The organism is Sphingobium yanoikuyae, from assembly GCF_034424525.1.
Taxonomy (GTDB): Bacteria; Pseudomonadota; Alphaproteobacteria; order Sphingomonadales; family Sphingomonadaceae; genus Sphingobium; species Sphingobium yanoikuyae.
Genome location: NZ_CP139979.1, coordinates 2,903,651 through 3,015,439 on the forward strand (window position 1 = coordinate 2,903,651; position 111,789 = coordinate 3,015,439).

General features: G+C 66.3%; 115 protein-coding genes, 1 tRNA gene and 2 riboswitches (2 of these 118 only partly in view). Of the genes, 53 read left to right on the plus strand and 63 right to left on the minus strand.

Annotated features, from left to right (window positions below):
- Positions 1 to 238, plus strand: partial view of an aspartate carbamoyltransferase catalytic subunit gene (locus U0025_RS13365; protein WP_004207889.1) — the end only. The gene continues 758 nt to the left of window position 1, outside the view; 238 of the gene's 996 nt are visible here — the last part of the coding sequence; the start codon falls outside the window, past its left edge; its stop codon occupies positions 236 to 238.
- A complete protein-coding gene (locus tag U0025_RS13370; RefSeq protein WP_004207890.1) occupies positions 235 to 1,458 on the plus strand; it encodes a dihydroorotase in 1,224 nt (407 codons plus the stop codon). Before U0025_RS13365 ends, U0025_RS13370 begins: the two co-directional genes overlap by 4 nt.
- A gap of 77 nt (positions 1,459 to 1,535) precedes the next feature.
- Here U0025_RS13370 and U0025_RS13375 read toward each other — a convergent pair whose 3' ends face one another.
- Positions 1,536 to 2,684, minus strand: a complete 1,149-nt coding sequence (locus tag U0025_RS13375) for a GGDEF domain-containing protein (RefSeq protein ID WP_004207891.1) — start codon at positions 2,682 to 2,684, stop codon at positions 1,536 to 1,538.
- A 159-nt stretch (positions 2,685 to 2,843) separates the two neighbouring features.
- On the opposite strand from U0025_RS13375, the gene U0025_RS13380 reads away from it, so the two are divergent.
- From U0025_RS13380 to U0025_RS13410, 7 genes are all read left to right on the plus strand, one after another.
- On the plus strand, positions 2,844 to 3,749 hold the full coding sequence (locus U0025_RS13380; RefSeq protein ID WP_004207892.1) for a YihY/virulence factor BrkB family protein: 906 nt from the start codon (positions 2,844 to 2,846) through the stop codon (positions 3,747 to 3,749).
- 63 nt (positions 3,750 to 3,812) lie between these two features.
- Positions 3,813 to 3,888 (plus strand) — tRNA-Trp (locus U0025_RS13385).
- A gap of 173 nt (positions 3,889 to 4,061) precedes the next feature.
- Complete coding sequence (gene secE, locus U0025_RS13390; RefSeq protein ID WP_004207893.1) at positions 4,062 to 4,265, plus strand: preprotein translocase subunit SecE; 204 nt, start codon at positions 4,062 to 4,064, stop codon at positions 4,263 to 4,265.
- Between the two features lie 36 nt (positions 4,266 to 4,301).
- A complete protein-coding gene (gene nusG / locus U0025_RS13395; protein ID WP_004207894.1) occupies positions 4,302 to 4,838 on the plus strand; it encodes a transcription termination/antitermination protein NusG in 537 nt (178 codons plus the stop codon).
- Positions 4,839 to 5,107: 269 nt separating this feature from the next.
- Positions 5,108 to 5,539 (plus strand): 50S ribosomal protein L11, encoded by a 432-nt coding sequence (rplK, locus tag U0025_RS13400; protein ID WP_004207895.1) that lies wholly within the window; start codon positions 5,108 to 5,110, stop codon positions 5,537 to 5,539.
- A gap of 4 nt (positions 5,540 to 5,543) precedes the next feature.
- Positions 5,544 to 6,242 (plus strand): 50S ribosomal protein L1, encoded by a 699-nt coding sequence (gene rplA / locus U0025_RS13405; protein ID WP_004207896.1) that lies wholly within the window; start codon positions 5,544 to 5,546, stop codon positions 6,240 to 6,242.
- Positions 6,243 to 6,558: 316 nt separating this feature from the next.
- A complete protein-coding gene (locus U0025_RS13410; protein WP_004207897.1) occupies positions 6,559 to 8,295 on the plus strand; it encodes a DEAD/DEAH box helicase in 1,737 nt (578 codons plus the stop codon).
- 72 nt (positions 8,296 to 8,367) lie between these two features.
- Here U0025_RS13410 and ybaL read toward each other — a convergent pair whose 3' ends face one another.
- The 3 genes from ybaL to U0025_RS13425 all read right to left on the minus strand — a co-directional run bounded on the left by ybaL (position 8,368) and on the right by U0025_RS13425 (position 10,632).
- The gene (gene ybaL, locus U0025_RS13415; protein WP_004207898.1) at positions 8,368 to 10,002 is read right to left on the minus strand and encodes a YbaL family putative K(+) efflux transporter; all 1,635 of its coding nucleotides are present in this window, start codon (positions 10,000 to 10,002) and stop codon (positions 8,368 to 8,370) included.
- 64 nt (positions 10,003 to 10,066) lie between these two features.
- The gene (locus tag U0025_RS13420; RefSeq protein WP_004207899.1) at positions 10,067 to 10,195 is read right to left on the minus strand and encodes a hypothetical protein; all 129 of its coding nucleotides are present in this window, start codon (positions 10,193 to 10,195) and stop codon (positions 10,067 to 10,069) included.
- 53 nt (positions 10,196 to 10,248) lie between these two features.
- A complete protein-coding gene (locus U0025_RS13425; protein ID WP_004207900.1) occupies positions 10,249 to 10,632 on the minus strand; it encodes a hypothetical protein in 384 nt (127 codons plus the stop codon).
- 190 nt (positions 10,633 to 10,822) lie between these two features.
- Here U0025_RS13425 and rplU point away from each other — a divergent pair, with 190 nt between their 5' ends.
- From rplU to U0025_RS13440, 3 genes are all read left to right on the plus strand, one after another.
- Positions 10,823 to 11,119, plus strand: a complete 297-nt coding sequence (gene rplU / locus U0025_RS13430; RefSeq protein WP_004207901.1) for a 50S ribosomal protein L21 — start codon at positions 10,823 to 10,825, stop codon at positions 11,117 to 11,119.
- A 27-nt stretch (positions 11,120 to 11,146) separates the two neighbouring features.
- Positions 11,147 to 11,416, plus strand: coding sequence for a 50S ribosomal protein L27 (rpmA, locus tag U0025_RS13435; protein ID WP_004207902.1), 270 nt, complete (start codon positions 11,147 to 11,149; stop codon positions 11,414 to 11,416).
- 284 nt (positions 11,417 to 11,700) lie between these two features.
- Complete coding sequence (locus tag U0025_RS13440) at positions 11,701 to 12,276, plus strand: GNAT family N-acetyltransferase (protein WP_004207905.1); 576 nt, start codon at positions 11,701 to 11,703, stop codon at positions 12,274 to 12,276.
- A 36-nt stretch (positions 12,277 to 12,312) separates the two neighbouring features.
- Here the strand turns inward: U0025_RS13440 and U0025_RS13445 are convergent, their stop codons facing one another.
- Positions 12,313 to 12,840 (minus strand): GNAT family N-acetyltransferase, encoded by a 528-nt coding sequence (locus tag U0025_RS13445; RefSeq protein WP_004207908.1) that lies wholly within the window; start codon positions 12,838 to 12,840, stop codon positions 12,313 to 12,315.
- 54 nt (positions 12,841 to 12,894) lie between these two features.
- Between U0025_RS13445 and U0025_RS13450 the strand changes: the two genes are divergently transcribed.
- Genes U0025_RS13450 through U0025_RS13465 form a run of 4 tightly spaced genes read left to right on the plus strand, consistent with a single transcriptional unit; the run spans position 12,895 to position 16,786 of the window.
- Entirely contained in the window at positions 12,895 to 13,575 is a 681-nt protein-coding gene (locus tag U0025_RS13450) for a TetR/AcrR family transcriptional regulator (protein WP_004207909.1), read from the plus strand.
- A 30-nt stretch (positions 13,576 to 13,605) separates the two neighbouring features.
- Positions 13,606 to 14,700: a GTPase ObgE gene (gene obgE / locus U0025_RS13455; RefSeq protein ID WP_004207911.1), complete on the plus strand. Its 1,095-nt coding sequence runs from the start codon at positions 13,606 to 13,608 to the stop codon at positions 14,698 to 14,700.
- A gap of 34 nt (positions 14,701 to 14,734) precedes the next feature.
- Positions 14,735 to 15,865 carry a glutamate 5-kinase gene (gene proB, locus U0025_RS13460; protein WP_004207913.1) on the plus strand — a complete coding sequence of 377 codons (1,131 nt, stop codon included), beginning with the start codon at positions 14,735 to 14,737 and terminating at the stop codon, positions 15,863 to 15,865.
- Positions 15,866 to 15,889: 24 nt separating this feature from the next.
- Positions 15,890 to 16,786: an NAD-dependent epimerase/dehydratase family protein gene (locus tag U0025_RS13465; protein ID WP_004207915.1), complete on the plus strand. Its 897-nt coding sequence runs from the start codon at positions 15,890 to 15,892 to the stop codon at positions 16,784 to 16,786.
- Positions 16,787 to 17,250: 464 nt separating this feature from the next.
- Here the strand turns inward: U0025_RS13465 and U0025_RS13470 are convergent, their stop codons facing one another.
- Together U0025_RS13470 and radA are read right to left on the minus strand one after the other, a co-directional pair.
- Entirely contained in the window at positions 17,251 to 17,775 is a 525-nt protein-coding gene (locus U0025_RS13470) for a CvpA family protein (protein ID WP_004207916.1), read from the minus strand.
- A 10-nt stretch (positions 17,776 to 17,785) separates the two neighbouring features.
- The gene (gene radA / locus U0025_RS13475) at positions 17,786 to 19,153 is read right to left on the minus strand and encodes a DNA repair protein RadA (RefSeq protein ID WP_004207917.1); all 1,368 of its coding nucleotides are present in this window, start codon (positions 19,151 to 19,153) and stop codon (positions 17,786 to 17,788) included.
- An 89-nt stretch (positions 19,154 to 19,242) separates the two neighbouring features.
- Here radA and U0025_RS13480 point away from each other — a divergent pair, with 89 nt between their 5' ends.
- From U0025_RS13480 to U0025_RS13490, 3 genes are all read left to right on the plus strand, one after another.
- The gene (locus tag U0025_RS13480; protein WP_004207918.1) at positions 19,243 to 19,944 is read left to right on the plus strand and encodes an endonuclease/exonuclease/phosphatase family protein; all 702 of its coding nucleotides are present in this window, start codon (positions 19,243 to 19,245) and stop codon (positions 19,942 to 19,944) included.
- 421 nt (positions 19,945 to 20,365) lie between these two features.
- A complete protein-coding gene (locus tag U0025_RS13485; protein ID WP_004207919.1) occupies positions 20,366 to 22,699 on the plus strand; it encodes a patatin-like protein in 2,334 nt (777 codons plus the stop codon).
- A complete protein-coding gene (locus U0025_RS13490; RefSeq protein ID WP_004207920.1) occupies positions 22,696 to 23,193 on the plus strand; it encodes a hypothetical protein in 498 nt (165 codons plus the stop codon). The genes U0025_RS13485 and U0025_RS13490 overlap by 4 nt, the downstream gene beginning before the upstream one ends.
- A gap of 7 nt (positions 23,194 to 23,200) precedes the next feature.
- Here the strand turns inward: U0025_RS13490 and U0025_RS13495 are convergent, their stop codons facing one another.
- From U0025_RS13495 to U0025_RS13505, 3 genes are all read right to left on the minus strand, one after another.
- Positions 23,201 to 24,253: a hypothetical protein gene (locus U0025_RS13495; RefSeq protein ID WP_004207921.1), complete on the minus strand. Its 1,053-nt coding sequence runs from the start codon at positions 24,251 to 24,253 to the stop codon at positions 23,201 to 23,203.
- 238 nt (positions 24,254 to 24,491) lie between these two features.
- Positions 24,492 to 25,538 carry a threonine aldolase family protein gene (locus U0025_RS13500; RefSeq protein WP_004207922.1) on the minus strand — a complete coding sequence of 349 codons (1,047 nt, stop codon included), beginning with the start codon at positions 25,536 to 25,538 and terminating at the stop codon, positions 24,492 to 24,494.
- A gap of 57 nt (positions 25,539 to 25,595) precedes the next feature.
- A riboswitch (SAM-I-IV-variant riboswitch) is annotated at positions 25,596 to 25,704 on the minus strand.
- A gap of 35 nt (positions 25,705 to 25,739) precedes the next feature.
- Positions 25,740 to 26,030, minus strand: a complete 291-nt coding sequence (locus U0025_RS13505; protein ID WP_004207923.1) for a 4a-hydroxytetrahydrobiopterin dehydratase — start codon at positions 26,028 to 26,030, stop codon at positions 25,740 to 25,742.
- Between the two features lie 40 nt (positions 26,031 to 26,070).
- Between U0025_RS13505 and U0025_RS13510 the strand changes: the two genes are divergently transcribed.
- From U0025_RS13510 to U0025_RS13540, 7 genes are all read left to right on the plus strand, one after another.
- On the plus strand, positions 26,071 to 26,478 hold the full coding sequence (locus U0025_RS13510; protein WP_004207924.1) for a metallopeptidase family protein: 408 nt from the start codon (positions 26,071 to 26,073) through the stop codon (positions 26,476 to 26,478).
- Positions 26,475 to 27,092, plus strand: coding sequence for a heme ABC exporter ATP-binding protein CcmA (gene ccmA, locus U0025_RS13515; RefSeq protein ID WP_004207925.1), 618 nt, complete (start codon positions 26,475 to 26,477; stop codon positions 27,090 to 27,092). The genes U0025_RS13510 and ccmA overlap by 4 nt, the downstream gene beginning before the upstream one ends.
- Positions 27,083 to 27,730: a heme exporter protein CcmB gene (locus U0025_RS13520; protein WP_004207926.1), complete on the plus strand. Its 648-nt coding sequence runs from the start codon at positions 27,083 to 27,085 to the stop codon at positions 27,728 to 27,730. The genes ccmA and U0025_RS13520 overlap by 10 nt, the downstream gene beginning before the upstream one ends.
- Positions 27,731 to 27,837: 107 nt before the next feature.
- Positions 27,838 to 28,872 (plus strand): patatin-like phospholipase family protein, encoded by a 1,035-nt coding sequence (locus U0025_RS13525; RefSeq protein ID WP_004207927.1) that lies wholly within the window; start codon positions 27,838 to 27,840, stop codon positions 28,870 to 28,872.
- Entirely contained in the window at positions 28,865 to 30,325 is a 1,461-nt protein-coding gene (locus U0025_RS13530; RefSeq protein ID WP_004207929.1) for a GntP family permease, read from the plus strand. The genes U0025_RS13525 and U0025_RS13530 overlap by 8 nt, the downstream gene beginning before the upstream one ends.
- 45 nt (positions 30,326 to 30,370) lie before the next feature.
- A complete protein-coding gene (locus U0025_RS13535; RefSeq protein WP_004207930.1) occupies positions 30,371 to 31,273 on the plus strand; it encodes a DMT family transporter in 903 nt (300 codons plus the stop codon).
- A gap of 72 nt (positions 31,274 to 31,345) precedes the next feature.
- Positions 31,346 to 32,320, plus strand: a complete 975-nt coding sequence (locus tag U0025_RS13540) for a cupin-like domain-containing protein (RefSeq protein ID WP_004207931.1) — start codon at positions 31,346 to 31,348, stop codon at positions 32,318 to 32,320.
- Between the two features lie 152 nt (positions 32,321 to 32,472).
- Here U0025_RS13540 and U0025_RS13545 read toward each other — a convergent pair whose 3' ends face one another.
- Entirely contained in the window at positions 32,473 to 32,751 is a 279-nt protein-coding gene (locus tag U0025_RS13545; RefSeq protein WP_004207932.1) for a chorismate mutase, read from the minus strand.
- A gap of 161 nt (positions 32,752 to 32,912) precedes the next feature.
- On the opposite strand from U0025_RS13545, the gene U0025_RS13550 reads away from it, so the two are divergent.
- The 7 genes from U0025_RS13550 (at position 32,913) to U0025_RS13580 (ending at position 41,897) form a co-directional block, all read left to right on the plus strand.
- Entirely contained in the window at positions 32,913 to 33,938 is a 1,026-nt protein-coding gene (locus U0025_RS13550; protein WP_004207933.1) for a polyprenyl synthetase family protein, read from the plus strand.
- A gap of 163 nt (positions 33,939 to 34,101) precedes the next feature.
- Positions 34,102 to 34,881, plus strand: a complete 780-nt coding sequence (locus U0025_RS13555) for a TSUP family transporter (protein WP_004207934.1) — start codon at positions 34,102 to 34,104, stop codon at positions 34,879 to 34,881.
- Between the two features lie 340 nt (positions 34,882 to 35,221).
- Entirely contained in the window at positions 35,222 to 37,672 is a 2,451-nt protein-coding gene (gene hrpB / locus U0025_RS13560; protein ID WP_004207935.1) for an ATP-dependent helicase HrpB, read from the plus strand.
- Between the two features lie 56 nt (positions 37,673 to 37,728).
- Positions 37,729 to 38,007: an ETC complex I subunit gene (locus tag U0025_RS13565; RefSeq protein ID WP_004207936.1), complete on the plus strand. Its 279-nt coding sequence runs from the start codon at positions 37,729 to 37,731 to the stop codon at positions 38,005 to 38,007.
- Positions 38,008 to 38,171: 164 nt separating this feature from the next.
- Positions 38,172 to 38,417, plus strand: a complete 246-nt coding sequence (locus tag U0025_RS13570; RefSeq protein WP_004207937.1) for an acyl carrier protein — start codon at positions 38,172 to 38,174, stop codon at positions 38,415 to 38,417.
- 133 nt (positions 38,418 to 38,550) lie between these two features.
- Positions 38,551 to 39,783 (plus strand): serine palmitoyltransferase, encoded by a 1,233-nt coding sequence (spt, locus tag U0025_RS13575; RefSeq protein ID WP_004207938.1) that lies wholly within the window; start codon positions 38,551 to 38,553, stop codon positions 39,781 to 39,783.
- 122 nt (positions 39,784 to 39,905) lie between these two features.
- Complete coding sequence (locus U0025_RS13580) at positions 39,906 to 41,897, plus strand: ATP-binding protein (RefSeq protein ID WP_004207939.1); 1,992 nt, start codon at positions 39,906 to 39,908, stop codon at positions 41,895 to 41,897.
- Here the strand turns inward: U0025_RS13580 and U0025_RS13585 are convergent.
- On the minus strand, positions 41,854 to 42,735 hold the full coding sequence (locus U0025_RS13585; protein ID WP_004207940.1) for a hypothetical protein: 882 nt from the start codon (positions 42,733 to 42,735) through the stop codon (positions 41,854 to 41,856). The two genes, U0025_RS13580 and U0025_RS13585, sit on opposite strands and share 44 nt — an antisense overlap.
- 220 nt (positions 42,736 to 42,955) lie before the next feature.
- Between U0025_RS13585 and U0025_RS13590 the strand changes: the two genes are divergently transcribed.
- Together U0025_RS13590 and U0025_RS13595 are read left to right on the plus strand one after the other, a co-directional pair.
- On the plus strand, positions 42,956 to 44,533 hold the full coding sequence (locus U0025_RS13590; RefSeq protein WP_004207941.1) for a glycosyltransferase family 29 protein: 1,578 nt from the start codon (positions 42,956 to 42,958) through the stop codon (positions 44,531 to 44,533).
- A complete protein-coding gene (locus U0025_RS13595; protein WP_157225189.1) occupies positions 44,524 to 45,330 on the plus strand; it encodes a polysaccharide pyruvyl transferase family protein in 807 nt (268 codons plus the stop codon). The genes U0025_RS13590 and U0025_RS13595 overlap by 10 nt, the downstream gene beginning before the upstream one ends.
- A gap of 57 nt (positions 45,331 to 45,387) precedes the next feature.
- Here the strand turns inward: U0025_RS13595 and U0025_RS13600 are convergent, their stop codons facing one another.
- The 29 genes from U0025_RS13600 to U0025_RS13740 all read right to left on the minus strand — a co-directional run bounded on the left by U0025_RS13600 (position 45,388) and on the right by U0025_RS13740 (position 77,306).
- The gene (locus U0025_RS13600) at positions 45,388 to 46,032 is read right to left on the minus strand and encodes a DUF938 domain-containing protein (RefSeq protein ID WP_004207943.1); all 645 of its coding nucleotides are present in this window, start codon (positions 46,030 to 46,032) and stop codon (positions 45,388 to 45,390) included.
- Between the two features lie 73 nt (positions 46,033 to 46,105).
- The gene (gcvPB, locus tag U0025_RS13605; RefSeq protein ID WP_004207944.1) at positions 46,106 to 47,677 is read right to left on the minus strand and encodes an aminomethyl-transferring glycine dehydrogenase subunit GcvPB; all 1,572 of its coding nucleotides are present in this window, start codon (positions 47,675 to 47,677) and stop codon (positions 46,106 to 46,108) included.
- Positions 47,674 to 49,032: an aminomethyl-transferring glycine dehydrogenase subunit GcvPA gene (gcvPA, locus tag U0025_RS13610; protein WP_004207945.1), complete on the minus strand. Its 1,359-nt coding sequence runs from the start codon at positions 49,030 to 49,032 to the stop codon at positions 47,674 to 47,676. Before gcvPA ends, gcvPB begins: the two co-directional genes overlap by 4 nt.
- Before the next feature lie 131 nt (positions 49,033 to 49,163).
- Complete coding sequence (gcvH, locus tag U0025_RS13615) at positions 49,164 to 49,535, minus strand: glycine cleavage system protein GcvH (RefSeq protein WP_004207946.1); 372 nt, start codon at positions 49,533 to 49,535, stop codon at positions 49,164 to 49,166.
- 26 nt (positions 49,536 to 49,561) lie between these two features.
- Positions 49,562 to 50,725 (minus strand): glycine cleavage system aminomethyltransferase GcvT, encoded by a 1,164-nt coding sequence (gcvT, locus tag U0025_RS13620; RefSeq protein WP_037490373.1) that lies wholly within the window; start codon positions 50,723 to 50,725, stop codon positions 49,562 to 49,564.
- Positions 50,726 to 50,901: 176 nt separating this feature from the next.
- Positions 50,902 to 51,002, minus strand: a riboswitch (glycine riboswitch).
- A 99-nt stretch (positions 51,003 to 51,101) separates the two neighbouring features.
- Entirely contained in the window at positions 51,102 to 51,386 is a 285-nt protein-coding gene (locus tag U0025_RS13625; protein WP_037490375.1) for a hypothetical protein, read from the minus strand.
- 542 nt (positions 51,387 to 51,928) lie between these two features.
- Complete coding sequence (locus U0025_RS13630) at positions 51,929 to 53,080, minus strand: deoxyguanosinetriphosphate triphosphohydrolase (protein ID WP_004207949.1); 1,152 nt, start codon at positions 53,078 to 53,080, stop codon at positions 51,929 to 51,931.
- 9 nt (positions 53,081 to 53,089) lie between these two features.
- Positions 53,090 to 55,066, minus strand: coding sequence for a tetratricopeptide repeat protein (locus U0025_RS13635; RefSeq protein WP_004207950.1), 1,977 nt, complete (start codon positions 55,064 to 55,066; stop codon positions 53,090 to 53,092).
- Between the two features lie 127 nt (positions 55,067 to 55,193).
- Positions 55,194 to 56,660 (minus strand): cell division protein FtsZ, encoded by a 1,467-nt coding sequence (ftsZ, locus tag U0025_RS13640; protein ID WP_004207951.1) that lies wholly within the window; start codon positions 56,658 to 56,660, stop codon positions 55,194 to 55,196.
- A 108-nt stretch (positions 56,661 to 56,768) separates the two neighbouring features.
- Positions 56,769 to 58,052: a cell division protein FtsA gene (gene ftsA, locus U0025_RS13645; protein ID WP_004207952.1), complete on the minus strand. Its 1,284-nt coding sequence runs from the start codon at positions 58,050 to 58,052 to the stop codon at positions 56,769 to 56,771.
- A gap of 3 nt (positions 58,053 to 58,055) precedes the next feature.
- Positions 58,056 to 59,018, minus strand: coding sequence for a cell division protein FtsQ/DivIB (locus tag U0025_RS13650; RefSeq protein WP_004207953.1), 963 nt, complete (start codon positions 59,016 to 59,018; stop codon positions 58,056 to 58,058).
- Positions 59,011 to 59,967, minus strand: a complete 957-nt coding sequence (locus U0025_RS13655) for a D-alanine--D-alanine ligase (RefSeq protein ID WP_004207954.1) — start codon at positions 59,965 to 59,967, stop codon at positions 59,011 to 59,013. Before U0025_RS13655 ends, U0025_RS13650 begins: the two co-directional genes overlap by 8 nt.
- Positions 59,964 to 60,455, minus strand: coding sequence for a DUF4262 domain-containing protein (locus U0025_RS13660; protein ID WP_004207955.1), 492 nt, complete (start codon positions 60,453 to 60,455; stop codon positions 59,964 to 59,966). The genes U0025_RS13655 and U0025_RS13660 overlap by 4 nt, the downstream gene beginning before the upstream one ends.
- On the minus strand, positions 60,452 to 61,342 hold the full coding sequence (gene murB / locus U0025_RS13665) for a UDP-N-acetylmuramate dehydrogenase (RefSeq protein WP_004207956.1): 891 nt from the start codon (positions 61,340 to 61,342) through the stop codon (positions 60,452 to 60,454). Before murB ends, U0025_RS13660 begins: the two co-directional genes overlap by 4 nt.
- 5 nt (positions 61,343 to 61,347) lie before the next feature.
- The gene (locus tag U0025_RS13670) at positions 61,348 to 61,545 is read right to left on the minus strand and encodes a hypothetical protein (protein ID WP_004207957.1); all 198 of its coding nucleotides are present in this window, start codon (positions 61,543 to 61,545) and stop codon (positions 61,348 to 61,350) included.
- The gene (murC, locus tag U0025_RS13675; protein WP_004207958.1) at positions 61,545 to 62,972 is read right to left on the minus strand and encodes a UDP-N-acetylmuramate--L-alanine ligase; all 1,428 of its coding nucleotides are present in this window, start codon (positions 62,970 to 62,972) and stop codon (positions 61,545 to 61,547) included. The genes U0025_RS13670 and murC overlap by 1 nt, the downstream gene beginning before the upstream one ends.
- Positions 62,973 to 63,096: 124 nt before the next feature.
- The gene (murG, locus tag U0025_RS13680; protein ID WP_004207959.1) at positions 63,097 to 64,263 is read right to left on the minus strand and encodes an undecaprenyldiphospho-muramoylpentapeptide beta-N-acetylglucosaminyltransferase; all 1,167 of its coding nucleotides are present in this window, start codon (positions 64,261 to 64,263) and stop codon (positions 63,097 to 63,099) included.
- The gene (locus tag U0025_RS13685; RefSeq protein WP_010336276.1) at positions 64,260 to 65,462 is read right to left on the minus strand and encodes an FtsW/RodA/SpoVE family cell cycle protein; all 1,203 of its coding nucleotides are present in this window, start codon (positions 65,460 to 65,462) and stop codon (positions 64,260 to 64,262) included. Before U0025_RS13685 ends, murG begins: the two co-directional genes overlap by 4 nt.
- Before the next feature lie 62 nt (positions 65,463 to 65,524).
- Complete coding sequence (gene murD, locus U0025_RS13690; RefSeq protein ID WP_004207961.1) at positions 65,525 to 66,838, minus strand: UDP-N-acetylmuramoyl-L-alanine--D-glutamate ligase; 1,314 nt, start codon at positions 66,836 to 66,838, stop codon at positions 65,525 to 65,527.
- Between the two features lie 4 nt (positions 66,839 to 66,842).
- Complete coding sequence (gene mraY / locus U0025_RS13695) at positions 66,843 to 67,916, minus strand: phospho-N-acetylmuramoyl-pentapeptide-transferase (RefSeq protein WP_004207962.1); 1,074 nt, start codon at positions 67,914 to 67,916, stop codon at positions 66,843 to 66,845.
- Complete coding sequence (locus U0025_RS13700; RefSeq protein ID WP_004207963.1) at positions 67,916 to 69,307, minus strand: UDP-N-acetylmuramoyl-tripeptide--D-alanyl-D-alanine ligase; 1,392 nt, start codon at positions 69,305 to 69,307, stop codon at positions 67,916 to 67,918. The genes mraY and U0025_RS13700 overlap by 1 nt, the downstream gene beginning before the upstream one ends.
- Positions 69,304 to 70,746 (minus strand): UDP-N-acetylmuramoyl-L-alanyl-D-glutamate--2,6-diaminopimelate ligase, encoded by a 1,443-nt coding sequence (locus U0025_RS13705; RefSeq protein ID WP_004207964.1) that lies wholly within the window; start codon positions 70,744 to 70,746, stop codon positions 69,304 to 69,306. Before U0025_RS13705 ends, U0025_RS13700 begins: the two co-directional genes overlap by 4 nt.
- Positions 70,746 to 72,449: a peptidoglycan D,D-transpeptidase FtsI family protein gene (locus U0025_RS13710; RefSeq protein WP_004207965.1), complete on the minus strand. Its 1,704-nt coding sequence runs from the start codon at positions 72,447 to 72,449 to the stop codon at positions 70,746 to 70,748. The genes U0025_RS13705 and U0025_RS13710 overlap by 1 nt, the downstream gene beginning before the upstream one ends.
- Positions 72,449 to 73,102: a hypothetical protein gene (locus U0025_RS13715; protein ID WP_004207966.1), complete on the minus strand. Its 654-nt coding sequence runs from the start codon at positions 73,100 to 73,102 to the stop codon at positions 72,449 to 72,451. The genes U0025_RS13710 and U0025_RS13715 overlap by 1 nt, the downstream gene beginning before the upstream one ends.
- On the minus strand, positions 73,099 to 74,046 hold the full coding sequence (gene rsmH, locus U0025_RS13720) for a 16S rRNA (cytosine(1402)-N(4))-methyltransferase RsmH (protein ID WP_004207967.1): 948 nt from the start codon (positions 74,044 to 74,046) through the stop codon (positions 73,099 to 73,101). Before rsmH ends, U0025_RS13715 begins: the two co-directional genes overlap by 4 nt.
- On the minus strand, positions 74,043 to 74,540 hold the full coding sequence (locus U0025_RS13725; protein ID WP_004207968.1) for a division/cell wall cluster transcriptional repressor MraZ: 498 nt from the start codon (positions 74,538 to 74,540) through the stop codon (positions 74,043 to 74,045). The genes rsmH and U0025_RS13725 overlap by 4 nt, the downstream gene beginning before the upstream one ends.
- A gap of 183 nt (positions 74,541 to 74,723) precedes the next feature.
- Complete coding sequence (locus tag U0025_RS13730; protein WP_004207969.1) at positions 74,724 to 75,947, minus strand: Gldg family protein; 1,224 nt, start codon at positions 75,945 to 75,947, stop codon at positions 74,724 to 74,726.
- A 6-nt stretch (positions 75,948 to 75,953) separates the two neighbouring features.
- Positions 75,954 to 76,271, minus strand: coding sequence for a hypothetical protein (locus U0025_RS13735; RefSeq protein ID WP_004207970.1), 318 nt, complete (start codon positions 76,269 to 76,271; stop codon positions 75,954 to 75,956).
- Between the two features lie 42 nt (positions 76,272 to 76,313).
- Entirely contained in the window at positions 76,314 to 77,306 is a 993-nt protein-coding gene (locus U0025_RS13740; RefSeq protein WP_004207971.1) for a cysteine synthase A, read from the minus strand.
- A 198-nt stretch (positions 77,307 to 77,504) separates the two neighbouring features.
- On the opposite strand from U0025_RS13740, the gene U0025_RS13745 reads away from it, so the two are divergent.
- Entirely contained in the window at positions 77,505 to 78,482 is a 978-nt protein-coding gene (locus tag U0025_RS13745) for a cell wall hydrolase (RefSeq protein WP_051156947.1), read from the plus strand.
- A 370-nt stretch (positions 78,483 to 78,852) separates the two neighbouring features.
- Entirely contained in the window at positions 78,853 to 78,981 is a 129-nt protein-coding gene (locus U0025_RS13750) for an entericidin A/B family lipoprotein (RefSeq protein ID WP_004207973.1), read from the plus strand.
- A gap of 35 nt (positions 78,982 to 79,016) precedes the next feature.
- Here the strand turns inward: U0025_RS13750 and tatC are convergent, their stop codons facing one another.
- From tatC to U0025_RS13795, 9 genes are all read right to left on the minus strand, one after another.
- Positions 79,017 to 79,808, minus strand: coding sequence for a twin-arginine translocase subunit TatC (gene tatC, locus U0025_RS13755; RefSeq protein WP_004207974.1), 792 nt, complete (start codon positions 79,806 to 79,808; stop codon positions 79,017 to 79,019).
- Entirely contained in the window at positions 79,805 to 80,269 is a 465-nt protein-coding gene (locus U0025_RS13760) for a Sec-independent protein translocase family protein (RefSeq protein ID WP_004207975.1), read from the minus strand. Before U0025_RS13760 ends, tatC begins: the two co-directional genes overlap by 4 nt.
- Positions 80,270 to 80,295: 26 nt before the next feature.
- A complete protein-coding gene (locus tag U0025_RS13765) occupies positions 80,296 to 80,535 on the minus strand; it encodes a twin-arginine translocase TatA/TatE family subunit (protein WP_004207976.1) in 240 nt (79 codons plus the stop codon).
- Between the two features lie 28 nt (positions 80,536 to 80,563).
- Positions 80,564 to 81,145 (minus strand): SMC-Scp complex subunit ScpB, encoded by a 582-nt coding sequence (gene scpB / locus U0025_RS13770; RefSeq protein WP_010336265.1) that lies wholly within the window; start codon positions 81,143 to 81,145, stop codon positions 80,564 to 80,566.
- 8 nt (positions 81,146 to 81,153) lie between these two features.
- The gene (locus tag U0025_RS13775) at positions 81,154 to 81,936 is read right to left on the minus strand and encodes a segregation and condensation protein A (RefSeq protein ID WP_004207978.1); all 783 of its coding nucleotides are present in this window, start codon (positions 81,934 to 81,936) and stop codon (positions 81,154 to 81,156) included.
- 17 nt (positions 81,937 to 81,953) lie between these two features.
- Complete coding sequence (nagZ, locus tag U0025_RS13780) at positions 81,954 to 82,964, minus strand: beta-N-acetylhexosaminidase (protein ID WP_004207979.1); 1,011 nt, start codon at positions 82,962 to 82,964, stop codon at positions 81,954 to 81,956.
- Between the two features lie 55 nt (positions 82,965 to 83,019).
- A complete protein-coding gene (locus U0025_RS13785; protein WP_004207980.1) occupies positions 83,020 to 83,739 on the minus strand; it encodes an SPOR domain-containing protein in 720 nt (239 codons plus the stop codon).
- A 19-nt stretch (positions 83,740 to 83,758) separates the two neighbouring features.
- Positions 83,759 to 85,486 carry an arginine--tRNA ligase gene (gene argS, locus U0025_RS13790; RefSeq protein ID WP_004207981.1) on the minus strand — a complete coding sequence of 576 codons (1,728 nt, stop codon included), beginning with the start codon at positions 85,484 to 85,486 and terminating at the stop codon, positions 83,759 to 83,761.
- 203 nt (positions 85,487 to 85,689) lie between these two features.
- Entirely contained in the window at positions 85,690 to 86,298 is a 609-nt protein-coding gene (locus U0025_RS13795; RefSeq protein WP_037490383.1) for a hypothetical protein, read from the minus strand.
- Between the two features lie 167 nt (positions 86,299 to 86,465).
- On the opposite strand from U0025_RS13795, the gene ispH reads away from it, so the two are divergent.
- The 3 genes from ispH to rnhA are packed head-to-tail and all read left to right on the plus strand — an operon-like array spanning position 86,466 to position 88,863.
- Complete coding sequence (ispH, locus tag U0025_RS13800) at positions 86,466 to 87,425, plus strand: 4-hydroxy-3-methylbut-2-enyl diphosphate reductase (RefSeq protein WP_004207984.1); 960 nt, start codon at positions 86,466 to 86,468, stop codon at positions 87,423 to 87,425.
- A 5-nt stretch (positions 87,426 to 87,430) separates the two neighbouring features.
- Complete coding sequence (thrB, locus tag U0025_RS13805; protein ID WP_004207985.1) at positions 87,431 to 88,420, plus strand: homoserine kinase; 990 nt, start codon at positions 87,431 to 87,433, stop codon at positions 88,418 to 88,420.
- Positions 88,417 to 88,863, plus strand: a complete 447-nt coding sequence (rnhA, locus tag U0025_RS13810) for a ribonuclease HI (protein ID WP_004207986.1) — start codon at positions 88,417 to 88,419, stop codon at positions 88,861 to 88,863. Before thrB ends, rnhA begins: the two co-directional genes overlap by 4 nt.
- A gap of 39 nt (positions 88,864 to 88,902) precedes the next feature.
- On the opposite strand, the gene U0025_RS13815 is transcribed toward rnhA, so the two are convergent.
- The 3 genes from U0025_RS13815 to U0025_RS13825 are packed head-to-tail and all read right to left on the minus strand — an operon-like array spanning position 88,903 to position 91,154.
- Complete coding sequence (locus U0025_RS13815) at positions 88,903 to 89,079, minus strand: YegP family protein (RefSeq protein WP_004207987.1); 177 nt, start codon at positions 89,077 to 89,079, stop codon at positions 88,903 to 88,905.
- Positions 89,080 to 89,100: 21 nt separating this feature from the next.
- Entirely contained in the window at positions 89,101 to 90,204 is a 1,104-nt protein-coding gene (locus U0025_RS13820) for an NAD(P)/FAD-dependent oxidoreductase (RefSeq protein ID WP_004207988.1), read from the minus strand.
- Positions 90,201 to 91,154 (minus strand): alpha/beta fold hydrolase, encoded by a 954-nt coding sequence (locus U0025_RS13825; protein WP_004207989.1) that lies wholly within the window; start codon positions 91,152 to 91,154, stop codon positions 90,201 to 90,203. The genes U0025_RS13820 and U0025_RS13825 overlap by 4 nt, the downstream gene beginning before the upstream one ends.
- A gap of 49 nt (positions 91,155 to 91,203) precedes the next feature.
- On the opposite strand from U0025_RS13825, the gene U0025_RS13830 reads away from it, so the two are divergent.
- The 8 genes from U0025_RS13830 to U0025_RS13865 all read left to right on the plus strand — a co-directional run bounded on the left by U0025_RS13830 (position 91,204) and on the right by U0025_RS13865 (position 98,866).
- The gene (locus tag U0025_RS13830; protein WP_004207990.1) at positions 91,204 to 91,677 is read left to right on the plus strand and encodes an A24 family peptidase; all 474 of its coding nucleotides are present in this window, start codon (positions 91,204 to 91,206) and stop codon (positions 91,675 to 91,677) included.
- A gap of 51 nt (positions 91,678 to 91,728) precedes the next feature.
- A complete protein-coding gene (gene cpaB / locus U0025_RS13835; RefSeq protein WP_004207991.1) occupies positions 91,729 to 92,742 on the plus strand; it encodes a Flp pilus assembly protein CpaB in 1,014 nt (337 codons plus the stop codon).
- A gap of 1 nt (position 92,743) precedes the next feature.
- Entirely contained in the window at positions 92,744 to 94,267 is a 1,524-nt protein-coding gene (locus tag U0025_RS13840; protein ID WP_004207992.1) for a type II and III secretion system protein family protein, read from the plus strand.
- 16 nt (positions 94,268 to 94,283) lie between these two features.
- Positions 94,284 to 94,937 (plus strand): CpaD family pilus assembly protein, encoded by a 654-nt coding sequence (locus U0025_RS13845; protein WP_004207993.1) that lies wholly within the window; start codon positions 94,284 to 94,286, stop codon positions 94,935 to 94,937.
- Between the two features lies 1 nt (position 94,938).
- Positions 94,939 to 96,234, plus strand: a complete 1,296-nt coding sequence (locus tag U0025_RS13850; RefSeq protein WP_004207994.1) for a P-loop NTPase — start codon at positions 94,939 to 94,941, stop codon at positions 96,232 to 96,234.
- A 62-nt stretch (positions 96,235 to 96,296) separates the two neighbouring features.
- On the plus strand, positions 96,297 to 97,295 hold the full coding sequence (locus U0025_RS13855; protein ID WP_004207995.1) for a type II secretion system F family protein: 999 nt from the start codon (positions 96,297 to 96,299) through the stop codon (positions 97,293 to 97,295).
- A gap of 18 nt (positions 97,296 to 97,313) precedes the next feature.
- Positions 97,314 to 98,303 (plus strand): type II secretion system F family protein, encoded by a 990-nt coding sequence (locus tag U0025_RS13860; RefSeq protein WP_004207996.1) that lies wholly within the window; start codon positions 97,314 to 97,316, stop codon positions 98,301 to 98,303.
- Between the two features lie 134 nt (positions 98,304 to 98,437).
- On the plus strand, positions 98,438 to 98,866 hold the full coding sequence (locus U0025_RS13865; RefSeq protein ID WP_004207997.1) for a DUF2147 domain-containing protein: 429 nt from the start codon (positions 98,438 to 98,440) through the stop codon (positions 98,864 to 98,866).
- Between the two features lie 67 nt (positions 98,867 to 98,933).
- Here U0025_RS13865 and U0025_RS13870 read toward each other — a convergent pair whose 3' ends face one another.
- Positions 98,934 to 99,272, minus strand: coding sequence for an ArsR/SmtB family transcription factor (locus U0025_RS13870; RefSeq protein WP_004207998.1), 339 nt, complete (start codon positions 99,270 to 99,272; stop codon positions 98,934 to 98,936).
- Positions 99,273 to 99,560: 288 nt separating this feature from the next.
- On the opposite strand from U0025_RS13870, the gene U0025_RS13875 reads away from it, so the two are divergent.
- Positions 99,561 to 100,694 carry a site-specific DNA-methyltransferase gene (locus U0025_RS13875; RefSeq protein ID WP_010336249.1) on the plus strand — a complete coding sequence of 378 codons (1,134 nt, stop codon included), beginning with the start codon at positions 99,561 to 99,563 and terminating at the stop codon, positions 100,692 to 100,694.
- An 80-nt stretch (positions 100,695 to 100,774) separates the two neighbouring features.
- Positions 100,775 to 101,899, plus strand: a complete 1,125-nt coding sequence (gene folP, locus U0025_RS13880; RefSeq protein WP_004208000.1) for a dihydropteroate synthase — start codon at positions 100,775 to 100,777, stop codon at positions 101,897 to 101,899.
- 24 nt (positions 101,900 to 101,923) lie between these two features.
- Here the strand turns inward: folP and U0025_RS13885 are convergent, their stop codons facing one another.
- The 6 genes from U0025_RS13885 to U0025_RS13910 all read right to left on the minus strand — a co-directional run bounded on the left by U0025_RS13885 (position 101,924) and on the right by U0025_RS13910 (position 106,260).
- Positions 101,924 to 102,616, minus strand: coding sequence for an aspartate/glutamate racemase family protein (locus U0025_RS13885; RefSeq protein ID WP_004208001.1), 693 nt, complete (start codon positions 102,614 to 102,616; stop codon positions 101,924 to 101,926).
- A 155-nt stretch (positions 102,617 to 102,771) separates the two neighbouring features.
- A complete protein-coding gene (locus tag U0025_RS13890; RefSeq protein ID WP_004208002.1) occupies positions 102,772 to 104,193 on the minus strand; it encodes an NAD(P)(+) transhydrogenase (Re/Si-specific) subunit beta in 1,422 nt (473 codons plus the stop codon).
- Positions 104,193 to 104,477, minus strand: a complete 285-nt coding sequence (locus U0025_RS13895; RefSeq protein WP_004208003.1) for an NAD(P) transhydrogenase subunit alpha part 2 — start codon at positions 104,475 to 104,477, stop codon at positions 104,193 to 104,195. Before U0025_RS13895 ends, U0025_RS13890 begins: the two co-directional genes overlap by 1 nt.
- A 1-nt stretch (position 104,478) precedes the next feature.
- On the minus strand, positions 104,479 to 104,790 hold the full coding sequence (locus tag U0025_RS13900) for an endonuclease domain-containing protein (protein WP_051156948.1): 312 nt from the start codon (positions 104,788 to 104,790) through the stop codon (positions 104,479 to 104,481).
- Positions 104,791 to 104,973: 183 nt separating this feature from the next.
- Positions 104,974 to 106,098 (minus strand): NAD(P) transhydrogenase subunit alpha, encoded by a 1,125-nt coding sequence (locus tag U0025_RS13905; RefSeq protein ID WP_004208005.1) that lies wholly within the window; start codon positions 106,096 to 106,098, stop codon positions 104,974 to 104,976.
- Between the two features lie 36 nt (positions 106,099 to 106,134).
- Positions 106,135 to 106,260: an aa3-type cytochrome c oxidase subunit IV gene (locus U0025_RS13910; protein ID WP_004208006.1), complete on the minus strand. Its 126-nt coding sequence runs from the start codon at positions 106,258 to 106,260 to the stop codon at positions 106,135 to 106,137.
- A 154-nt stretch (positions 106,261 to 106,414) separates the two neighbouring features.
- Here U0025_RS13910 and U0025_RS13915 point away from each other — a divergent pair, with 154 nt between their 5' ends.
- From U0025_RS13915 to U0025_RS13925, 3 genes are all read left to right on the plus strand, one after another.
- Positions 106,415 to 107,851 (plus strand): sigma-54-dependent transcriptional regulator, encoded by a 1,437-nt coding sequence (locus U0025_RS13915; protein WP_004208007.1) that lies wholly within the window; start codon positions 106,415 to 106,417, stop codon positions 107,849 to 107,851.
- Between the two features lie 94 nt (positions 107,852 to 107,945).
- Positions 107,946 to 108,581 (plus strand): hypothetical protein, encoded by a 636-nt coding sequence (locus tag U0025_RS13920; RefSeq protein ID WP_004208008.1) that lies wholly within the window; start codon positions 107,946 to 107,948, stop codon positions 108,579 to 108,581.
- 75 nt (positions 108,582 to 108,656) lie between these two features.
- Complete coding sequence (locus tag U0025_RS13925; RefSeq protein ID WP_004208009.1) at positions 108,657 to 109,157, plus strand: GNAT family N-acetyltransferase; 501 nt, start codon at positions 108,657 to 108,659, stop codon at positions 109,155 to 109,157.
- 1 nt (position 109,158) lies between these two features.
- Here the strand turns inward: U0025_RS13925 and U0025_RS13930 are convergent, their stop codons facing one another.
- The 3 genes from U0025_RS13930 to guaB all read right to left on the minus strand — a co-directional run.
- A complete protein-coding gene (locus tag U0025_RS13930) occupies positions 109,159 to 109,677 on the minus strand; it encodes a tetratricopeptide repeat protein (protein WP_004208010.1) in 519 nt (172 codons plus the stop codon).
- Positions 109,678 to 109,769: 92 nt separating this feature from the next.
- A complete protein-coding gene (locus U0025_RS13935) occupies positions 109,770 to 110,945 on the minus strand; it encodes an RsmB/NOP family class I SAM-dependent RNA methyltransferase (RefSeq protein ID WP_004208011.1) in 1,176 nt (391 codons plus the stop codon).
- 118 nt (positions 110,946 to 111,063) lie between these two features.
- On the minus strand, positions 111,064 to 111,789 hold the end of the coding sequence (gene guaB, locus U0025_RS13940) for an IMP dehydrogenase (protein WP_004208012.1). It continues 732 nt past the right edge of the window; only the last 726 of its 1,458 coding nucleotides appear in the window; the start codon falls outside the window, past its right edge — the gene reads right to left on this strand; the stop codon is at positions 111,064 to 111,066.

Below are 111,789 nucleotides of genomic sequence, written 5' to 3' on the forward strand. Positions count from 1 at the left end.
GGCGCGCGAATATCATGCGCTCTATGGCCTGACGCCCGAACGGCTGGCGATCGCCAAGCCCGATGCCCTTGTCATGCACCCCGGCCCGATGAACCGGGGCGTCGAGATCACCAGCACGGTGGCGGACGATCCCGATCGGTCGGCGATCACCGAACAGGTGGCGATGGGCGTGGCGGTGCGCATGGCGTGCCTGGATGTTTTGACGCGCACGGCGCGCGGTGTGGAAGGCTGGGCATGAGCAGGATCGCAATCGTCAACGGCAAGCTGGCCGATCCGGCGGGCGACTCCCTTGTCCCCGGCACCGTCCTGATCGAGGGTGACCGCATCCTGGCCACCGGCGCGGTCGACATTCCCGCCGACGCGCAGCAGGTCGATGCCGGCGGGCTGGTGGTCGCGCCGGGCCTCATCGACCTAGGCGTCTTCGCCACCGACAAGCCGGCCTTCCACTTTGGCGGCATCACCCGCGCCGCCCTGATGCCCGACCAGCGCGCGCCGCTGGACGAGGTCGGCCTGATCCGGGAAGCGACCCGCGCGGGCAAGCCCGACTTCTGGGTCCACCCGATCGCCGCCGCGACCCGCGGCCTCAAGGGCACGGAAATGGCCGAAATGGGCCTGATGCAGATCGCCGGCGCCAAGGCAGTCGGCACCGGCCGCCAGTGGATCGCCGATTCGGGCGTGATGCTGCGCATCCTCTCCTACGCCTCGGGGCTGGGGCTCACCGTCATCGCCCATGCCGAGGATGGCGGCCTGTCCGCCAAGGCGGTGGCGACCAGTGGCGAGACCGCGACGCGTCTGGGCCTTGCCCACGCCCCGGCCTGCGCCGAGGCGATGGCGATCGCGCGCGACATCATGCTGGCGCGCGAAACCGGCGCCGCCATCCATTTCCGCCTGGTCACGACCAAGGCCGGTTTCGACCTGATCCGCGCAGCCAAAGCCGAAGGCCTGAAAGTCAGCTGCGGCATCAGCCCGGCCTATCTGTTCCTGAACGATCAGGCGATGACCGACTTCCGCACCTTTGCGCGCCTGTCGCCGCCGCTGCGATCCGATGCCGACCGCCATGCCAGCATCGCCGCCGTCGCCGACGGCACGGTCGATGTCATCACATCAGGCCATGATCCGCGCGGGCCGGAGGACAAGCGCCTGCCCTTCGCCGACGCGTCGCCCGGCATGGCCGGCGCCGAAACACTGCTCGCCTTGTCGCTCAACCTTGTGCGCGAAGGCCATGTCAGCCTCAACCGGCTGATGACCCTGCTCAGCGCCAATCCGGCGAAGATCCTTGGCGTCAATGCCGGCAGCTTCGCGCCCGGCAGCGCCGCCGACCTGATCCTGGTCGATCCCGACGCGCCATGGATCGTCGATTCGGCGAAGATGGCAGCCTCGGCCGGCAACACGCCGTTCGACAAGGTGCCGGTGCAGGGCCGCGCCCGGCGCATCATGAAGGGCGGGCAGTTCTTCTAGAGCCTGATCGTCTGAGGTGGAAGCGCTCGGCGCTTTCACCGATGGCGTGAATCAGGCTCTATTCCTTGAATCAAAGCCTAAGCGAACTGGCGTTGCGGCCCCACAAATCGCCATCCCTTGCGCTGCCGCTTGTCCGCATAGAGCCGCGTGTCGGCGACATGCAGGACGGCGGCGGCCTCCGCCCCGTCCTGCGGGAAGGTCGCGATGCCAAAGCTGCTGCCGACCGACAGGCTGCGCCCCTGCCATCCTACCGGCGCGGCGATCGCCTGCCGGATGCCGGGCATGCGCCGATGCAGGGCGTCGACATCGGTTTCCGCGTCATGGAGCAGCGCAAATTCGTCGCCGCCCAGTCGCGCGATGCTCACCGCATCCGGCATCAAGGCCCGCAACCGACTACCCAATGATGTCAGCAGGGCATCCCCTGCCTGATGGCCATGCTGGTCATTGCACTGTTTGAAGCCGTCGAGATCGGCGAGCAGCACGCTGAAGGCCGCGCCCCGCTCCACCCGTTCTTCGATCGCGCGCATGAAACTCAGCCGGTTGTCGAGTCCGGTCAGCGCATCGGTGCCAGCCAGCCGCGCCAGTTCGCGCTGCGACACCAGCATCGCCACCGTCTCGCGAAACTTCCCCAGCACCAGATTGGCCTGCATCACCGTGACGATCGCCATCATCACCGCCATCGCCCGCACGCCCAGATTGTCATAGAGCGCCATCTTCACCAGGATCGGCAACACCGCCGCGCCCATCGCGCCGATCGCGGCGCGCGGCACGCTGAGCAGGGTCGTCGCCGCAACCAGCGCGCCGATGCCAATGAACACCGGCGCCACCATGCAATAATAGATTTCGGTTTCGGTGAAGGCGTTGACCGCCCACAGCCCCGCCACCAGTCCAGCCCCGGTCGCGACATGGGCGACCCGCATCAGGCTGCGCGCCTGCACCCCGGCGTCGGTCGCGATCGGCACGCCGCGCCAGCGCTGCAGGGATAGCGCGCAGGCCAGTAAGATCAGCGCGGGCGGCGTCACCTGTTGCCACAAGGGCAGATCGCCCATCACCGCGAGCGCCATGGCGACGGCATTGGCCATGATCAGCAGGCACAAAAGCGGCAGCGCCTGATGGAAGCGGCGATATTGCGTATCCAGCACAGCCTCGCGCGCGCTGTCCGGCACCGGTGCCGTGAACGGGCCGTCCCAGCCCTTCAGCCGCTGTTGCCAGCGCTTTTCCGCCACTTGTCCGCTCCCTGCCGCCTCGCTGCGATCGGCCGTTGGTAGCGAAAGGGGGTTAATCCTCCAACAACGGGAAACCCTAACCGGGGAAAACCATGAGAGAGGCGAATCAGGGAACCCTATCGCCGTTCAGGCGCTACCCCTGTTCAGCAGGGGATATGCATGACCGAAACGATCGCCCAGCAGGTGCATGCCAATGCGCCTTGGAAAATCCCGCCGCGTGCCTGGTGGGAGATATTGAAGCGCGTCTATGCCGCCATGTCGGCCAATCATCTGGGCCTGCTGTCCGCCGGCGTCGCTTATTATGCCTTCCTGTCGATCGCCCCGCTGCTGGCCGCCGTCGTCCTGACCTATGGCCTGGTCGGCGATCCGCAGATCGTCGCCCGCCACATGCAGGCGATCATCACCGTCGTGCCCGCCGATGCCGCCCAGCTGATCAACGACCAGTTGCTGGGCATGGTCAGCGCGCGCAAGCCGGCGATCGGCTTCGGCCTGTTCCTGGCGCTGGGGCTGGCGGTCTATGGCGCGACCCGCGCCGCGTCCGCGATCATGGAAGCACTCAACATCGTCTATGCGCAGAAAGAGGGACGCAACATCTTCGCCTTCTATCGCGTGTCGATGGGAATCACCTTTTCCGCCGTGCTGGTGGTGGTCGCCGGCGTCGTGACCGCGACGATCATCGGCCTGCTCCAGAAGTTGCTGACCAACTGGGGACCGGGCGTGCTGTTCGCGATCAAGGCGACGACCTGGATCTGCGCCGGCCTGCTCGCCAGCAGCATCTTCGGCCTGATCTACCGCTTCGGCCCGCATCGCCGCCGGGTGCAATGGCAATGGCTGACCGTTGGATCGATCGCCGCGACGCTGTTCTGGCTGGTGGCGACGCTGGGCGTCTCCTTCTACGTCTCGACCTTTGGCGATTACAACAAGACCTATGGTTCGCTCGCGGCCGTGGTGATCCTGCAGCTCTGGCTCTTCGTGTCGGCCTATATCGTGCTGCTGGGGGCCCAGATCAACGCGGAAGCCGAGCGTCAGACCAGCGCGCATATTCTTGTTGAAGAAGTTGCATAAAGTCGCTTGCCCTCCCCGATAGGCCACGCTAAAGCGCCCTCCTTCGCTGGCTCGGGCCAGTGCAGGAGTGTAGCTCAGTTGGTAGAGCGTCGGTCTCCAAAACCGAATGCCGTGGGTTCGAGTCCCTCCACTCCTGCCACGCGAACTAGCCGCGAACCTTGAACAATCACGGGTTCGCGGCTAAGTGCGCTTAGCGAAGCATCGGTCGCGAAGCGCGACTGCCTCTCCCGACACCGACTTATCGCGGGAAACGGGAGGGCGGACCGCCGTTTCGCGCTTTGGTATTGATTTTGAAGGTGAGCTGACAGCGCGATGGCGAAGACTTCTCCGAGCGAATTCGTCAATCAGGTGCAGACCGAAGCGAAGAAGATCGTTTGGCCGACCGGCCGTGAAACGATCATGACCGCGATCATGGTCGTCATCATGACCTCATTGCTGGGCATCTTCTTCTTCGGTATCGACACCTTCTTCGGTGCGATCGTCCAGTGGCTGCTGAGCCTCGCATCGGGTCGTTGAACGCACGGCGTTCAAAAGGGAGTTTAAGACGGTAACATGGCGCGCTGGTACATCATCCACGCCTATTCGGGCTTCGAGAACAAGGTCAAGGAATCGATCCTGACCGAGGCCGAGCGCATGGGCCTGTCGCAACTGGTCGAGCAGGTCGAGGTTCCGACCGAGACCGTGACCGAAGTGAAGCGCGGCAAGAAGGTTCAGGTCGAACGCAAGTTCATGCCGGGCTATGTCCTTGCCAAGCTGGCGATGAACGACGACGTCTATCACCTCGTCAAGAACACGCCCAAGGTCACCGGTTTCCTGGGTTCGTCGGGCAAGCCCCAGGCGATCAGCGAGAGCGAAGCCGCCCGCTATTTCGGCGCCCAGAAGGAAGCCGCCGCCGCCCCGAAGCACAAGGTCAATGTCGATTACGAAATCGGCGACAGCGTCAAGGTGCTGGATGGCCCCTTCGCCAGCTTCAACGGCGTGGTCGAGGAACTGGATTTCGAAAAGAACCGGGTCAAGGTGTCGGTGTCGATCTTCGGTCGCGCCACCCCGGTGGAACTGGACTTCGAACAGGTCGAACTGTCGAAGTAAGCATCGCCGCAAGGCTGTTCAAAAAGGGTCGCCCGCTTTTCAGCCGGCGGCCCTTTTTGTTGGGGAAGCCCTGCGCTTTCGGCCGAATCGACCGAATGACAGACTCCCCCTTCCCTTTGGACAAGAAGGTCGCTATAGGGCCGCGCTTCCATGCCTCCCCACGGGGCGGCTGGACATGTGCGGGAGGTTCCCTTGCGGGAGCCGCTAGACCGCTAAACTTGAACCGGCAGATCTGCCCAGCAGGCCTGCCAGCTATAGAGTGAGTGAAAATGGCCAAGAAGATTACGGGCTATATCAAGCTCCAGGTGCCCGCCGGAGCCGCCAACCCCTCGCCGCCGATCGGCCCTGCCCTGGGTCAGCGCGGCGTGAACATCATGGAATTCTGCAAGGCGTTCAACGCCTCGACGGAAAAGATGGACAAGGGCACCCCGCTGCCGACCATCATCACCGTCTATGCGGACCGTTCGTTCACCTTCGTGACGAAGCAGCCGCCGGCCACCTACCTGATCAAGAAGGCCGTCAACCTGAAGTCGGGCTCGAAGGAGCCGGGCAAGGTCGTCGCTGGCAAGATCACCCGCGCCCAGCTCGCCGAAATCGCCCAGGCGAAGATGGCTGACCTGAACGCGAACGACATCGACGCTGCAACGAAGATCATCGAAGGTTCCGCTCGCGCGATGGGCCTCGAAGTGGTGGAGGGCTAAGACCATGGCAAAGCTGACCAAGAAGGCGAAGGCCCTGGCGACCGCGATCGACCGCGAAAAGCTGCACGGCGTTGACGAGGCACTGGGCCTGATCAAGACCCACGCCACCGCCAAGTTCGACGAAAGCGTCGAAATCGCGATCAACCTGGGCGTTGACCCGCGTCACGCCGACCAGATGGTCCGTGGCGTCGTCACCCTGCCCGCCGGCACCGGCAAGGACGTTCGCGTCGCCGTGTTCGCCCGCAACGACAAGGCTCAGCAGGCGCTCGACGCCGGTGCCGACATCGTGGGCGCCGAAGACCTGCTCGAATCGATCCAGGCCGGCAACATCGACTTCCAGCGCGTCATCGCCACCCCCGACATGATGGGTCTGGTGGGTCGCCTGGGTAAGGTTCTGGGCCCCAAGGGCCTGATGCCGAACCCGAAGCTGGGCACCGTCACGCCGAACGTCGCCGAAGCCGTGAAGGCCGCCAAGGGTGGTCAGATCGAATTCCGCGTCGAAAAGGCCGGCATCATCCACGCTGGCCTCGGCAAGTCGAGCTTCTCGGCTGAAGACCTGCGCAAGAATTTCGACGCGTTCGTCGACGCGATCGTCAAGGCGAAGCCCTCGGGCTCGAAGGGCAAGTATGTCCGCAAGATCGCCCTGTCGTCGTCGATGGGTCCGGGCGTGAAGGTCGACGTGGCCGAAGTCGCCTCGATCTGATCCCGTTGGGATAAGAATTAAAGGGGCCGCCTTCCCTCCTTGCGGGGGAAGGCGGCCTTCTTATTTTATAGGACCAGCCGCTCACTCAAGAAGCGGCCCGAGGGCCACAAGGCCGGGCAAAGGGGCATTCGCCGCCTGCGCCATAGGGGGACACCCCTCCACCGTCGGCGATGTCGACGGTCCCCCTCCCCCGACAAGGGGAGGATTTTGGAACCAGGGACGCGACCTACCCCTGGGCTCTCCATGGCGGGAGCATGGCAGGTCTTCACGTATCCGTCGGGAATGGCGGGTCGCTTTACCGATGGAAAACGAAAAAATGTCTTTTGAACATCTCCCCTCCATGCTCGCCCAGGCGCTGACCACCAAGGGCTATGAGAGCCTGACCCCGGTCCAGTCCGAAGTGACGCAGGACGAAGCGCAGGGCCGCGACCTGCTGGTGTCGGCACAGACCGGCTCGGGCAAGACCGTCGCCTTCGGCCTGGCCATGGCCGCCGAACTGCTGACCGGTGGCGACAAGCTGCCCGTCGCCGGCCTGCCGCTGGCGCTGGTGATCGCGCCGACGCGCGAACTGGCGCTGCAGGTCAGCCGCGAGCTGGAATGGCTCTATGGCGCCGCCCGCGCCCGCATCGCCACCTGTGTCGGCGGCATGGACGCCGCCAAGGAACGCCGCGCGCTCAGCCATGGCGCCCATATCGTCGTCGGCACCCCCGGCCGCCTGCGCGACCATCTGGAACGCGGCGCGCTGGACCTGTCGGGAATGCGCACCGTCGTCCTCGACGAAGCGGACGAAATGCTCGACATGGGCTTCCGCGAGGATCTGGAAGGCATATTGGACAGCGCCCCGGAAGATCGCCGCACCCTGCTCTTCTCCGCCACCATGCCCAAGCCGATCGTCGCGATGGCCAAGCGCTATCAGTCGGACGCGCTGCGCATCTCGACCGTGGGCGAAGAACGCGGCCATGGCGACATCAGCTACCAGGCCGTCACCGTCGCCCCGTCGGACATCGAGAATGCGGTGGTCAACCTGCTGCGCTATCATGAAGCCGAAACCGCGATCCTGTTCTGCGCCACCCGCGACAATGTCCGCCATCTGCATAGCAGCCTGACCGAGCGTGGCTTCGCCGCCGTGGCGCTGTCGGGCGAGCATAGCCAGAATGAGCGCAACCACGCGCTTCAGGCGCTGCGCGACAAGCGCGCCCGCGTCTGCGTCGCCACCGACGTCGCCGCACGCGGCATCGATCTGCCCAGCCTGACGCTGGTGGTCCATGTCGAACTGCCGCGCGACGCCGAGACGATGCAGCACCGTTCGGGCCGCACCGGTCGCGCCGGCAAGAAGGGCACCGCCGTCCTGATCGTCCCCTATCCGCGTCGCCGCCGTGTCGAATCGATGCTGCGTGGCGCCAAGATTCCGGTCGAATGGGGCACCCCGCCCAGCAAGGAAGCGATCCTGGAACAGGACAATGCCCGCCTGCGCTCGACCCTGATGGAAAAGGCCGAGCTGGACGAGGCCGACTGGGCGCTGGGCGCCGAGCTGCTGGCGGAAAAGTCGGCCAAGGAAATCGCCGCGATGCTGGTGAAGAGCGCCCGCGCCTCGCTGCCCGCGCCCGAGGAACTGCTGGACCGCAGCGAAGCGCCGCCGCGCCAGGAAGGGCCGCGTCCGGGCTTCGAGGATACCCAGTGGTTCCGCATGGACATCGGCCGTCGCCAGAATGCCGATCCGCGCTGGATCCTGCCGCTGATCTGTCGTCGTGGCCATGTGTCGCGCGGCGACATCGGCGCGATCCGCATCACCACCAACGAAACCATGTTCGAAATCCCGCGCGCGATCGCCAGCCGCTTCATGTCTGCGGTGAAGCGCTCGGGCGAGGCCAATGACGAGGGCGCCGACGTGGCGTTCGAGATGATCGACGGCGCCCCGCGCGAGCAGGCCCGCGACAATCGCCGCCAAGGCAATCGCTCGAACGACCGTGGCCCGCGTCCGGCCGGTTACGCGCCCCGCCCCTTCAAGGGCGGGCCCAAGCGCCCCGGCGGCCCGCGCAAGCCGCGTGGCTAAAGCCGGCGACATGACGTCCTGAAAAGGGCGGTGAACGTTCGATCATCGTTCACCGCCCTTTTTCTTTGTCCCTCAGCCGACGCCGCAAAGCTGCAGCATGCGCCCGGCCAGTTCGCGTTCGCCCATGACGACATGGCGCACGCCCAGCGCTTCGAGATGCGCGACCTCGGCATCGCTATGGGCGCGGGCGATCACCTGCAAATTGGGGTTGAGATGGCGGGCATGCTCGTTGATCGCGCCGCCCTCGAACCCTTCGGGCACGGCGATCAGCAGATAGCGCGCCTCGCATATGCCCGCCGCCAGCAGGTGTCGGTCCTCCAGCGCATTGCCGCGCACCACCGACAGTCCGGCCTCTTCCGCTTCCTCGACCCGTTCGGGATCGCCCTCGATCACCACGAACTGGACATGACGCTCGGCCAGACGCTTGGCGATCAGCTTGCCGACCCGGCCATAGCCGACCAGGATGACATGGCCGAGGCGCGGCTGATCGGTCGCGGTGTCGGCCTGCGCCTCATCCTCCTCCTTCTTGTGATCGCGCACGATCAGCGAGAAGAGGATCGGGTTGATGAAGATCGACACGATCGCACCGGCAAGGATCAGATCGCGCGCCTCAGCCGGCAGGACGCCCAGCCCCGCCCCCAGCGACGCCAGGATGAAGGAAAATTCGCCGATCTGCGCCAGGCTGGCGGCGATCGTCAGCGCCGTGACATTGGGATGGCCAAAGGCACGGACGATGCCCCAGGCGGCGATCGACTTGCCCACCACGATGATGAGGACCGTTGCCAGCAACGGCAGCGGCTGTTCCACCACCACCGCGGGGTTGAACAACATGCCGACCGACACGAAGAACAGCACCGCAAAGGCGTCGCGCAGCGGCAGCGTCTCCTCGGTCGCGCGACGGCTGAGCGGCGTTTCGCCCAGGATCATGCCGGCAAAGAAGGCGCCCAGCGCAAAGGACACGTCGAACACGATGGCGGCACCGAAAGCGACACCCAGCGCAATCGCCAGCACGGCGAGGCGGAACAGTTCTCGCGACCCGCTATGCACGACCCAGTGCAGCGCCCAGGGGATGAGGCGGCGGCCGACAACCAGCATCAGCACGACGAAGCCGACGACCTTGAGCAAGGTACCGACCAGCGGCGCAATCAGCGCGCTTGCCCCGCCGCCCGCATCGGCATTGTTCATCACCCCCGCCAGCGCCGGCAGCAGGACGAGGGCAAGGACCATCACCAGATCCTCGACGATCAGCCAGCCGACCGCGATGCGTCCGCGCCGGGTTTCGACCAGGTCCGCCCCCTGCAGCGCGCGCAGCAGCACGACCGTGCTGGCGACCGACAAAGCCAGGCCAAAGACCAGCCCGCCCATCAGCGGCCAGCCCATCAGATAGCCAAGGCCCATGCCGAGCAGGGTTGCGACCGCGATCTGCACGATCGCGCCGGGCACGGCGATCGCCTTGACCGACAATAGATCCTTGAGTGAAAAATGCAGGCCGACGCCGAACATCAGCAATATGACGCCGATTTCGGCCAGTTCATTGGCCAGGCCGCTGTCGGCGACGAAGCCGGGGGTGAAGGGGCCGACCATGATGCCGGCGACCAGATAGCCGACCAGCGGCGATAATTTCAGGCGATGGGCAATGGCGCCCATGATGAAGGCCACGACGAGGCCGGCAACGATCGTCCCGATAAGGGGCGTGTGGTGGGGCATGAAATTCCTTCCCTGTCCGCCGGCAGCAGGCCCTCATCCTGCCGCCGGCGCGGAACATTGTCTATTATTCGACGATGCCGAGCATCGCGATCGAGAGCAGGGCGCCGGCGGCGCCGAGCCCTGCCATGACGACAGGCATGAACCAGCCGGGCGGATTGCGCGGGCCACCGCGCATCTTTCTTTTGCGGGGCATGATCTCAATTCCTTCTGTCTGACGGACGCCCGCCATGGCGGGCGGGAAAAATGTCAGAGGAAGGCGGGCGGGGCGCGGGCGCGGCGACTCCGCGCGCGAAGATGGCTGTAGCGGCCTGCCAGCAGCGGCAGGGGCGCGTCGGGCGCCAGACGGCGCCAGGAGAGCATGAGGGCGAGCGCCGCCGCCAGCAGCCAGGGCAAGGCCATCCCATCCCCATCAGGGCGGGGCGCGCGGGCCAGATGCGGCGCGGGCAGCGAGCGCGCCTTGAGCACCACGCCGGTCGTGGCCGAACTGAAGGCGGAGCCATTGAGCTTGCTGGAAGGCGGACCGTCCGGCGCGATTGCGCACAGAAGCGCGACCAGGATCGCAGCCCACAGCGATGCGATGAAGGGCAGCCTGCCCTTGCCGGTCGCATCCTGGGGATGTAATCTGCTCATCGGCGCTTATATTCCCTTCCATCACCGATGTAGGAAGACTAAGAGCCAAAAACCAGCCCACAAGCTGGGCCCATGGCGGTTGACAGAATCGAGTCATTCCACTACCGGGCCACATTCCCGCGCGGGTCGAACAGGCTTTTTGTCCTCGACGATCTGCGTAAAGCAGATTTGAACGAGAAGAGACCAAGCCATGTTCGCTATCGTGCGCACGGGCGGCAAGCAGTATCGCGTCGCCGCCGGAGATAAGATCGTCGTTGAAAAGCTCGCTGGCGAAGCCGGCGACAAGGTTACGCTGGACGACGTCCTGCTGGCCGGCGAAGGCGGCGACCTGAAGGACGCAGCCAAGCTGACCGTCGCAGCCGAAATCATTGCGCAGGCGAAGGGCGAGAAGGTCATCGTCTTCAAGAAGCGTCGTCGTCACAACTATCGCCGCAAGAACGGCCACCGCCAGAATCACACGATCCTCAAGATCGTGTCGATCGCCTGAGCGCAGCTTAGATAAGGAGTTTAGGTCATGGCACATAAGAAAGCTGGCGGTTCGTCGCGTAACGGTCGCGATTCTGAGTCGAAGCGCCTTGGCGTGAAGAAGTTCGGCGGTCAGGAAGTGATCGGCGGCAACATCATCATTCGCCAGCGCGGCACCCGCGTATATCCCGGCCGTAACGTCGGCATGGGCAAGGATCACACCCTCTTCGCCCTGGGCGAAGGTCGCGTCGTGTTCCACGACGGCAAGCTCGGCCGCAAATATGTATCGGTCGACGCGGTAGCCGCGGCAGCCGAATAACGGACGATCGATGACGGGTCGTCCTTCGCAAAAGGGACGTCCCGCCTGATCGGTTGCGCACATAAGTGCGTCGATCGGGATCGAGGGAAAAAAGGGCGCCCCTTCACAGGGAGCGCCCTTTTTCCGTTCTGACGAACATCACCGGGCACTCCTCCCGATTTCCCTCAAACCTCTGGAACTACTGGCCTTCTCGCGCGTCGTGCGGGCGGGGCTCAGCCAGAGAAGACCGTCGTCAAGCCGTCATGATTGGCAGCTATTGGCGCGCACGAAGAGGAGAGACGTGAATGTTCGCCCGTACCCCCCGCCTGCTGCTGCGGCCAGGCTGGATGGAAGATGCCCCCGCCCTGGCCCAGGCCATCGGCAATGACGCGGTCCTGCGCAATCTGAGCCGCGCCCCCGCCCCCTATGGCCTGGCCGATGCCGAAGCCTTCCTGGCGCTGCCGCAGGATTCGCGCATGCCGCGCCTGCTGGCCTTCACCCGCACCCAGGGCGCGCCGCGCCTGGTGGGCGGCTGCGGCATCCATGAAGCCGAGGATGGCACGCCGGAACTGGGCTACTGGATCGCCCGTCCCTATTGGGGCCTGGGCTTCGCCACGGAGGCGGCCCGCGCCGTCATGAGCATCGCCCGCGCGCATAATCTGCCGGCGGTCCGCGCCGTCCATTTCGCCGACAATCGCGCGTCGGGCCATGTCCTGCGCAAGATCGGTTTCCGCGCCAATGGCACGGTCGAGCGGCGCTACAGCCCCGCCCGCGGGGCCGAGGCCGACTGCCTGGTCTTCGACGAGGGCGAGGCCGCCCGCATGAGCGTGGACTTTGCCCTGGACCTATATGGCGACGCGCTGCCGGCGCTTGCCGCTTGACTGAAGTGTGCGGGCGCCGATCAGGGCGCCCGCGTCTCACCTCTGACAGGGCCGATCGAAGACACGGGTCGGCGCGCCATGGAAATCGACTTCGGCCAGCGCGGCAAAGCCCAGCTTCTCCGCCACCTTGATCGACCCGCCATTGTCGGGCGCGATGATGCAGCGGATCGACGGCGCCGCCAGATGCGCATCGGTCCAGGCAAAGATCGCCGCCATCGCCTCGGTCGCGATGCCGCGCCCCCAGGCGGCCGGCCCCAGCACCCAGCCCGCTTCCGGCACGCCGTCCAGTTCGGCCAGCCCCCGCGCCGCGCTCAGCAGCCCCGCCTCGCCCAGCAATTCGCCATTGGTGCGATCCTCGATCGCCCACATGCCATAGCCGAGCAGCGCCCACATGCCGGCATAGCGCAGGATGCGGAACCAGACCGCCTGCGCATCGAGCGCCGCGCCGCCGATGAAACGCACCACGTCCGGATCGGCCCATAGCGCCTGGCAGGCGGGATAATCCTCCACCCGATGCGGGCGCAGGATCAGGCGGTCGGTGGTGAGGATCGGTGCAGCGGTCATCGCCAATCTATGGGCGGCCGCGCAGGGGCCGGTCAAGCGACCCCGCACATGGCTATGGCCTTCCCCCGCCCCCTGTGTCATGGGCAAGGCACGTTGCCCGAACCGATCCCCCTCAAGCGCTCGCGCCTCAGCCCCGACGAAAGTCGCCTGATTGCGCTGGAAGCCGCCCGCGACCTGCTGCTGGAAGCGGGGCCGCAGGCCGTCACGTTGAAGGCGGTGGGCAATCGCATCGGCCGCACCCACGCCAATCTGCTCCATCATTTCGGATCGGCCGCCGGCCTGCAGAAGGCGCTCGCCGGCTATCTGGCCGACGCCATCACCGCCACGATCGGCGACGCGGTGAACGCTGCCCGGCGTGGCGAGGTCGAACCCCGGCGGATCGTCGACATGACCTTCGACGCCTTCGACGCGGGCGGCGCCGGCGCGCTGGCCAGCTGGATGCTGGCGTCGGGCAATGAGGATGCGCTCGACCCGGTGGTGGATGCGATCCACCGGCTGGTCGACAAGCTGGCCGCGACGGCGCTGCGCCCGCAACTGGCAGAGGTGATCCGCGACAACACGCTGATGCTGGTCCTGCTGGCGCTGGGCGATTCGCAGATGGGCGGCCCGATGGCCGCTGCACTGGGCCTCAATCGCGAGAAAGCGCGCGAACTGGCGGCCCGCAGCCTGGTCTCCGCCCTGACCGAAGAAGCCCGGTTGACGGCGACGGCAAAAGTGTCGCAAGCTAAGGTTTAATTTTGCCCAAGAAGACGCTATGGGCGCGCCATGCATTTTCTCGATCAAGCAAAAATCTATATCAAGTCCGGCTGGGGCGGTCCCGGCGCGGTCAGCTTTCGGCGTGAAAAATATGTCGAATATGGCGGCCCGGACGGCGGCAATGGCGGCAAGGGCGGCGACATCATCTTCGAGGCCGTGGCCGGCCTCAACACGCTGATCGACTTCCGCTACACCCAGCATTTCAAGGCGCAGCGCGGCATGCCCGGCATGGGCAAGAACCGCTATGGCGCCGGCGGCAACGACCTGATCGTCAAGGTGCCGGTCGGCACCCAGATCCTGTCCGATCCCCAGCCGATCGAGGGGACCGAGGACGAAGACGGCTATCCCGAATATGAGGAACAGGAAATCCTGGCCGACTTCACCGAGGTGGGCCAGCGTGTGAGCTTCCTGCGCGGCGGCGATGGCGGCCGCGGCAACCTGTCTTACAAGACCAGCACCAACCGGGCGCCGCGCCAGCATGGCACCGGCTGGCCAGGTCAGGAAATGTGGGTCTGGCTGCGCCTCAAGCTGCTGGCCGATGTTGGCCTGGTCGGCATGCCCAACGCCGGCAAGTCGACCCTGATCAACCAGGTGACGAACACCAAGGCGAAGGTCGGCGCCTATGCCTTCACCACCACCAAGCCGCAGCTTGGCGTGGTGCTGCATCGTGACCGTGAATTCGTGCTGGCCGACATTCCCGGCCTGATCGCGGGCGCGGCCGAGGGCGCGGGCATCGGCGACCGGTTCCTGGGCCATATCGAACGCTGCCGCGTGCTGCTGCACCTGATCGACGCGACCGGCGACGATCCGGTCGAAGCCTTCCGCATCGTCACCGACGAACTCGCCGCCTATGGCGGCGGGCTGGACGAAAAGCCGCAGATCGTAGTGCTCAACAAGGGCGACCTGCTGGGCCAGGAACTGATGGAAGACATTGCCGAGCAGCTGCGCGAGCAGGCCGGCGTGGAAGATGTCTTCATCATCTCCGGCGCGACCGGCGAAGGCGTCACCCCTTTGCTCGACGCCGTGCTGGAAATGCTCGACGAGGATCGTGAAGAGGACGACGCCGACGACAGCGACGGCGAAGCCACCTGGTCGCCGATCTGAACGGATCATCCCGCCCTCCTATTCAGTAGCGATCATGACCGACACTCTGTCCGGCTTTCCCCCTGCCCTGATCCGCCGCCTGGTCATCAAGATCGGGTCGGCGCTGCTGGTCGATCCGGCCGGGGAAGTGCGCGTCGACTGGCTGCGCACGCTGGTGGCCGATGTCGCTGCGCGCAAGGCGGCGGGGCAACAGGTCATCATCGTGTCGTCGGGCGCGATCGCGCTGGGCGCGCGCCGGCTGAAGCTGCCCAAGGGCGGGCGCGGCAGCCTGGAGGATGCGCAGGCGGCGGCCGCCACCGGCCAGATCGCCCTGTCGCAATGCTGGGCCAGCCTGCTGCATGAAAAGGGCATTACCGCCGCGCAGATGCTGGTGACGCTCGACGATCTGGAGCATCGCCGCCGCTATCTCAATGCGTCCGCCACGCTGGAGCGGCTGATGGCGCTCGACGTCGTGCCGGTGGTGAACGAGAATGACAGCGTCGCGACGGCGGAGATCCGCTTTGGCGACAATGATCGCCTCGCGGCGCGCATCGGACAGGCGGCACGGGCCGACGCGGTTGTGCTGCTGTCGGACGTGGACGGGCTTTACACCGCCAACCCGCACGCCGATGCGAATGCCATGCTGATCGAGAGGATAGAGCGCATCGACGCGCGCATTGCCGCCATGGCCGACACCGGTTCGGCTTCGGGCATGGGATCGGGCGGCATGGTGTCGAAGATCCAGGCGGCACAGATCGCCACCGGCGCCGGCGCCCATCTCGCCATCATCTCGGGCAAGATCGACGCCCCGCTCAGCCATTGGGCCAATGGCGGTCGTGGCTCCATCTTCCTGGCCGCCGAAAGCCAGGGCGCGCGCAAGGGCTGGCTCTCGGGCCGCCTCACCGTGCTTGGTCGGATCATCGTCGATGCCGGCGCCGAAGCCGCGCTGGGCAAGGGCAACAGCCTGTTGCCGGCCGGCGTCGCGCGGGTCGAGGGTGTGTTCGCGCGCGGCGACGTGGTCGACATTCTCAATCAGGATGGCCGGGTGATCGCCCGCGGCCTCATCGAATATGACAGCGAGGCCGCCGCGAAGATCGCCGGCCGCCGCAGCGAGGATATCCCCGCCCTGCTTGGCGAAATGTCCCGCACCGTGCTGGTCCATCGCGACCATATGGCGATGGTCTGACCTATTATGTCCCTTAGAATTGCCATGACCGGCGCGACGGGTTTCGTCGGCGCCGAAACGCTCGATCAGGCGCTTGCCGCCGGTCTTCAGGTCAACGCCCTCACCCGCCGGGCGCAGCCGCCGCGCGCGCATCTCAAATGGGTGCCCGGCTCGCTCGACGATACCGCCGCGCTCGACACCTTGGTGCGCGACGCCGATGCCGTGATCCATATCGCGGGCGTCGTGAACGCGCCCGACCGCGAGGGGTTCGAGGCGGGCAATGCGCGCGGCACGATGGCGGTGGTCGACGCCATGCGCAAACGCGGTGTGCGCCGGCTCGTCCATGTCTCCTCGCTCGCCGCGCGCGAACCGGGCATGTCGGACTATGGCTGGTCGAAGGAACTGGCCGAACGCCATGTGAAGGCCAGCGGCCTCGACTGGACGATCGTGCGCCCGCCCGCCATCTATGGCCCCAATGACCAGGAAATGCTGGAGCTGTTCCGCATGGCCAAGCGCGGCATCATGCTGCTGCCGCCCGGCGGCCGGCTGTCGGTGATCCATGTCGCCGACCTGTCCCGCCTGCTGCTGACGCTCGCCTGCGAAAAGGAACAGAGCCAGACCCGCACCTATGAGGCGGACGATGCGACGCCCGGCGGCTGGGATCATCAGGAATTCGGCCAGGCGATCGGCCGGGCCGTGGGGCGCAATGTCCGCACCTTCGCGACGCCGCAATGGCTGCTGGCGACCGGTGCCCGGCTCGACCGGCTGGTGCGCGGCCGCAACGCCAAGCTGACCCCCGACCGGGTCGATTATTTCTGCCACCCCGACTGGGTCGTCGCCAAGCGCAAGCAGCCGCCCAAGCGGCTGTGGACACCGCAGATCCCGACCGAGGAAGGGCTCAAGGCCACGGTCGAAGCCTATCGCGCCAAGGGCTGGCTGTAGGTCGCCCAAGGACACAAGTCCGCGCGGGTCACGACCGAAGTTCACAGTGTAAACGGCCTTTCCGGGGCATTTGCACCTGCTTCGCCCCCATGATGCACCGCCCACGCGCCGGTAACGCGCCATGGCAGGTCCGGCAAATGCGCCCGGCGCGCGCCGGCAAGGCCCCACCCGCGCACCTGCGCAGCGACAGCGGCGCACCCGTCGCGCGCCATTTGCATGGATAGCGGAGGCAGGATGAGCGGCAGCGTCATGCCCCAGCTTAGAACAGGGGCAGAGCTGTAGGACAGCGGCATGCGGGATTGGCGGATCGAGTTTCGATCAAGCACCGCCCATCCCATCATCGTCACCCTGAACTTGTTTCAGGGTCCATTCCTCCCAATAGACCAATGGTTTGTTAGGCTTGATGGATGCTGAAACAAGTTCAGCATGACGTCGGTGGGATGGCCGTAAGCCATCCAACCCGGTCACGCCGCCGGATCGGACTCCGCCGGCTTCTGCGCGCGCTGTTCGTCGACAAATTCGCTGATCGCCTTGCCGCTGGCGTTGAGCAGCGGATAGGTGCGGGCGTCGGACAGCCAGTCGGGGCGGCGCGCGCCGCTGCCGTAGAAGGTGCCGTAGACCAGGGAGAAGGCGAGGAAGACCAGGGTCGCGCCAATCAGGCCCTTGATCGCGCCGAAGCCGCCGCCCAGCACCCGGTCGATCGGGCCGAGCACCGACTGACGGGTGCGCTGGCCGATCGCGCGGGCGAGCAGCTTGCCCGCGCCAAAAGTGACGGCGAAGATCAGGAAGAAGGCCAGCACCGCCGCCCCGCTCTCGCTGCCGACGAAGCTGGTCAGCAATTCGGTGACGGAAGCGTGGAACAGGCTGATCGCGAAAATGCCCGCGACCCAGGCGATCAGCGACAGGGTTTCGGTCACGAACCCGCGCAGCAGGCCGAATATGGCGCAACCGCCGATGAGGAGGAGGACGAGGATATCGACGGCGTTCATGCCGCGCTGGCTATCCGCGCCCGAGCATCTGGTCAACCAGCTGTGCAAGGGTGCGGAAGCCGCTGACCGAAATCCCCTTCACCCCGTCCGCGCCAGACGCCGGCACGAAGGCGCGGTTGAAGCCCAGTTTCGCCGATTCCCGCAACCGCAGCGGCGTGTGCGAGACCGGCCTGATCTCGCTCGACAGCGCAATCTCGCCGAACAGCACGACATCGGCGGGCACCGGCCGTTCCGACAAGGCCGACATCAAAGCGGCGGCAACGGCCAGATCGGCGGCCGGATCGGACAGGCGATAGCCGCCCGCGACATTGAGATAGACTTCGCAGGTCGAGAAGCTGAGGCCGCAGCGCGCCTCCAGCACGGCGAGGATCATCGCCAGCCGGCCGCTGTCCCAGCCGACCACCGCGCGCCGGGGCGTCGCCCCGCTCGACAGACGCACCACCAGCGCCTGGATTTCGACCAGCACCGGCCGCGTCCCTTCCAGCGCCGGGAAGACGGTGGCACCCGTCACCGTCTCGTCGCGATTGGTGAGGAACAAGGCGGAGGGATTGGCGACCTCCTCCAGCCCTTCGGCGACCATCGAGAAAACGCCGATTTCATCGGTACCGCCAAAGCGGTTCTTGATCGCGCGCAGGATGCGGTACTGGTGGCTGCGCTCGCCCTCGAACGCCAGCACAGTGTCGACCATATGTTCCAGCACGCGCGGGCCGGCGATGCTGCCATCCTTGGTGACATGGCCGACCAGGATCAGCGCGGTGCCGCGCTGCTTGGCGAACTTGATCAGTTCCTGGCTCGACGCGCGCACCTGGCTGACGGTGCCGGGCGCCCCCTCGATCAGGTCGCTGTGCATGGTCTGGATCGAATCGATGATGAGCAAAGCGGGCGGCACGCCCTCGCTGAGCGTCGTCAGGATATCGCGCACCGATGTCGCGCTCGCCAGCTGCACCGGCGCATTGCCCAGGCCCAGCCGCTGGGCGCGCAGCCGCACCTGATCCGACGCTTCCTCGCCGCTGATATAGGCGACGGTCAGCCCGCGCGAGGCGACCCGCGCCGCCGCCTGCAGCAACAGGGTCGACTTGCCGATACCCGGATCACCGCCGATCAGCGTGGCCGACCCCGGCACGATGCCGCCGCCCAGCGCCCGGTCGAACTCGGCGATGCCGGTGCTGGTGCGCGCGGGCAGTTCCACCTTGCTGTCGAGACCGATCAGGGTGATCGCCCGGCCACCACCCTGCAGGTCATGCTTGGCGGAAAAGACGGTTTCGGCCGCTTCCTCGACGATACTGTTCCATTCGCCGCAATCATCGCACTGCCCCTGCCACCGGCCGGAAACGGTGCCGCATTGCTGACAGACGAATTTGCGCTTTGCCTTGGCCATGGCCCACGCATAACAGAACATAAAAGGAACACAAACGCGATCTTGCATCGAGGCTGGAAACCCCCGCGCGGCTGGCGCATTGAAGGAGGATGTCCGCCACGATCCGCGTCGCCAGCTATAATATCCGCAAGGCCATCGGTACCGACCGCCGCCGCTCGCCCGAGCGGGTGATCGACGTGCTGAACGAGGTGGATGCCGACATCATCGCGCTGCAGGAGGCCGACCGGCGCTTCGGCATACGCTATGCCGCGATCCCGCCGCTGCTGCTCGACCGCCAGAGCGGCTACAAGCCGGTGCCGCTCAATGTCCAGACCGATAGCATGGGCTGGCACGGCAATGCCATCATCGTCCGCAAGGAGGCGGAGGTCGCCGCCTTTGACGTGCTGCACCTGCCCTGCCTGGAGCCGCGCGGCGCGACCATGGCGGAGGTCGCGATCAAGGGCGCGACCCTGCGCGTGTTCGGCATGCATCTCGACCTGTCGGGCCTGTGGCGGCGCAAGCAGGCGGCGGCGGTGATCCATGCCGCGGCCCAGGGCCATGCGCTGCCGACGGTGCTGATGGGCGACCTCAACGAATGGAGCGCCGAGCGCGGTTGCCTGGCCGACTTTGCCCGCCATTACAGCTTCGCGCCCTGCGGCCGCAGCTTCCACGCCCGCCGCCCGGTCGCCCGGCTCGACCGGATCATGCATTGCGGCCGCATCCGCCTGGTCGACAGCGGCGTCCACGAAAGCGCCGCCGCGCGCAAGGCGTCGGACCATCTGCCGATCTGGGCGGAATTCCGGCTGGGGTAAAGGCGGGCGCGTGTTGGGAGACGGCTGAGGGTCTGAAGACGACCATCTCCCGTCATTGCGAGCGTAGCGAAGCAATCCACCGGCGCGAGATGGATTGCTTCGCTACGCTCGCAATGACGATGTCAGGCTTTGACGGCTAACGACCAGAAGTGGACATTCCTCCCCGGAACGGGGAGTTCAATGGAGACACGGGTCTCCATTGAACAGACGCGAAGCGCTGACGGAGGGGCAGGTGCCTCTTGGCGCTGCGCTATCCGGCCTGTGCCCCTCCACCACTCGCTACGCGAGCGGTCCCCCTCCCCGTGCCGGGGAGGAATGTCTTGTTCCCACCCCACCCCGCCATCCCCCTTCCCGCTTTCGGACAGGGGGTGGGACATTCCGCCTCTCGACAAGGCGGCCTGGCTTTGCGATCCCTATCCCCATGAGGGAGAAGGAATTACGCCTCGCGCTCGTCTGTTATGGCGGGATCAGCCTGGCCGTCTACATGCACGGCATCACCAAGGAAATCTGGCACCTGACGCGGGCGAGCCGGGCCTTTCATGACGGGGTGGCGCCGCAGGGGGCGAGCGAGGCGGTCTATCATCGGCTGCTTGCCGATATCGAGGCGGCGAGCGGCACGCGGCTGCGCATCCTGCCCGACATCATCGCCGGCGCCAGCGCAGGCGGGATCAACGGCATCTTCCTGGCCCTGGCGATCGAGACCGGCCAGTCGCTGGAACCGCTGACCGCGCTGTGGCTGGACAATGCCGATGTCGACGAACTGCTCGATCCCGATGCCCGCCCCGCCCGCGCGCTGACCAAATTCTGGGCGACGCCGCTGGTATGGATGGCGGCGCGCCGGCCCGGCGACGCGGTCGAGCGCACGGTGGCGCCCGACACGCGCGAGGAGGTGCGGATGAAATTGTCGCGCTTCATCCGCTCGCGCTGGTTCGAGCCGCCCTTTGGCGGGGCGATATTCTCGACCATGCTGCTCGACGCGTTCGATGCCATGGCGGCCACGCCGGCCGGCCCGTCGCTGCTGCCCGACGGCCATCCGCTCGACCTGTTCGTCACCGTCACCGATTTTGACGGCCATGTGCAGAGCCTGAGCCTCAACAGCCCGCCCCAGGTGATCGAGACCGAGCATCGGCTGTCGATCGGCTTTCGCGGCCGGGGCGGCAGCGCCAGCGGCTTTGCCGATCCGGCCGAACTGGTCTTTGCCGCGCGCGCCACTGCCAGCTTCCCCGGCGCCTTCCCGCCCTTCACCGTGCGCGAGCTCGACCGGGTATTGAAGCGCCGCCACCGCGCCTGGCCCGGCCGCGACGCCTTCCTGGCGCGCGTGCTGCCGCGCCGGGCGGCACGGGGCGAGGCGGAGGACGCGGTGCTGATCGACGGATCGGTACTGGCCAACGCCCCGTTCGCCCAGGCGATCGGCGCGCTCAAGAACCGGCCGTCGCGGCGCGAGGTCGACCGCCGCTTCGTCTATATCGATCCCAAGCCCGGCCACCGGTCGATCCACCTCAACCGCGAGGGCGAGGAGGAAGCCGCGCCGATCGGCGAGAATGCGCCGCTGCCGGGCTTTTTTCGCACCATCTTCGGCGCGCTGTCGGACATTCCACGCGAGCAGCCGATCCGCGACAATCTGGAGGCGATCGACCGCCATTCCGCCCGCATCCGCCGCATGGGCCGGATCATCCAGGCGCTGCGCCCCGGTATCGAGGCGGAGGTGGAGGGGGCGATCGGCCGCATGCTGTTCCTCGACCGGCCAACGCCGGCGCGCCTGTCCGCCTGGCGCGGCAAGGCGCAGCAGCGCGCCGCCGCATCGGCCGGATTCGCCTTCCCCGCTTATGCCCATCTCAAACTGTCGGGCATCGTCGAGGATCTGGCTGCGCGCCTGTTCCAGTTGAGCGGCGAGGATGCGCCGATGATGCGCGAAGCCTATCGCCAGGCGATCTGGAAGCAGGTGCGCGCGATCGGCGCCGACCAGTTGACCGAGGATGCCGGCTCCGCCGCCGCGCCCGTCCTGTTCTTCCGCACCCATGACCTCGCCTTCCGCATCCGCCGCCTGCGTTTCCTGGCCCGGCGTCTGGCCGAGACGCTGGAACTGGAGGCCGATGCCGACAGCGAAGCGGTGCAGGCGATGCACGACGCCATCTATCGCGCGCTCGCCCTCTACACCGAATGCGAGGGCAATGATTTCTACAATGATCATGTCCGCGCCGCCGCGGCGCAGGCGCCGACCGACGCCGGTGCCGCGCTGGAGGCGATGGCGCAGGCGCGTGGCCTGCGCGCCCGCGACGAGGCGGCCGACATGCTGCTGGCCGAGGCGCTCGCCAACCTGCCCAAGGCCGGGCGCCGCACCATGTTGCTGGCTTATCTGGGCTTCACCTTCTCCGACATCGCGACCTTACCGTTGCTTCAGGGTGACGCTGTCGATGAATATGATCCGATAAAGGTCGACCGGATTTCGCCCGAAGATTGCACCGCCATCCGTGCCGGCGGTGCCAACGCCACGCTAAAAGGCATAGAATTCAACAATTTTGGTGCCTTCTTCAGTCGGGTCTATCGGGAGAATGACTATCTGTGGGGCAGGCTCCATGGGGTGGAGCGCCTGCTGGATATCGTAATTTCCGCAATTCCTGCCCCAACCCGTCTTCCCGAAGGGGCGTTGCGCAACTATAGGCGGGCGGCGTTTCTGGCGATCCTCGACGAGGAAGAGTCGCGCTTGCCGCATGTTGCGGATCTGATCGCCGGACTGCGGGAGGAAATCGGGTGAAGGGGCGTTTGAAGCTGTTTCCGATGATGCTGGCGCTGGTGCTCGTCACCGGCTGCAAGGGCTCGTCCGATGACAGCGCACAGGCCGCCCCGGTCAGCGCACCGCAGCAGGTGGCCGTTGCCGTGGTCCAGCCCGATCCGCCGCCGCCCGCTCCCCCGGCCGTCCTGCCCTCGCGCCCGGCGCCGATCGTCACCGTCGGCCCGCCCGGCCCGACCAATTCGCTCGACCTGCCGCCGTCGAGCAATGCGGCCCAGCCCGCCCCCTTCCCGCGCGAAGTCACCGCCTTCATGGTCGACCGCGACAGCTGCGACCATTTCCGCGGCGAGGAACCCTATGACGCGGAACGCCGCGCCTATATCGAGGAAAGCGTGGCGGAACTCTGCTCCGGCACCGACGCGAAGCTGGCCTTGCTGCGCAAGCGCTATGACAAGATGCCCGACGTCATCAGCGCGCTGAGCAGCTATGACGCCCGGATCGAGGGCGAGGAACCCTGAGACGGCTTCAGGGTGAAGCCGGCGCCTGTAGCATATCCAGCCCGCCGATCCTGACAGCGAAGACACGGCCCCGAGCGCCGGGCTGTGCGTCAGGGCCGACTTGGCCACGCGGCCCCGTCGCGCCGACATCGCCCGGATGCGCGCCATGACATGTCCCCGGCTGAGATCCGCGTGATCCTCGCGCACCACCCTGGCCACCCGGCCCTGCAGCCCCGCCGCGTCCGCCAGCCCCGCCGCCGGTCAGGATGTCTCCTGCGGTGAAGATGTCGGTCACCGCGGCCGGGCCGATGACATAGACCGCGCCGCCATCGCCACCATTGGCCCCCGCGCCGCCATTGCCCCCTGGGCCACCACGCCCGCCGTCACCCCCATCACCCGCTCCTCGTCGGCAATCCCCAAACGGTCCAGCCCTGCCATCACGCCCACCGCCGCCGTCACCGCCGGCTCCACCGCTGCCGCCCGCACCACCGGCGCCACCCGGCACACCACGAAAATCGATGTTCATGCGTACCTGACTGAGCGGGCTCCCCGTGGCCGTCGCCTCCAGCCGGCCGGCCACGATATAGAGATCGGGCACCCGTGCTGTCGCGCCCGGTCCGCCATTGGTGCCGCGTCCCCCCGGCCGTCCCGACTCACCGTCAGAGCCGCGACGATTGCCACGGGCACCGTGTGTACCGGTCTGTCCCGCCTGGCCCTTCGGTCCGGCCAGCAGCGCGGTGTTCCGCCGGATGCCTAGCAAGGACTGTGGGTCCTCGATCCGCATCCGCTTGGCGAACAGCAGCACCCAGGGATGCTGGCCGGTAAACTCGATCGTGCCATCAGGCTTGAAGATCAGTTCGTCGACCGCCAACGTCTGGCCCGGCACCTTCTCGACGCCCCGTATCTGCAGGATTTCCGACACCGAATAGGCCCGGCCGATCGCAGCGCGCACCTCCGGCGGCAGCGCGGCCAGATCGGCAGTCTCGATCGCCGCCCGCGCTTCGGCCATCGGTGCCGCCTCCTGCGCCTGCCCCGGCAGCGGCGCCATGACACCCAGCATCAACCATCCGATCCTCTTCATGACAGCCTCCGTCCACGCACCGGCCCCTGTGCCGGCGGCGCGATGAAGGCCCGGATCAGTGCCTCTTTTCAATTGGCTGGACCAGGCAAGATCATCCGCTTTGGAGCATCCTCAACGGATCATCCCGCTATCCGACCCCGCCGCATGATGACATTTCGATATCACAACAAGCACATGGACGGATGCGCACCGGCGCCAGCCCACCCATGGCCTTGCGCCTATTCGGATCAGCTTGTGGTCAGGCGGCGACCGCCAGGCAGGCTTCCCTGATGTCGCGGGCCAGTTCATCGACCCGCTCCACCTGCGCATCCCAAGCGAACATGAATCGCGCGCCGCCACCAATGAAGGTGTAGAAGCGCCAGCCACGCGCGCGCAGCGCGTCCAGCACCGGCACGGGGGCCGACAGGAACAGCGCATTGGCCTCCACCGGGAAGATCGGGCTGACATCGGGCAGGTCGGCGATCGCCGCCGCCAGCCGGCGCGCGCAATCATTGCCGTGGCGGGCGTTGCGCAGCCAGGCGCCGCTTTCCAGCAGGCCGATCCAGGGCGCCGACAGGAAGCGCATCTTCGACGCCAGCTGCCCCGCCTGCTTGCAGCGATAGTCGAAATCCTGCGCCAGCGCGCGGTCGAAGAAGAGCACCGCCTCGCCCACGGCCATGCCATTCTTGGTGCCGCCAAAGCAGAGCACGTCGACGCCCGCCTTCCAGCTGATCTCCGCCGGCTCGCACCCCAGGCTGGCGCAGGCATGGGCGAAGCGCGCGCCGTCCATGTGCAGTTTCAGCCCCAGTTCGCGGCACACGGCAGAAATCGCGCGCACTTCCTCGACCGTGTAGACAAGACCGGTCTCGGTCGGCTGGGTGATGGTGACGACGCGCGGCTTGGGGAAATGGATGTCGGAGCGGCTGGTCGCCAGTTGCCGGATCGCGTCGGGCGTCAGCTTGCCATCGACCGAGGGCGCGGCCAGCAGCTTCGACCCGTTGGAAAAGAATTCGGGCGCGCCGCATTCGTCGGTCTCGACATGGGCGGCCGCCGAACAGATGACGCTATGATAGGACTGGCACAGTGCCGCGAGCGCCAGCGAATTGGCGGCGGTGCCGTTGAAGACGAAGAAGACCTCCGCATCGCCGCCGAACAGGGTCCGGAAATTGTCCGCCGCGCGCTGCGTCCATTCATCCTCGCCATAGGCCGTCGCCGATCCGCTGTTCGCCGCGAGCATCGCGTCGAGCGCCTCGGGGCAGGCCCCGGCATAATTGTCGCTGGCAAATTGCTGTGTGGAAATGGGCACGTCATGCTTCCGTCTGCTGGTGTGTGACCAAGCATCGGATCAACGTCGTCGTGGCTGCATGTCCCGTTGGATTGCCGGTCCGGCCACATCCCCCTCTTTCGAAAGGCACCACCTTGCTCGGGGAGCAGGTTGGTGTCGGACGTTGGCCCGACTCTTGATGTTGCCGGGGCGATTATCGGCCGGGCGATGCCGCGTCAAGCGTCAGCGCAGCAGCGCCTCTATCCCCTTCGCCAGATCGATGTCTCGTTGCGACAGGCCGCCGGCATCATGGGTGGTGAGCGTGATTTCGACCCGGTTATAGACGTTCGACCATTCGGGATGATGGTCGGCCTTTTCCGCCAGCAGCGCGACCCGCGTCATGAAGCCGAAGGCGGCGACGAAGTCGGGAAAGGTGAAGCTGCGCGCGATCCCGTCCGGTTCGGCGACCGCCGTCCATTCGGGCAAATCCGCCAGCGCGATCGCCCGTTCCGTTTCGTTCAGTCTGGCAAGCATTTCTCTATCCTGCGTTATTTCTTTCGCCTATGTGACAGCCATGCCTGACACTGGTCAATCGTTCCGCTTCGCCCCTACCCCACAGGAAATCGAGACACTCGCGCTGGAGGCCCTGAGCCGCCTGCCCGAGCCCTTCCGTTCCTATCTCTCCAATGTCGTGATGCTGGTCGAGGATTTCGCCGACGCCGACATATTGAAGGAGATGGAGATTGACGATCCGTTCGGCCTGACCGGCCTCTATAGCGGCCGTCCCTTCGGGCAGGAGGCGCAGACCGGCGACCTGCCGCCGACCGTGCATCTTTTCCGCCGCCCGCTGCTCGACGAATGGGTCGAAACCGGCGTGCCGCTCGAAGCGCTCATCACCCATGTCGTGGTGCATGAGATCGGCCATCATTTCGGCCTGTCGGACATCGACATGCATGTGCTGGAGGATATGGTCGCCCCATGAGCGGCGCGGCGCTGCGCCTGTCGGGCCTGGCCTGTCTGCGCGGCGGACGCCTGCTCTTTGCCGGCGTCGACCTGGTGCTGGCGGCTGGCGGCAGCGCCTTGCTGCACGGCGCCAACGGCATCGGCAAGTCGAGCCTGCTGCGCCAGTGCGCCGGACTGCTGCCCATTTATGCCGGGACGATCGACCGCCAGGGCAGCGTCGCGCTGGCCGACGAGCGACTGGCGCTCGACATGGAATTGCCGCTCCACCGCGCACTCGGCTTCTGGGCACGGCTCGACCGAGTGGATGCGGCCGCGCTCGACCGCGCGCTCCACGCCATGGCGCTCGCCCCCTTGCGCGACGTGCCGGTGCGCATGCTGTCCACCGGCCAGCGCAAGCGCGCCATGCTCGCCCGCGTGATCGCCAGCGGCGCGGATATCTGGCTGCTCGACGAACCGGCCAATGGCCTGGACGATGCGTCGGTCGCGCTGCTTGGCGCGGCGGTGGCGGACCATCTGGCGGCCGGCGGCATCGTCGTCGCCGCCTCGCACCAACCATTGCCGCTGACCGATCCGGTGCGGATCGAGATGGCCGCCCATGTGCCGGACCCGGCGCAGGAGGCATCATGCGACTGATCGCCCTGCTCGTCGGCCGTGACCTGGGACAGGCCTGGCGCTCGGCCGGGCTGTGGCTGCCGGTCGCCTTCCTGCTGCTGGTCGCCAGCCTCTATCCCTTTGCGGTCGGCCCCGATGCCGCCCTGCTCGCCCGCACCGGTGGCGGCATGTTGTGGATCGCGGCGCTGCTCGCCAGCCTGCTGCCGGTCGACCGGCTGGTCGCGCCCGATCGCGACGCCGGCATCCTGGACCAGATCGCGCTGCGCGGCATCAGCGAGGAGATGGTGGTGATCGCCCGGCTGATCGCCCATTGGCTGGGTTTCGGCCCGCCGTTGATGATCGCCGCCCTGCCCGCCGCCGCGCTGCTGAAGCTGGACGGCGCCACGATCCTGACGCTGGAGGCCGGGCTGCTGATCGGTACGCCCGCGCTGGCCGCGCTTGGCCTGCTGGTGGCGACCCTGACCGCCGGGCTGCGCTCGTCGGGGGCTCTGGCGGGCCTGCTCGCCCTGCCGCTGGCGGTGCCGTTGCTGATCTTTGGCGCAGGCACGCTGGGCGACGGCAGCGGCGCCGCGTTCAAATTCCTCGGCGCCGCCTCGCTGCTGCTGGTCGCGATCACGCCGATCGCGGGCGGCGCAGCGATCCGCGCGGGTCGGGAATGAGGTTTGTGCAACGCGCAAGGCGTTGACATTGGCGGGCCGCAATGGTCCCATGCTGCGTCGCAACAAGCTCCGACAGCGGGCCATGCCCGCCAAGCGCGAGGTGCCCGATGCCCGATCCGACTGCCGCACCGCAAAGCCGCCTGATCGACCTGGCCCTGCAGGGTGGCGGCGCCCATGGCGCCTTCACCTGGGGCGTGCTCGACCGCCTGCTGGAGGAACCCTGGTTGCGGATCGACGGCATATCGGGCACGTCGGCCGGGGCGATGAACGCGGCCGTGCTGGCCAGCGGCTATGCCCATGGTGGCGCGCCGGGTGCCCGCCGCGCCCTCACCCGTTTCTGGAGCAAGGTGTCGGACGGGGCGATGTTCAGTCCGTTCCGCCGCAGCCCGCTCGACATAGCGCTCGGCCGCTGGACGCTCGATTATTCGCCGCTCTATGTCGGCATGGACCTGATGGCGCGGCTCTGCTCGCCCTATGATCTCAATCCGGGCGGCTTCAATCCGCTGACCGACATCCTCAACGAATGCGTCGATTTCGACCATCTCGCCGCCAGCCCGATCCGCCTGTTCATCACCGCGACCAGCGTGCGCACCGGCCAGGCCCGCGTGTTCCGCAATGCCGAGATCACCCCCGACGTGCTGCTCGCCTCCGCCTGCCTGCCCACCATGTTCCACGCGGTCGAAATCGATGGCGAGGCCTATTGGGACGGCGGCTATTCGGGCAATCCGACGCTGACGCCGCTGGTGCGCGATTGCGATTCCGACGATACCATCCTGATCCAGGTGAACCCGGTCGAGCGCGCCACCGACCTCTACGCCGCGCGCGACATTGCCAGCCGGTTGAACGAGATTTCCTTCAACGCCGTGCTGTTGCAGGAAATCCGGATGATGGCGCTGCTGCGCCAGGTCGCCGATCCCGGCCATGGCGAGGGCGAGAAATGGGCGAAGATGCGTATCCACCGCATCGCCAGCGCCGACATGCTGCAATTCGGCCATTCGTCCAAGCTGAACGCCGAATGGGCTTTCCTGTGGAAGCTCAAGAAGATCGGGCGCAAGGCGGCGGACGATTTCCTGAAGGATCATGGCCAGGCGATCGGCCGGGAATCGACGCTCGATATCGACGCGCTGCTCGCCCATGTCTGAGGCATTGAGCTTCCTCGGCATATTGGTCGCGCTCGGCGCGCTGATCGCCATGGCCTATCGCGGCTGGAGCGTGCTGTTCCTCGCCCCGGCGCTGGCGATGATCGCCGCCAGCTTTTCGGGCTATCCGATGCTGGCGAGCTGGACCCAGATATTCATGGTCGCCGCCGCCGGCTTCCTGGCCCAATTCTTCCCGCTGTTCCTGCTCGGCGCGATCTTCGCCAAGCTGATGAACGACAGCGGATCAGTGCGCACCATTGCCGATGCCATGATCGGCTGGCTGGGGTCCGGCCGCGCGATCATGGCGGTGGTGCTGGCCGGCGCGATCCTGACCTATGGCGGGGTCAGCCTGTTCGTTGCCTTCTTCGTGCTGGTGCCGATGGCGCAGGCGCTGTTCCGCGCCGGCGATATCCCCCGGCGGCTGGTGCCGGCGACCATCATCCTGGGCACATCGACCTTCACCATGACCGCCCTGCCCGGCACGCCGGCGATCCAGAATGTCATTCCCATGCCCTTCTTCGGCACCTCCATCTATGCGGCGCCGGGCCTGGGCCTGATCGCCGCGGTCATCATGCTGGCGGTGGGCCTGGGCTGGCTGCTGCGAGCACAGACGGCCGCCGCCGCCCGGCTGGAGGGCTATGACCCGAGCCTCTCCCCCGCCGCGCCGGTCGACAGCGCGCGCATGCGCGAGCATACGACGACGGCCTCCACCTTCGACCCCGCAGAGATGGACAAGGGCGCGCCCACCGACGACCGCCCCTCGCTCGCCATCGCCTTCCTGCCGATCGGGGTGATGATCGGCTGCAACCTCATCCTCTCGCTCTGGCTGTTCCCGACCTGGGACGCGCCCTTCCTGGCGGAGCCGCTGTGGGGCAGCACCAGCCTGGGCGCGGTTGCGGGCATATGGTCGGTGACGGCCGCGCTGATGATCGCGACGCTCGCCATCATCCTGTGCAACCGGGGCCGCCTCGTCAGCCTGCGCGACAGCATCGATTCGGGCGCCAACGCCGCCGTGCTGCCAATCATCAGCGTGGCGAGCCTGGTCGGCTTCGGCGCGGTGATCGCCGCGCTGCCCGCCTTCCACATGATCCGCGACTGGGTGCTGGGCATGGGCGGCGGGCCGCTGGTGTCGCTGGCGGTGGCGACCAACCTGCTCGCCGCGCTCACCGGATCGGCATCGGGCGGGCTCACCATCGCGCTGGAGGCGCTGGGGCCGACCTATATGGACATCGCCGCGCGAACCGGCACCGACCCCGCCATCATGCACCGTGTGGCGGTGATCGGGTCCGGCACGCTCGACATATTGCCGCATAATGGCGCGATCGTGACGCTGCTGGCGCTGAGCGGCGTTACCCACCGCGAATCCTATCTGGATATCGCCATGGCCGGCATCGTCAGCTCGCTTGCAGCACTGGTCGCCGTCATCCTGATCGGATCGACGATCGGCAGCTTCTGATCCCTTCGCCCCTTGGCCGGGTCGACAGGGGCGCGCGCATCGGCCATGGGCTGCGCCATGTTCGGCATTATCGCATCCCTGTTGTTCGTCCTGATCTGGTCCACCGGTTTCATCGTCGCCCGCGCGATGGTGCCCCATGGCGCGCCCGAGCTGATCCTGGCCGCGCGCCTGTGCCTGACGGCGCTGCTGCTGGGCGCGCTGGCACTGCATGGCCGCCAGCCCTGGCCGCGCGGCCGGCAATTGGGGCTGCATCTGGCGGCAGGCGCAATGCTGCATGGCCTTTACCTGACGCTCAGCTGGTGGGCGGTCAGCCATGGCATGCCGGCCGGCATCATGTCGCTGCTGGGCGCGACCCAGCCGCTGATGGTCGCGGTCGCCAGCGTCGCGATCCTGGGCGAGCGCTTGCCCGCGCGCGCCTGGAGCGGCCTTGCCATTGCCATCCTGGGCGTCGGCTGCGTGCTGATGCCGGCGATCGCCAAATCAGGTGCGGGCGCGATCACCCTGATCCCCGCCGTTGCCGGCATCGTCGCGGTGCTGGCGATGACCGGCGGCACGCTGATCCAGCGCGGCACGATCGGCGGCGATCCGATCTGGGTGTCGGGCGCGGTGCAGAATGCCGGCGGCGCACTGGTGGCGATCGCCGCCACCCTGATCGTGGGCGAATGGCGCTGGGACAATAGCCCGATGCTGTGGATCGGCCTCAGCTGGTCGGTGCTGGGCCTGTCGGCGGCCGGCCTGTCGCTGCTGGTCTGGCTGGTGCGCACCCAGGGACCGACGCGCATGTCGATGCTGCTGCTGCTGGTGCCGCCGCTCGCCGCGGTCGAGGCCTGGCTGCTGTTCGGCGAGAAGCTCGGCCCGGTGCAGATCGCCGGCTTCGCACTGGCGCTGGGCGGCGTGCTGCTCGGCCGGTCGCAGCCGAAACGGACCGAGGTGGTGGAGCCGGCCTGAACCGCCACCGCGCCGTCACAGGTTCGTCACATCCTGCAACATGGCGGTCATGATCGCGCGCTAGGGCGGGTCATGAGCAAATCCGGCCGCACCCCGCCGCTTCCCTCGATCCTGTCGCAGGCAGCGGACATGCAGATGCAGATGACCCTGCGCCAGGTCGGCTTTGGCGCGCCGTCCGCCAATGCCATGCCCCATGTGCCGCCCAAGCCCGCGCCAGCGCCGCGCGACGACAGCGCGCTCGCGCTCAAGCGGCGCGACTGGTTGTTGAACGTCATGGAACAGCAGCGCGCCCTGTCCCCCTATGCCTCCGGCCTGCTGACCGCCGACGCCCTGTCGGGCGAGGACTTCCTGCATAATTTCTATGCGCCCGGCCGCCCGGTCCTGATCAAGAGGGCGATGGAAGGCTGGCCCGCCCGCGCAAAATGGACGCCGGACTATCTGGCCGATGCCGTTGGCGCGGCGGAAATCGAATATCAGGGCGGCCGGGCACAGGCCGCCGACTATGAGCTGGCCAAGGACCGGCACAAGCGCCGCGCGCCCTTTCGCCAGTTCATCGACCTGGTGCGCGACGGCGGCAATGATGCCTATCTGACCGCCTATAACAGCGCAGCGAACGGCCCGGCCCTCGCGCCGCTGCAGGCCGACCTTGGCCATCCCGACACCTATCTGGCGCCGACGCCCGGCATGCTCTGGATAGGCGGCGCGGGCGCGTTCACCCCGCTCCATTTCGACCTCACCAACAATCTGCTGGCGCAGGTGACCGGCACCAAGCATGTCATCCTGGTGCCGCCGTCGCAAACCCATCGGCTGGCGCATAACCGCCATGTCTTCAGCGATGTCGGCGACCTGACCGATCCGGCGCGGCTGGATCAATACCCGCGCGCCCGCGACGTGCTGCGCTACGAAGTGCGCCTGACGCCGGGCGACCTGCTCTTCATCCCGATCGGCTGGTGGCATCAGGTCCGGTCGGAAAGCTTCTCGACCATGCTGACCTACACGCATTTCCACTGGCCCAATGCGGGCCATGAAAATTATCCAGCGGGTTAGAGCGTTGTCTGGAGAATGTGCTGCCGCACATTCTGCCGCACCGGCCCGCTCCCTCACCCGGCCACCCTCAAGATACTGCCGTTGGGTGGCCGGGTGGGGGAGCGGGCTGGAACCGCCTCAAAAATGCGCTCTTTCGCGCATTTTTTTTAAAATCAGCCCTCGCGCAGCCGCTCATGATGGCGGATCACCTCGTCGATGATGAAGCGCAGGAATTTCTCGGTGAAGTCGGGATCGAGATTGGCGTCGAGCGCGAGCTGGCGCAGGCGCGAAATCTGGCGTTCCTCCCGGCCCGGATCGGCCGGCGGCAGGTCGTGGGTCGCCTTATACTCGCCGACCGCCTGGGTGACCTTGAACCGCTCCGCCAGCATGAAGACGAGCGCCGCGTCGATATTGTCGATGCTCTCGCGATAGCGCTTCAAAGTCTCGTCCACCTGGCATTCTCCACAGCGGCATCGCGGCGGGAAAGGGCGTGGCTTTTCCGTTACTGCGATGCGTCAATCAATCGTCCGGCGCGCTTTTTGCGCCATTGCGCCGCGCAGGCAAGCTATTCCCGCTTGCCATCTGCTTTTTGCCCCGCCAGAGGACGCTTGTCATGACTGCATCCTCCCCCGGCAACGTCCACCCGATCGGCCGCACCAGCGCCCCTTCGCTCGCTCCCATCATGGCGCTCGTCGCCGATGGCATGAACCAGGTGAACAGCGTGATCCTGGACCGGATGCAGTCGCGCATCCCGCTGATCCCGGAACTGGCCGGCCATCTGATCGCCGGCGGCGGCAAGCGGCTGCGGCCGATGCTGACGCTCGCCTGCGCCGACCTGGTCGGCTATGCCGGATCGCGCCATTACAAGCTGGCCGCATCGGTCGAGTTCATCCACACCGCCACGCTGCTGCATGACGATGTCGTCGACGGATCGGGCCTGCGCCGTGGCCGCAAGACCGCCAACATCATCTGGGGCAACAGCGCCTCCGTGCTGGTCGGCGACTTCCTCTTCTCGCGCTCGTTCGAGCTGATGGTCGAGGCCGAGTCGCTCAAGGTGCTGAAGATTCTGTCGGGCGCATCGGCGATCATCGCCGAGGGCGAGGTCAACCAGCTGACCGCCCAGCGCAAGATCGACACCAGCGAAGAACAATATCTGGACATCATCGGCGCCAAGACCGCCGCTTTGTTCGCCGCCGCCTGCCGCATTTCCGCCGTGGTCGCCGACCGCAGCGAGGCGGAGGAGCATGCGCTCGACGTCTATGGCCGCAACCTTGGCATCGCCTTCCAGCTGATCGACGACGCGATCGACTATGAATCGGACGGCGCCACCATGGGCAAGGATGCCGGCGACGATTTCCGCGACGGCAAGGTCACCCTGCCGGTGATCCTGGCCTATGCGCGCGGGTCGGACGAGGACAAGGCCTTCTGGAAGGCCGCCATCTCGGGCCATCGCATCAGCGACGAGGATCTGGCCCATGCGACGCAGCTGCTGCGCCAGACCGGCGCGATTGCCGACACGCTGGCCCGCGCCCGCCATTATGGCCAGCGCGCGATCGACGCACTGGGCATGTTCGATGCCGGCAAGGCGAAAGCGGCCCTTACCGAAGCGGTCGAATTCGCGATAGCACGGGCGTATTGAAGCATTTTCGAAGCGGACGGCACGTCCGCTGACTCGGAAAATGCGGCAAACCATAAGTTGAGGAGACGGGCGGCCTCGCTCGCTCCTCCCATCATCGTCCCGGCCTGACCGCGAAGTCCTTTCGCATCCTTTTGGGCTGCGGAAATTTAGGGCTGTTGCGCGCGTGATCCTCTCCCCCGAAACCATCGCCTTCCTCATGGCCGCGGCCTTCATGGCTGGTTGCATCGACGCGATGGCGGGCGGCGGCGGCCTCATCGCCCTGCCCGCGCTGCTCGCCGCCGGCGTGCCGCCGGTGCCGGCGGTCGCCACCAACAAGCTGCAAAGCTGCCTGGGCACCTTCGGCGCCTGCGTCGCCTATGCCCGGCGCGGCCATATGGACCTTGCGACCTACAAGGGGCCGGTTATCGCCGCCTTCATCGGGTCGATCGGCGGCGCCTGGCTGCTGCAACGGGTCGACCCATCGATCCTGGCCGGGCTGATGCCCGCGCTGCTGATCGCGATGGCGGCCTATTTCACCTTCTCGCCCAAGCTCAGCGATGCCGATCGCCATGCCCGCGTCGGCCTATGGGGCCTGTCCGGCATGATCGGCGTGGTCGGCTTCTATGACGGCTTTTTCGGGCCGGGCGCCGGCGCCTTCTACACCACCATCTTCATCGCGCTGGGCGGCCTGTCACTGCTGCGCGCCACCGCCCAGACCAAGGCCGCCAATTTCGCCTCCAATGTCGCGGGATTGCTGACCATGGTGGCGGGCGGCCATGTCATCTGGATCGCGGGCCTCGCCATGGCGGTCGGATCGATCACCGGCGGCCAGATCGGATCGCACCTTGCCATGCGGTTCGGATCGAAGCTGATCAAGCCGCTGCTCATCATCATGTCGCTGGCACTGACGGCCAAGATGCTGCTCGATCCCAAGAACCCGATCCACATCTACCTGTTCGGCTGAGCCGGTCGTCCCGCGACGCGACAACGAAGCGACGGCGATGCGCCCGTTATGCGCGCAAGGCAGAAGAGACGGTTCAACATGCATCGCCCAAGGTAGATCAGAGACAAGGCGAGTAGGAAAGAGACCGCCGGTTTCGACCAAGAACCGCCCATCCCATCATCGTCACCCTGAACTTGTTTCAGGGTCCATTCCTCCCAATAGACCAATGGCTTGTTAGGCTTGATGGATGCTGAAACAAGTTCAGCATGACGTTGGTGGGATGGCCGTAAGCCACCCCATTCCCCTTCCTTCCCCTGCATGCCTTGCGCTCTGGCCTGATTGGCGCGAGAGGGGGCGGATCATGACCGCCCCTGCTTTGCCGATCCATGCCGTATTGCCCGACCTGCTCGCCGCCCTGGCGCGCGGCGGCAATGCCGTGCTGGTGGCGCCGCCGGGCGCGGGCAAGACGACGGCGGTGGCGCCGGCGCTGCTCGACCAGCCCTGGTGCGAGGGGCAGGTGCTGCTGCTGTCGCCGCGCCGCCTTGCCGCGCGGGCAGCGGCCGAGCGGATTGCCGAAATGCTGGGCGAACAGCCCGGCGGCACGGTCGGCTATGCGACGCGGATGGACAGCAAGGTCAGCGCGAAGACGCGGCTGCTGGTGCTGACCGAGGGCATTTTCGTCCGCCGCATCCAGGATGATCCCGAACTGGCCGGCGTGTCGGCGGTGCTGTTCGACGAAGTGCATGAGCGCAGCCTGGACAGCGATTTCGGCCTGGCGCTGGCACTCGACGCACAGGCGGCGCTGCGACCGGACCTGCGTATCCTGCCGATGTCGGCGACGCTCGACGGCGCGCGCTTCTCCACCTTGCTCGATGGCGCGCCGGTGATCGAGAGCGAGGGCAAGATCCAGCCGCTGGCGTTGCGCAATATCGGCCGCCATGCCGAAAAGCGGATCGAGGATGAGATGGCCGCCGCCATCCGTCGCGCGCTGGAGGAGGAGGCTGAGGGCGACCTGCTCGCCTTCCTGCCCGGCGTCCGGGAAATCGAGCGCACCGCCGAACGGATCGAGGGTGGCGCGTTCGAGGTCCACATGTTGCACGGCAGTCTGGAACCGGGCGCCCAGCGCGCCGCCATCCGCCCCTCGCGCGAGGGGCGGCGCAAGGTGATCCTCGCCACCTCGATCGCCGAGACCAGCCTGACCATCGACGGCGTGCGTATCGTCGTCGACTCCGGCCTGGCCCGGCGCCCACGCTATGACCGCGCCGCTGGCGTCACCCGCCTCGTCACCGAACGCGCCAGCCAGGCGTCGGCGACCCAGCGCGCCGGCCGCGCCGCGCGCCAGCGGCCGGGCGTCGCCTATCGCCTGTGGGAGGCCGCGGCGACCGCGGGCATGCCGCCCTTCGACCCGCCCGAAATATTGGAAAGCGACCTGTCCAGCCTGCTGCTCGACTGCGCGCTGTGGGGCGTGAGCGATCCGGCCAGCCTGCGCTGGCTCGACGCGCCGCCCGCCGCCGCCGTGGCCGAGGCGCGCAAGCGACTGACCGCCCTGGAGGCGCTCGACGCCGACGGCCGCATCACGGCCCATGGCAAGGCACTCGCGACGCTGCCGCTGGCGCCGCGCATCGCCCATATGCTGGTGCGTGCCGGCGAACGCGGCCTCGCCCGCACAGCCGCCGAGATCGCGGTCCTGCTCGGCGAACGCGGCCTGGGCGGACAGGATACCGACCTCACCCTGCGGCTCCAGCGCTGGCGGCGCGAGGGCGGCAAGCGGGCCGAAGCCGGGCGCGGCCTCGCCAAGCGCTGGGCGCGCCTGGTCGACGGCCGCCCGCCCGCAGAGGGCGGACTGCACGATGTCGGCCTCTGCCTGGCCCTTGCCTTTCCCGATCGCGTCGCCAAGCGCCGCTCGGCCGACGGTGCCGACTGGGCCAGCGTGGGCGGGCGCGGCTTCCGGCTCGACCCGCTCTCGCCGCTGGCCAGCGAAGCCTGGCTGGCGGTGGGCGAGGTGCAGGGCAGCGCCGCGGGTGCGCGCATCCTGTCCGCCGCCCCGATCGGCGAGGCAGACGTGATCGCTTTGTTCGGTGAGCGCATCGCCGAGCATCGCACGGTGAAATTCCGCCCCGCCAATGGTGGGATCGAGGCGCTGCGGGAGCGCCGGCTGGGCGCGGTGCGCCTGTCCTCCGGCTCCGACGACCGGCCCGACCCCGATGCCGTGGTCGTCGCGCTGGTCGATGGCGTGCGGCAGGGCGGCCTTGCCCTCCTCCCCTGGTCGGAAGCCGCACAATCGCTGCGGATGCGGGCGGACTTTGCCGGGATCGAGGCGCTGTCGGACAGCGCGCTGATCGACACGCTGGACGACTGGCTGCCGCCGCTGCTGGCGGGCAAACGCCGCCTGTCCGACATCGACCGGTCCCAGCTTTCGGGCGTGCTCGAAACGCTGATCGGCTGGGACGGCAAGCAGCAGCTCGATCGGCTCGCCCCGCCCGATTTCCGTTCGCCCGCCGGCTCCACCCATGCGATCGACTATGCGGCCGAGGGCGGCCCGCGCGTGGAATTGCGGGTGCAGGCGCTGTTCGGCCTGTCGCAGCATCCGACCGTCGGCAACCAGCGCATCCCGCTGGTCCTCTCGCTCACATCGCCGGCCGGCCGGCCGATCCAGACGACGCGCGACCTGCCCGGCTTCTGGGCCGGCAACTGGCGCGACGTGGCCAAGGAAATGCGTGGTCGCTATCCCCGCCACCCCTGGCCCGACGATCCGGCGAGCGCCAATGCCACATTGCGCACCAAAAATGCGGACGCGCGCCGGAACTCTTGACTTCACGGCGACCGCTGGTGCAACGCACAATGACGATTTTACGGAGTTTCATCGCGATGACCGCGCGCATTTACCAGATCCAGAAGAACGCCCTCCAGTCCGGCAAGGCGCTGACTCACAAGTGGGTGCTGGAATATGCGCCCGCCGAAGCGAAGAAGGCCGATCCGCTGACCGGCTGGGCCGGTTCGGGCGACACCAAGCAGCAGCTGAAGCTCAGCTTCTCCTCGCAGGACGCCGCCGTCGCCTATGCCGAGCGCGAGAAGATCGCCTACACCGTCATCGCGACCCCGCCCAAGACGCTGAAAATTCAGGCCTACGCCGACAATTTCCGCTGATCCTTCAGCCCGTTCGAGGCTGGAATAGCAGAGCGCGGCGCGACACGGCGCGCCGCGAACAAGGCATTTTGCCCCAGATGCTGCCCGATTGACGCCTTATTCGCTTGCCAAAGAGCGGCGTGAGGCGGCAAAAGCCGTGCTTTCATGGAAAGATTGAAGAGATAATGACCGATCGCAGCGAGATTTTCGACAGCGTCGCAGCGCAGATCGCCCCCTTCAACAAGAAGGGCGTCGAACTGTCCGAAGCCACCACCTTTGCCGGCGACCTGGAATGGGACAGCCTGACCGTGATGGATTTCGTCGCCGCCATCGAGGACGAGTTCGACATCATCATCACCATGAACATGCAGGCCGAGATCGAGACCGTGGGCCAGCTGGTCGACGCGGTCGCCAAGCTCAAGGCCGCCTGACACTTTAACTACCGTTCGGGCTGAGCGAAGTCGAAGCCCATTGCCGAGCGGAGCCGAGGCTCCATGCTTCGCCTTCGCTCAGCAGCGTCCTTCGACTTCGCTCAGGACGAACGGGTTTGGGATCATTGATATTATGACCGACGCCGCCATCGCCACCGAAACCCGCGATCTCTTCTCCAAGTTCGATCCGCTGATCAACGAGCGCGAAGCGCTGCTGGCGACGGGCGTGCGCGATCCCTATGCGATCGTCATGGACCAGGTGCTCTCGCCCACCCGCGCGATCATCAAGGGCAAGGAAACCATCCTGCTCGGCACCTATAATTATATGGGCATGACCTTCGACCCCGACGTGGTGGAAGCCGGCAAGAAGGCGCTGGACGAGTTCGGCGCCGGCACCACCGGCAGCCGCGTCCTCAACGGCACCTATCAGGGCCACAAGGAAGTCGAGGACGCGCTCAAGGAGTTCTACGGCACGTCGGGCGCCATGGTCTTTTCGACCGGCTATCAGGCTAACCTGGGCATCATCTCCACCCTGGCGGGCAAGGGCGACTATGTCGTGCTCGACGCCGACAGCCATGCCTCCATCTATGATGGCTGCGCCATGGGCAATGCGGAGATCGTCCGCTTCCGCCACAACAGCGTCGAGGATCTCGACAAGCGCCTGGGCCGCCTGCCCGCCGACGCGCTGAAGCTGGTCGTGCTGGAAGGCGTCTATTCGATGCTGGGCGACGTCGCCCCGCTGCCCGAAATGGTCGCCGCCATCCGCAAGCACCCCAATTGCATGATCCTGTGCGACGAGGCCCATGGCATGGGCTTCTTCGGCCCCAACGGCCGTGGCGCCTATGAGGAACAGGGCGTCGAGGGCGAGATCGACTTCGTGGTCGGCACCTTCTCCAAGTCGGTCGGCACCGTCGGCGGTTTCTGCGTATCGAACCACCCCAAGTTCGAGATATTGCGCCTCGTCTGCCGGCCCTATGTCTTCACCGCCTCGCTGCCGCCCAGCGTCGTCGCTACCGCCGCGACCAGCATCCGCAAGCTGATGCACGCCGGCGAGAAGCGCGCCCATCTGTGGAAGAACAGCCAGCGCCTGCACCAGGGCCTCACCGACCTCGGCTTCAAGCTGGGCAGCGCCACGCCGCAGTCGGCAATCATCGCCGTCATCCTGACCGACCAGATGCAGGCGGTGGCGATGTGGCAGACGCTGCTGGAGCTGGGCCTCTACGTCAACATGGCGCGCCCGCCGGCAACCCCGGCCGGCACCTTCCTGCTGCGCTGCTCGCTCTGCGCCGAACATAGCGACGAGCAGGTCGAACAGATCATCGCCATGTTCGAGACCGCCGGCAAGGCCACCGGCGCGATCAACTGATCGCGCTTTTCGATACTCCGACGATCGACCGGGTATTTCCTGCGATAGAATCTGCTACAGCAGCGGAACCATCTAACCTGCATATTCGCGCGGTTAACATAGTTCGGTTAGTGTAACGGTATATGGCGGAACGCGAAGTGATCGATGAACAGGACCGGGGCTGGCGCGCCGCGGCGCGGCGCTACATGCCCCTGGTCCTTGGCATATTGCTGATCGGATCGCTCGGCGCCCTGCTCTACAGTGCCAGCAGCGCCTCGCGCGATCACCAGCGCGCGCTTGCCGAACAGCAGCGCAGCTGGGAAATCATGGCGCTTGCCCGCGCCTTCGAGGCCAAGACCGCCCGCGCCGAAGTGACGCTGGCCCGCTATGTCATCAGCCTCGACCCCGACACTGGCCGGCTGTTCCAGGACCAGTGGCGCACCGCCGCCAGCCAGCTCAAGTCGCTGACCTATGCCACCCGCAAGTCCGACTGGCAGCGCGGCAATGTCCGCGCGCTCCAGGCCGCCTTCGAACAGCGCGGCAAGACGCTGAGCGAAATCGGCCTGCGCACCACCTATGACCAGAAGATGGGCGCGCTGGCGCAATTCCATCAGGCCGGGCGATCGCAGGATATCAAGCGACTGACGGCGCTGATCGACCTGGTGATCCAGGCCGAAAATGCGCGGCTGCGCGAACGCAGCCTGGCCGTCAGCCTGGCGGGCGACCGCACCGAACTGGTCGGCAAGACGTCGCGCATGGTCGGCCTCGCCCTGCTGGTCTGCGTGCTGTTCGCGCTGTGGCTGGTCAATGCCGCCTATACCGAACGGCGCAACGCGCGCCGCATGGCGGATATGGAGGCGGAACGCGCCGACCGGCTGGAAGAGGCCGTTTCCGCCCGCACCAGCGAATTGTCGGATGCCTATGAGCAGTTGAAGCGCGAATCCGCCGAACGCGCCGCCGCCGAGGATAATCTGCGCCAGATGCAGAAGATGGACGCGGTCGGCCAGTTGACCGGCGGCATCGCCCATGACTTCAACAATATGCTGGCGGTCGTCGTCGGCGGGCTGGAACTGGCCAAGCGCAAGCTGCGGCTGAAGCCGGCCGAGGCGGGCCATCATCTCGACAATGCGATGGAGGGCGCCAACCGCGCCGCCGCGCTGACCCGCCGCCTGCTCGCCTTTGCCCGTTCCGAACCGCTGCTGCCCAATGCTGTCGATCCCGACAGCCTGCTGCGCGGCATGGCCGATCTGGTCGACCGCACGATCGGCGACCAGATCATCGTCAGCTTCGCCCACAAGGCAAGCGGCTGGCGCATCTTCGTCGACCAGCATCAGATGGAAAACGCCCTCCTCAACCTGTGCGTCAACGCCCGCGACGCGATGGAGGGCCGGGGCAAGCTGACCATCTCGACCGGCCAGGCACAGCTTGCCGCCAACCAGATCGGCGAATGCCCGGCCGGCGACTATGTCACCGTCAGCGTCACCGACAATGGCTGCGGCATGACGGCCGAGGTGGCCGCCCGCGTGTTCGAGCCCTTCTTCACCACCAAGCCGGTCGGCAAGGGCACCGGCCTTGGCCTCAGCCAGATTTTCGGCTTCGTGCGCCAGAGCCAGGGCGAAATCCGCATCGAATCCGAACTGGGCACCGGCACCAGCGTCCATATCTACCTGCCGCGCCGCATCCTGACCGAGCAGGAGGCTGCCGCAGAAGCCCCGGCGAGCGAGCAGCTGCACACGCTCCATCCCCCGACCCGCATCCTGGTGGTGGAGGATGATCCGCGCGTGCTCAACCAGACCATGGCGGCGCTAGCCGAACTCGGCCATCTGCCGATCGCCTGCGACCATCCCAGCAAGGCGGCCAAGCTGCTCAGCAACAATGCCGATATCGGCCTGATCATGAGCGACGTGCTGATGCCCGACATGACCGGGCCGGAAATGATCCGCACCCTGCCCGCCCATATGCGCCATCTGCCGGTGCTGTTCGTCACCGGCTTCACCGGCGACGCGACCGACAGCGACGATTTCCGGGGGCATGAAGTGCTGCGCAAGCCCTATACGCTCAATGCCCTGGGCCTTGCGCTGTCGAACGCGCTCAGCGGATCGAACCACCCAGGAACAGCCGCGGCAGCAGAGTGACCGCGCCCAGCAGCGGCCAGCGCCGCTGCCAGGGCTTGATCTCGATTGCGGTGCCGGCATGGCGGTTGATCTTCCACGCCAGATAATCGATCCCGCCGGCATAGGTGAAGCTCGCCTTGGCGAGGCGCACCACCGACAGATATTTGCCGCGCCGCTGCAGCCCGCGCCAGACCTTGTCCGCATGGTCGGGTGACGGCGGCAGCCCCTCGGCCAGCGCCGCCGCGCCGAAACGGCGATAGCGGTCGGGATCGGCATCCACGATCGAGAGCGAGCGGCCCGTCTTCTCCGCCCGCAATTCGGCGTTATAGGTGAGGGTAAAGCCGGTCTTCCACAGCAGGATCGGGTCATTCCCCTGCCCGTCCACCATCGGCCGGGCGAGCGACAGCAGGGTGGGCGCGGCCTGCGCCACCGCCGCCAGCGCGCGCTGCCGCGCCAGATCATCCGCCGACCACAGCAGCCGCGATGGCTGGGCAAAGCGCGCCCAGACCGAGACATTGTCCGCCTTCATGCTGTTCAGCCGGGCAAAGTCGGCCTCCGACAGCACGGCATATTTGGCGATCAGGCCGCCATGTTCGAACGGAAACACATTGGGCGGGATCGCGCGGTTGGCGCGCGCCAGCCAGCCCTTGCCATAGGCCGCCTCATAATCGGAGACGATCAGGTAGAAATCGAGCATCAGCCCGTCGAGATTGGCCTCGCGCAGGCAGGAGCCGTAGAAGAGCACCGCCCGCGCCGCACCGGGATATTTCGCCGCCAGCGCCCCCGCCATGGCGGCCGCGCGCGGATCGGCCGGCGCGGACAGTTCGGCAGCGACGAGCGAGAACAGGCTGTTGGTCATGGAACCACCTGACAGGAGCCTTGCGCTCTTTCAATCCCGATGACGCTCCGGCGCGCACGGAAATGCGCGTCCTCGCCCGGCTGTTCGATGCAGGACCAGGATCGCTTCCAATCGACAGGATGGTCATGCTTGACAAGGATCGGCGGAAATTCCTAGCAATTGCAGGCCGGATCCGGCGACAAACGCACTCCCTTCCACCATTGTTCGCCAAGGGCCACGCATGCGGGACATTTCCAATCTGAGCCCGCGCGAATGGAAAGCGATCGCCGCGCAAGCGGAGGACGAGGAGGATCTGGCGCTCGCCGCGACGGCACTTGACCATCTGCTGAAACAAAATGCGCGGGATGACATCCTGCTGGCCCGGCTGTTCCGGGTCTACAGCAATGGCGGACAACGGCAAAAGGCGCTGCAACTGGCAGAAAGCGCCTTTGCCGACGGCGTCCGCGGCCGACGTTTGACCAGCATGTACATATTGTCCGATTTCACCAGCTATAATCTCCCAAACTGCCTGGACGATATCGAAGCGAAACTGGCCTTGTTCCGCCATAATCCCGCGGTCGAGGGACGCGCCGCCATGGCCTATGCCTGGCATGGCAATGTCGATCGTGCGCTCGACCATGCGCGGGTCGCCATCGCCCGAGCGGACGAGGCCGCCACCGCCGACATGATCCGCCTGCTACTGGCCCGGCGCGTGTATCAGCTCAGCCATCGCGACGCGGCCGATCGCATCTGTCGCATGGGCCGGCAAAGCCCCGACCTGCGACCGGCGATCTTGTTCGACCGCTTGCTGGTCCGCACCGGCAATGTCGCGAACGATGCCACCACCCACCAGTTATTCCGCCAGTTGCTGACGATGGACGATTTTCCGCGTCGCACCGAACTGGTTGCCCAGCATATCGACTTCCGCTGGCGCCTGAACGGTCCGTCACCCGCCCTGCTGGACGAGATCGACCAGCATCTGGCCTCCGGGCCGCGCCAGGACGTCATCCCCCTCACCCTGATGAAGCTGTCGATGGCCATGCAATTGGGGGATGAGGCGCTCGCCCTGCAGACGCTGCGATCCCACCCGGAACTGGCGCGCAAGGCGTCGGCATGCCTGCCCGTGGCACGGCTCCTGCGCGATCATGGCACAGGCACGGATGCGCCCGTCGATCCAGAGGTCGCGGCCTATGCCAGCCTCTATGACGAACTTGCCGACAGCGAAGCGGTGCTGCGCAAGCGACTGGGCAATCCGGACGTGACCTGTGCCGTGGTCGGCAACTCATCCTGCGAGATCGGTCGCGGCCATGGCGCCCAGATCGATGCCCATGACGAAGTGGTCCGCTTCAACCGGTTCGACACATCCCCGCCGTTCGACCGCGACTATGGCAGCAGGACGACGGTCCTGGTTCGCGTGGGCAACGACCGACCGGAAATCGGCATCGACATGGCCCCCAACACGCTCGTTCTCATTTCTTCGGCCAGCATCCTGTACCGCGGGCGCGCTTGGCGAGCCGCACTGCGGATGCGGGATGAAGGGCATCAGCTCTGCGTTTTCCCGCAACGCTTCCAGACTCAATTGTCGAAGATGCTCGTCGGCAGTCCCAGTTCCGGCCTGTCCTTCGTCCACCTGCTCAAGGCCCTGCGCGGCACGCTGCACAGGGAGGATTTCTTCGGCTTCGCCTTTGTCGACCAGATCGGCAACCAGGCCAAATCCGCCCATTATTTCGAGGCCGCCAAACCCTCCGCCATGCATCAATGGGATAGGGAATTGGAAATCTTCAACGCCATGTTCGACGATGGTGCGTCATGCGACTGAAGGCAATGATGGCCGGCGATCACAGCGCCTATCATTGCGGCTCGGCCGCCGTATTCTCGACCCTGCGTCGTTTGCTGGAAGTCGATCATGACATTGTCGAGGAGGGCGATTTCGACGTCCTCTATGTCAATGGCGAAGGGTCGATGCACCATGATTCAGGCCAGTTCACCAAGAAAATGGAACTGCTCAAGGCGGCGATCGAGAATGGGAAAAAAGCCTATCTGGTCAACAGCGTGTGGCAGGAAAATGGCCATCAATATGATGGCGTGCTTGCCCGGCTGTCCGGCATCACCGTCCGTGAACTTGCAAGCCAGCAGGAGCTTGCCACGCGACATGGGATAACGGCCACGATGGCGCTCGACCTGTCCTATTACGCGCCCATCGACGAAGACGCATCGCATCAGGACTGGCGTGGCCAGGTCGTGATCACCGATTTCTATGCGCGGGATTTCGGCTTCTGGTATCGCGTAAACAGCGGCCCGCTGACGGCGCGCAGCTATGTCGACATGCGGGATTATGGCTGGTCGGCGTTCGTCCGCTCGCTGCGCACCTGCCGCGCGATCATCACCGGGCGACATCATGCGGTCTATGCAGCCTGCGTCGCCAGGAAGCCTTTCGTCACCATCGCCGGTTCCACCCATAAGGTTTCAGGCCTGATCGCGGCCTCGGGCTTTCCGATCCCGACCTTGTCCTCGCCGCGCGACGCTAACGAGACATTGCGCTGGACCATGGCCAATCGCGCCATGTTCCAGGAATTTTTCCATTGGATGGATGAAGTGCCGCGATGGCGGCCATGATCGCCGGTTCGACTTTCTGACCAGCCCCTCGATCATCACGCCCCTCTGCCGCTGGGCCTATCCCCGGCGATAGACCAGCATCAGATTATTGGCCGGCATCGCCACCCGCCGGGAGCGTGCCAACCCGACACAGGCCGCCGCCCGGTCGACATCGGTCAGGGTCCGCAGGCCCCATTGCGGGTTGCGATCCTTCAGCGATCGGTCGAACGCCAGATTGGAGGGGGCGGTCGGCACATCATCCTCGACATAGGGGCCGTAGAGGATCAGCGGCGCGCCCGGCGCCAGCAATCGCGCGCCACACGCCAGCAGCCCCAGCGTCGCCGCCCAGGGGCTGATATGCACCATGTTGATGCACAGGAGCGCGTCCGCCGCATCGATCGGCCAGTCCACGCTCGCCGCGTCGAGCAGCAACGGCGCGCGCAGATTGGACAGATTGGCGTCGCCGCGCAGCGCCGCGATCGAGGCCAGCGCCGCGGGATCGGGATCACTGGGCTGCCAATCGAGCGCCGGGAAAGTGACAGCGAAGTGGACGACATGTTCACCGCTGCCGCTCGCCACTTCCAGCACCAGCCCGGCATCGGGCAGTTCGTCCCGCAGGACAGTCGCGATCGCATCGCGGTTGCGCAGCGTCGCGGGGGCATGGCGGCGCGGATCGGGGCCGTCGCCCTGCGGCGTCCAGGGTGCGGGGGCGTCCTGTGTCATGGACAAATCCTTGTCTGTGGCCGACCGATGCAAAAAGGGCGGTGGAGATCCTCCACCGCCCTTTGCTTTCGGCTTATTCGGCGGCGACCGCCAGATCCGGTTCGGACCAGGTCAGCACCGGCTTGCGCGCGGCCAGCGTCTCGTCGAGGCGACGGCGCGGGGCGTGATAGGGCGCGCCCTTCAGCGCCTCGTCCCCTGCCTTGGCCCGTTCGGCCAGGCTGCGCAGAGCCATGATGAACTGGTCGAGTGCGGCCTTGCTTTCCGTCTCGGTCGGTTCGACCAGCATCGCACCATGGACGACCAGCGGGAAATACATGGTCATCGGGTGGAAGCCTTCGTCGATCAGGCCCTTGGCGATATCCAGCGTCGTGAAGCCTTCGGCCAGCCCCTTGTCGCTGAACAGTGCTTCGTGCATGCACGGGCCGGCCGCACCGAAGGGCGCGTCGAGCACGTCATCCAGGCTGCGCAGGATGTAATTGGCATTCAGCACCGCGTCGCTCGCGACCTGGCGCAGGCCATCGGCACCGTGGCTGAGGATATAGGTCAGCGCGCGGGTGAACATGCCCATCTGGCCATGGAAGGCGACCATGCGGCCAAAGGTCTGGGCGTGGTGATCCTCGACCGTTTCCTCCTCGACCAGCACGAACTTGTCGCCCTGCTTTTCGACGAAGGGGAGCGGCGCGAAGGGCGTGAGCGCTTGCGACAACACGACCGGACCCGAACCCGGACCACCGCCGCCATGGGGCGTCGAGAAGGTCTTGTGCAGGTTGATGTGCATCGCGTCGACGCCCAGGTCGCCGGGGCGGACCCGGCCGACGATCGCGTTGAAGTTCGCGCCGTCGCAATAGACGAAGGCCCCGGCGGCATGGACCGCGTCGGAGATCGTCTTCATGTCGCGCTCGAACAGGCCGCAGGTGTTGGGGTTGGTGATCATCACCGCCGCAACGTCCGGTCCCAGACGGGCCTTCAAGGCTTCCAGGTCCACGCGGCCATCCGGGGTCGCGGGAATATCCTCGACCTTGTAGCCGCAGAAGGCGGCCGTTGCCGGGTTGGTGCCATGGGCGCTTTCGGGCACCAGGATGACGCTGCGGGCGTCGCCACGGGCTTCGAGCGCGGCGCGGATCGCCAGCAGGCCGCACAGTTCGCCATGGGCGCCCGCCTTGGGCGACATCGCGACCGAGTGCATGCCGGTCAGCGTCACCAGCCAGGCGGCCAGTTCATGGATGACGGCCAGCGCGCCCTGCACCGTCGACTGCGGCTGGAGCGGGTGGATATCGGCGAAACCGGGCATCCGCGCGACCTTTTCATTGAGGCGCGGGTTATGCTTCATGGTGCAGCTGCCGAGCGGGAACAGGCCAAGATCGATGGCGTAGTTCTGGCGCGACAGGCGGGTGTAGTGGCGCACCGTTTCCTGTTCCGACAGGCCCGGCATGCCGATGCTGTCGGTGCGGGCGAGCGAACCGAGGCGGCTGGCCACCTTGGGCGCTTCGGCGAAATCGACGCCGGTCGTGTCGGTCGAGCCGATCTCGAAGATCAGCTTTTCCTCCAGCATCAGCGCGCGGTTGCCGGTGGCGGTTTCCGGGGCCATATGCTCCTGCGCGACGGCCTGCGGGGTGGTCGGGCGACCTTCCTTCAACATGGTCATGCCAGTTCCTCCTCAAGCGCTGCGGCAAGGGTTTCGATATCCTCCGGCGTGACAGTCTCGGTCACGGCGACGACCAGGCCGTTGCCGATTGCCGGCGCGTCCGGGAACAGGCGGCCGAGCGAGACGCCGGCCAGCACGCCCTTGTCGGCGAGGTTGCGGACGACCTCGCGCGCATCCTTGGTCAGGACCAGCGTGAATTCGTTGAAGAAGCCGTCGTTGAGCAGGGTCACGCCCGGCACCTTGGCGAGGCGATCGGCAGCCTGCACGGCCAGGCCGTGGTTCAGGGTCGCCAGTTCGCGCAGGCCCTTCTCGCCCAGCAGGGTCATGTGGATGCTGAACGCCAGCGCACACAGGCCCGAGTTGGTGCAGATGTTCGACGTCGCCTTTTCGCGGCGGATATGCTGCTCGCGGGTGGAAAGCGTCAGCACGAAGCCGCGCTTGCCGGCCGCATCGACGGTCTCGCCGCACAGGCGGCCCGGCATCTGGCGGACATATTTCTGCTTGCAGCCGAACAGGCCCAGATAGGGACCGCCGAACTGCAGGCCGACGCCGATCGACTGGCCTTCACCCACGACGATGTCCGCGCCCATATGGCCCGGTGCCTTGATCGCGCCCAGAGCGACGGGTTCCGTTACCACCGCGACCAGCAGCGCGCCGGCGGCGTGCGCCGCTTCGGCCAGCGGGGTCAGGTCGGCGATGCGGCCGAGGATGTCGGGATATTGGACGACGACGCAGGACGTGTCCTTGTCGATCGATGCGATCAGCGCGTCAATGTCGGTCGCGGCGTCCAGCGTCGGCGCCTGATGCACCAGCGCGTCGCCGGTGAACTTCGCCATGGTGTTGGCGACCGAGACATAATGAGGGTGCAGGCCGGACGACAGCAGCGCCTTGCCGCGCTTGGTGATGCGGCGGGCCATGCCGATCGCTTCCCAGCAGGCGGTCGAGCCGTCATACATGGAGGCGTTGGCGACATCGACGCCGAGCAGGCGGGCGACCTGGGTCTGGAATTCGAACAGCACCTGCAGTGTGCCCTGCGCGATTTCCGGCTGATAGGGCGTGTAGGCGGTCAGGAACTCGCCGCGCTGGATCAGATGATCGACGCTGGCGGGAACATGATGCTTGTAGGCGCCGGCGCCCAGGAAGAAGGGCGCTTCCCCTGCCGACAGATTCTTGCGAGCGAGCGCGCCCATATGGCGCTCGACCGCCAGTTCGCTGGCATGATCGGGCAGGCCGGCGATGGTGCCGCTCAGGCGGGCTTCGGCGGGCACGTCGATGAACAGATCATCGATCGTCTCGGCGCCGATGACGGACAGCATTTCCTGCCGGTCGGTGTCGGTAAGGGGTAGGTAGCGCATTCCGTTTTCTCCCCCCTCTCCCACAAGCCTCCCCTCCCGCATGCGGGAGGGGCCGGGGGAGGGTCTGTGAAGGAGATGGCGCTACACGCCCTCCCCTAACCCCTCCCGCATGCGGGAGGGGAACTATTAGATCAAAGCGAGGCCACGAACTTCTTGTAGGCGGCTTCGTTCATCAGGCCTTCCAGCTCGCTGGCGTCGGCGATGCGCAGCTTGAAGAACCAGCCATCTTCCTCGGCATCGCTGTTGACCAGCGCCGGCTCGTCTTCCAGCGCGCCATTGGCTTCGACGACTTCGCCCGAGATCGGGGCATAGACGTCGGACGCGGCCTTGACCGATTCCACGACGGCGGCGTCATCGCCCTTTTCAAAGGTCGTGCCTTCGGCGGGCAGTTCGACGAACACGATGTCGCCCAGCTGTTCCTGCGCATAGTCGGTGATGCCGACGGTGGCGATGTCGCCTGCAACGTCGATCCATTCATGTTCGTCGGTGAAATAGCGGCTCATGCTTGCTCTCCTCGAAAAGCGGTAATTCAGGCCTTGCGGCGATAACGATGCGGAAAGAACGGCATCGGCGCAACCGCCGCTGCAATCCGCTTGCCGCGCACCTCGATCTCCAGCGCGGTGTCCAGCGCGGAATAAGGCAGGCTGACCCAGCCCATGGCGATCGGCGCGCCCACGCTCGGCGCGAAACCGCCCGAGGTGACTTCGCCCACCAGCACGTCGCCGGCATAGATTTGCGCGCCTTCGCGGGCCGGCAAGCGGCCTTCGATCTTCAGGCCGACGCGCTTGGAACCGGGGCCTTCGGCCAGTTCCTTCATCACGCGGGCATGGCCGATGAAGCCACCTTCCTCGCGGCGGCGCTTCTGGATGGCAAAGCCCAGGTCCGCGCCGATGGTGCTGACGGCGGGCGACAGGTCATGGCCATAGAGCGGCAGGCCGGCTTCCAGACGCAGCGAGTCACGCGCGCCAAGGCCGATCGGCTTGACCTGCGGCAGGGCGCACAGCGCATCGGCCAGCAGCGCGACGGAATCGCCCGGCACGCTGATTTCAAAGCCATCCTCGCCGGTATAGCCCGAACGGCTGATCCACAGCGGCACGCCGCGCCAGGTGAAGGGGCCGGACTGCATGAAGATGAGGTCGGCGGTTTCCGGGATGAGCGCGGCCATTGCCTCGCCCGCTTCGGGGCCCTGCAGCGCCAGCAGCGCCTGGTCGGCCATATGGTTCATGGTGACGTCGTCGGGCAGATGTTCGATCATCCAGCCGATATCGTCATATTTCGTCGCGCCATTGACGACCATGTAGATCGCCGCGCCTTCGAACGCGCCGTCACCCGGACGCGAAACCATCAGGTCGTCGAGGATGCCGCCTTCCGCGTCCAGCAGCATCGAATAGCGCTGGCGGAAGGGCTTCAGCCCCTTGATGTCACTGGGCAGCAGGGTTTCGAGCGCGGCGTCGACGCTGGCGCCGCCGGTCTCGTCGGAGAAGGTGAGCTGGCCCATATGGCTGACGTCGAACAGGCCGGCATGTTCGCGGGTCCAGCTATGTTCGGCCATGATGCCTTCATACTGGATCGGCATATGATAGCCGGCGAAGCCGACCATGCGCGCGCCCTTGGCACGGTGCCAGGCGTCCAGCGGCAGGGCTTCGAGGGGCAGTTCCGCTTCGAGGGCGGCGACGTCGTCAGTGGCGGTCATGGCAAGACCTTTCCGTAGGAGGGATGCGGCGACAGGCCAGCGCAGCCGACGAATCGGCGCTTCCGGCATGCCACCCCCTCTGTCACGGAACCTGAGAGCTTTGACCAGCGGCCTGGGACCGGCTGGCTTACCCCTTCGGTGGGACGGCACGGGGCCATCCGCTTTCCAGAGTATCTACGCGCGATGCGGTCCTTTGGCCTGAGAGATTCCGGGGCGGTTGCTCCTTCGGCGACGGGCTCAAGCCTGAAAGGCGCCCATGCTCTCCCGCATCGTGCCCGCTGCCGAATCCTCGGCACCGGAGACGCCCCACGCATTTGCCCAAAGCGCGGGCGGCGTCAATCGGGCAAATGTCGCAGGGACGCAGGTTATCGCCGGATCAGCCTTCCTCGCGCGCCAGCCGCTGCGCCATCGCCAACGCCGCCGCCCGGCATTCGGAGAGCGCCGCATTGGCCGCTTCGTCCGCCAGGGTCAGCTCGGCAAAGCCGCCCTCCCCCTCGAACATCTCCAGGAAGCGGCTGACGCCGGCATAGTTGGAATCCGCGACGGCGCGCTGGATGAGGTCGATCCGATCCGCCCAGGACCGCGAGCCCTGCGCCCGCAGCAGGCGGGAAAGATCGTCAAGCTGGGCGGCAAAGGCCGCGATCTGGGGATGCAGTGTCATGGGGAGAGACATAAAGGCCGCGCGACGACCGGACCAGCCGGCCGAATGCCAACGCAGCGTTTCCGTTGGCGGAGTTGGGTGGAAACAAGACATAGCCCCTCCCTTCCAGGGAGGGGTTGGGGTGGGTTGCGAGCGCAGCGAGCTTCTGCCCTATCGACCGTAGACCGCCGCTACGCGGCGCACCCACCCCCGGCCCCTCCCTGGAAGGGAGGGGAGTAGGAAACGTCCGCTTCTGGTCGTCACCGGCCAGAGCGAAAGCCCTGATCGCGCGCCCTGCTCTTTCCTACTCCGCCTTTCTCTGGTCTATCCTGCGCGATGGAACAGTCCCCTGCCCCGTCCGCCTTATCTCCCGCAAAGCTCCAGCGGCATCGCTTCGCTGTCGCCTGGCTGTCGCGTCGGTGTCGCGCGACAGGGGCGTCATAGGCGCGTCGACATGACCCAGGTGGCGCGTCGCAGGCGCGTGGGTCGTGCAAACACGCCAGAATGCGCGGGCAACGACGCTGTGAACTTTCAACTGTCGCGTCGAAGACGGCCGCTCGCGCCTAGACCAGGGCCCCGCAAATTTCGGCATGGCGCTTTTCGGCATAGCGATCGGTCATGCCGGCGATGAAGTCGGCGATGTGGCGGCTGCGGGTTGGTTCCTCCAGCGCGCATTCGTCGCGCCATTCGGGCGGCATCAGCGCGGGGTCGGCCAGATAGGCGCGGAACAGGTCCATCACGATCACCCGCGCCCGGTCGGCGGCGGCCAGCTGGTCGGGGTGATGATAGAGGGTCGCATACATGAAGCGCTTCAGTTCGCGTTCCTGCGCCGCCAGTTCGGGCGAGAAGGCAACCAGCGTGCGGCCCAGCGCGCGGACATCGGCGACCGTTTCCACCCCGGCGGCCGCGATATTGGCGCGGGTGGTGGTGAGCAGGTCATTGGCCATCACGCCAATCTGTTCGCGCACCAGTTCGCGCAGCAGCCGGTCCTGCGGCACGTCGGGATAGCGGGTAGTCACCCGATCCCAGCAATGGCGCACCAGCGGCACCGTCAAAAGCTGTTCCAGGCTCAGCAGCCCGGCGCGCAGGCCATCGTCAATGTCGTGATTGTCATAGGCGATATCGTCCGACAGCGCCGCCAGTTGCGCCTCCAGCGAGGCATGGCTGGTGAGATCAAGCGGGAACAGCGCGTCCAGCTCCCGCATCGCCCAGCCCGGCTTCGTCACCGGGCCATTATGCTTGGCCAGCCCCTCCAGCATTTCCCAGCTCAAATTGAGGCCGCGAAAGCGCGGATAGGGCGAATCCAGCAGCATCAGCGTGCGCAGCGTGTGCGCATTATGATCGAAGCCGCCATGATCCTCCAGCGCCGCTTCCAGCGCATCTTCGCCGGCATGGCCGAAGGGCGGATGGCCGATATCATGGGCCAGGCACAGGGCCTCGGTCAGATCCTCGTTGAGGGCGAGCGTGCGGGCGATGGCGCGGCCGATCTGCGCCACCTCCAGGCTGTGGGTCATGCGCACGCGATAATGATCGCCGTCGGGCGACACGAACACCTGCGTCTTGTGCCGCAGCCGACGGAAGGAGATCGAATGGATGATACGGTCGCGGTCGCGCTGGAACATATCGCGCGGGCCGCGCATCTCGCCGCCCGGTTCGGCATGGAGCCGTCCCCGGCTCTGGTCGGGCTGAGAGGCGTAGGATGCGAGCATCGTCATGCGAACCCCTTATTTGCTGCCCAGCTTTTCGACCACCTCGCCCGCGTCGCTCTGCCAGGCGAAGGCATCGGCGCCGGCCTTCTTGAGGTCCGCCTCGACCGCCCTGGCGCGGGTGAAGCTGGCAAAGGGACCGATCAGCAGGCGCGAGGTCTGGCCCCAGCTTGCGCTCCAGCCATCCTGCGGCGCGACCGCGTCATATTTGCCCTGCAAGCGCTTGAAGGTGAAGGCCAGTGCGCTCTTCTGCCCGGTGCCGATCTGCACCCAGTTGCGCGCGGGATTGGCGGCCAGCCGCTTCTTTTCCTCGGCTTCCTTCTTCGCCTTGGCATCGGCTTCCGCCTTGGCCTTGGCGGCGGCCGCCTTCTTCGCCTTGTCGGCTTCGGCCTGACGCGCGGCGCGGCGGGCGGCCTGCAGCTTCTCGACTTCGGCCAGGTCGACCGCGACCACGTTCGAGCGGCGCTCGCTGTCGGGCACGTCGATGGCGTGGATGATGTCGGCCAGGCTCCGGGTCTCCTCCGGCGACGGCTGCGACACGGCACTGTCGGCCGGCGGCGTGAATTCGGTGGCGACCGGCGCCGATGGCGTCTCCGCGGGCGGCGTGCCCTGCGGCGCGGGCGGGGTCACGCTCGACGCCTGGGCAAGCGCGCTCGAATTGAGCTGCGAGGCGGCGCTTGGCTGGCCGGTGGTCGGCGCCGGCGCGGTGGAGCGCGGCGCGCCGCCGTCCAGCGCGTCGAGACCCGGCGCCGGCGGCCCCTGCACATCGGCGGAGGCGCTGCGGACCGGGGCGGGAGTTGGTGCCGGGGCTGGGGTTGGCGCCGTCGTCTGACCGGGCACCGGCTGTACCATCTCGGCACGGGCGCTCTGGCTCGGCGTCGGCTGGACGACCGGCTGGCGGCCGCGCGTGTCGGCGGGCAGCGGCTGGACGGTTGCGGGCGCGGGCGTCGGCGTAGGGGCAGTGGGCTGCGTGGCCTGTGCGGCAAGCTGCGTCCGGCCCTGTGTCGGCGCGGGCTGGCTGGCGGCAGGCTGGCTGGCAGTAGGCTGGCGGGCGCGGGACTGGCTAGAGGGGGGCGTGCCGAGCGGCGCGCGGGCCAGCGACGTACCGCGCTGCCGGCCACTGCCGTTGCGGGTCGTGCGGCGATCCCCCTGGGCCGGCGCGGTCGAGGCGACGGCGGCAGGTGCGGCGTCGCGCGACGCCAGTTGGATGCCCGGCGCCGGCGGGGTCGGCACGATCGGCGTGATGCTGGTCGCGACCACCTGCGGGAAATGGCCGAAATGGACCGCAGCCGCCTTCTGCGCCGCCGTCAGATAGGGCATTTTCTGCATATAGGGGGTGATGGCGCTCGCCAGCTGGGCGGGCATGGTCTGGTCGACCACCTTCTTGGCCTCGGCCTGGCGGTTGTTCATCGCCAGGATGAAGGCATTATAGCGCCACGCCGCCCGGTCACTCTTGTAGAGCAGCGGCTGCAACACCTTGTCGGCGGCATCCACCTGTCCCGAAATACCGAGCGAGGCGGCATAGCGGCGCACCAGTTCGGCCTCGTCCGGGGTGCGTTGCAGGGCGGCATGATAATCGCGCTGCGCCCCGGCCTGGTCGCCGGTCATGTCGCGCGCAAGGCCACGGTCGCCCTGGATGGTCGCTTCGGGATAGCCGGCACGGGTCGCTTGGTCGAACAGACGCAGCGCTTCGGCCGGGTTCTGCATCTTCAGCATGACCCGGCCCAGGCCCGCCTTGGTGCGTCCATTATTGGGCTGGATCGCATCGGCGCGGGCAAAGAAACCGGCGGCCGCGCGGGCATCGTCCAGCTCCAGCGCGGCTTCGCCCGCCCCCACCAACGCGTTGAAATCCCGCGGATTGGTAGCCAGCTTCGCCAGATTATTGTTGAGGTCCGCGGCGCCCGAGGGCCGGACCAGATCGGCCTGGTCGGTTTGCGCCTGCGCAGCCGTCGCAAGAAGCAGGCTGCCGAGAATCCATAGATGAGATCGTGTCACATGGCCCCCTTAGCGGATCGCGGAAGCAATGGGAAATGACCTGCACAAAAAAGCGCGCCGGGTCGCCCGAAGCGACCGACGGCGCGCCTTTGGCAGGCCGGTGCGGGCCTGTGCCCGCACGCTGGCCTTACTGGTTGTTCTGGCGGTTGAGGAAGCGCGGGATATCCAGACCCTGCGTGCCTTCTTCGGTGCCCGGTGCCTTTTCGCTGCCACGGGTAAGGCCCGCCATACGCTCGAACAGCGTGCCACCGGTCGCGACGCGCGGCGCCGGCTGGGCGGGCTTGGGCGCGGCTTCCGGTGCGGTCGGTTCGGCCGCTTCGGCGCCGAGCAGCAGTTCGTCCTGCGAGGGATCCTCGTCGGAGAAGACGGCGGCGGGACGCGCAGGTGCGAAGGCCGGCGGCGCCTTTTCGGCGGCAGGCGCAGCGATCGGCGCGGGCGCCGGGGCTTCGGGCACGTCCAGTTCCAGCGCTTCGGGCTCAGGCGCGGCAACCGGGGCCGGCACAGCAGCGACCGGCGCGGCCGGGGCGGGTGCGGCCACCGGTGCCGGGCGCGGCGCCTGCGGCACGGCGACGGCCGGACGGCTGGCGAAGCTGAACGGCTGGGTCAGAGGTGCGGCCTGGCTGCCGACTTCATTGTCGATGCCGGTCGCGACGACCGACACGCGGATCTTGCCGTTCAGATTGTCGTTGAAGGCGCTGCCCCAGATGATGTTCGCATCGGGATCGACCAGTTCGCGGATATGGTTGGCCGCTTCGTCGACTTCCATCAGGCGCATGTCGTCGCCGCCGACGATCGACACGATCACGCCCTTGGCGCCGCGCATCGACACGCCGTCGAGCAGCGGGTTGGCGATCGCCTTTTCCGCGGCTTGGAGCGCACGGCCGTCGCCTTCCGCTTCGCCGGTGCCCATCATCGCCTTGCCCATTTCGCCCATCACCGAACGGACGTCGGCAAAGTCGAGGTTGATGAGGCCCGGCATGATCATCAGGTCGGTGATCGAGCGCACGCCCTGCTGCAGCACCTCGTCCGCCATCTGGAACGCTTCCTTGAAGGTCGTGTTCGGGTTGGCGATCAGGAACAGATTCTGGTTCGGGATGACGATCAGCGTGTCGACATGCTTCTGCAGCTCGTCGATGCCGCTTTCCGCCGACTTCATGCGGCGATTGCCCTCGAAGGTGAAGGGCTTGGTCACGACGCCGACGGTCAGGATGCCCTTTTCACGCGCAGCCTTGGCAATGACCGGGGCCGCGCCGGTGCCGGTGCCGCCGCCCATGCCGGCGGTGATGAAGCACATATGGGCGCCTTCCAGCGCCTGTTCGACGGTGATGATGGTTTCTTCCGCAGCCGCGCGACCGATTTCGGGACGCGAACCGGCGCCCAGACCCTCGGTGATCTGCGGGCCAAGCTGGATGCGCCGTTCGGCCGGCGAGGCGTTCAGCGCCTGCGCGTCGGTATTGGCGACGATGAAGTCGACGCCCTCTACGCTGGCCGCGATCATGTTCGCGATGGCGTTACCGCCTGCACCGCCAACGCCTATCACCGCAATGCGTGGCTTCAATTCGTCCACATGCGGCGGGCTGATCTCGATGCTCATATACTTTGCTCCCTCAGCTTCCTCGTCAGGAAGTGACAACCGTCATCAATTGTTAACACCAGAAAATAGAGTATTTCACCTGCTATTTTCGTTTTCGTTCAAATTCGCTCAGTAATTCGTCCGCATCGCCCGCATCATGCGCTGCCACCATTGCGGGGCGCCCAGACGATGCACGGTTTGCGGCGCAGGCGCCATCGCCCTAAGATCAACCGGGTTTGAAGCGCCGTAAAGCGCCAATCCGGCCAAAGTAGCGAAGGCCGGGCCACTATGCGCTTCGGGCATGGCTGACAAGCCACGCGGGCGACCGACCCGCACCGCACGCCCCAGCGCACCTTGCGCATAGTCGGCAATGCCCTTCATCTCCGCGCCACCACCGGTCAGCACGACCTGGCGCCCGGTGCTGTTGAAGCCCATGCCGGCCAGCGCCGCATTCACTTCCGCCATGATCTGGTTCAGTCGTTCGCAGATGACGCCGACCAGCGCCGCGCGCGTGATCTTGCCGCCTTCCGCATTGGGGCCGGCGCTCTGCCCCGGAATGGCGACATCGCCATGGGGCGTCGCTATCTCGATCATCTCGCGGAAGTCGCGGCGGTTCTGCATCGCCGAACCATAGAAGCATTTGATCCGCTCCGCCTGGCTGCGGCGAATGCCGAAGGCCGAAGCGATATCATCGGTAATGTCGGACGCGCCCATCGGGATCGAATGCAGCCCCACCAGCATGCCGCCGGCATAGAGCGAGACATTGGTGACCCCTGCCCCCATCTCGACCAGCGCCACGCCCAGGTCGCGTTCCTCTTCGGACAGGCAGGCAAGCCCGGTCGCGATCGGCGAAGCGACGATCGAATTGACGTTCAGATAGGCGCCACGGACGCACAGGTCGAGATTGGCGAGCGGCGCGCCATCCGCCAGCACGACATGGATGTCGACGCCCAGCAGATCGGCATGCATGCCCAGCGGCTTCTTCACCGGCACCTTGCCATTGATGGTGAAGCAGGTCGGCTGGGCGTGCAGGATGATGCGGCCATCGGGGTCGATGCCCTGCTGGCCGGTGGTCAGCAGATCATCGATGTCCGGCTGCTCGACGCGATAGCCGCCCATGTCGCGCTCGACCGTGACGACGTCGCTGACCAGGCTGCCGCCCGAGAAGCTGACCCAGACATCCTCGATATTGGTGCCGGCGACACGCTCGGCCTGTTCCACCGTCTCGCGCACGGCCAGTTCGGTGCGCTCCATGTCGGCGATGAAGCCGCGGCGCACGCCCCGGCTCTCGCGCTGGCCGGTGCCCAGGATCGCCAGCTCACCCGTATCGGTGCGCCCCGCGATCAGCGCGGACACCTTCCACGATCCGATATCGATCGCGGTGATGAGCTTTTCGACCTTGGGCTGTGCCATGACTTAGCCTTCCTCGCCCGCAGCAGGCGCACTTGCGGTCTTTTCCGCCTTGGCGTCCGCCGCTGCCGGCTTATCGCTGGTCTGGCCCTGCGGCAGACGCAGCACGAAACGATCGGGATCACGCATGTCGAACTTGACGATGCCCCGGCCGAGCAGCCGGTTGACGCCATCCATGCGCGCGAAATTCACCAGCGCTGCCGCCGATGTCTGTTCGCCCTCAGGCAGCGACAGCGTCTCCCCCGACTGAAAGCGCAGATCCCAGCGACGGTTCCCGACCCAGGTCGCGCCAGCCAGCATCGGCTTGAGCGCAGGCGCGCTTTCCATCAGCTTGTTGAGGCCGGCGGTCTGGAGATTGGCGTTGGGGCCGACCACCAGCGGCAGGTCGGGCATCGCCCCGGCCGACACCGATTGCAGCACCACGCCCGCCACATCGATCAGATGCAGTTGCCCGTCATGCTGCCACACCGCGACCGGATCACGCTCAACGATATCGACGACCAGCGTGTCGGGCAGGCGGCGGGAAATGCGCGCATCCTTGACCCAGCCGAGCTTCAGCATTTCCTGCCGCACCTTGGGCAGGTCGAGCGAGAGCATCGAGCGATCGACCTGGCCGAGCGCGATATTATAGACCGGCATCTCGTCCATGCGCTCGACACCGCGCACCTCGACCTTCTCCACCTCGAAACCGGCGCGCGCGGCCAGGCTTGCCGCCTGCTGGCGCGCCATGTCGGGCAGCCCCGCATAGATGGCGATGGCGATCGCTATGCCACCGAAGATCGCGAAGATGGCCCAGGTCGCCAGCTTCTGGAGCGTATCCTCGCTGATCGGCAGCAGTTCGAGCAGCCGATCGAACGAGGACTGGCGCTTGAGCTGGCGGCCACGGCCCGATCCGGCCTTGGCGCGCACCTTGCCCCGCGCCGTGCTCAGCCGCGCCGTGCCGCCGCGCCGGATCCGTGCCTCAGCCATTGCCAGCCCCCATGTTCGGCCCCCTCGTCAATGCTTCCTCGCAGATCCGCTCGACCAGCTCGGCATATTCGATACCCAGCTTTTTCGCCTGTTCCGGCACCAGGCTCAAGGGAGTCATGCCTGGCTGGGTATTGACCTCCAGCAGGTAAAGCCCCTCGACGCCCTGGCTGTCGTCCCAGCGGAAGTCGGAGCGCGACGCGCCCTTGCAGCCGAGCAGCTGGTGCGCCTTGAGCGCGATCGCCTTGCATGCTTCGGTAATGTCGTCCGGTATCTCTGCCGGGCAGACATGTTCGGTCATGCCGTCGGTATATTTGGCGTCGAAATCATAGAAGCCGCTCTTGGGGCGCAGCTCGGTGACGAGCAGCGCCTCATCGCCCAGCACGGCGGTGGTCAGCTCGCGCCCGCGAATATAGGGTTCGGCCAAAAGCTCGGGAAATTCCTGCCAGGGGCCGACGCTGTCACGGGCGATGGGATTGCCATAATTGCCCTCGGCCGTGACGATCGCCACGCCGACCGAGCTGCCCTCATTGACGGGCTTCAGAACATAGGGGCGCGGCAGCGGATCGCCGGCATAGAGGCTCTCGCTCGCCACGATATGTCCGCCGGGCATGGGGATGCCGTGCGGCAGCAGCGCCTGCTTGGTCAGTTGCTTGTCGATCGCGATGACCGAGGTGGCAAGACCGCTATGGGTGTAGGTGAGGCCCATCAGGTCCATCATGCCCTGCACCGTGCCATCCTCGCCCGGCACGCCATGCAGCGCGTTGAACACCACGTCCGCCTTGGTTTCGGCCAGGCGCGCGGCGACGTCGCGATCCATGTCGATCCGCGTGACCCGATGCCCGCGCGATTCCAGCGCCTTGGCCACGCCCTCGCCGCTCGACAGCGACACCGGCCGCTCCGCCGACCAGCCGCCCATCAATACGGCGACATGAAGCGGTTTAAGAGTCAATGAAATTTCCCCGAATAGAGTAAAGGCTGATCTTCAAGGAGTTCGACGGGTGCCGCCTCATCCCAGGGCCATCGCCCTTCATAGGTCCAAACCAGTTGATAGACGGCATCAAGCGGCTGCCCGGTGCGGAAATTGTGATACCAGAGCGCGGAATTCAGATAATCGGGGATCAAATGCTGGCGATCCACCGCGCGAGCCATGCAGGTCACATCATAACCGTCAAGCAAACCTTCAATCAGTTGGCCATCGGCCAGCTGCAAGCCTGCTTTGCACTGCCGATAGGTTTCGTTGACAGCAAATGCCCCCATTTGCGCCGGCAAACCGAGAATGATTACCTCGGGCTGGCCAACGCTTTCCCAAAACCCAACGGAATAGACGAACGACTTCGCATCATCCTCGGAATCAAAAACCGACACCACATGGCATCCATGATCGCGAACATTCGCAAGGATGCGGGTCTCGTAGTCGTTCAGAGGCCGATCGCTCACTTCGCCAACCCCACACGCTGGATTTCCCATTCCAGTTCGACGCCGCTCTTTTCCTTGACGCGGCGGCGGACTTCCTCGCCCAGCGCTTCGATGTCGGCGCTGGTAGCATCGCCGGTGTTGAGCAGGAAGTTGGTGTGCTTCTCGCTCACCTGCGCGCCGCCCAGCGCGAGGCCGCGACAGCCCGCTTCATCGACCAGTGCCCAGGCCTTGTGCCCGTCCGGATTCTTGAAGGTCGATCCGCCGGTCTTGCTGCGCAGCGGCTGGCTTTCCTCGCGCGCGGTGGCGATGCGGTCCATTTCCGCCTGGATCGCGGCCGGATCGCCGGGTTCGCCCCGGAAGGTGGCCGACACGACAACCGCGCCGTCGACCATGTTGGAATGGCGATAGCTGTAATGGAGGTCACTGGCGAGCAAGGTCACCTGCTCGCCCGAGCGCAGCACCACCTCGCATTCGACCAATATGTCCGCGGTCTCGCGGCCATAGGCGCCGCCGTTCATCCGCACGAAGCCGCCGACCGTGCCGGGGATGGAGCGGAGAAATTCGAGACCCGCAATCCCCGCGTCCCGCGCGGTCGAGGAGACGAGGATGCCCGACGCACCACCGCCGCAGACCAGCGTCGTGGCATCCAGCGCCTCCACCCTGGCGAAGGGCTTGCCCAGGCGCACGACCACGCCCGGCACGCCGCCATCGCGAACGATCAGGTTGGAGCCGAGGCCGAGCGCCATCACCGGCATCGCCGGATCGAGCATGGCGAGGAAATCGGACAGATCGTCGGCGTCCTTGGGCTCGAACAGCCATTGCGCCGCCCCGCCCGCCTTGAACCAGACGAGCGGTGCCAGCGGCGCATCGGCCTTGAGCGCGCCGCGAACGGCCGGAAGAGTAGCCATCACCGTCAACCGCGCACGCCCCAGAGATTCATCCAGCTCTTCATCGCCTTCATGCCCGCCTCGCCGGCCTGATGCGCGGCCATGCCGGTCTGCACCTGCTTCTGCGCCGCCTCGACCATGTCGCGCGCGACTTCCACGCCCTGCATCTGCATGTCGATCATGCGCTTCTGCATTTCGAGGCCGACATTGAAGAGCTCGAACATCAGGCGGTTTCCTTGACCTTGGCGGTGACCGCAGCGGACAGGCCCGCCGCCCATTTGGTGATGTCGCCGGCGCCCAGGCAGATGATCATGTCGTCAGCCTGGACATCGGCGGCGATGACGCGGGCGAGATCGTCCGCATCGGCGACGGTGGCGGCGTTGCGATGGCCACGGCGCTTGAGCCCGGCGACCAGCGCCGCGCTGTCGACATCCTCGATCGGCTGCTCGCCAGCGGTATAGACCGGGGCGGCATAGACGATGTCGGCATCGTTGAAGGCCTGCTGGAAATCATCCATCAGGTCGCGCAGGCGGGTGAAGCGATGCGGCTGGACCACGGCGATCACCCGGCCCTTCGCGCCCTCACGCGCAGCGGCGAGCACCGCCTTGATCTCGACCGGATGGTGGCCATAATCGTCGATGACAGTGGCAATACCCGCGCCAGCGGGGATTTCGCCGACCTTGGTGAAGCGACGCTTCACGCCGCCGAACTTGGCAAAGCCGGTCTGGATGGTCGCGTCATCAATGCCCATCTGCAGCGCCACGCCGATCGCCGCCATGGCGTTCAGCACATTGTGGCGGCCGGGCATGGGCAGTTCGATCCCCTCGATGCGGCGGGTCGCGCCGTCGCGCTCGCGAATCTGGACGTCGAAGCGATTGCCGCCGGGCACCGGCTGGACATTCTCGCCGCGAATATCCGCCTGGGCGGAGAAGCCATAGGTGACGATACGGCGGTCCTGCACGCGCGGCAGGATGGCCTGAACCTCGGGATGGTCGAGGCAAAGCATCGCCGCGCCATAGAAAGGCACATTTTCGACAAACTCGACAAAGGCGTCCTTCACCGCGTCGAACGAACCATAATGGTCGAGATGCTCGGGATCGATATTGGTCACGACCGCGATCGTGCCATCGAGGCGCAGGAAGCTGCCGTCGCTCTCATCGGCTTCCACGACCATCCAGTCGCTGTTGCCCAGGCGCGCGTTGGAGCCATAGCTGTTGATGATGCCGCCGTTGATGACGGTCGGATCGACCCCGCCCGCATCCAGCAGCGCCGCGACCATCGATGTGGTCGTGGTCTTGCCATGGGTGCCGGCGATGGCGACCGTGGATTTGAGGCGCATCAGTTCAGCCAGCATTTCCGCGCGGCGGATCACCGGCACGCGATTTTCCAGCGCCAGTTCGACTTCCGGATTGCCCCGCTTGATCGCGGTCGAGGTGACGACCACGGCGGCATCGCCCAGATTTTCGGCCTTGTGGCCGATCATCACCTTGATGCCCTTGGCGCGCAGCCCTTCGACGACATAGCCTTCGGCGACGTCGGATCCTTGAACCTTGTAACCCAGATTATGCATGACTTCGGCGATACCGGACATGCCGATGCCGCCAATGCCGATGAAATGGATCGTGCCGATGTCGGTGCCGACACCCTTCATGCGTTTAACTCCGAAACAACACCGTCATCCCAGCGAAGGCTGGGATCTCTCTTTTCTTCAAGAGCGACGGAGACAGAAAAAGTGAGATGCCAGCCTTCGCTGGCATGACGAAAGAGGGATGCCATCAGGCCGGCACCCCCTGCAAATTGAGCGTGGTCGGCGTGGGGCCGACGCGAAGCGGGTCATTCATGATCGGCGCGGGGCCGATGCTTTCGAGCAGGTCTGCCATGTCGCGCGCCGCATCCGGGCGGCCACAGGCACGGGCGCGCTTGGCGGCATTTTGCAGGGCGCCGGGTTCCAGCGCCATCTTCTGCATCTGCTTGGCCAGTTCCACCGCGGTGAAGCGCGACTGGGGGATGGTGCGAGCGCCGCCAGCCTCGGTCATCTCGCGCGCATTGGCGGTCTGATGATCGTCCATGGCACTGGGCAGCGGCACCAATATGGCGGGGCGGCCGGCACAGGTCAGCTCGGCCAGGGTCGATGCCCCTGCCCGCGCGATCATCAGATGCGACCAGCCGAGCTTTTCGGGCACGTCGTTGAAATAGGTGGCGAGATCGGCCGGGATTTCCATCTCGGCATAGGTGGCGCGGACGCGCTCGATATCCTCGGCACGGCACTGCTGCGTCACCTGAAGGCGGCGGCGCAGCGCGATCGGCAGCATCGACAGCCCTTCGGGCACGACGCTCGACAGGATGCTTGCCCCCTGGCTGCCGCCGATCACCAGCACGCGGAACACGCTCTCGTCAGTCAGCGCGGGAAATTCCTCATCGCGCAGCGCCTTCACTTCCTCGCGCACCGGATTGCCGACCAGATGCACCTTGCCGGCATATTTGTCCTTCAGGCGCTCGACCACCGGATAGGCGGTGGCGATCGCGTCGACCCGGCCGGCGAGCAGGCGGTTGACCCGGCCCAGCACCGCATTCTGCTCATGGATCGCGGTCGGGATGCCGTCGGCCAGCGCGCCCAGCAGCGCGGGCATGGCGGGATAACCGCCAAAGCCGACCACGGCGGTCGGCTTGAACGTGTCGTTGAGACGGCGAGCCATCGCACGGCCGGCCAGGATCGCCTTCAGGGCGCCGGGCCAGCTCGCCGGATTCTTGGTCATGCGGCCCGCCGGCATGACATGGACCTGCGCCTTATCGAAGATGCCGGGGATCTTGGCGCCGCGCTCATCGGTGACGAGGGCGACATGATGGCCGCGCGCCATCAGTTCCTCTGCCACCGCATGCGCGGGAATCATATGACCACCCGTCCCGCCGGCGGCGAGGACGAAGTGACGGGAAATGCTCATCGACCACTCCATTTGACGACCGTGTGCCGACCCATGAAGGGGTTGCGCCGCGTGAATGCGAGCAGCAGGCCGACGCCGATACAAAGCGCGAGCATAGAGGAGCCACCGTAGCTGATAAAGGGCAGCGTCATGCCCTTTGACGGAAAAATCTGCGCATTGACGCCCATATTGATGATCGCCTGCAGCCCGAACTGGGTGGTGAGGCCGGCGGCGGCGAGGATGGTGAAATTATCCTCTTCGTCCAGCAGGCGCAGCAGCACGCGCACGACGATCGCCAGATAGACGCAGGCGATGGCGATGCAGGCGAGCAGGCCGAACTCCTCCCCGATCACCGAGAAGATATAGTCGGTATGGGCTTCGGGCAGGCGGAACTTGTTCTGGCCGCCGCCCGGCCCGACGCCGGTGAAGCCGCCATGGGTGATGGTGCGGAAGGCCAGGTCCGTCTGGTCCGGGCCGGTATCCATCTGAACACCAATGCCCAGGAAGTCGTTGATGCGCTGCCGGCCATTTTCATAGAACATGTAGACCGCGACCAGCCCCGCCAGCGCCAGCCCGCCCAGCATGGCGATCCAGCGCATTTCGAGGCCCGATAGCATCAGCAGCACGCCCCAGCAGGCCAGGAAGATGACCGTCTGGCCAAAGTCCGGCTGCTTCATCAGGATCGCGGCGATCAGCAGCGTCATCGCGCCGGTGAGCGGCATCACCGGCAGGCTCTGGTCCTTGGCGCGCAGCGACAGCAGCCAGGCCAGCGTCACGACATAGACGGGCTTCAGAAATTCCGAGGGCTGGAAGCGGAAGCCCGGCAGGTCGATCCAGCGCTTGGCGCCGTTCACGGTAGAACCCAGCAGCGGCACGAACAGCAGCATCAGGAAGAAGAAGACGGCCAGGAAGATCGCCAGCCGGCGCGCCTGCGGCCGCGGCAGCATGGAGATGACCAGCATGATCGGCAGGCCGATGAACACCCACATCAGCTGGCGATAGAAATAGATCAGCGGATTGACCGCCACCTGCGCGGTCGAGCGGTCGATCGCGGCCACCGGCGATGCAGCGGCCACGGCGACCAGCCCGATCGCCATCAACGCGACGATCAGCGACAGCAGCACCCGGTCGATTTCCCAGAACCAGATAGCCAGCGCGGTACGCTCGCGCGGCACGGTGCGGGTCTTGAAGCCCTTCACCAGTTCGCCCGCCCTGAACATGCCCTTACGTCCCTCGCTATCCATCCCGTTGCCCCCGATCGCCCTGCCTATTCCAGTGCGTTCTATTCCAGCGCGTTCACGGCCGCGGCAAAGGCATCGCCGCGCGCCTCGAAATCCCGGAACTGGTCGAAACTGGCGCAGGCCGGCGACAGCAGCACGACATCGCCCGGCTGGGCGATCCGCGCGGCGCGACGGACGGCGGCGCTCAGCATCTCGCTGTCATCGACCGCCATGTGCGGCCGCAACAGGTCGGCAAACATGTGGCCCGCCTCACCGATGGTGTAGGCATGGGCGATATTGCCATAATAAGGCGCGCATTCGTCCAGATTGTCGGACTTGGCGACGCCGCCCAAAATCCAGTGGATGCGCGGCTTGCCATCCCTGGCCGGCCAGGCGCCCAGCGCCGGCGCGGTCGAGGCGGCATTGGTCGCCTTGCTGTCATTGACATAGAGCACGCCATTATGCGTGCCCACCGCCTGCATCCGGTGCGGCAGGCTGGCATAGCTGGCGAGCGCGGCCATGATGGTTGCGTCGTCGATGCCCAATGCCCGGCCGACCGCGATCGCGACGGCGGCATTCTGGGCATTGTGCGGCCCCTGCAGCGACGGCCACCCAAGCTGAGCGTCCGGATCGATATCGGCGGCCTTCACTTCGCGCAACTGCGCCGGGGCCGATGCGGCAATGCCGCGGCTCGGCTCATCCTCGGTCGCGATGACCGCGACATGGTCGGCCGACTGCATCGCGAACAGCCGCGCCTTCGACGCGACATAGCCGGCAAAGCCATTGTAGCGATCGAGATGGTCGGGCGTGATGTTGAGCAGCACGGCAACATCGCAGTCGAGGCTATGGGTCAGGTCGATCTGATAGCTCGACAATTCCAGCACATAGACGCCCATGCCGTGCAGGTTCGGCTCCAGCGGTTCCTGGCCCAGGATCGGCAAGCCGATATTGCCGCCCATCCGTGCCGGGAAGCCAGCTTGCTCGATGATGTGATGGATCAGCGCCGTGGTGGTCGACTTACCGTTGGTACCGGTGATGCCGACGACCTTGTGCGGAGGCAGCGTCGGCCGGGCGAGCGCGAACAGTTCGATGTCGCCGATGATCGGCACGCCGGCGATCTTTGCCCGCATCGCGATCGGATGCTTGTTGAGCGGCACGCCCGGCGACACGACGATGCCGTCGAAGCCGGCAAGGTCGATCTCCATCGGATCGCCCAGTTCCGCCTTGTCGGCGACGGCCGCCCGCGCTTCCTCGCGACTGTCCCAGGCGACGACGCGCGCGCCGCTGGCGACGAGCGTGTCGACCGTGGCCAGCCCCGAACGGGCCAGCCCCAATACGGCGTAGGTCTTCCCCTTGAAGGCCTGCGAAACGATCATCCGCTTACCTCAGCTTCAGCGTGGCAAGGCCGGCGAGCGCCAGCACGAAGGAGATGATCCAGAAGCGGATCACCACGGTCGGTTCGGCCCAGCCAAGCTGTTCGAAATGATGGTGGATCGGCGCCATCTTGAACACGCGCTTGCCGGTCCGCTTGTAGAAGAAGACCTGGATGATGACCGACAGCGCCTCGACCACGAACAGGCCGCCGACGACGCCCAGAACGATTTCATGATGGGCGGTGACGGCGATCACGCCGATCGTGCCACCCAGCGCGAGCGAACCCGTGTCGCCCATGAAGACGGCGGCAGGCGGTGCGTTGAACCAGAGGAAGGCAAGGCCCGCGCCGATGATCGCGCCGCATAATATGGTCAGGTTGCCCGCGCCCGGCACATGCGGGATGCCCAGATAGGTGGCGAAGTCCGCGCGGCCGACCAGATAGACGATCGCCATGAACGCCATGCAGGCGATGATGACCGGCATGGTGGCCAGGCCGTCGAGCCCGTCGGTCAGGTTCACCGCATTGCCGAACGCGACGATGACGAAGGCGGCGAACAGGAAATAGAAAGGCCCAAGCTCGATCGCAGGCCCATTGTAGAAGGGCACGTAGAGTGCGGTGTTGCCATGCTGGTTGACGATCATCCAGGCGGCGAAACCGGCGATCAGGAACTCGAAGGCCAGGCGCATCTTGGCCGACAGCCCCTTGTGGCTGGCCTTGGTCACCTTGTCATAATCGTCGAGGAAGCCGATCGCGCCGAAGCCCAGCGTCACGAACAGGCAGGCCCAGACATAGGTGGAGGACAAGTCCATCCACAGCAGCACCGATATGACCATGGAGGTCAGGATCATCAGGCCGCCCATGGTCGGCGTGCCGCGCTTGGCCAGATGGCTCTGCGGCCCGTCGCTGCGGATCGGCTGCCCCTTGCCCTGGCGCACGCGCAGCCAGCCGATGAACTTGGGGCCGATGACGAGGCCGATGATCAGCGCGGTCGCGATCGCCGCGCCCGCCCGGAAGGACAGGTAGCGGATGAGGTTGAAGGCCCCCGCAAAATCCAGGGTCTGGGCAAGCCAGTAGAGCATCAGTCTTTATCTCCGTCGCGGGCGGCATCGCCAAGGGCGGCGACCAGGCGGGACAGCCCGATGCCATTGGAGCCCTTGACCAGGATCGCGTCACCCGCACGCATTTCCTTGTTGATCAGATCAGTGGCCGACGCGGCGTCCGGCACATGGTCGAAGGCGACGAGGCCACCAAGGGCGTCGGCCAGCGGCGCCATCTCCTCGCCCACCAATATCGCATAGTCGACGCCATTCTCGCTCAACGGTTGCGAGAGTGCGGCGTGCAGTTCGGTACTGCGGCTGCCCAGTTCGCGCATGCCGCCCAGCACGGCGATGCGGCGGTCCGCCTGCTCACGCCCCAATTGCTTGAGCGTCGCCGCCATGCTCAACGGGTTGGCGTTATAGCTTTCGTCGATCAGCAGCGCTTCGCCACCCGCCACTGGCAGGATGCGGCGCGCGCCGCGTCCGGGCAGGCCCGGCATTTCCGCGAGCGCAAGGCCCGCCGCGGCCAGATCGCCGCCCAGCGCCTCGACCGCGGCCAGCACGGCGAGCGAATTGGACACCCAATGGTCGCCCGGCGCGCCGACGGTGAAGCACAGTTCCACCCCCGGCAGCGCAGCGGTCACCAGCGTGCCACCGCCCGGTGCCGGCACGGTATCGCGCACGAAAATATCCGCCTCCGGGCTGAAGCCGAAGGTCAGGATATGATCGGCATGGCGCTCCGCCTTGCCATAGAGGGTCGCGACATGCGGGCTGTCATAGGGAATGACAGCGGTGCCGCCCGGCTCCAGACCTTCAAAAATCTCGGCCTTGGCTTCGGCGATCTTTTCCTCGGTCCCGAAAAATTCGATATGGGCCGGCGCGATGGCGGTGACGATCGCCACGTTCGGGCGCACCTGCCGCGTCAGCGCAGCCAGTTCGCCGGCATGGTTCATGCCCATTTCGAACACGCCATAGGCCGCATCGCGCGGCATCCGCGCCAGGCTCAGCGGCACGCCGACATGGTTGTTATAGCTTTTGACCGACCGATGAACGCCGCCCGGACAGGCCCGTTCAAGGGCATGGAACAGCGCTTCCTTGGTGCCGGTCTTGCCGACCGACCCGGTCACGCCGATGATCTTCGCGTTGCTGCGCTTGCGCGATGCGCGGCCAAGCGCTTCCAGCGCGGCGGCACTGTCGGCCACCAGCACATGGGGATAATCGACAGGTTCGCTGACGATTGCGCCGGCCGCGCCCTGGGCAAAGGCCTTGTCGACGAATTTGTGGCCGTCGGTCGTTTCGCCCTTCATCGCGACGAACAGGTCGCCCGCGCCCACCTCGCGACTGTCGAAGGCAACGCCAGAAACGGCGAACGGCGCCGACACGGCGCCGCCCGTAGCGTCTGCGATCTCGGCCGAGGTCCAGAGATCGCTCACCCCGCGCACTCCCGTGCCACGGTGACATCGTCAAAGGGTAGCACCCGGTCGCCGATGATCTGGCCCTGCTCATGCCCCTTGCCGGCGAGCAGGACGATATCGTCGCCCCCCGCCTGACCGATGGCGGCGGCGATCGCCGCGCGGCGACCGCCAATTTCCTCCGCCCCCGGTGCGCCCGCCATCACGGCGGCGCGGATCGCGGAGGGTTCTTCCGAACGGGGATTATCGTCGGTCACGATGACATGGTCTGCCAGATCGGCGGCAATCTTGCCCATCAGCGGGCGCTTGCCCGCATCGCGATCACCGCCCGCGCCGAACAGCGCGATCAGCTTGCCCCTGGTATGGGGACGCAGTGCCTCGATCGCGGCGCGCAGGCCGTCGGGCGTATGAGCATAGTCGACATAGACGGGGGCGCCCGCCTTGCTGATGACCGCGCGTTCCAGACGGCCGCGCACCGGCTGGACCCGGCCCAGCAATTCCAGCACCTTGGCGGTATCGCCGCCGGTCGCGATGACCAGACCGGCCGCCGTCAGCGCATTGGCCGCCTGATAGGCGCCGATCAGCGGCAGATTGACCTTGTAGAGCTTGCCATCGGCTTCGATCTCCAGCGTCTGGCCCAACTGGGTCGGGGTGCGGTTGGCAAGACGCAATGCCTGCCCCTGCACCCCGACGCTCAGCACACGAAGCCCCCGCTTCGTAGCCCGCTGGATCGCCTTGTCCGACCATTCATCGTCGGCCCAGATGACGGCCGCACCGCCGTCGCCCACGACTTCGTCGAACAGGCGCATCTTGGCGTCGAAATAGCTGTCCATGTCGCCATGATAATCGAGATGATCGCGCGACAGGTTGGTGAAGGCGCCGGCCGCAACCGGCAGGCCTTCGGTGCGATACTGGTCGAGGCCATGGCTCGACGCCTCGAACGCGGCATGGGTGATGCCCTCGCGCTTGAGGCCCGACATGTTGGCGAGGAAGGTGACGATGTCCGGCGTGGTAAGGCCGGTCGACACCTGATCGACCGAGGTGGTGACGCCCAGCGTCCCGATCGAGGCCGACTTGTGGCCCAGCATGCGCCACAGCTGGCGCGCCAGTTCGACCGTGCTGGTCTTGCCATTGGTGCCGGTGACGGCGACGGTCACATCAGGGAAAGGCGCGAAATAGCGCGCGGCCAGTTGCGCGAACAGGCGGCGGGGATTGGCGTCGGCGATATGCACCGCGCCGTCGACCTTCGCCTCCGGCCGGGCGACGATCGCGACCGCTCCCGCCTTCACCGCGTCGGCAATAAAATCCTCGCCATTGACGCGCAGGCCCTGAAAGGCACCGAAGATGGTGCCCGGCGCAACCTTGCGATTGTCGATGGCAAAACCCGTCACGGACGTGTCGAGGCCGGTGTTGCCACCGACCTCGACGCCCAGCTCCTCGATTAGCGACCCGAGGCGCATCACTCTGTCTCCTTGTCGCCGTGCAACAGCGGCATCAAATCCGAAATATCCACGTCCCGCCGCTCGTCCGGCATTACGCCAAGCATCGGCCCGGTGCGCTCCACCACCCGCTTCACCACTGGCGCCGCCGTCCATGCAGCGGTGCGCAGGCCATATTGGCCCGTCGCCTCGTCCATCGTGACGAGAACCACATAGCGGGGATTGTCCATCGGGAAGGCGGAAGCGAAAGTCGTCACCAGCGAAGTCTTGTTGTAGCGCCCTTCCTGGGGCTTTTCAGCGGAACCCGTCTTGCCGCCCACCCGGAATCCCTTGGCATCGGCGCTACGCCCTGTACCCGCCGACACGATCATCCGCAACAGCTGGCGCATGCGCGCGCTGGTCGCGGCGGAAAAGACGCGGCGCCCCTCGGGCACTTCATCGGCCTTGAGCTTGCGGATCGTCGCCGGGCGCCAGATGCCGCCGTTGACCAGCGCCGCATAGGCCGCCGCCAGATGCAGCGGCGTCACGGCGATGCCATGGCCGTAGGACGTGGTCATGCTGGTGATCCGGCCCCAATTGGTCGGCCACAGGCCGCCGGCACGCTCATTGAACTCGATCGGTGCGCGCTGGTCGAAATCCAGGCTGCGGAACAGCTTCTGCAGCGGCGCGGCGCCCATTTCGTCGGCGATCCGGGCGGTACCGATATTCGAGCTGTGGACCAGGATTTCCGGCACGTTGATCCAACGGCCAAGCGAGTGGTCATCCTTGATGCGGAAGCCGCCAACGGCCAGCGGCGCGGTCGCGTCATAGCGCTTGCTCATCGAGGTCACGACGCCCGCATCCATGGCCGCCGCGATCGACAGCGGCTTGAACGCCGAACCCAGCTCATAGCGGGCCTGCACCATATGGTTGCAGAGCGGCGATTCGGAGCAGCGCTTGCCGGCATAATTTTGCAGCTTGTTGGGATCGAACACCGGGATCGATGCCATGGCGATCACTTCGCCGGTATTGACGTCCAGGATGATGCCGCCGGCGCCCTTGGCCCGCGTCTGGACCAGCTGGGCATACAGCTCGCTTTCCAGCGCGCCCTGCACCCGGCTGTCGATCGACATGGCAAAGGGTCGGCTACGCTGCGCCGGGTCGATCATCCGATCGTTGAACGCGGCCTCCACGCCCATGCCGCCCTTGCCCTCGGCATTGGGCGCAAAGCCGAGAATATGCGCGGCCAGCGTGCGCTGGGGATAGAGGCGCTCCTTCTCGCGCGGAAATTCGATGCCGATCTCGCCCAGCGCGTTCACCGCCGCCACTTCCTCGGGCAGCGCACGGCGGCGCAGATAGGCCCAGCCGCGCCCCCTCAGCTTCTTGGCGAACACCGCTTCGGACTCGTCCGGGAAGATTTCGTGCAGCTTGCGCGCCAGCTCGTCGGGATCGCCGATCAGCTTGGACGGGCGCACCGCGATCGAATAGGCGTCCATGGTCCGCGCCAGCGGCACGCCATTGCGGTCGACAATGTCCGCGCGCGCCGGGGTGAAGCCCGACAATCCATCGCCATTGCCGTTGCCACTCGCGAAAATGCCGACCCAGGTCAGTCGCAGGATCAGCACGGCCGTGATCATCATGAACAGGATCAACAGCAACATCAGGCGATTATGCGCAATCGCCGTCAGGTTGACCCGCTGCCGCCCGGCACGGGCGCCGCCCGGCTGGACGATTATTGTGGCCATTAGCGGCCTCCCTTTCGCTCGCGCGCCGCACGGGCGCTGAGGTCACCCATGGTGCTGTCGTCCAGCAGCTTGGCGTCCAGCATCGCCATGCGCTCGGCCCGGCGCGCGACCGGATTGGGCCGCGACACGTCGGCGTCGGCCTTGGCGCGCTGTTCGGCCAGCTTCACCGGCGCGGCGGGCTTGGCCAGCTTCTCGACATTATCGGCGGCATGCGCCTCGCGGATCACGGCGATATCGCTGCGGATCTGGCTGGCGGCAGGACTGGCCGGCGCGGCCTGCGGCGCGGACGGCAGATCGGCCGGCGTCTCGACCATCGCCACCATCACCGGCGGCGCGACATAGTCGGGGCCGTTGGGCTGGACGCCATCCAGATGCGCCAGCGCCTGTTCGCCCGCCAGATACTGGCCGGCGGTCGGCGTCGCATACATGAAGTCGTCCTGGTTCCACCGCTCCAGCTGGCGCATGCTGGCGCGCGCGCTGAACTCGGTTTCCAGATAGCGGATATCGCCGCGCGCCTGCGCGATCTGCATTCGCACCCGCATCACGTCATTGCGCTCGGTCGCGACCTTCAAGGAGACGAGATAGGCGCCGAGCGCGCCCAGCGCGACCAGCAACACCCAGATCAGGCTCTGCAATCTCTTGACCGCGATCATGGCCGGGCACTCCGATGGGCATTGGCAACAGGGGCGCCGGTCCGCACGGCGCTGCGCAGGGTGGCGGAACGGGCACGCGGATTGCGCGCCAGTTCAGTTTCGCCGGGCTTTACGGCCTTGGCGGGCTTTTCGAATGCAGGCGCGACCTCGGCCTTCTTCTCGGGCAGGTGGCGTGATCCGCCCGCCTCGCTGCCGCTGCGCTTGCGCAGGAACTGCTTGACGATGCGATCCTCCAGACTGTGGAAGGTCACGATCGCAAGCCGGCCGCCCGGCTCCAGCAGTGCTTCCGCCGCTTCGAGCGCGCGCTCCAACTCCTCCAGTTCGCGATTCACATGGATGCGGATCGCCTGGAAAGTGCGGGTCGATGGATCCTTCTTGTCATGCGGCTTGTAGCCCAGCGCCCGGCGCACGACGGCAGCAAGCTGCCCGGTCCGCTCCAGCGGCCGTGCATCGACGATCGCGCGGGCGACCCGGCGCGAACGCGGCTCCTCACCATAGCGATAGATGACGTCGGCAATATCCTCTTCCGCGGCGGTGTTGAGGAAATCGGCCGCGCTCATGCCGCCCTGGCTCATCGTCATGTCGAGCGGACCGTCCGCCTGGAAGGAAAAGCCGCGTTCGGGCCGGTCGAGCTGCATCGACGACACGCCGATATCCAGCGTGATGCCCGACACGCTGCTGACGCCGCGTTCGGCCAGCAGTTCCTCCATCCGCGAAAATTCGCCGGGGATCAGGGTGATACCCTTTTCATCGGCCAGCGCCTGCCCTTCCCGGATCGCATCGGGGTCGCGATCAAAGGCAAAGACCTGCGCGCCAGCCGCCACCATGGCGCTGGAATAGCCGCCCGCGCCGAAGGTGCCGTCGACATGTCGCTCGCCTGGGGTAATGGCGAGCGCATCGAGCACTTCGGTCAGGAGGACGGGGATATGCGGCGCGGCGCTCACTTGCCGCCCTCCGCTGCGCGCTGTTCCAGCCAGCGGCGCACCTTGTTGCGGATCAGCGCCGGGCGATCCGGGCTTTCGACCAGCGCCTCGGGCTTCCAGATCTGGAAATAGCGGCCAACGCCATAGAAGAACACGACGTCGGTGATACCGGCCTCTTCCTTGATATCGGGGTGCAGGAAGAAGCGGCCACCCTCGTCGAAATTCACGTCCTCGATCGTGCCCAGGCGATTCTCGCGCTCCAGATCACCATTAAACGGGCGATTGGCGGCGCGCGCCTCGCGCTCCAGCTCATTCACTTCCTCGAACAGGAACAGCTTGTGGGACAGGCCGAAGCCGGTGGCGCAGCCATTGTCCATATGGACCGACAGGCACAGACGGTTTTCGCCGCCGCTCGCCAGCTTCACCTGGCGGCGCATCTCCAGGGGCAGCACGAAACGGCCCTTGCCGTCCGCGACGCTGAACGCGTTGCCCGAATAGAGAATGACGTCCGACACGCTGGAAATTCGCCCCTTTTAAGCAGGGCGCAGGCTTCCCGTCGCCGGAATCGCGTTTTCGAATCCCGACGCAAGACTCTCGCAAAGCCTGACTAACCCCAATGTTGGAATATCTACCAAGCATGAGGCGGCCTGCAAAGGGAAATATTGGGTGAAGTTGGGAAAAGCCGGTCAGAAACGGGATTAACCGTTTTTTCCTCCTTTCACCAGCTTATTTTCACTTTTTGTTCTCATGCCATTCCGCCCGGAACGACGGCGCAGCAGCATCAGACCCACTATCGCCCAGCCTGTCCCAGCCAGAAGAGCCGATCGCAGCCCCAGCCGGACATCCGCGACATTCCGCATCCAGCGGCGACCATCCGGCATCTCCGCCCCCAGCCATTGCGCCACCAGCGCCGGCGTATCCGCGCTCCAGGCGCGCGGATCGAGCGGACGCGCCGGGTCGGCCAGCCACAGCCGGTCGTCGATCAGGTCCGCGTCCCCCAGAAGCAGCACCTCCCCGCGCCCGATCCGCAGCCGCAGCGGAACAGCCGCCACCTGCCCCTCCAAAGACAAGGGCTGCATCCCGGCCATCGTCAAAAGCCGGTCATCGGGCAGGAAATGGCGCATTTCCCGGTCGCGCACCGCCCCGCCCCGCACGCCCCAATGCGCCAGCAGAGGGCCGAGCGTGCCGACCATCGGCGCCCGGCGCCGGTCACCCAGCGGCAAATCGGACGGCCAGCGCAGACGCGGATCGGTGAGCAGCAGCAGCCGGCCGCCATCCCGGACCCAGCGGTCAAGCGCGACCAGCGCCTGCGGCGTCATCGGTCGGGGCTGCGCCAGCAGCAGCACGGGCGCGTCGGATGCGGCCAGTGCCCGCACATCATCGATCGGCCGCACCTCGAACCGGCTGCGCAGCAGCGTCACGATCGGCGCGTCCCGCCTTGTCCCAGCCCAACCCTCTTCCCAGAAGAGCGGCAGCGCGGTGATGACGGCAAGCACCGGACGATCAGGCTGGGAGGAAATGGGACGGGTCGGACCGAAGCCGAGCAGCAGCAGCACTGCGGCCAATGCGACACATGCCGGCAGCCAGCGCCGCTGCCACAGCAAAGCGCCGCCGCCGGCCGCCGCCAGCGCCAGCAGCGGCAAGCCGATGATGGCCCAGGGGTCAGGCATGCGCGCAGCGGCCAGGGCGCAGAAGATCAGCGCCATCCCGGCGCCACCCAGCCCCACCCACAGCGCATGCAGAAAGTCCCGCCGCGCCAGCCACCACCCCGTTGGCACGAGCAACAGCAGCGTCGGCCAGCTCCAACGCCATGGGTCCGCCTGCCCCGTGCGCCAGGCAGCCGCCAGACCGGCGAGCAGCATCAGCGTCGCCGGCAGCAACAGGGTGAGCAATCGCGAAAGACAGCGAACGAACGACATCATCGCCCGTCAGGGCGTCTGCGGCGTGGGTTCCTGGTCCATCGGCTTGCGGATCTTGGGATCGGGCTGCAGATCAGGGACGATCGGCGCCATTTCCGGTGCGGGTTGCACCCCCAGTTCGGCGAGCGGCTCCTTGGGCGTGGTGGCGGCGACAGCGGCATTGACGTCGATCGTCGGCACGGCCGGCGGCGCGGACGCAATATCGTCCACCCGCGCCTTGTCGATGACGATGTTCGCCAGCCCGACCAGCAGGACAACACCTGCCAGGCCGGTCAGCCCTATCTGAACGCGCTGCAACCCCTCCTGTCGGCGGGAATGATCAGCCATGAACATGCTCTATTTTATGCCGCCGCGACCCGTGTCGGCCCGTCAATTGTGCGCGAGCCAGGGGAATATCGTCAAGCCCTTCGATTCGAGCCACTGCCGGTTGTAGAGGGTCGACAGATAGCGGAAGCCGGTATCGCACAGGATTGTCACGATTTTCTTGCCCGGCCCAAGCTGTTTCGCAAGCGCGACGGCACCCGCGACATTGATGCCCGACGACAGACCCAGGCACAGCCCCTCCTCGGCCAGCAGGCGGCGGACCCACTCCAGCCCTTCCTCGTCGGAAATGCGGAACTGGGTGTCGATCGGCGCGCCTTCCAGATTGGCGGTGATGCGCCCCTGGCCGATGCCTTCGGCGACCGAATTGCCCTCCGCCTTCAACTCGCCACGGGCATAATAATTATAGAGCGCCGCGCCATGCGGATCGGCGAGGCCGATGACGATATTCTCGTCATGCGCCTTGAGGCCAAGGCCGACGCCGGCGATCGTGCCGCCGGTGCCCGCCGCACAGATGAAGCCGTCGATCCGGCCTTCCATCTGGGTCCAGATTTCCTCGGCCGTGCCGACGATATGCGCCTTGCGATTGGCGATATTGTCGAACTGGTTGGCCCAGATCGCGCCTTCCGTCTCCTCCGCCAGGCGGCGCGAGGTGTGGACGAAATGGCCGGGGTTGGAATAGGGCGCCGCCGGCACCGTCACCAGTTCCGCGCCCAGCGCGCGCAGCGTGTCCATCTTTTCCCGGCTCTGCGTCTCGGGCATGACGATGATCGACTTGTACCCCTTGGCATTGGCGACCAGCGCCAGGCCGATGCCGGTATTGCCGGCCGTCCCCTCGACGATCGTGCCGCCGGGCTTCAGCAGCCCCTTCTCCTCGGCATCATTGACGATGAACAGGGCGGCGCGGTCCTTCACCGATGCGCCGGGATTGGCGAATTCGCACTTGGCGTAGATATCGCATCCGGTGGCTTCGGACGGACCGGCGAGACGCACCATCGGGGTATTACCGATCAGGGCGAGGCTATCTTTCTGGAGCAGCATGCACCCCGCATAGCGGAGCCGATACGTGCTTGCCAAGCAAGGGAATGCTGCATCACGAAAAGAGCCGGTTTGCCCCGGCTTCGCGCGCCGGTCCCCCACTCCCGACACATGCCCCGCCCGATTCCGTGGAGGAATTGGAAAGGAAAATCGGCTATGACCAGGCCCGCGCGGCAATCGGGCCCGCTCGATACCGGCTGGATGATGCGGCTTTCGCGACAACAGGAACGATGGATCTGGCATGGCGGCCTGGGCGCACTGGCGCTTGCGGTGCTGGTCGTGCCGCATCTCATCACCGCCGCGCCGCTCGACATGCTGGCCGAGGATCATCATGGCCCCGACCCGGCCGAACAGGCGGGCGCCAATTTCCCCGGCTCCGCCTTCTTCTATGCCGAAGGCGCCTTTGATCCGGCGCCCGGCGCACTCACCATCCAGAGCCCGCATGTCATGGGCCTGGCCGAGGTCAAGGCGGCACCGGCCGCCACCTTCCGCGGCATCACTCCAACAGACAGCTATCGCGCGCTCAACTGCCTGACATCGGCCATCTATTATGAAGCCGGGAATGAGCCGGAGGAGGGCCAGCGCGCCGTCGCACAGGTGGTATTGAACCGCGTGCGCAGCCCGCTCTGGCCCAACAGCGTCTGCGGCGTCGTCTATCAGGGCTCGGAACGCACCGACTTCCACTGCCAGTTCACCTTCAGCTGCGATGGCGCCATGGCCCGCCTGCCCAACGCCGTCGCCTGGGTCCGCGCGCGCGGCATCGCCCAGCAGGCCCTGTCGGGCAAAGCCTATGCCCCGGTGGGCCTTGCCACCCATTATCATACGCTGGCCGTCCGCCCGGCCTGGTCCGCGACGCTGCAGCCGGTTGCCGTGATCGGCGCCCATATCTTCTATCGCGGCATGGGCTTTAACGGTACGCCTGCCGCCTTCAGCGACGCCTATCCGGGGCGCGAACTGATATCCGGCCCTGCCCGCCGGATCTGGCCGGTCCAGCCGGTTACGCCCGTCGAACTGATGAGCGCGGGACCGGCAACCGCCTATGTGCCCCTGCCGACGGTCGCGCCCTCCACGCCGGTGCCCCAGCCCGCCCCCGCGCCCGTCCTCACCGCGCCGATCGACAATCTGCCGGAATCGACGATCCGCCCCGAATATCGCAACAGCGGCCGGCCGCTCGGTTGAACCGCACCATCTTTTTGCGCTCGCCTGGCGAGATTATTTTAGGTTAATATCCGATCAACCAGCGAAATGCCTGAAAACAAGGGCAATTAAAATTCGCGATCAGGAGCGGAAATCGGGAACCACCCGCTTTGCCGCTCGTTCTGCATTTCGGATAGCAAATCTTTTGCCCCCCGCTCTTGCTATCCAAAAAATATGAGCCCGGAACGCATCACCCCCCCCCGACGCGTTCCGGGCTCAGACTTTTTTGGGGCACCCTCCCTCATCGTCGAACCAGCGCCAGCCGGCGGAACCCTTCCCGTCCAGGCGTGTTCTCCAGCGGTCACCGATATGGCTCGCCATGCGGTCGGCCGAATTTCGGAAGGAGAAACCGATGACCAAGACAATCGTCACCGCCCTGCTGCTCACCGGCTCGCTGCTGGTATCCGCCTGCAATACGGTGGAAGGCGCTGGCAGGGACGTGCAGAGCGCCGGCAAGGCCGTCGAGAAGTCGGCCAACTGATCACATAAAAAGGCCCGCGTTTCGCGGGCCTTTTCTTATGCGGATGCTTCCTCGGCCGCCGCTTCTGCGGCGGCACGTTTCGCCTGGCTGCGATCGGTGAACCAGATCGCGACCAGCGTGATTTCGTAGAGCAGCAGCAACGGGATGGCGAGCATCAGCTGCGATACCACATCCGGCGGGGTCAGCACCGCGGCCAGGATGAAGGCGCCGACAATCATGTAGCGGCGCATGCCCTTGAGCTGCTCGCGCGACACGAAGCCGGCCCGGTTGAGCAGCATCAGCAGCACCGGCAACAGGAAACAGATGCCGAAAGCCAGTATGAACTGCATCACCAGACCCAGATAGCTGTCCGCGCTCGGCAGCGCCTCGACCTGCAGCCCGCTGCCATTGCCCTGATAGCCCAGGAAGAAATGGAAGGCGGTCGGCATCACCACAAAATAGGCGAGGCTCGCACCCAGCGCGAACAGGAAGGGGGTTGCGATGATGAAAGGCAGCAGCGCCTTCTTTTCCTTCGCATATAGCCCCGGCGCGACGAACGCCCAGAGCTGGTTGGCGATGATCGGGAAGGACAGGCAGAAGGCGCCGAACAGCGCGATCTTGATCTGCACGAAAAAGGCTTCGTAGAGCTTGGTATAGACCAGCTTGCCGCCGGCATCGCCAAAGGCTTCCTTGAGCGGATGCACCAGGATGGCGAAGAGCTGCTCCGAAAAATAGAAGCAGATCGCCCCGGTGATGGCGAGCGCGTAGACGCATTTGAGCAAGCGGCTGCGCAGTTCGATCAGATGGTCCAGCAAGGGCGCCTTGCTGTCGTCAATATCGCCGATCATGCCGCCGCATCCCCCTGCTTGGGTGCAGCGGGCTCTTCCGCGACATAGGGCGGCTTGTCCGCCACCGGCGGCGGCGCCGCCTCCGCCACATAGGGCGGCGCATCGACAGCGGGGGCCGCCGGCGCTTCCGCCACATAAGGCGGCTTGTCGTCTACAGCCGAAGCAGCGGGCGCATCGCTGGCCGAACCATGCTCGATGACCTGGGTTTCGGGAACCTGGGTCTCGGGCGGATGCTCGGCCATGATGCGCTTATTCTGCTCGGCCCATTTCTTTTCCAGCTCTTCCAGCTCGACTTCCCGCACCATGGCATCAATGCCGGTGCGGAAATGCCGGGCCATGCCCTGGGCCTTCCCCACGATCTGCCCCACCTTGTAGAGCGCGCGCGGAAGATCCTTCGGGCCGATCACGATCACCGCAATGATCACGATCACCAGAAATTCGGTCGAATCGATGCCAAACATGCGCGACTACCAGCCTGCGTTAGAGATCAGGCCTTGGTCTTTTCTTCGGTTGCGCTCGGCGCATCCTGTTCGGGCACGCGATGACCCTCGATCCGGGTCGCGGGCTTTGCCGGCGTCGCGTCGTCCTCGTCGTCGGCCATGCCCTTCTTGAAGCTCTTGATGCCCTTGGCCACGTCACCCATCAGGCCGGAAATCCGGCCGCCACCGAACAGCAGCATGACGACCAGGAGCACGATCACCCAGTGCATCAGCGAGAAAGAACCCATTTTCACATACTCCTGAAAGGAGGCCTTTCTAGGCCTCTTCCTCATCCTTTTCCAGAACGGATTGACCGCCCAGACCCTCCAGCGCCAAATCCACCGGATCCAGCAACCCCGCAGCCCGCAAATCGTCCAGACCCGGCAAGTCCCGGCGGCTGCTAAGGCCAAAATGTGACAGAAACTCTACGCTGGTCGCATAGATGAGCGGGCGACCCGGCACTTCGCGCCGCCCCACCGGACGCACCCAGCCGGCCTCCATCAGCACATCCAGCGTGCCCTTGGCCACCTGAACCCCGCGAATCGCCTCGATCTCCGCGCGGCTCACCGGCTCATGATAGGCGATGATCGCCAGCGTCTCCATCGCCGCGCGGGACAGCTTGCGCGTCTCGTCCCGTTCCCGCCGCAGGATATGCGCCAGGTCGGCCGCCGTCTGGAAATGCCAGCGCCCGCCCCGCTCGACCAGATTGACGCCGCGTCCGGCATAATCCTGCGCCAGCCCGGCCAGCGTCGCGGGCAGATCGCCGCCATCGCCGACATGGGCGCGCAGTTCAGCAGGCGTCAGCGGCTCCTCCGACGCGAACAAGGCCGCCTCCACCGCGCGCGCGAAATCATCCATCTCCCGGATCACCGCAACTGCTCCCATTGATCGCCCGACAGCGCCGCCCGCAGATAGATCGGCTCGAATATTCCGTCCTGCCTTATGTCCACCCGCCCCTGCTTGGCCAGTTCCAGCATCGCCACGAAGCTGCTGGCCAGCGCCGATTTCGCCATCGGTCCGTCGCGATCGTCGGGCAGGAAGGATTCCAGGGTCGTCCAGTCGAGCGCCGACCCGACCAGCGCACTCACCCGCTGGATCGCCTCGTCCAGGGTCATGACTGGCCGCACCGCGACCATATGCACCACCGGCTGGTTACGCGCGCGGATCTGGCCATAGGCCTGGATCAGATCATAAAGGCTGGCGCTCCACTTCGCCCGCCGCACCATGTGCAGCCCCTCGGGCCGGGGGCGGACGAACACGTCGCGCCCGATTCGATCGCCGGCCATCAGCCGCGCGCCCGCCTCGCGCATGGCGTGCAACCGTTGCAGCCGCAATTGCAGCCGCAGCGCCATTTCCTCGGGACTGGGCTCGGGCTGCGCTTCCTTGGGCAGCAGCATCGCCGATTTGAGATAGGCCAGCCACGCCGCCATCACCAGATAGTCGGCCGCCAGTTCCAGCTTCAGCTGCCGCGCGCCATCGACATAGGCCAGATATTGCTCGACCAGCGCCAGGATGGAGATTTCGCGCAGGTCGACCTTCTGCGTCCGCGCCAGCGCCAGCAACAGGTCGAGCGGCCCCTCCCAGCTTTCGAAGCTGACGGTCAGGACCTCGGCGGGCGTCGCGGCCGGGGCGGTGAAGAGATCGTCCATCGCCCCCGCGTCCGCGATCAGGCCGGAACCAGCGCCAGCAACGTGTCGCGGGTCGCCAGCAACTCCTCGAACGGCGGCAGGTCGGCGACATGGGCCGAGCCCATCGCCCGATCGAGCCGCGCCCGCGCAGCCGGCGTGATATCCGGCAGCAGATTGGCGATGCCGACCATATCGTCCATCCGCCCCCAGCAATTGAGCGCCAGGTCGCACCCGGCCGCGACCACGCCGGCGGCCAGTTCGGGTATCGAGCCCTTGAGCGCCTTCATGTCGAGGTCGTCGGACATCAGCAGCCCGTCAAAGCCGATGCGCTGGCGAATAATCTCCTCGATCACGATCGGCGACAGGCTGGCCGGCCGATCGGCATCCCAGGCGGTGTAGACGACATGGGCGGTCATGCCCATCGGTGCATCCTTGAGCGCGCGGAACGGCGCCAGGTCGTTTTCCAGTTCCTCCGTCCCGGCATGGACGACCGGCAGTTCCAGATGGCTGTCGACCAGCGCGCGGCCATGGCCGGGCATATGCTTGACGATGCCCACCACATTGCCGTCGGCCAGCCCCTCGATCACGGCGCGGCCAAGCGCCGCGACGCGCATCGGCTCGGCGCCCAGCGTCCGGTCGCCCATGATGTCGCTCGCGCCCTCCTGCCGCACGTCCAGCAGCGGCAGCGCATCCACCGTGATGCCAACCTCCGCCAGCATCAGCGCGAGCGCCCGTGCATTGGCCCGTGCCGCCGCGATCGCGCTGGACGGCGCAATGTTATAGAGGCGGTCGAACACGGCGCCGGCGGGAAAACTGGGCCAGACCGGCGCCTGCATCCGCGCGACCCGGCCGCCCTCCTGATCGATCATGATCAGCAGGTCGTCGCGCCCGTGCAGCGCGCGCAGTTCGTCGGTCAGCGCCCGCACCTGCGCGCGATCGGCAATGTTGCGCTTGAACAAGATGTAGCCGGCCGGCTGCGCCTCGGCAAAGAAGGCGCGCTCGTCGGCGGTCAGGGTTTCGCCGGATAGGCCGAAGATGACGGGTTTCATGACGCCGATGCTAATGACTAAGGCGCGGGCTGTCGACGCCCGCGCCCTGTTTGGGTCAATTGACGATGATGCAGCTTTCGCCCGCGACCTTCAGCTTGCCGCAAACGGTGCCCGCCTGCCCGCCGGCGCTGGCGCGCAGGCGATAGACGGTGCTGCCGCCCACTTCGGCCGGCTCGACCGACATGGCGAGCGGCGCCAGATAGGCAAAGCGCTTCGACAGGCGGCCCCAGGCATCCTTGGCGCCCGACGCGCTGCCATAGGCGCCCAGCTGGATGACGCCACTGCCGGCGGCCTTGGGCGCGGCTGCCTTGGGCGCGGCCCTGGTCTCGTCCTCGACCTTGGCGGTGACGCTCTGCGCGGGCTTGGCCGGAACAGCGGGCTTGGTGCCTGCAGGGGCAGCGCCGGTCGGGGTGATTGGCGCTTCGGGCACGCGGCTCGGGTCGATCTGGCCATCGCGGGCCACACCCTCGCTCGCGGCGAAGCTGGCATCGCCCTCGCCCTGGAACTTCTTGGCGTCCGCTTCCTTGGCCGCGATCTTGTAGTCGCCCTGCGGCGCGGCGATCAGTTGCCCTTCGCCCGCGCCACCGCCATTGCGGTTCTGCAGCCACCACATGCCCGCGACCACAGCGCCGATCAGCACCAGTCCCAGAATGATGAGGCCCAGCAGGCGCAGCGGCGAAATCCGCTCCTCATCCGCCTCGTCGAGCGCAGGCTCCAGCCAGGGCAGCCGGTCCTCGTCATCGAGGTCAAGTCGCCCACGTGCATAGTCACCCATTATCGAAACTCCGCTCGGCTCACTGCATTTCGGTCAGCGCGACCACGCCCATCAGGGCAAGGCCGTTGCGGATGATCTGCCCGATTCCGCGGCTCAAGAAAAGCCGGGCCGAGGTGAGGGCCGGATCGTCCGCCAGCACCACGCGCGCGCGCGGATCATCATTGCCCATATTCCACCAGCCATGGAATGCCGAAGCCAAGTCATTGAGATAGAAGGCAATACGATGCGGCTCACGGGCCTGCGCCGATCCTTCGACGACACGCGGGAACTGCGCTGTCAGCTTCACCAGGTTCAGCTCCGCCGTCCCAAGCAGGGACAGGTCAGGCGCGGGAAGGTCGATCCCGGCCTCTTCGGCACGGCGGCCGAGCGAGGAAATGCGGGCATGGGCATATTGCACATAGAAGACCGGATTGTCCTTCGAGGCTTCCACCACCTTGGCGAAATCGAAGTCCATCTGGGCATCGGCCTTGCGCGTCAGCATGGTGAAGCGGACGACATCCTTGCCCACTTCGCGCACGACATCGGCCAGCGTCACGAAATTGCCGGCGCGCTTGGACATCTTCACCGGCTCGCCATCGCGCAGCAGGCGGACCATCTGGATCAGCTTCACGTCGAACCGCGCCTTGCCTTCGGTCAGGGCGGCGACGGCGGCCTGGATGCGCTTCACCGTGCCGGCATGGTCCGCGCCCCAGATGTCGATCAGCTGATCGGCGGTCTGCGCCTTCTGGAAATGATAGGCCATGTCGGCGCCGAAATAGGTCCAGCTGCCGTTCGACTTCTTGATCGGCCGATCCTGGTCGTCACCGAACCTGGTCGAACGGAACAGCGGCAGTTCCACCGGCTCCCAATCGTCGGGCAGTTCGCCCTTGGGCGCTTCCAGCACGCCGTCATAGACCAGATCATGGGCACGCAGCCAGGCTTCGGCCTCGGCCGGCTTGCCTGCCGCCTGCAGTTCGGCCTCCGACGAGAAGATGTCGTGGTGGATGCCCAGCAGCGCGAGATCGCTGCGGATCATGTCCATCATCTTCGCCACGGCAAAGGTGCGGAACAGGACCAGCCAGTCGGCTTCCGGCGCGCCGACGAACCTGTCGCCATATTCGGCGGCCAGCGCCTGCCCCACCGGCACCAGATAATCGCCCGGATAAAGCCCCTCGGGGATCGCGCCGACATCCTCGCCCAGCGCTTCGCGATAGCGGACATGCGCCGAGCGGGCGAGCACGTCGACCTGGCCGCCGGCATCATTGATATAATATTCGCGGATCACCTTGTGCCCGGCATATTCCAGCAGGGTGGCGAGCGCGTCGCCGACCACCGCGCCGCGGCAATGGCCCATATGCATGGGACCGGTGGGGTTGGCCGAGACATATTCGACGTTCACGGTCGTGCCCGCGCCGAAATCGGACCGGCCATAATCGGCGGCTTCGGCATGGATCGCTGCCAGTTCGGCGCGCCAGGTCGGGTCGGTCAGGGTCAGGTTGATGAAGCCGGGGCCGGCGATGCTGGCTGCCTCGACCTCGTCCAGCGCCTGCAGCTTGGTGACGATCGCGTCGGCCAGCGCGCGCGGATTTGTGCCGGCGGGCTTGGCCAGCACCATCGCGGCGTTGGTGGCCAGGTCGCCATGGCTGGGATCGCGCGGCGGCTCCACCGTCACCGGCTTGCGGTTGAGGCCGGCGGGCAGCGTGCCTTCAGCCTCCAGCGCGTCGAGCACGGCATCGAGATGGGCGGTGAAACGGGTGTAAAGGGACATCAAACTATCCTGCGTCACAAAATCCGTTCGTCCTGAGTAGCCCCTTCGACTGCCTGCCAAGGCAGGCGCTCAGGACAAGCATTGAGCGCGGTCGAAATGGCGTATCGAAGGATGTATGTGACACAAGATGCTTCGATATGGGCCTTCGACTTCGCTCAGTCCCTACTCAGCACGAACGGGGAAAAATCTAAGCGGAAACGACCTTAACGGGTCGCGTTATATTTGAGCTGATCCTGGGTCAGGTTGAAACCCACGAGCAGCTCGAAGCTGGTTCGCTGCAGCGCCGCCTTGACGTCCGGCTGGGCGAAGGGGTCGATCGCGGCATCCGCGTCGCCCGCCTTGCGCTTCTGCGTGATCTTCTGCTGAATTTCCGGCGGCAGCGTGGCCGATGCCTTGTCGACATAGGAGCCGGCCGTGGCGGTCGCGGTCGCGCGATATTCGCCCGGCGCGAAGTTCAGCGTCACCTGGCCGATCCGCTTGGCGACGACGGCGCTGCCGCCCCGCACGATCGCCGAGAAATAGGGCAAAGTCACCTGGCGCGCGGTGCTGGCGTCGTTGCGGCGCGCATTCACCACGAAGGTCGCCTGGGTATAAAGCTCGGCGCCATCGGAACAGGTCGAGCGCAGATCGGTGATGTTCGCCACCACGTCGATCGCGGAAGCATCGCGGCTCTGGGCCGGATTGAACAGGGTCACGTCACCGGTATAGGCCGGGATTGCAGCCACCGGGCAAGCCGAACGCACCGTGACGATACCGCCCGTCGGGTCGATTTCCCCCCGGCGAGAACAGCCGGCAAGGGCAAGGGCGAGCATTCCGGTCAACGCAATTCGGGACAATGTCACAGGCAGCAATTCCTCAGCATGCCCCTTGGACAGAGGCGTCCGGCTTCCTTATCCATCCCCCGCCGCCCACGCAACACAAAGCGCGGTGATTTGCGTTGGCCCTTCCTTCGGGCGCGACATTGCCCTAAGCCGCGCCCATGACGCAGAGCCCCGCCCCTCGCCCGCCGATGACCCTGTTGATCGCTGCCCCGCGCGGCTTCTGTGCCGGTGTCGACCGCGCCATCATCATCGTCGAGCGCGCGATCGAGAAATATGGCGCGCCGGTCTATGTCCGCCATGAAATCGTCCACAACAAGTTCGTGGTCGACAGCCTGAAGGCCAAGGGCGCGATCTTCGTCGAGGAACTGGATCAGGTGCCCGACGGCGTGCCGGTGGTCTTTTCCGCCCATGGCGTGCCCAAGGCGGTGCCGGCCAAGGCGGAGGAGCGCGGCCTCGACTATCTCGACGCCACCTGCCCGCTGGTCAGCAAGGTGCATCGCCAGGCCGAACGCATGGTGACCGCCGGCCGCCACATCCTGTTCATCGGCCACAAGGGCCATCCGGAGGTGATCGGCACCTTCGGCCAGGTGCCCGAGGGGACGATGACGCTGATCGAAACGGTCGAGGATGCCGAGGCCCTGGCGCCCACCGACGCCGACAATCTCGCCTTCCTGACCCAGACCACCCTGTCGGTCGATGATACCGCCGCGATCGTCGCCACGCTGGAGCGTCGCTTCCCCTCGATCATCGCGCCCAAGGGCGAGGATATCTGTTACGCGACGTCGAACCGCCAGACCGCGGTCAAGGCGATCGCCGCCCGCTGCGACGCCGTCTATGTGATCGGCGCGCCCAACAGCTCCAACTCGCTGCGCCTGGTCGAGGTCGCCGAGCGCGAGGGCACCCCCGCCCGTCTGATCCAGCGCGCCGAGGAAATCGACTTTGCCTGGCTGGACGGCGTGACGACGCTGGGCCTCACCGCCGGCGCCTCCGCGCCCGAAATATTGGTGCGCGAAGTCGTCGACCGGATTGCGGAGCGCTTTGCCGTGACCGAGGAACAGGTGGAAACGGCGCAGGAGAATATCTCCTTCAAGCTGCCGCGCGGACTGGAGGCCGCATAACCCCCATGGCCGTTTATACGCACGTTCCCGCCGAAGAGATTGACGCCTTCCTCACCCGCTATGATGCCGGCCGGCTGGTGTCCGCCAAGGGCATCGCCGAAGGCGTGGAAAACAGCAATTATCTGCTCGAAACCACTGGCGCCGACGGCGCTGATAGAGTTGGGGGCCACCGCTATATCCTGACCCTCTATGAAAAGCGGGTGGATGAGGCGGACCTGCCCTTCTTCATGGACCTGCTCGACCATCTGGGCGCGCGCGGCTGCCTGGTGCCGCGCTTCATTGCCGACACCGATGGCAAGCGGCTGCAACAGCTGGGCGGGCGCCCGGCCTGCCTGATCGAATTCCTGACCGGCATTTCCGTGACCGAACCCACCCCGGCACAGGCGCGCGCCTGTGGCGTGGCGCTGGGCGAACTGCACAAGGCGGCGCAGGGCTTTGCCGGCGAACGGCGCAATGCGCTCGACAAGGATGGCTGGCACGCGCTGGCCGCCAAGTGCGGCGATGATTTCGACCAGATCGCACCGGGCCTTGGCGACCGCGTGGCGCAGGAACTGGCCTTTCTCGACGCCCACTGGCCCGCCGATCTGCCGCGTTCGGTAATCCATGCCGACCTGTTCCCGGACAATGTCCTGATGCTGGGCGATGAAGTCACCGGCCTCATCGACTTCTATTTCAGCTGCACCGACATTCGCGCCTATGACCTGGCCGTCACCCACAGCGCCTGGTGCTTCAGCAATGACGGCGCGACCTGGTATGGCGACCGCGCGGTCGCGATCGGCGCTGGCTATACCGCCGCCCATGGCCTGACCGATGCGGAACGGGCAGCCTTTCCGATCCTGTGCCGCGGCGCCGCGCTGCGCTTCCTGCTGACCCGCGCCTATGACTGGATCAACACGCCCGCCGATGCACTGGTGACGCGCAAGAATCCGCTCGCCTATCTGCGCCGCATGGATTTCTACGCCAAGGCCGAACCGGCGGAGCTGCTCGGCGCATGAGCGACCTGCCGCAAGTCCAGATCTTCACCGATGGCGCGTGCAAGGGCAATCCCGGTCCGGGGGGCTGGGGCGCGGTGCTGCGCTTTGGCGACCAGGAGAAGGAAATCTCCGGCGGCGAGGCGATGACCACCAACAACCGCATGGAAATGATGGCGGCGGTCGAGGCGCTCAACACGCTCAAGAAGCCGTGCCAGGTGACGCTCTACACCGACAGCAAATATGTCATGGACGGCATCACCAAATGGATTTTCGGCTGGCAGAAGCGCGGCTGGAAGACCGCCGACAACAAGCCGGTCAAGAATGTCGAGATCTGGCAGGAACTGGTGAAGGCCGCCGCCCGGCACAAGCTGACATGGCAATGGGTCAAGGGCCATGCCGGCCACCCGGAAAATGAACGCGCCGATGCCCTCGCCTGCGCTGCGGCGGAAAGCTTCCGCAAATAGTATAGGGACGGGGAGGTCACCCTCCCCGCGCCGCACGGATTATTCGGCTTCTTCGATCGGCGCGCCGGGGCCATTCTTCAGGATCGACTCGATCGCATTCTTCGCGCTCGCCTTGGAGCTGTAGCCCTCGGTCCAGAAGATGATCTCGGCATTATATTTGAACTTGGCCACGAACTCGCCGGCCTTGTTCTTCTCGATCACGAACTTGTGCGCCATCATGCTCTCCTGCTGGTTGCGCTATCGAAACCGTTCGGGAGCATAAGCAGCGATATCGAGGCTGGCAATCGCCTGCGGCACGGCTCCGCCAGTCAACAGGCTGGCGCCCAGCAGCGCGGCCGCCGGCGCAGTCTGGATGCCGAAACCGCCCTGCCCGGCAAACCAGAAGAAACCCTCGACCGCCGGCTCGAAGCCATAGACCGGCACGCGGTCCGGCGCGAAGCTGCGCAGCCCGGCCCATTTGCGCTCGACCGCCGCGATCCGCCAGTCGACCGCCGCCTGGAACCGGTCGATGGCCTGCGCGATCGCCAGTTCCTCGGGCGCGGCGTCACAGGGGGGCGAGGCAACCTCGTCATGCGGCGTCAGCCAGATCCGCCCCTGCCCCTCCGGCTTGAAATAGAAGCCGCCCTGCATGTCCATCACCAGCGGCATCTCGTCGGCTGGCATATCCTCCAGCCGCAACTGCACCACCGTCCGGCGATAGGGCGTGATGCCGACCGGCGCGACACCGCAGGCCACAGCGACATCGTCCGCCCAAGCCCCGGCGGCATTGACCAGCAGGCCGCATTCGATCGGCCCGTCACCGGTCTCGATCCGCCAGCCATCGCCCTGTCGTTCGGCGTGCTCTAGCCTTGCCCCCAGCCGCATTTCGCCGCCCAGCTTGCGGAACCGACGCAGATAGGCCTGATGCAGCGCCGCGACATCGATGTCGCGGCAACTCGGTTCCAGCACGCCCAGCACCCAGTCGGGCCGCAGCCCCGGCACCAGACTGGCCGGATCGACCGGCTGCAATTCGACCGCCCCGGCAAAATCGGCCAGCAGCGCGTCGCGCAAGCCTTCATCCCCGGCCCGGCCGATATGCAGCGTGCGGCGCGGCGACAAAAAGGAGCCGTCGAAGAAATCGGGATCGGGCGACTCCAGCAACGCGCCCGAGGCCGTGGTCAACGGCTGGACCACCGGCCCGCCATAGGTTTCTTCCCAGAAGGCGACCGATCGCCCCGTCGCATGATAGCCGGCGCTGTCCTCCATCTCCAGGATCAGCACCCGCGCCGTTTCCGCCAGCACCCCGCCCAGGCTGGCGCCTGCAATCCCGCCACCGACAATCACGATATCGGGTCTGTTCAACGGGCAACCTCATCCAGGAAACGGTCGATCCGCCCCAGCGCATCGAGCCGCACCGGGTCGAGCTCGCGCAAAATTTCATGCGCGGCCTCGCGCCCATAGACATGCAGGCGGGCATCGGGCAAGCGCGCCGCGATCCGCCGGATCGCCGGCGTCGCCACCAGCCGGTCGCAACTGGCCGCCAGGACCAGGGTCGGCACCGCGATTCGCTCCGGCCCGTTTCCCGCCTCCAAGGCGCGAGTCGACTCGAGCGCCAGCCGCACCCAGTTCCAGCTCGGCGGCCCCAGCGCGATGTCCCGGCTATGGTCCCGCCACCAGATTTCATCGGCGTAGCGATCGGGATCATGGGTCAGCCGCTTCTGTCGCATCTGGCGCTGCCGCTCGCTCTCTTCCTTCTGCGTCCAGGCCCGCTTTTCCCCCTGGCCGATCGCACACATGAAATTGGCGATCGCCACCGCCAGCCAGCGCGGCAGCGGGGCCGTATGCAGCCCCAGCATCGGCGCCACCGCAACGGCCGCATCGGGCTTCGGCAGCCCCTCTGCCAGCGCCCGCAGCAGCATATGCCCGCCCATGCTGTGGCCCAGCATGACCGTCGGGCCACTGCTCTCCGCGCGCCAATCATTTGAAAGCGCGCGCAAATCGTCAATCCACCGGGCGAAGTCGTCGATATGGCCGCACAGCGGATCATCGGTCAGCCGGCCCGACCCGCCCTGCCCGCGCCAGTCGAAGCTGGTCACAGCCCAGCCCCGCTGCGCCCAGTGGTGGATCACCTCCAGATATTTCTCGATCATGTCGCCACGACCGTTGAGGATCAGCATCCGGCCACGGGTGCCAGCGCCCAGCCGATAGCGGCGGATCGGCCAACAGTCGGAGGCCTGCCAATAATCGAGCTGGCCACCCATCGGCCAGGCGCGACGGTCAAGGGCGGGCGACGGGAAGATCGGCGAATCCATGGGCCATGGTTACGGTTTGGTAAGCCATATGGTCTAGTGCCTGACCCTCATGTTGGGGGAATATTTCAGACTGGCGCTGATCGCCGCACTGGGCATTCTGCTGATCGCAGCCGCGATCACGGACCTGCGCGCGCGCATCATCTCCAACCGGCTGAACCTGGGTGTCGCCGCCCTGGCGCCACTATGGTGGATCGCCTGCGGCTTGCCGCTCTGGCCGGGCATGGCGGTGCAGTTGCTGGTCGGCCTGCTGGTCTTCGTCCTGTTCGCCGCGCTGTTCGCGTTCGGCATGATGGGCGGGGGCGATGTGAAGCTGCTCGGCGCGCTGGCGCTGTGGTTTCCGTGGCAGGCGGTGCTGACCCTGTTGACGCTGATGGCGATTCTGGGCGGCGCCGTGACGATCGTCACGGTGATCCACCACCGCCTCCGCCGGAAGCAGGGCCCACCCGAAATACCCTACGGCGTAGCCATATCGATCGCCGCCCTTTGGTTACTTGGCGAACGATATCTTAACCAATTTGCGTGATGATTGGGCCCCTGGGGGCAGGCCGCCCATTTGAGAAAGGCGAGTTTCGTCATGGATGCTAAGAAGATCGTGCTGCTGGTGGGGGCGCTAATCATAGCGGTCACTACAGCCTTGCTTGCGCGCAGCATGCTGAGTTCTTCATCTACGCCGCAGGTGAACGCGGCCGCAATGCCGAACGAGGCGGACCAGCCGCATGTTCTGGTGGCGACCAAGGCCCTGCCGGTGGGGACCATCCTGGACGCGGAAAGCTTCCGCTTCCAGCCCTGGCCCAAGGATCTGATCGAGGCCGCCTATTATCTCAAGGGCCAGGCCGATCCGCTCAAGCTTGCAGGCAGCGTCGTGCGCAACGCGATCACCGCCGGCCAGCCGCTGACCCAGGGCGCCGTCATCCGTCCGGGTGACCGCGGCTTCCTGGCCGCCGCGCTCGGCCCCGGCATGCGCGCCGTCACCGTGCCGGTCTCGGCCCAGAATGCGGTTGCCGGCTTCGTCTTCCCTGGCGACCGCATCGACCTGGTGCTGACCCAGACGGTTTCCGGCGGCGGCGATGGCGCCCCGCTCAAGGTTTCGGAAACGATCCTGCGCAACCTGCGCGTGCTCGCCACCGACCAGCGGACCGACGCCATGGGCCCCGATGGCAAGCCCGTCGTCCAGACCTATTCCAACGTCACGGTCGAAGTGACGCCCAAGATTGCCGAAAAGCTCGCCGTGTCGCAGACCATCGGCTCGCTGTCGCTGTCGCTGCGCTCGATCGCCGACACCGCATCGGACCTTGACGCGGCCATTGCCGGTTCCGACGTCGACCTGCCCGATGGCACCAATCCGGGTTCGGAAAAGTCGATCATTGCCAAGATCGCGGCCCGCCCGGTCGATCGCGGTTCCACCTATTCCACGGGCGCCGACGTGTCGCGCTACCAGCGCAGCAGCGTCCCGGCCAAGCCTGATGCCGGCATGCCCGCCATGGCAGCACCCGGTGGCGCACCGGTCGGCACGGCCGTCTTCAAGGGGCCGACCGTCCGCATTGCCCGCGGCACCAATGTGACCGAAGTTCCGGTCGGGGGGAAGTAAGATGAACGCTTACCAGATGCTCGCGCGGCACAAGGCGGCCCGTCCGCTCGCCGCCCCGGCGATCGCGCTTGGCCTGGCGCTTGCCATGGTCGCCGCGCCGACCACGGCGCTCAACGCCGCCCCCGCAGCCGATCAGGACAATGCGATCCTGATGTCGGTCGGCGGCAGCAAGGTCGTCAACCTGCCGGCCAAGATGTCGGACGTCGTCATCGCCAACCCCGACGTTGTCGATGTCCATGTCCGGACCAATAACCAGCTCTATCTGATCGCCAAAAAGCCGGGCGAAACCACCGTCTTCGTGACGGCCGGCAATGGCAAAGTGCTGTTTTCCGGCACGGTTCGGGTCGGCAACAACCTGACCACCATCGACGACATGCTGCGCCTGGCGATGCCGGGTGCCAATATCGCCGTCAACAAGATGAACGGCATGGTACTGCTGACCGGGACGATAAAGGCGCCCGAGGACGCGGCCGAAGCCGAACGCCTGACCCAGGCCTTCGTCGGCAAGGACGTGACCGTGGTCAGCCGCCTGCTGATGGCGACCCCGCTTCAGGTCATGCTGCAGGTCAAGATCGCCGAAGTCAGCAAGGATGTCGGCCACAAGATCGGCACCAACTTCACCAGCCAGGACAATAGTGGCGGTAAATTGGGCGGCGTCATCGGTGGCGGCAGCCGTGATTTCGCCAGCTATGATTCGGCCAACAACAGCTGGTCGTTCACGACTCCCGTCGATGGCTCCTACAGCCTTGGCGGCGTTGCCCGCCTGTTCGGCATGGACATTGCCGGTGCGCTCGACCTCGCAGAATCCAGCGGCCTGGCCAGTACCCTGGCCCAGCCGAACCTGACCGCCCTGTCGGGCGAAACCGCCAGCTTCCTGGCCGGTGGCGAATATCCCTATACGGTCAATAACGGCCCCTCGTCGGGCAACAGCATCCAGTTCAAGCAATATGGCGTGCAACTGGCCTTCACCCCGACGGTTCTTGCCGACGGTCGCATCTCGCTGCGCGTCCGCCCGACCGTGTCGAGCCTCGACTTCAGCGTCAGCAGTTCGGTGCCCGCACTCAAGAGCCGTACCGCCGAAACCACCGTCGAACTGGGTTCAGGCCAGGCCTTCATGATCGCCGGCCTGCTCAACAATGAAGCCGCCAACAACGTCAACAAGGTGCCGGGCCTGGGCAATGTCCCGATCCTGGGCAGCCTGTTCAAGTCGCGCAGCTTCCAGCGTAACGAGACCGAGTTGGTGATCGTCGTGACCCCCTATCTGGTGAAGCCGGTCAACGCGTCCGACATTCGCCTGCCAACCGATGGCTTCCGCAACGCCAATGTCGGCCAGGGCCTGTTCCTGCAGCAGATGCATGACGGCGTCAGCGGAGCGCAGCCAAATATGCCGACCCGCGCACCCGGTTCGCCCGTGGCGCCCACGCCCGGCCCGCAGGCATCGATCGCGGCGCCCGCGCTGGCCGCCCGCGACGAAGATCGCTCGTCCGGCAAGTCGGGCGGCGCGACCCCCGGCTTCAGTTTCTGACGGAAGGACGAAAGACATGACTTCCACCTCCCGCAAGACCCTCGTCCGCCTCGGCGCCATCGCCCTGCTGGCGCTGCCATTGGCGGCCTGCTCGACCGACAGCGTCAATCGCGGCGTGGACTCGGTCCATCAGCCGGTCGTCAGCTATGCCAGCTACACGTTCGACGTGCAGGCCGGCGGCGCTCGCCTCGCGCCCGCCGAAGCCGCGCGCCTCGACGACTGGTTTGCCACGATCAAGCTTGGCTATGGCGACCAGGTCGCGATCGTCACTGACGCCGGCTATTACAGCCCCGATCTTGGCGAAGACATCGCCAATGTCGTCGCCCGCCATGGCATGCTGCTCGGCCAGGACAGTTCGGCCGCCGCCGGCTCCGCGCCCGAGGGCACCATCCGTCTGGTCGTCCGCCGCACCACCGCGTCGGTTCCCGGCTGCCCCGACTGGTCGAACAAGGCCGAAACGCCGATGAGCCTGGGCGCGTCGTCCAATTTCGGCTGCGGCGTGAACAGCAATCTGGCGGCAATGGTTGCCGATCCCGAAGATCTGGTTCGTGGCCAGAGCACGGACAGCGAATTGCGCACCGCGACCTCGAACCGCGCCATTTCCACCTATCGCGACAAGGCGCCGACCGGCTCGGGCGACCTCAAGCAGCTCTCGAACGGAGGCCAGTAAGATGAACGCACCCTGGAAACATGGTTCCGTGGGCCAGCGCGACCCCTTCCACGCCTTCGTCTGCGACGACCACAGCTTCGACCTGCTCCGTGCGGTCGCCTCCGAAATGGGCTGGGCACCGGAAAAGGTGAACAAGGGCGGCATGCGCAACGCGGTGCAGAGCCTGTCGATCACCGCCAGCCCGCAGATCCTGTTCGTCGACATGTCGGAAAGCGGCGATCCGCTGAACGACATCAACAGCCTCGCCGAAGTGTGCGAACCCGGCACCGTCGTGATCGCGGCGGGCCAGGTCAATGACGTGCGCCTTTATCGTGATCTGGTCGCCAGCGGCATCCAGGACTATCTGCTCAAGCCCTTCGGCGCAGACCAGTTGCGCGACGCACTGGCCCAGGCCCAGGCCGTCTTCCTCGCCCCGCGCGACGCCGGGCCGGAACGCCCGCACATGACGGTTGCCGTCGTCGGCACCCGTGGTGGCGTCGGCGCATCCAGCATGGCAACATCGCTCGCCTGGATGCTGAGCGAGAAGAAGAAGCGCCCGACCGCGCTGCTCGATCTCGACATCCATTTCGGCACCAATGCGCTGGCGATGGATCTGGAACCGGGCCGTGGCCTGACCGACGCGATCGAGAATCCCAGCCGCATCGACGGCCTGTTCATCGAGCGCGCCATGGTCCGCGCCAGCGACATGCTGGCCATCCTGTCGGCCGAAGCGCCGATCAACCAGCCGATGATGACCGACGGCGGCGCCTTCTACCAGTTGCTGGAGGAGTTCCGTCAGGCGTTCGAATGCAGCATCATCGATCTGCCGCGCAACATGCTGATCCAGCACACACACCTGATGACCGACGTCAATGTCGCGGTGGTGGTGACCGAACTCAGCCTGGCGGCGGCGCGCGACACGATCCGCATCCTGTCCTGGCTCAAGTCGAATGCACCGCAGGCCCGCATCCTGGTGGTCGCCAATCGCGTCCATCCCGGCGCGCCGGAAATCAGCCGCAAGGATTTCGAACAGTCGATCGAACGCAAGGTCGATGTGATCGTGCCGTTCGACCTGCGCATCGCGGCCCAGGCCGCCAAGCTCGGCAAGACGCTGGCCGAAACCGCCAAGGGCAGCAAGGTCGGCGCCGCCTGCACCGCCATGATGGACGAAGTTCTGGGTCTGGCCGGCGATGAAGCCGATAATCCGGGCGCCAAGTCGACAGCCAGGAAGGGAGATTCCCTGCTCGGCAAGATCGGCGATTTCAAGAGCATGATCCCGTCGCGCCGCAAGGACAAGGCGACGGCACTGGAAGGCTGACGCGCGGGCCGCTTCAGGGCGGCCCCGCACAGCCATATTCACGCACGGGGAACGGGCGAACAATGGACGGCAATTTCCTTCTGATCTTGGTGCTGGTCGCGACCATGCTTGGCCTGGTCGTGGTCGCCTTTGCCGGCCCCTCGCCCGACAAGGCGCAGAAACGCCGGGTCGCCCTGATCCGGGGCCGTCACAGCGATTCCACCGAGGCGATGATGGAAGCGCGCATGCGCAAGGCCATCTCCACTCGGGCGACCGGCAACGAAGCCAAGATGCTGGTCTCGCTGATCCCCAATCCGGAGAATCTGGCCAAGCGCATCCGCATGACCGGCAAGAAATGGACGCTCAGCCAATATATGACGTCCTGCGCAGTGGTCTTTCTGCTAACCACCCTGCTGCTTCTGATGCGCGGCTTCCCCTTCCTGCTGGCCCTGATGGTCGGGCTGGCGGCAGGCCTTGCCTTGCCGCATCTGTGGGTTGGCCGCCTGATCAACAAGCGGATCCATCAATTCAACGCCAAGTTCCCCGATGCGCTGGAACTGCTGACCCGCGGCCTGCGCTCGGGTCTGCCGGTCGGCGAGACGCTGGGCATCGTGTCGAGCGAAATCCCCGGACCGGTCGGTGAGGAGTTCAAGCTGATCACCGAACGGATCAAGATCGGCAAGAGCATGGACCAGGCGCTGCAGGAAACCGCAGATCGCCTCGGCACGCCGGAATTCCAGTTTTTCGTCATCACCCTGGCGATCCAGCGCGAAACCGGCGGCAACCTCGCCGAAACGCTGCAGAACCTTGCCACCGTGCTGCGCCAGCGCGCCCAGATGAAGCTCAAGATCCGCGCCATGTCGTCGGAATCCAAGGCGTCGGCCTATATCATCGGCGTCCTGCCTTTCCTCGTGTTCGGCATGATCTGCTACATCAACTTTGGCTATATGAGCCCCTTCTTCACCCCCGATCCGGCGGGCATTTTCGGGCTCTCGACCATGCAGGTCGTCGGCATTGGCGGCATGTGCTGGATGGCCATCGGCGCCTTCATCATGGCCCAGATGATCAACTTCGAGATTTGACGGGGAACGGATAGAGATATGGACGCCCCTACCCCCACCGGCACCCTGTTCGGCATGACCGCGACCGATTTCGGGACGCTGCTTGCCGCGCTGGCCACGCTTGCCACCCTCTACGCGCTCTATGCCGTGATGACGGTGCGCGATCCGATGGCCAAGCGGGTCAAGGCGCTCAACGAACGCCGCGAACAGCTCAAGGCCGGCATCACCGCCTCGACCGCCAAGCGCCGCGCCAAGCTGGTCAACAAGAACCAGACGACCGACCAGATGCGGTCCTTCCTGACCAGCCTCAAGGTGCTGCAGGATGACCAGCTCAAGGACGCGCAGATTCGCCTGGCCCAGGCCGGCATCCGGTCCAAGGACTGGGCCGTCGCCGTCATCTTCGGCCGCATGATCATGCCGATCCTGATCGGCGGCACTGCTGCGATCCTGCTTTATGCCGTGGGCATCTATCCCGAATGGGGCGGCGCCAAGCGCTTCATGGCCTTCGCCGGCGCACTGCTGCTCGCCTACAAGGCCCCCGACCTCTTCATCGACAACAAGATCGCCAAGCGCTCCGCCGCGATCCGCAAGGGCCTGCCCGACGCGCTCGACCTGCTGGTCATCTGCGCCGAGGCCGGTCTGACCGTCGATGCCGCCTTCAGCCGCGTCGCCCGCGAACTGGGCCGCGCCTATCCCGAACTGGGCGACGAGTTCCAGTTGACGGCGATCGAGCTCAGCTTCCTTACCGAACGCCGCATGGCGTTTGAAAACCTCGCCACGCGCGTGAAGCTGGACGCGGTCAAGGGCGTGGTCACGACCATGATCCAGACCGAGAAATATGGCACGCCGCTCGCCTCCGCGCTGCGCGTGCTGTCGGCCGAGTTCCGCCATGAACGCATGATGCGCGCCGAGGAAAAGGCCGCCCGTCTCCCCGCGATCATGACCGTGCCGCTGATTCTCTTCATCCTGCCGACCCTGTTCGTCGTCATCCTGGGTCCGGCCGCCTGCTCGATCAGCACGGCTTTCTAAAAAAATTCAGACCAAGGAGGGGGCGCTGCCGTAGCGTCCCCTCTTTCCGTTTCCGTAAACTGCAAGCGAAGCGCTGGCGCGCCGCATTTTCCTCCCTTATTCTCACCCTCAACCCAAAAGGAGAGGATCGCATCATGACCATCAAGACCGGCGCTCGCGTCGCCATCGCCGCTCTGACCGCCTTCACCACCGCCCTGCCCGCTTATGCCGCCCAGCCCATCACCGGCCGCTGGTCGACCGTCGATGGCAAGGCGATCGTCCAGATCGCACCCTGCGGAAAGAGCATCTGCGGCAAGATCGAGAAGATCGTTAAGCCGACGCCCGGCCGCCCCCAGACCGACATCAAGAACCCCGATCCGGCGCTGCGCTCCAAGCCGCTGGTCGGCCTTGCCCTGCTGTCGGGCTTCAGCGATGCCGGCGATATCTGGAAGGGCACGATCTACGACCCGGAAAGCGGCAAGAGCTATACGTCCAAGGTCAGCCGCAATGGCGACGGCACGCTCAAGGTTCAGGGCTGCATCGCCTTCTTCTGCAAGACCCAGACCTGGACGCCGCTGCGCTGATCCCGCGCACAGCCTGGAAAACCGAAAGGGGCCAATGGCGCCCCTTTTCCTGTCAGCAGTTTCCCGTTCAATCTCCGGCATGTTCCATCGGCGTGAAGCGCTGCGACCAGAGCGCACCATAGATCGCCATCCACTGCACCACCGGCCCCAGCCCCTTGGTCCGCGCCGCGAACCAGGTTTCGCGCCCCGTCCGCCGGGCCGTCACCAGACCGGCGCGCTTGAGCTTGCCCATATGGCGCGACACCATCGGTTGCGACACGCCGGCCACGGCAGTCAGCGCCACGACATTCTGCTCCCCTTCGCGCACCAGATATTCCAGCAGGGCACGTCGCGTGCCGTCGGACAGCGCCTTGAAGAGTGAATCGCTGTTCGCTCCAAGATCGCCTCTGAATTTCACTTCCGTCATGCAAATTTCATAATCATCTGGTTATGAGTTGGTCAAGCGGAGGATGATTTTCGACTCGGCCGCGCCATTAACTAAAAAAAGTGCGAACCGCCTTCCCGCTGAGTCTTTTGAGTCACACCACCCGATGATGAGTCTCCCGCGACTCGCATGACTCAATATGTTGTGGCTACCCGCTTCGTTCTCCACCATCCTCGCAATCCTGACAGGGACGAGCGCTAAATCCCTGACCTTGACGGCAGACTCCTGAGGACTCAGTGCTGATGGACGAAACATATGGGGGTTGCACACATGGGTGTCATGGAACGCGTCGCACCGCGGCGGAAGAAGGCGGTTGCGCTCGCGCCGGCACCGGCGATCGAGGCAAACCGCCTGCTGCGCGGTGACTGTATCGCGGAAATGGCCAAGCTGCCCGACGGCTGCATCGACATGATCTTTGCCGATCCGCCTTATAATCTTCAGCTCGGCGGCGACCTGTTCCGCCCCGAGGGCGGCCGCGTCGATGCGGTCGACAATGACTGGGACAAGTTCGACACGCTCAGCAGCTATGACCGCTTCACCAAGGCGTGGCTGGCGCAGGCGCGCCGCATCCTGAAGCCCAATGGCACGATCTGGGTGATCGGCAGCTATCACAACATCTTCCGCGTCGGCGCTGCCTTGCAGGATGAGGGCTTCTGGATCCTCAACGACATCATCTGGCGCAAGGCGAACCCGATGCCCAATTTCAAGGGCACCCGCTTCACCAACGCACATGAAACGCTGATCTGGGCCAGCCAGGGCGAGGATGCGAAGTACACGTTCAACTATAAGGCGATGAAGACGCTCAATGACGAGTTGCAGATGCGCTCCGACTGGGTGCTGCCGATCTGCGGCGGCCAGGAGCGGCTGAAGCGCAACGGCACCAAGGCACATCCCACGCAGAAGCCGGAATCGCTGCTTTATCGCGTGATGCTGTCCTGCACCAAGCCGGGCGACATCGTGCTCGATCCCTTCTTCGGCACCGGCACCACCGGCGCCGTCGCCAAGCGCCTGGGTCGCCAGTGGATCGGCATCGAGCGCGAGCCCGACTATATCGAGGTGGCCGAGGAACGCATTGCCGAGGCGCTGCCGCTCGATGAATCCGCGCTCGCCATCATGCAGACCGCGCGCCAGCAGCCCAAGGTCGCCTTCGGCACGCTGGTCGAGACCGGCTATCTCCAGCCCGGTTCGGTGGTGATGGACAGCAAGCGCCGCTGGAGCGCCACCGTGCGCGCCGACGGCTCGCTCGCCGTGGGCAGCGACACCGGTTCGATCCACAAGCTGGGCGCCACGCTTCAGGGCGCGCCGAGCTGCAACGGCTGGACCTTCTGGCATATCGAGAAGGCGGGCAAGCTCCACCCGATCGACACGCTGCGCCAGACCTATCTGCTCGCCAACGAGCCTTGATTTCCGTCCCCCGTTCGGGTTGAGGCAGCCATAGTTCTTCCAAGACATGGCCCCCACCCGTCCGGGGCGAACGGAGCTTTATGACCCTCTCCTCCATCCCCGCCGACGCCCGGCTCTACCTCAAGCCGACCTGGTTCGTGCCGAGCCCGATCGGCCTGGCGGACGGATCGGCGGCGCGGATGGGCAATGGCCTGATCTGGTTCCAGGCCTATGAACTGACGGCGCGCCATGCCGGCCGCCGCATCGCCCGCGAAACCATCCCGGTCGCCGCGTTCGAGGCGATCACCGCCACCCTGCCCGATCCGCTGGCCGAGCGCGCCCGCCAGCTCGCAACCAACATCTCCGCCCAGCGCGCGCCGCTCAGCCTTGGCGATCGCGTCATCCGCTTCGATGCGCCGCAGGCGATGGCGATCCTCAACATCACGCCCGACAGCTTCTCCGACGGCGGCAAGCATATGACCGACCCGCAAGCGGCGGCCGATGCCGGCTTTGCCATGGCGGCGGCCGGTGCCGCGCTGATCGATGTCGGCGGCGAGTCCACCCGGCCCAAGGCCCCCAAGCTATGGGAAGGCGACGAGATCGCCCGGATCGTGCCGGTGATCGAGAAGCTCGCCGCAGCCGGCGTCGCCATGTCGGTCGACACGCGCAAGGCCGCAGTGATGGAGGCGGCGCTCGCCGCCGGCGCCCATGTCATCAACGATGTCAGCGCGCTGGAACATGATCCCCGCAGCCTGGAGGTCGCGGCCCGCGCCGGCTGTCCGGTGATCCTGATGCACGCCCCTTCGGCCGGTGACGATCCGCACGACAATCCCAACGGCTATGCCGATGTCGTCACCGACGTATTCGACTATCTCGACGCCCGCATCGCCGCCTGCCTCGACGCCGGCATCGCGCGCGAGAAGATCATGGTCGATCCGGGCCTGGGTTTCGGCAAGAGCCTGGCGGACAATCTGGCGCTGGTGAATGGCCTAGCGACCTTCCAGGGGCTGGGCGTGCCGCTGCTCTTCGCCGGCAGCCGCAAGCGCCTGATCGGTGCCCTGTCGAACGAGGCACCGGCGCCAGACCGGCTCGGTGGCTCGGTCGCCCTCGCCTTCCGCGCGGCGCAACTGGGCGCGCAGATGGTGCGCGTCCATGACGTCAAGGAAAGCGTCCAGGCGCTCCATCTGTGGCGGGGCCTGGCCGATGCGGGGCTGAGCGCGGTCTGACACCGCGCCCGGCCATCGCCATCCCTATTCGCTCAGGATGAAGTCGACGCCCGCCATGGCGTGGATTTCGGTGCAGTCGTAGATCGGCAGCACATTGGCCTTCACGTCGACGATCATCTCCAGTTCGGTGCAGGCCAGCACAACCGCCTGCACATCCTCCTTGGCGATGTCGGTCAGTTCCGACTTCATGAAACGCTCGGAATCGCGGTTGATCTTGCCGACGGTCAGTTCGTCATAGACGATCCGGTCGATCCGCTCGGCCAGCGCGACATCGGCCGGCAGCAGCGACACGCCGTGCGACACCAGCCGCTGGCGATAATATTTCTCGGTCATCACGTTGCGCGTGCCGATCAGCGCGGCGCGATCGATCCGGTCGGCCTTCATCCGCGTGCCGACGACATCGGCGATGTGGATGATGGGAATGGCGATGCTCGCCTGGATCCGGTCATAGATGCGGTGCATGCTATTGGCACAGATCAGCAGGGCTTCGGCCCCGCCCTGCTCCAGCCGCTGGGCCGCGCCGATCAGATGGCCTGATGCGCAATCCCAGTCTTCCTGCGTGATGCAGCCGGAAACCTGTGCGAAATCCAGGCTTTCGATCAGCAGCCGCGCACTGTGCTGGCCACCCTTGGCCCGGTGGATCGCCTGGTTGATGATCTCATAATAGCGGGCGGTGGACGTCCAGCTGAGACCACCAATCAGACCGAGTTTACGCATGTCGCTCCCAATATGGGGGCGCCTGTCCGGCCCCGTGCGGGCCGGGCATGTCGGTGCCCCAGCCCTTCTTTTACGAAAGATGCCGGCTTCGACAAGTCAGGACGATCCACCCGCCCCGTCGACGGGGCGATCCGGCGCGGGTGGATCGGGTCACTTTAGTGGGCCAGCGCCTTGACGATCTCTTCGACCATCTTCTTGGCGTCGGCCAGCAGCATCATCGTGTTGTCCATGTAGAAGACCTCATTGTCGACGCCGGCATAGCCGGCCCCGCCCATGGAGCGCTTCACGAACAGCACCGACTTGGCGTTGGCGACGTCCAGGATCGGCATGCCATAGATGGGCGACGTCTTGTCGGTCTTGGCCGCCGGATTGGTCACGTCATTGGCGCCGATGACGAAGGCGACGTCGGCCTGGCCGAACTCGCTGTTGATGTCCTCCAGCTCGAACACCTCGTCATACGGCACGTTCGCTTCGGCCAGCAGCACGTTCATGTGGCCGGGCATGCGCCCTGCGACCGGATGGATCGCATATTTGACGTTCACGCCTTCCTTCTTCAGCAGGTCGGCCATTTCGCGCAGCGCATGCTGCGCCTGGCTGACCGCCATGCCGTAACCCGGCACGATGATGACATTGTCCGCCTGGCTCATCAGGAAGGCCGCATCCTCGGCGCTGCCGCGCTTGTAGGGACGGTCGACCGCCGCCGCGCCGCCGCCCGACGGGCCGGCTTCCGCGCCGAAGCCGCCAGCGATCACGCTGATGAAGCTGCGGTTCATCGCCTTGCACATGATGTAGGACAGGATCGCGCCGGAACTGCCCACCAGCGCGCCGGTGATGATCATCGCCGTGTTGCCCAGGGTGAAGCCCATGGCGGCGGCGGCCCAGCCCGAATAGCTGTTCAGCATCGACACCACGACCGGCATGTCCGCGCCGCCGATCGGGATGATCAGCAGGAAGCCGATGACGAAGCTCAGCGCCGTCACAGTCCAGAAGATCCAGGGCGACTGGTCGGTCACGAAATAGGCGGTCAGGCCCAGGATCGCCGCCAGCGTCGCCAGATTGATGACATGGCGGCCCGGCAGCATGATCGGCTTGCCCGACATATTGCCGTTCAGTTTCAGGAAGGCGATGACCGACCCCGAGAAGGTGATCGCGCCGATCGCGACGCCCAGCCCCATCTCGATGCGGCTGGCATTGTGGATCTCGTTCGTCAGCGGATCGAGAATGCCGAACGCGCCGGGATTGAGATAGGCGGCCGCGCCGACCAGCACGGCCGCCAGACCGACCAGCGAGTGGAAGGCCGCGACCAGCTGCGGCATCGCCGTCATCTCGATGCGACGGGCGATGATGAAGCCGATGCCGCCGCCGATGGCGATGGCGCCCAGGATTTCGGGCAGGCTCAGCACGTCATGGGTATAAAGGGTCGTGACCACGGCAATCGCCATGCCGACCATGCCCATGCGGTTGCCGCGACGGCTGGTCGACGGGCTCGACAGGCCGCGCAACGCCAGGATGAAGAGGACGCCGGAAACCAGATAGGCCAGCGCAACGAAGGGCGAGACGGGCGCAAGCTCGTGCATCACTTGCGCTCCTTCTTCTTGTACATGGCCAGCATGCGTTCGGTCACGGCAAAGCCGCCGAAGATATTGACCGACGCAAAGACCACCGCGACCAGCCCCAGCAGCTTGGCCGCCAGGCTACCGGCCTCCGCTGACGCGACCAGCGCGCCGACGATGATGACCGACGAAATGGCATTGGTAACCGCCATCAGCGGCGTGTGCAGCGCCGGCGTCACCGACCAGACCACATAATAGCCGACGAAGCACGCCAGCACGAAAATCGACAGGATGGCAATGAAGTCCATTCTAGTCCTCCCCACTTGTTTCGACTGCCCTGGCCAGGATCGCGGCTACGGCATTGTCCCTATCATTCATGATTGCGGCGGCCGGCAGACGCAGAACGGACAGTCCCCGTTCCGCAAACCAGCAGTCGCGCTGCTCATCCCTCATCGGCGCATCCCCTCTTGCATGCGCTTCGCCGTCCAGCTCGATCACCAGCCGCGCCTCATGACAGTAAAAATCTGCCACATAGGGACCGGACCGGTGCTGACGGCGAAATTTCAGACCTTGCGGTCTTTGCCTCAATATCTGCCAGAGCAGGACTTCCGGCTTCGACATCGCCTTGCGCAACTGCCGTGCCCTGTTCGCCTGCCCTTGCAGCACATCATCCTCCCCTGGAAGGGGAGGTGGCTGGCGAAGCCAGACGGAGGGGTGTCCCGCTCATGACAGGGCGATACCCCTCCACCAGCCTGCGGCTGGTCCCCCTCCCCTTGCAGGGGAGGATGGGGACCATGGCCCGCATCAGCTTGCCAGCAGCCGTTCGTTGACGACCTTGCCCCCCTGGGTCAGGCGGATGGCGTTGCCGATTTCCTCGTCCAGCACCGGCGCGTTCCTCTCCTTGTCCCAGAAGGCGGACAGGAAATTATAGAGATTGCGCGAGAACAGGGCGGAGGTGTCGGCGGCCAGGCGGCTGGGCACGTTGCGATGGCCCACGATCTTGACGCCGTGGCGCACGACCACTTCGCCGGCGACCGCGCCCTCGACATTGCCGCCCTGCTCGACCGCCAGGTCGACGATCACGCTGCCCGGCTTCATCGATGCGATCTGCGCGTCACTGATCAGGCGCGGCGCAGGCCGGCCAGGGATCAGCGCGGTGGTGATGACAATGTCCTGCTTGGCGATGTGCGACGAGACCAGCTCGGCCTGGGCCGCCTTATATTCGTCCGACATTTCCGTGGCATAGCCACCGGTGCCTTCACCCTCGATGCCGGCCACCTTCTCCACGAAGATCGCCTTGGCGCCGAGCGATTCGATCTGCTCCTTGGTCGCGGCGCGCACGTCGGTCGCGCTTACCTGCGCACCCAGCCGCCGCGCGGTGGCGATCGCCTGAAGGCCGGCCACGCCCACGCCCATGACGAAGCATTTGGCCGCCGACACGGTGCCCGCCGCTGTCATCATCATCGGGAAGGCACGGTCATATTCGGCCGCCGCGTCCAGCACCGCCTTGTAGCCCGACAGGTTCGACTGGGACGACAAGATGTCCATCGACTGCGCACGGGTGATGCGCGGCATGAATTCCATCGCCAGCGCCTCATAGCCACCGGCGGCATAGGCATCGACCCGCGCCCGCTCGCCGAACGGGTTGAGGCCCGCGACGATCCAGGCGCCCGGTGCCGCACCGCCAAGGCTGGCCGGATCAGGGCCTTGCACGCCCAGCAGGATATCGGCCCCCGCCAGCGTCGCGGCACGATCGCCAACGCTGGCACCGGCCGCCGCATAGGCGTCGTCGGCAATCGACGCCGTCGCGCCAGCGCCAGCCTCGACGGCCACGCTTGCGCCCAGCGCGATGAATTTCTTCACGGTCTCGGGCGTACCGGCCACGCGCCGTTCGCCCGCAGCCTGTTCCTTCAATATCGCAATTTTCATTATATCAGCATCCCCCTCCTATAGCGTCGACATGGCTCAGCTGGAGATCAGCAGCACGACAATCGCGGCAACGATGAGGCAGGCAATGGTGCCCCACTTCACGAAGCCGACAAACCCTTCATAGGTCTGGGTTGCGCTCTTGATGTTCCCGTCAGAAGCCATATCCGTTCCCCTAGTTATTACATCGTTGTGCAACCTCTTATCCTGTCCCCCCACCCCCCTCAAGCCGTAGGGGCACAAGAAAATCTTTACAGGTTAAGGGCGCTTTTACCCCCGGCGCCTAGGATGACCTCCTGTTTGCACAAGAGGGGTCCAGATGGTTCGCGAAGGCGTTCCCTTGCTGATGTTGATCGACGACGAGCCGGCGCAGCGCCGGCTAGTGTCTGCGCTGGCCGCGCGCGCGGGATGGCGGACCATCTTCGCCAGCGATGCCGAAACCGCCCTGGCGACGCTGGGCACGCAGGACGGCATGCAGCTCAATGCGGTCCTGATCGATCAATGGAGTCCGGATTTCGATCCGGCCGACCTGATCGGCGACATCCATGCGCAGCGCCCCGCCCTGCCGATCCTGGTGCTGACGGCGCATAACAGCGTCGCCGTCGCGGTGCAGGCGATGCGTGCGGGCGCCACCGATTATCTGTCCAAGCCGATCGCGCCCGAACGGCTGCTCGCCGCGCTCAACGCGACGCTGGAGGGCAATGTGCGCGGCGAACTGCGCCCGCTCACCGAGAAGATCAGCGCCCCGCTGGCGTTCGAGGATGTCGTCGGCGCCGCCCCCCAGTTCCGCACCGCCCTCGCCATCGCCGCCAAGGCTGCACGCGCCCGCGTGCCGGTGCTGATCGAGGGTGAAAGCGGCGTCGGCAAGGATGTCGTCGCCCGCGCCATCCATGCCGCCTCGCCGCGCCACAAGCAGGCGATGGTGACCGTCAATTGCGGCGCGATCCCCGCCAACCTCGTCGAATCAGAACTGTTCGGTCATGAACGCGGCGCCTTCACCGGCGCGTTCGACCGCCATGTCGGCAAATTCCTGTCAGCCGACATGGGCACCATCTTCCTCGACGAAGTCAGCGAAATGCCGCTCGACGCGCAGGTCAAGCTGCTGCGCGTGCTTCAGGATGGCGAGGTGCAGCCGATCGGCGCACGCCGCCCCGTCCATGTCGATGTCCGCGTCATCGCCGCCACCAACAAGAAGCTCAGCGACGAGATCGAGGCCGGCCGGTTCCGCGAGGATCTCTATTATCGCCTCAACGTCGTGCAGTTGACCGTGCCCCCATTGCGGGAGCGCATGGGCGACATTCCTGCCCTTTGCCGCCATCTCCTCGCCCGCATCGCGACCCAGCCGGGCCTGCGGGGCCTGGGCCTCACCGACGATGCGCTGGCGCTACTGATGCAGCATGACTGGCCGGGCAATGTCCGCCAGCTCCAGAACGCCCTGTTCCGCGCTGCCGTGCTGTGCGAGGGCGATGCGCTGACCCCGCATGACTTCCCGCAGGTCGCCGCCCATATCCTGTCGCGCGGCGCCAGCGGTCCGCGCCAGCGCGCCGCCGCCACGCCGCCGCGTGAAGCCGCCGGCATCACCCTGTTCGAAGGCGACGGCCATGTCCGCCAGCTCGCCGAGATCGAGGCCGACGTCATCCGCCTGGCCATCGGCCATTATCGCGGCCGCATGACCGAAGTCGCCCGCCGGCTGGGGATCGGCCGCTCGACCCTCTATCGCAAGCTCGCAGAACTGGGCATCGACAACGCGGCCTGATCGCGGGACCGGGCGCCCTGCGGCTGGGGCATATTGTCGCGGGGGTTCCGCTACGGCGTTGAATTATCCCCGCGCCTATGCTTTTGAACGGGGCATGAAAGCGCCCCTCCTCGCCGCCTGCTCTCCCCTCCTGCTGCTGGTCGCCTGTGGCCGCGCCGAACCGGTCGCGGACATGCCGAGCCAGGAGGAACTGGCCGCCGCCGCCAATGCGGCCGCTGCCAATGCGCTGGCCAACGCGCAGAAGGATGATGCCGGCGACAGCCGCAACTATGTGAATATCGACCATGGCTATTCCGTCACCATGCCCGAAGGCTGGATGAAGGATGGCGAAGCCAGCAATGCCGATGGCGTCGTCTATCAGGATCCCGGTGCGGGGGCCGATGTCCGCGTCTTCTGGCAGAAGAATGACAATGACCAGACGCTGCAGCAGATTGTCGAGGCGCTGTCCGACGGCGCGGAGGGCGTGGATGGCGATTTCATCGGCGAGAATGAATATCGCGGCACCGCCAATGACGGCGAAGGCAATAATGTCGCGCTGCGCCTGCTGAAACAGCCTGACGGCGCGATCGTCACCGCCACCTTCGTCTATCCCGAAATGCTGAGCGAACAATATCAGCCGATCGCACAGGCCCTGCTCGACAGCCTGCGCATCTTCGCACCCAAGGCCCAGACGCCGGAGGGGGCCAGCGCCACGGCCACGCCCGCACCGGCCGCCAACGCCAGCAACTGACCGGCGGCTTTCGGCGCGGTCGTTCGTTTCCGTCCGCGTCGATCATTCCGAACCGCTGCCAGGAAGCCCAGCCCCTTGCCCCTGATCCGCCCCTTCGCCCCCGCCGACCAGCCGGGCATTCTCGACCTGATCCTTGGCATCCAGCGCGACGAATATGGCATCGCCATCACCGCAGCGGACCAGCCGGACCTCACTGACATAGCCGGCTTCTACCTGCCCGGCGCCGGCGGCTTCTGGGTCGCGGAGGAGGACGGCCGGATCGTCGGCACGATCGCGCTCAAGGATATTGGCCAGGGTCAGGGCGCACTGCGCAAGATGTTCGTGGCATCCAGCTATCGCGGCCGCGCCGCCGGCGTTGCCCAGGCGCTGCTCGGCCATCTGCTCGACGCGGCGGCCGACCGCGGCCTGGCCCAAATCTATCTCGGCACCACCGCCCGTTTCCTGGCGGCGCATCGCTTCTACGAGAAGAATGGGTTCGCGCTGGTCGAAGCCGACGACCTGCCGCCCGCCTTCCCCAGGATGGCGGTCGACACGCGCTTCTACGAACGATCGATCGAACCGGCGAAAGCCGGATAGATTACGGATTATCGGTGCTGTTGGCCTTGGCGCCCGGCACCGCTTCCTTGCTGGTCATCGCGACTGCCGGCGGTCCCTTCTGGATCGCGGCATTGAGCTGCGCGACCTCGGGGCAGCTGCCCTTGCACAGGTTCTGCGCCTGGGCGAGATTTTCCTTGGCCTTGGCGATCGCGCCCTTCTCGACCATCGCCTCGCCCTGGCCGGCGATCGCGGTCACGTCGGTCGGGTCGAGCAGCAGCGCTTCCTTGTAGAGGCGGATGGCCTTGCCCTGCAGCCCCTGCGCCCGCGCCACTTCGGCCAGTTCGATATAGGCCGCACGGTTGCGCGGATCGATCGCCAGCGCGCTTTCCAGCGCATCGGTGGCACCGGTCAGATTGCCCGCCTTGCGCGCCGCCTCGCCCGCCTTCTGCCATTCGATCGACCGCGGTTCGATCTGGGCATCGGGGCGCTGGGTCAGGCCCACGCTGGAAACGGTGGTCAGAAGGACGGCAAGGGCAATCGAGGCCGGGGTGAAACGCATCAAAATCTCCAGCCATGTTTCAGGCATTGACTCAGGCCCGCAGACCGAAGGGCAAGTGTCGCTATTTTGCGCGCGCTTGTCCATGGCCTGTTTCAGGCGGTCCTCCGCAGCCGGGCGAAGTAGAAGCCATCGGTGCCGTCATGACCGGGCGTCAGCAGCAGCCCATGGCCATGGGCGCGGCCCATATCCGCTGCGATCGGCTCGGCACTCCAGCCGGCCTGACGCGCCAGAAACGCATCCACCTGATCCCGCCCCTCTCTGTCGGTCAATGCGCAGGTAGCATAGACCAGCAAACCGCCGGGCGCCAGCAAGGGCGCGGCGAAATCCAGGATCCGGGCCTGTTCCGACACCAGCCGGTCGAGCCGCGCCTGGGTCAGGCGCCAGCGTGCCTCGGGATTGCGGCGCCAGGTGCCCGTACCTGAACAGGGCGCGTCGACCAGCACGATGTCGGCCTGCCCCACCAGCGGCGCCAGCGCGCGCGCCTCATGCCCCTGGTCCAGCAGCAGCCTCTCGATACAGGTCACACCCGCCCGCTCGGCACGCGGCGCCAGCCGGTCGATCCGGTTGCGGATCGTGTCGGCGGCGATCAGCCGGCCCTTGCCGCCCATCGCCGCAGCCAGCGCCAGCGTCTTGCCGCCCGCCCCCGCGCACAGGTCGATCACCGTCTGCCCGGCCTGCGCCCCGCATGCCGCGGAAATCAACTGGCTGCCAGCATCCTGCACCTCGACCGCGCCGCGCTTCCACGCCTCGCTCTGCTCGACCGGATAGCCCTCGGGCAGGCGCAGTGCGTCCGGGATGCCCTCGATCGGCGTCGCATCCGGCAATTCGGGCGCCACTTGCGCGGGCGTCGCCTTCAGCCGGTTGACGCGCAGGTCCACCGGCGCGCGGCCCAGCAGGGCGTCCTGCTCCACCGGCGCGGCCAGCAAGGGCTGCAACCATCCCGGCACGGCGCCAGCCGCTGCGCCTGCTTCGCCCGGTTCGATCGGCAGCGGCGCATGGGTCGATCCGTCGAACAGCGCGGCCAGCTCGGGCTGCGCCTCGACCAGGCCGATCATCGCCGCGCGGCCGGCCTCGGGCCGATCGGCGACGCGGCGGATCGCGTCATAGACATGGTCGCGCACCGCGCGGCGATCGCGCGACCCGGCATAGCGCCGTTCCTTGAAATAGCGCGCGATCAGCGTGTCCGCCGCCGGCCCGCCATCACGGGCGGCGGCGATGATCGCGTCCAGCAGGTCGATCGCGGCTTGGATACGGGCGGATGGAGTCATGTATACCTTCCCCCCTCCCTTCCAGGGAGGGGCTTGGGGGTGGGTGCCTCCGCAGGAGGCTCGCTCCGCTCGCTACCCACCCCTACCCCTCCCTTCGAAGGGAGGGGAATGAAATGGGTTAGCGCGTCGGATAGTTGGGGGCCTCACGCGTGATCGTCACGTCGTGGACATGGCTTTCCGACAGGCCGGCATTGGTGATCTGGACGAAGCGGGCGCGTTCCTGCAGATCCTTGATGGTGCGGCTGCCGGTATAGCCCATCGCCGCCTTCACGCCGCCGACCAGCTGATGGATGACATCCTTAGCCGGCCCCTTGAACGGCACCTGGCCTTCAATGCCCTCGGGCACCAGCTTCATCTGGTCCTTGATGTCGGCCTGGAAATAGCGATCGGCGCTGCCGCGCGCCATCGCACCGACGCTGCCCATGCCGCGATAGCTCTTATAGGCGCGCCCCTGGTACAGGAAGGTTTCGCCCGGCGCTTCGGCCGTGCCCGCCAGCAGCGAGCCCACCATGACGCAGCCGGCGCCCGCGGCCAGCGCCTTGGCGACGTCACCCGACGTGCGCAGGCCGCCGTCGGCGATCACCGGCACGCCATGCTTGTGCGCTTCATTGGCCGAATCCATGACGGCGGTCAGCTGCGGCACGCCCACGCCGGCAACGACGCGGGTGGTACAGATGGAGCCGGGGCCGATGCCGACCTTCACGCAGTCCGCGCCGGCGTCGATCAGCGCCTTGGTCGCTTCGGCGGTGGCGACATTGCCGGCCACGACCTGGACATGGTTGGACAGCTTCTTGACCGCTTCCACCGCGACCGCGACCTGCTTGCTGTGGCCATGGGCGGTGTC

Bases quoted from the DNA above. Each gene is read 5' to 3' on its own strand.
- hrpB (WP_004207935.1), top strand. From the start codon at position 35,222: ATGACCGCCCCTGCTTTGCCGATCCATGCCGTATTGCCCGACCTGCTC.
- U0025_RS13735 (WP_004207970.1), bottom strand. From the start codon at position 76,271: ATGGCTGATCATTCCCGCCGACAGGAGGGGTTGCAGCGCGTTCAGATA.
- folP (WP_004208000.1), top strand. From the start codon at position 100,775: ATGACCCTCTCCTCCATCCCCGCCGACGCCCGGCTCTACCTCAAGCCG.
- U0025_RS13410 (WP_004207897.1), top strand. From the start codon at position 6,559: ATGTCTTTTGAACATCTCCCCTCCATGCTCGCCCAGGCGCTGACCACC.
- proB (WP_004207913.1), top strand. From the start codon at position 14,735: ATGACCGACACTCTGTCCGGCTTTCCCCCTGCCCTGATCCGCCGCCTG.
- U0025_RS13625 (WP_037490375.1), bottom strand. From the start codon at position 51,386: ATGACACTGCATCCCCAGATCGCGGCCTTTGCCGCCCAGCTTGACGAT.
- U0025_RS13480 (WP_004207918.1), top strand. From the start codon at position 19,243: ATGTCCGCCACGATCCGCGTCGCCAGCTATAATATCCGCAAGGCCATC.
- gcvT (WP_037490373.1), bottom strand. From the start codon at position 50,725: ATGACCGCCACTGACGACGTCGCCGCCCTCGAAGCGGAACTGCCCCTC.
- U0025_RS13865 (WP_004207997.1), top strand. From the start codon at position 98,438: ATGACCATCAAGACCGGCGCTCGCGTCGCCATCGCCGCTCTGACCGCC.
- U0025_RS13425 (WP_004207900.1), bottom strand. From the start codon at position 10,632: ATGAGCAGATTACATCCCCAGGATGCGACCGGCAAGGGCAGGCTGCCC.
- U0025_RS13470 (WP_004207916.1), bottom strand. From the start codon at position 17,775: ATGAACGCCGTCGATATCCTCGTCCTCCTCCTCATCGGCGGTTGCGCC.
- ispH (WP_004207984.1), top strand. From the start codon at position 86,466: ATGACGCAGAGCCCCGCCCCTCGCCCGCCGATGACCCTGTTGATCGCT.
- ccmA (WP_004207925.1), top strand. From the start codon at position 26,475: ATGAGCGGCGCGGCGCTGCGCCTGTCGGGCCTGGCCTGTCTGCGCGGC.
- thrB (WP_004207985.1), top strand. From the start codon at position 87,431: ATGGCCGTTTATACGCACGTTCCCGCCGAAGAGATTGACGCCTTCCTC.
- U0025_RS13760 (WP_004207975.1), bottom strand. From the start codon at position 80,269: ATGTTTGGCATCGATTCGACCGAATTTCTGGTGATCGTGATCATTGCG.
- U0025_RS13570 (WP_004207937.1), top strand. From the start codon at position 38,172: ATGACCGATCGCAGCGAGATTTTCGACAGCGTCGCAGCGCAGATCGCC.
- scpB (WP_010336265.1), bottom strand. From the start codon at position 81,145: ATGGATGATTTCGCGCGCGCGGTGGAGGCGGCCTTGTTCGCGTCGGAG.
- U0025_RS13910 (WP_004208006.1), bottom strand. From the start codon at position 106,260: ATGGCTTCTGACGGGAACATCAAGAGCGCAACCCAGACCTATGAAGGG.
- ftsZ (WP_004207951.1), bottom strand. From the start codon at position 56,660: ATGAGCATCGAGATCAGCCCGCCGCATGTGGACGAATTGAAGCCACGC.
- U0025_RS13380 (WP_004207892.1), top strand. From the start codon at position 2,844: ATGACCGAAACGATCGCCCAGCAGGTGCATGCCAATGCGCCTTGGAAA.
- U0025_RS13540 (WP_004207931.1), top strand. From the start codon at position 31,346: ATGAGCAAATCCGGCCGCACCCCGCCGCTTCCCTCGATCCTGTCGCAG.
- U0025_RS13905 (WP_004208005.1), bottom strand. From the start codon at position 106,098: ATGAAAATTGCGATATTGAAGGAACAGGCTGCGGGCGAACGGCGCGTG.
- murC (WP_004207958.1), bottom strand. From the start codon at position 62,972: ATGAAGGGTGTCGGCACCGACATCGGCACGATCCATTTCATCGGCATT.
- nusG (WP_004207894.1), top strand. From the start codon at position 4,302: ATGGCGCGCTGGTACATCATCCACGCCTATTCGGGCTTCGAGAACAAG.
- cpaB (WP_004207991.1), top strand. From the start codon at position 91,729: ATGGATGCTAAGAAGATCGTGCTGCTGGTGGGGGCGCTAATCATAGCG.
- argS (WP_004207981.1), bottom strand. From the start codon at position 85,486: ATGTCCCTTTACACCCGTTTCACCGCCCATCTCGATGCCGTGCTCGAC.
- U0025_RS13920 (WP_004208008.1), top strand. From the start codon at position 107,946: ATGAAAGCGCCCCTCCTCGCCGCCTGCTCTCCCCTCCTGCTGCTGGTC.
- U0025_RS13815 (WP_004207987.1), bottom strand. From the start codon at position 89,079: ATGGCGCACAAGTTCGTGATCGAGAAGAACAAGGCCGGCGAGTTCGTG.
- U0025_RS13875 (WP_010336249.1), top strand. From the start codon at position 99,561: ATGGGTGTCATGGAACGCGTCGCACCGCGGCGGAAGAAGGCGGTTGCG.
- U0025_RS13530 (WP_004207929.1), top strand. From the start codon at position 28,865: ATGTCTGAGGCATTGAGCTTCCTCGGCATATTGGTCGCGCTCGGCGCG.
- U0025_RS13590 (WP_004207941.1), top strand. From the start codon at position 42,956: ATGCGGGACATTTCCAATCTGAGCCCGCGCGAATGGAAAGCGATCGCC.
- U0025_RS13465 (WP_004207915.1), top strand. From the start codon at position 15,890: ATGACCGGCGCGACGGGTTTCGTCGGCGCCGAAACGCTCGATCAGGCG.
- murG (WP_004207959.1), bottom strand. From the start codon at position 64,263: ATGAGCATTTCCCGTCACTTCGTCCTCGCCGCCGGCGGGACGGGTGGT.
- U0025_RS13630 (WP_004207949.1), bottom strand. From the start codon at position 53,080: ATGACGATGCTCGCATCCTACGCCTCTCAGCCCGACCAGAGCCGGGGA.
- U0025_RS13930 (WP_004208010.1), bottom strand. From the start codon at position 109,677: ATGCGTTTCACCCCGGCCTCGATTGCCCTTGCCGTCCTTCTGACCACC.
- U0025_RS13750 (WP_004207973.1), top strand. From the start codon at position 78,853: ATGACCAAGACAATCGTCACCGCCCTGCTGCTCACCGGCTCGCTGCTG.
- tatC (WP_004207974.1), bottom strand. From the start codon at position 79,808: ATGATCGGCGATATTGACGACAGCAAGGCGCCCTTGCTGGACCATCTG.
- U0025_RS13870 (WP_004207998.1), bottom strand. From the start codon at position 99,272: ATGACGGAAGTGAAATTCAGAGGCGATCTTGGAGCGAACAGCGATTCA.
- rplU (WP_004207901.1), top strand. From the start codon at position 10,823: ATGTTCGCTATCGTGCGCACGGGCGGCAAGCAGTATCGCGTCGCCGCC.
- secE (WP_004207893.1), top strand. From the start codon at position 4,062: ATGGCGAAGACTTCTCCGAGCGAATTCGTCAATCAGGTGCAGACCGAA.
- rplA (WP_004207896.1), top strand. From the start codon at position 5,544: ATGGCAAAGCTGACCAAGAAGGCGAAGGCCCTGGCGACCGCGATCGAC.
- U0025_RS13670 (WP_004207957.1), bottom strand. From the start codon at position 61,545: ATGTTCGAGCTCTTCAATGTCGGCCTCGAAATGCAGAAGCGCATGATC.
- mraY (WP_004207962.1), bottom strand. From the start codon at position 67,916: ATGCTCTACTGGCTTGCCCAGACCCTGGATTTTGCGGGGGCCTTCAAC.
- murD (WP_004207961.1), bottom strand. From the start codon at position 66,838: ATGATCGTTTCGCAGGCCTTCAAGGGGAAGACCTACGCCGTATTGGGG.
- U0025_RS13370 (WP_004207890.1), top strand. From the start codon at position 235: ATGAGCAGGATCGCAATCGTCAACGGCAAGCTGGCCGATCCGGCGGGC.
- U0025_RS13520 (WP_004207926.1), top strand. From the start codon at position 27,083: ATGCGACTGATCGCCCTGCTCGTCGGCCGTGACCTGGGACAGGCCTGG.
- U0025_RS13895 (WP_004208003.1), bottom strand. From the start codon at position 104,477: ATGGACTTCATTGCCATCCTGTCGATTTTCGTGCTGGCGTGCTTCGTC.
- U0025_RS13890 (WP_004208002.1), bottom strand. From the start codon at position 104,193: ATGCACGAGCTTGCGCCCGTCTCGCCCTTCGTTGCGCTGGCCTATCTG.
- U0025_RS13785 (WP_004207980.1), bottom strand. From the start codon at position 83,739: ATGGGTGACTATGCACGTGGGCGACTTGACCTCGATGACGAGGACCGG.
- U0025_RS13650 (WP_004207953.1), bottom strand. From the start codon at position 59,018: ATGGCTGAGGCACGGATCCGGCGCGGCGGCACGGCGCGGCTGAGCACG.
- spt (WP_004207938.1), top strand. From the start codon at position 38,551: ATGACCGACGCCGCCATCGCCACCGAAACCCGCGATCTCTTCTCCAAG.
- U0025_RS13595 (WP_157225189.1), top strand. From the start codon at position 44,524: ATGCGACTGAAGGCAATGATGGCCGGCGATCACAGCGCCTATCATTGC.
- U0025_RS13535 (WP_004207930.1), top strand. From the start codon at position 30,371: ATGGGCTGCGCCATGTTCGGCATTATCGCATCCCTGTTGTTCGTCCTG.
- U0025_RS13550 (WP_004207933.1), top strand. From the start codon at position 32,913: ATGACTGCATCCTCCCCCGGCAACGTCCACCCGATCGGCCGCACCAGC.
- U0025_RS13450 (WP_004207909.1), top strand. From the start codon at position 12,895: ATGGCCTTCCCCCGCCCCCTGTGTCATGGGCAAGGCACGTTGCCCGAA.
- U0025_RS13505 (WP_004207923.1), bottom strand. From the start codon at position 26,030: ATGCTTGCCAGACTGAACGAAACGGAACGGGCGATCGCGCTGGCGGAT.
- gcvPB (WP_004207944.1), bottom strand. From the start codon at position 47,677: ATGACCATGTTGAAGGAAGGTCGCCCGACCACCCCGCAGGCCGTCGCG.
- U0025_RS13885 (WP_004208001.1), bottom strand. From the start codon at position 102,616: ATGCGTAAACTCGGTCTGATTGGTGGTCTCAGCTGGACGTCCACCGCC.
- U0025_RS13710 (WP_004207965.1), bottom strand. From the start codon at position 72,449: ATGGCCACAATAATCGTCCAGCCGGGCGGCGCCCGTGCCGGGCGGCAG.
- nagZ (WP_004207979.1), bottom strand. From the start codon at position 82,964: ATGAAACCCGTCATCTTCGGCCTATCCGGCGAAACCCTGACCGCCGAC.
- obgE (WP_004207911.1), top strand. From the start codon at position 13,606: ATGCATTTTCTCGATCAAGCAAAAATCTATATCAAGTCCGGCTGGGGC.
- U0025_RS13420 (WP_004207899.1), bottom strand. From the start codon at position 10,195: ATGCCCCGCAAAAGAAAGATGCGCGGTGGCCCGCGCAATCCGCCCGGC.
- U0025_RS13845 (WP_004207993.1), top strand. From the start codon at position 94,284: ATGACTTCCACCTCCCGCAAGACCCTCGTCCGCCTCGGCGCCATCGCC.
- ftsA (WP_004207952.1), bottom strand. From the start codon at position 58,052: ATGGCACAGCCCAAGGTCGAAAAGCTCATCACCGCGATCGATATCGGA.
- U0025_RS13855 (WP_004207995.1), top strand. From the start codon at position 96,297: ATGGACGGCAATTTCCTTCTGATCTTGGTGCTGGTCGCGACCATGCTT.
- ybaL (WP_004207898.1), bottom strand. From the start codon at position 10,002: ATGCCCCACCACACGCCCCTTATCGGGACGATCGTTGCCGGCCTCGTC.
- U0025_RS13900 (WP_051156948.1), bottom strand. From the start codon at position 104,790: ATGTCGAAGCCGGAAGTCCTGCTCTGGCAGATATTGAGGCAAAGACCG.
- rpmA (WP_004207902.1), top strand. From the start codon at position 11,147: ATGGCACATAAGAAAGCTGGCGGTTCGTCGCGTAACGGTCGCGATTCT.
- rplK (WP_004207895.1), top strand. From the start codon at position 5,108: ATGGCCAAGAAGATTACGGGCTATATCAAGCTCCAGGTGCCCGCCGGA.
- U0025_RS13730 (WP_004207969.1), bottom strand. From the start codon at position 75,947: ATGATGTCGTTCGTTCGCTGTCTTTCGCGATTGCTCACCCTGTTGCTG.
- U0025_RS13485 (WP_004207919.1), top strand. From the start codon at position 20,366: ATGAGGGAGAAGGAATTACGCCTCGCGCTCGTCTGTTATGGCGGGATC.
- gcvH (WP_004207946.1), bottom strand. From the start codon at position 49,535: ATGAGCCGCTATTTCACCGACGAACATGAATGGATCGACGTTGCAGGC.
- radA (WP_004207917.1), bottom strand. From the start codon at position 19,153: ATGGCCAAGGCAAAGCGCAAATTCGTCTGTCAGCAATGCGGCACCGTT.
- U0025_RS13825 (WP_004207989.1), bottom strand. From the start codon at position 91,154: ATGGATTCGCCGATCTTCCCGTCGCCCGCCCTTGACCGTCGCGCCTGG.
- U0025_RS13445 (WP_004207908.1), bottom strand. From the start codon at position 12,840: ATGACCGCTGCACCGATCCTCACCACCGACCGCCTGATCCTGCGCCCG.
- U0025_RS13705 (WP_004207964.1), bottom strand. From the start codon at position 70,746: ATGCGCCTCGGGTCGCTAATCGAGGAGCTGGGCGTCGAGGTCGGTGGC.
- U0025_RS13765 (WP_004207976.1), bottom strand. From the start codon at position 80,535: ATGGGTTCTTTCTCGCTGATGCACTGGGTGATCGTGCTCCTGGTCGTC.
- U0025_RS13840 (WP_004207992.1), top strand. From the start codon at position 92,744: ATGAACGCTTACCAGATGCTCGCGCGGCACAAGGCGGCCCGTCCGCTC.
- U0025_RS13600 (WP_004207943.1), bottom strand. From the start codon at position 46,032: ATGACACAGGACGCCCCCGCACCCTGGACGCCGCAGGGCGACGGCCCC.
- U0025_RS13850 (WP_004207994.1), top strand. From the start codon at position 94,939: ATGAACGCACCCTGGAAACATGGTTCCGTGGGCCAGCGCGACCCCTTC.
- U0025_RS13775 (WP_004207978.1), bottom strand. From the start codon at position 81,936: ATGGACGATCTCTTCACCGCCCCGGCCGCGACGCCCGCCGAGGTCCTG.
- U0025_RS13525 (WP_004207927.1), top strand. From the start codon at position 27,838: ATGCCCGATCCGACTGCCGCACCGCAAAGCCGCCTGATCGACCTGGCC.
- U0025_RS13495 (WP_004207921.1), bottom strand. From the start codon at position 24,253: ATGAAGAGGATCGGATGGTTGATGCTGGGTGTCATGGCGCCGCTGCCG.
- gcvPA (WP_004207945.1), bottom strand. From the start codon at position 49,032: ATGCGCTACCTACCCCTTACCGACACCGACCGGCAGGAAATGCTGTCC.
- U0025_RS13915 (WP_004208007.1), top strand. From the start codon at position 106,415: ATGGTTCGCGAAGGCGTTCCCTTGCTGATGTTGATCGACGACGAGCCG.
- U0025_RS13830 (WP_004207990.1), top strand. From the start codon at position 91,204: ATGTTGGGGGAATATTTCAGACTGGCGCTGATCGCCGCACTGGGCATT.
- U0025_RS13745 (WP_051156947.1), top strand. From the start codon at position 77,505: ATGATGCGGCTTTCGCGACAACAGGAACGATGGATCTGGCATGGCGGC.
- U0025_RS13795 (WP_037490383.1), bottom strand. From the start codon at position 86,298: ATGCTCGCCCTTGCCCTTGCCGGCTGTTCTCGCCGGGGGGAAATCGAC.
- U0025_RS13440 (WP_004207905.1), top strand. From the start codon at position 11,701: ATGTTCGCCCGTACCCCCCGCCTGCTGCTGCGGCCAGGCTGGATGGAA.
- U0025_RS13715 (WP_004207966.1), bottom strand. From the start codon at position 73,102: ATGATCGCGGTCAAGAGATTGCAGAGCCTGATCTGGGTGTTGCTGGTC.
- U0025_RS13860 (WP_004207996.1), top strand. From the start codon at position 97,314: ATGGACGCCCCTACCCCCACCGGCACCCTGTTCGGCATGACCGCGACC.
- U0025_RS13565 (WP_004207936.1), top strand. From the start codon at position 37,729: ATGACCGCGCGCATTTACCAGATCCAGAAGAACGCCCTCCAGTCCGGC.
- rnhA (WP_004207986.1), top strand. From the start codon at position 88,417: ATGAGCGACCTGCCGCAAGTCCAGATCTTCACCGATGGCGCGTGCAAG.
- U0025_RS13740 (WP_004207971.1), bottom strand. From the start codon at position 77,306: ATGCTGCTCCAGAAAGATAGCCTCGCCCTGATCGGTAATACCCCGATG.
- murB (WP_004207956.1), bottom strand. From the start codon at position 61,342: ATGGCTACTCTTCCGGCCGTTCGCGGCGCGCTCAAGGCCGATGCGCCG.
- U0025_RS13510 (WP_004207924.1), top strand. From the start codon at position 26,071: ATGCCTGACACTGGTCAATCGTTCCGCTTCGCCCCTACCCCACAGGAA.
- U0025_RS13935 (WP_004208011.1), bottom strand. From the start codon at position 110,945: ATGACTCCATCCGCCCGTATCCAAGCCGCGATCGACCTGCTGGACGCG.
- U0025_RS13585 (WP_004207940.1), bottom strand. From the start codon at position 42,735: ATGACCAACAGCCTGTTCTCGCTCGTCGCTGCCGAACTGTCCGCGCCG.
- U0025_RS13685 (WP_010336276.1), bottom strand. From the start codon at position 65,462: ATGTTCAGGGCGGGCGAACTGGTGAAGGGCTTCAAGACCCGCACCGTG.
- U0025_RS13580 (WP_004207939.1), top strand. From the start codon at position 39,906: ATGGCGGAACGCGAAGTGATCGATGAACAGGACCGGGGCTGGCGCGCC.